Genomic DNA, 88037 nt, shown 5'->3' on the forward strand with positions numbered 1-88037 from the left:
GGATTTCATTTAATGCGCCTGCGAAGGTTTCTAGTGCACGTGAGAGAGTCAATGCTCGCCACGCCATGATGCGTGAGGGCAAGATTTCGTATCGCGTGGGTTTCGATCCTTCTTTTTCGAAGCAAGCAAGTGAACTGGCCGATCAAATTTAGGTGTCGCGATTCGCGGGAGGGTGTGAATTTGGACCGGCGTCAAAGGTGTAAGTGTTGAAGATAATTAAAAAGGCGGGACGGGCGGTACTCCGGCTTTGGCCTTCGCTATTTTCTGGAAATTTTGGATATAGTAGTCAGGCGAAGCAATGCACGAGCAAGTTTCGTTCAAACGGCGAACTGTTGGGGAACGATGACATCGGCATTTCCCGATCAATTGAAGAAAACTCAAATATAGTCGATCTGCAAGCACTCACTTTTCCGGGTACTATGAGGGCGCTCTGTCGCCTTGTGGCCGCCTCAGGTCAAGAAGTTTACATCTTTGATTCAGAGGTGGGCTGGGTAAATGTTACTAATAAGAGATTCAAACGTAATCTTTTGAGGCTCACAGCGAGTGGTTGTGTAGAGATCGCGATCGTTGGCCCCGGTAAACGGCTACTTGAACGATACTCCGTTTACATCTGGAAGGTTCGTGAGAACTTTATCGAGTGCACTTCGCCACACGCGCCAATCAAACGTGTGAGGACTCAAGATGGTATCACGACCAAGCGAACCCCGCTTGTAGATCAAAGTAGTGGCCCCATAGACGTTGTTTACACTTGGGTCAACGCGGATGATCCCGCGTGGCAGCAAATGGCATCTCGCTACAAAGCGGTGATTGACAGAGACAGGTTCGCACAATCTGACGAACTACGTTACTCAATTCGATCAGTGCGTCTGTTCGCGCCATGGGTCAGGACAATATACATCTTCTCCAACTGCCACCCGCCTGAGTGGTTTATGGAAAGTGATAATGTAAAGTGGGTGTATCACAACGAAGTAATACCGAGGGATTACCTACCGACTTTCAATTCGCATTCAATCGAAACATTCCTCCACCAAATTTCTGGTCTCTCGGATCAGTTTTTGTACATGAATGACGATTTTTTTATTAGTGATTTTGTTAGGCAAGCGGATTTCTTTACTCCATATGGTGCTTCAGTAAGCCGACTGGAAACTTACGGTGCAATTCCTTATCTGGAAGAACTAAAGAATGAGGGAGAGGCCGAGGAATGGCAGTCTGCTGCAGTAAATGGCTCTCGCCTGATAACTGAGCGTTTTGGTCGACTCCCTACGAAACTTCATAGGCATGCCCCATATGCATTGAGCAAGCGGGTGTATGAAGAACTTTGCCGAACCTATCCAGAGGAGTTGGAGCAAACTCGGCGCGCCAAATTTAGATCGGTAGAAGATACTTCTTTTACATCGTTTTTGTATCCTCATTTTGCATTAGCAAGACGGAATTCCGTTGTAAGCGATGAGCATGCAATGGTGGTCTCCGTCAGCAACTACAAGCGGTTTCAGAGAATGAAATTATATCTGAAGCTGCGTTTTTTTTGCCTGAATGACGGGGGTGGCAGCGCGGTTCACAACGGATACCAAAAGTTTAAGTCGAAGTTTTTGCAATCTTTTTTTCCATTCAAAGTCGACGCAGAGATAACTGATTAAGCCACCCGAGCTTTTAAGCTTCGGGTGAATTATTCGAGCCGGTTTTAGTTCCGGGGGATGCGATTGCTTTTTATAGTTTAATTAATCGCTTGCGTTTGGAAGGCTTGCAAGTAACTCCAATGCGACTTTGTGCCGGGGATTTTTTCTGATTACGGCTTCGAGCAACTCTCTCGCGCGTGCAAATTTCCCACATAAATAGTGAGCTCGGGCGTAGTAGAACTGCGCATAGTTCTCCAGTTCGGCAAATGAAATCGACCTCGCCTCGGAGTACTGATCGATATCGAATATGACCTGCTCTGCGAGACCGCTTTTTAACATGTCAGACATTTCGTCCTTAGATAAGAGTGTCAAGATGTCTGCGACAGGGGTTGCCTGTTTTTTCGCCATAGGAAGGAGTTCGCGTGTCCAAGAAACTTTTTTGCGGATAATTTTCGCAGGGACACCCGCGACTGCAACGTAGCGAGGGACCGTTTTAGTTACCACAGAATGCCCCCCAACGATCGCTCCGGTGCCGATGGTCACGCCCTTATATACCGTAACACCTTCCCCCAACCACACGTGGTCTTCGATAACCGTATCTGCCGCCGGATTGATGCGGCTGTTCGAACCGAGATCGACAATTGAATGCATATCGGATGTTCGCACGTCTACGTCGGATAAAAGGCAATCATTGCCAATGGTTATGGCGGCTCCCTCCCAAGCGCTCAGTCGGCATGCACGATTAAAGTATGTACGCTCACCGATCTCGACCGAACTTGTAGCACCTATCTGGATCAATCCGCGGAGTCTCGCATCGTCGCCGATGATGATCTGAGCATCTCCATTTGGCATCTCTATTCGCACATCTTTAAACGAAACGTTCTTTCCAAACTGAATTGTGCTTGAGCCCCCTTTGAAAGAAATAGTATTTTTGCCGGAAAGTTCATGGGGGGCACCTAACACCCGGTTGCCACTTTGGGCAAAATCACTGAGGAATTCATAGTTGATCGTCACGCTTATCTCCAGTACATGCAATTCAACAAGGGTATTCAAATGGCGTTAGCCGGATAAGTTGCGGTATTTGATGAACAAAGTATTAAATGAAACGTCAAGTGTTTTTTCCAGTCCCAATACGGATTTTTTTCTGGCGCGGGAGGGACTTAATGTCCTTATCGCGCCGGACCATGCTTCCAACGTTGGGCTAGTGGTTCTTGAGCACACTTCAAGCGGATCTACGTGGCACGCGCAGAAGAAGTATCGCGAAGTTGATGGTAGCGAATGCTGGCTCATTCCGTATTCGTTACTTGAAAAGAGTGGGGTCTATCAGCTCCGATACAGTAGCGGGATTGCGGGCGACGGAAGAGTTCTTGGTGGACGTTTCGCGCGTGCTATAGTAACAGACCGGGAACGCGAGATCGGTGAGGGCTACTTTCAGCGCTCCGGGGAACTATATAGGGCTACTCTTTACATACCATATACGCGCAAAAGTGTCCGCCTGCGAGTTGAGCTTGCTACAATACCCAAGCGCGCGCCAAAGCAAGTTGAGCATCTGACGATTAAGAATATATCTAGGAAACGAAATCGGTTCTTGCTTAAGGGGACAGCTTTTGTGCCGGGCGTATCATCTGCCAGCATGAAACCGTTTCTGGTGCTGCGGAACTTGCAAGGTCTCGAAGTCGGACGATTTGAAGGGAAGAGGACACGTAGTTTAGGCAACCAAAAGATGTATGGCTTCCCAGATTGTGACTATTCTCAATCTGGATTCGTATTTAGTCTATCGGTAGGGCATCTTGCGAGGTGTATGAAGCTTGCGCCGCCGGCACGATTACGGCTAAGCGTCGTCTTGGTCGATGCTTTGGGTAAAGAATACGAAAAAACGCTTAAATCATCCCCGTCTGCGTTTGGTTCTAAAACCAGAACGATTGCCACGAAATTGTTTCGTTTGCGTAAAACTCGGCTATCGATCATATCGGCCGAAGCGAATGATGAAATTTACGTCACGCATCAGATTATAGAGGAGGTATTGTCCTCTGCCAATAAATTTAAGCGGATTGTAGCTTTCCAAACTTTCAATTTGCTCAGACGACCATCGGGCAAAGCGTGGGTTTTGTACGAATTCGAAGCGAAGGCGGCTCAAGATAATGCTGCTGCCCTTTTTGAATATTTATGCGAGAAACGAAAAGACATCGACGCGCGATTTGTTATCGATCGCTCCAGTCCTGATGTACGTCGGCTGCGAGGTTACGGCAGGCGTATAGTTTACAGGTATACATTCAGGCACTATTGGTCGCTGCTTACGGCTAGGATTTTGATATCGTCGCAATCTCGATATCATGGCTACCGAATAGCTCCTCCAAAGAAGGATGTTATTGCCGCCGAGATGGCACGTAAGCCGTTTGTGTTTTTGCAGCATGGAATTATTGCGCTAAAAAGAATCGGCTTCCACCGAAAAAATCCAAGGGTGGCTTGTGATTTGTTCTTTTCCTCAACGAAAACCGAACAGGAAATTATATGCAGGGAGTTTGGGTACAGCCGCGAGGAAGTACCTATTGTTGGCCTACCTCGGTTTGATTTGCTCCAGGATCAGTCCTCTAACCATAAAGAACTCCTTGTAATGCCCACTTGGAGGAAGTGGTTGCAAAGTGCCAATTATGAGGAATTTAAGTCGAGCGACTTCTTCATACATTATAGTTCACTGTTGAACTCTCCGTTGCTTGAGGAGACGTGTCGCAAATTTGGGCTCAAGGTAAATTTTTACCTTCACCCCATGATTGCAAGGTATATTAGTGCGTTCTCAGGCGTTCCCCAGCATGTGGAGTTAGTTGTGGCTGGGGCCGTCCCATTAAATGAACTCATGATGAGAGCAAGAGTTTTGGTTACTGATTACTCTTCGGTGGCATGGGATTTCATGTACATGAAAAAGCCTGTCGCTTTTTTTCATTTCGACATTCCCAAGTACGACGAAGCGCATGGATCCTACTTTGATTTGCGGACTAATCTCAGAGGGTTGTCGGTTGCAACGGGTGATGAAGTTGCTTCTCTCGTCCAAGGGTGGCTTGAAGGGGAGGAGTGGATGGCACCCAGCATTAATGAATTAGAGCATTACGACGTTGAAAACCGGGAGCGCGCGGTTGCCACAATTGAGCGTTTTCTACTCAGTAAATCGGATCCCAATTAGTGTGCCATTTTTGGTCTTAATCAAAACAGCGGCCAGACATCAAAAGTCAGGCATAACATAAATCTTTCTTGTTCGCCCGGTCTCGGCTCGACCGGTTGTTAATCCTATCATCAACGAAGGTTCAGAGGCTCCCGGAATTTTGAAGATTCCGAGACCTTCCGGTTCGTAGGAGGATCTGGCCGCCAATCCCGCGCGGCCCATGTTGATTTGGGTGCTGTTGATAGGATCGCCTTCCGTCGAATAGCAGAATACGATTTTGTCTGTCTTTGCGCGTGAATCGCCACACGAAATGAAAACCCTGCTTCCCATGCAGGCTAAGCCTTGAATCGGTAGGCTACTTGGGAGAGGAACCTCCCATTCTGCGATCGCGGAAGAAGATGCGTCACGATTTTGTGATTTTAGAACGTCGTTGAGGTCGAAAAGCCTTATAGCGTTAACCGTGACGTCAGCGCTATTTTTTTTGCCCGCGGCTACAAGTTTATTTCCATCGTAGCTTACCGCGACGGTAATGGCTGACGGGACATGGTCTTCACTGAACAGTTTAAATGTTTGTACGGTTGGATTCTGTTGACTCTGGTACTTGAACCGAACTGCGGAACGACCGTGTCCAGGTGCCGCAGCCCATAAAAATCCTCCATATGCGCCTCTTTCGATCGTAAGGCCTTGGTGACCGATCTGCGAGGAAGGCGACTGAATCGATCGTGGAAACGCCATGCCCCAAGGAATGAGTTCGTATTCCGCTATTATTGTCTGTTGGGGTTTCGTGCGCGTGGAGAATTGAGCGAATACAGTTTGTGTTTTGCTATCGATTGCGAATGACTGGAAAGCAATGTCTTGCGCGTCATACTCCGGGGGGAGATTCATCGAGAAAAACGGGCGATCAGTAAGAGGGGAAGTATAGGCAAAAGCCTTCAATGCGGATGAGGCCGTGACCGCAGCCCCTCCGCCAATTAAAAACAGCCGTCTCGAAATTGCAGGTTTCATAGACTGTTCTTTCCATTTAAACGTCTAAATTGCGCAACTGCTTTGCTCGACAAGCTTTGGAAGAAGGGCGCGGTCTTCTAGTCTAAGATAAGTGGTTTGTTACATCGTTCAGATGGTCTGGATGCCCGCGTCAATTGAAAATGTATCTCATAAGGACAGCCGCCCCACTGTCTATGGGTTAACCGCTCCTTCCAATTCTTTTTGCAGAGATTGTGCTTGGATATGGTGAGGCATTCGCTGCGTCACGTGCCGTATCGCATCTAACGCCACATCGCGGCGACCCAGACCAGCATTGGCTCGGGCAAAGTAGTACTGTACCTGCACTGAGGCGCTTGGAAGCTCGATGCTTTTCGCATTTAGGTGCGCTTCGATGTCGCTGAGCATCTTTTCGAAGTTTTTCTCTCTATAGAGCTTTTGGAAATCTTCCTTAGAGGGAGGGAGGATTCCGGGCTCAAGGTATTGGGACAAGACAGCTCTCATTATACGATCAACCATTTCCTTTCGCACATGACGAAAATCAACATCCACCCACGCGTATTGAGGAGCAGCCAAGGTTACCATTTCGTAGCTTGGGAAATATGCGACATCTGGATTTTTTATGCTTAGCACTTCGACTGCTGTCCGCTGAACAGACTTCGAGTAGGCGTTTGCTTGCAAGCAGTCCTGATCACGAAAAGTGGCATGTAGAGGAACCGGAGATACCGTCATCAAGAAGCGAACACCGGGCCTGGCGTTAGCACGAAGTATTGCCAAAATTTCTTGCACGTCTGACATAATGTCCTCATAGGACAATACGTGCATCTCGAAACGATCCGGCTCGCGCCTCAAGATTTTGAGGTTTGGCATCAGGTTCAAGTATGTTCTGGTGATCTTGTCATACCAAACTTCAACAAGCCCAAGAGTTATAATAATAACGTCCGCTTCTCGAATTTTTCTGAGATTTGAAAAATATCTGTCGGTGAGGTCTGTAACGTCATCCAGCGGCTTTGCTCTCAATGCGCCTGTGCCTCCGAACGTAAGGTTAACGAATCCGCCAGGTGTTTCTTCGTAGATTGTCGTCTTCGCCTGCTCAGGGTACGCAAACGCCGTTCTAAGATCATGAAGGATGGATTTAGTCGTGTATTTGTTGGTGATGTTCTCGTCTGGTGACACGCCCTCAACGAGCGCCGACAAGACCGGGACGCCCATAGCAATCAACGCGCGCTCTGTATTTCGGGCAAAACACGAGCCTATTGTGAAGATCTTGTCGGAGGCAGTGATGCTGAAGCGAGGTGTGTGGCCTACGGACGGATAGGGAATATACCGCTCTGGATCTCTGAGTGGGTCAGGATATTTCGCAAGCTTATTGCGATTTTTGAACACAGATTTCCCTTCTACTACTTCGATAGGCATTCCGTCCTCGTCCTGTTTAGTTGTGGATTTCGCTCATCGTTTGGAGTACATCGATTTTTAGGTGGCTGCAATCGGAAAGCGGGCTGACTAGCGATGGACGACGTTGGATTGCATTCAGCTGAGCTTTTAGTGACCACGACACCTGTTCCGCCGCAGCGATTTCGTGGTTTACTGCAGCATCAGAATGCAATCTTATCTCTACCTCCTAAGGCAGATTTAGTTCTTGTTGGTGATTCTCTTATCCGTAACTGGCCTGAGTCTTTGTGGAATGGTTGGCCTGGAAATGTCGTAAATTTGGGGGCAGTGGGTGATAGGGTCCAAAATGTTCTGTGGCGCATCACACAGCCTGAAATATCGGATCTGCATCCTAGGGCCGTTATTTTGTTGGCTGGGACCAACAATTTGCGTTTGGACCGACCAAGAGCTATCGTCCTTGGTTTGGAATTGATCATTAAGACACTGACGAGTTTGTGGCCGACGGCCGAGTTGCATGCCATCGAAATACCTCCTAGAGGCCTTAGGTACAGTGAGGCAAGGTCAGAAAGAATGGAGGTTAATACTTCACTACGCTCTATGCGAGAGACTGGAGCCCTGTCTTCAACTATGAATATCGATCTTACGATCACAGACAATCGAACTTATCCCTCGCCAAATTATCAAAAGGACAATCTTCATTTTACAGCTCTAGGATATTCCAAGATTATGCCAATTGTTCGGAGAAGGTTAGAACCAACGTATCGGGCCCTTACCCCTTTGAAATAGTCCATTTTTGATTGCGTCGTTACTAGTGCCTACAGCCCTCGGTCGTAAGACGATGGAGGTCGAAATCCTCCGCGAAGCCCTTTCCAAAGCGGACTCAAAAAAACGGATATCGCGGCCGATCTTGTTGCCGAAGGACGGTTCGCGATGAAGGCCGTCGCAGACACGCTGGGCGTGTCCCGTTCTGTCAATCGGCGCTCGACTATCTCACGCCAGAGGAATACGAGCTGAAGCATTCTTGTCGCTCCAGCATTGAGAAGGCGGCATAGAAGAAAGCGAACTGTCCGCGATTTTCCTTGTCTCGCCCTGAGGGTGCACTCCAGACCTCTGAATAGCCCCGAGATTTGTAGACACCTTCTTTCCTAATTTTGAGGCAGGAAGAGCATCATGAGCAAATCGAATTTCAGCGACGAGTTTAAGCGTGACGCGGTGCGTCAGATCACGGAGCGACGCTATCCGGTTGCGGAGGTTTCGCAGCGGCTGGGGGTGAGCCAGCATTCGCTGTACGAATGGAAGAAGAAGTTTGCTGCGTAGAACTCAAAGGACAACGACGAGGCCGAGGAGATCAGGCGGCTGAAGAAGGAGCTGGCTCGCGTCACCGAGGAGCGAGACATCCTAAAAAAGCGGCCGCGTATTTCGCCAAGGATGCAAAGTGAAGTACACGTTCATTGCTTTGCATCGCTTGCAGTTTTCTGTGCGGACGATGTGCCGCCTTCTGCGGGGTTCATCCCCAGTGGATTTTACACCTGGCTGAAGAACCCGCTGAGCACGCGAGCCAGCGAGGACAAGCGACAGACCGATCTGCTCCTGAAGGCATGGGAAGAAAGCGGCAAGGTCTACGGGTATCGCAAGCTGCACGACGATCTTCTAGATCAGGGTGAGATGTGCTGCGCGAACCGGGTTGCGCGTCTGACCCGCTTTGCCGGGATCAGGGCACAGATTGGCTACAAACGCCACCCCGGCATCTGTGGTGGTAGGCCTGCCGTTGCAATCGACAACACGCTCGACCGACAATTTGATGTGGCGGCTCCAGACACGGCCTGGGTGACGGATATCACCTACATCCGAACCTGCGAAGGTTTCGCTTATCTGGCTGTCGTCATTGACCTCTATTCGCGTCGTGTAATCGGCTGGGCAATGCAGAGCCGCCAAACCACCGACGTCGTATTGCAGGCTTTGCTCATGGCTGTATGGAGGCGCAAGCCGAAGGAAAAGGTGTTGATCCACTCGGATCAGGGCGCCCAGTTCACCAGCATGGACTGGGCATCGTTCCTCGGGCACCACAATCTGGTTCATTCGATGAGCCGACGCGGAAACTGCCATGACAATGCGGTGGCCGAGAGCTTCTTCAATCTTCTAAAGCGAGAACGGATACGTCGCAGGGTTTACCGTTCACGCGATGAAGCACGCCAGGACGTGTTCGACTACATCGAAATGTTCTACAACCCGAAACGCAAACACGTCAGAAACGGAATGCTGTCGCCCGTCGAGTTTGAGAAGCAGCAGAAAATCTAACCCGAGGGTGTCTACGAAACTCGGGGCTATTCACTCTAACAGCAACCAAGCTGGCCGAATTCGATCGAACCCGCTGTCCGCGACTTAGCGAAATGCTTTACCCGATTTACTAAAATCGCTCTCCCGATTCATCAAAATCCGCAAGCTGACGCTGGAGAACGATTTTTTAGCCGGAGCGCTAATTGGTGGGCGGAAAAAATGATCGACCCCAACATAAGGTATCCGTGGTGCGCCAAGCCAAATCGAGTCACCTCTGATGCCGGCGGAAGGGGGCATCCACGTCATCAGTCCAATTTCAAGGCAACAAGACAGTGTTAGTATTGTGCAAGTTGTTTGAAGGCACGCTTTTCAACAAACTCACCAGTGAACTCTGCTGACTAGTTCCTGTTTTTGAGAAAATCGCATTTAAGTAGGCGCGCGCCGTTCCGAAAGTTATTCGTTGGTTTGCAGCCGAGTCACGCAGGGACAGACCAGACGTCAGGGCAAGTGCCAAGCGGGCCTCTGATGGAGTCAATCCAAAGAGTTTTGAGATATAGTCCGTACCTGGGAGACCTCTCGTGGTTGCAACTGGCGTGACGATCATTATTGTGCCAGATGCAGAGAATATTTGTCTCGCTTCTCGATATAATGGAATCATCTGGATAACCGCAGCATCACGATTTTCGTCTGCTGGGATAGGAATACTGACCGCTTTTCTCCTGGAAACATCTAGCGCCTGGGAAAAGGCTCTACGTAAAGAATCACTACCCTTGAGATCAAGGCGGCCTGCCGAATTTGTGGAAAAATATCGGTAACTATCGTGGAAAAGATCATTAGTAGAGACGATTTCTCGATTGCAAGCAATAAAAGCAGCCGCCACTCCGACGGTGTTAAGCATCTCTATACCGCCACGCACGCGCTCAAAATACATACGTGACGCGAATAACGCAGCCTGAGAGAAAGGCTGACTTAGTTTGTTTAGCTGGGCAATGGCCTCCGGGCCGTAACTGGGCTCACCCAGCCGGCGAGTAAACTCTAGCGTTATAATTTCACCGTTAAACAGCTCAATGAGCGTGCCCGTCTGCACACCGTAACCTCGTTCGGCGTGCCGCTTAACTCGTTGTTGGAAATCTACGATATCGGCCCAGTCCCCGGCAAACGGGTCGAGCTGCGTGAAACCTTTATTAATTATACCTTTAGCGCGGACATAGCTTGTCCATCGTTCCTGATCTTCTGGGGACTGATGCCACTCTTCATGGTCGGGACAGATCCTATAACTGGTTGTTATACCTCTTGGTGTTGGCCAATATACTCCAATACCCCCAACGCCAGAACGGGTCTGCGCTGCCAACTCATCAAGCAGTGGCACCCATAGTTCTGGAAAGAAAGCTGCCTCATACATTTTTTCAGAGAAGTAATTAGTGTCCAACTCAAACGTCCCCGTCGACGAACCAGCTCAGTCAATTTTTTGCCAAGCATTGTGGTAATGATATAATATTACCTCCATGCGCCGCTCCAAGCAATTCAATATTCTCTTTCGTTGGGTAAATATGATACTGCCAAATGATAGGGATTGATCCAAGCAGATTGCCGCAGCCTGCGAAATCATTCCGTAAATGTGTGGTGATCCCCCAGGAATTAGCGGACTTCAAAAGTAGAGTTTTGTCGGTTTTTGATTGAAGAGATCTTGATGAAGACGAGCAGAGTTAGCGAACCACAAATCTTTGCCCTTCCGCGCCACGCAGGAGGTAACATTATGGTTTCGTTGCCGAGATACGCGGGGCACGAATAGCCGTGTGCCGAAGTCCTCTTGCCTCGTTAGGACAGCAGGCCGACGTTGAGTGAGCGGCGCCCCTTTGTCGTCGAGCCCGGCTGTAAGGCCGGCTCCACTAGCCTCGTTCATTCAGGTGCTCAGGGAGGGTTCGCGCGAAATTTGGCGTGGTGACGGCGATTCTTGCAAGCAGCTCGGCCGTGGTAAACAATACACTTAGAAACTAATCGGGATGCGCCGCGTCGATAACGGCCGGGAGATGATAGAAGTCTCGAGTGTTCGCGGCAATGATCGCACCTTCGCCCGATACCGGTTCAGCCGTCGCCACATGCCTGTCTTCGCTGCTGTTGCGCATTGCTGGTTTCAAGCCCTCCCACCCGCCGACCATCGCCTCAGGGAACGCTTCATGCATATTTTGTCGTAATGCGTCGGCTTCTTCTGTCGGCATGCATTTTTGTGGCACCAAATTGCTTTGTCATCTCCGTGATAGTGTTTCAGGACCAACGGATTGGCCGCAGCGGATCGCAGGGGGCGCGCGAAAACATTGGGCAAAAGACATTTGCGTCTAGAACCACGTTTGTCATCGCATTCTCGCGGCTGTGTTTGACGCCTTCGATCTTCGAGCGCGACGTAGCACTATGGAAAGGTCGGAACCTAGATCGGCCAGCGGTGTACATCAAGCCGAGCATGCGTTTCGCCTAGCTGCTGGGTTCGCTGTAAAAACCGGGAGGTTGCGTTTCGCCCATGGTTGCATCACATCGCAATCCTTCCTCAGGAAAATCGGAAAAGTCGTCTAGCGCAGTACTCCCTTTAAGGAGGGCCATCATTGCGCGCTTCGCGAATAAGATCTCGATCAATGCGAAGGGCTCCGTCTTGACCTATGTTGCTCGACGAGATCGCGCGACGCATGGCGAGCTAATTGCAAGCTTCACCGTAGGCTTACGACATCGCACCGAAGCATTGTTTTCCGAACATGGGCAGAGCGATTTGCGGTCGCCGTTTTCACGACATTGAGAGGACACAGGATCTTGGGGGGCAGGAATATGCATCGGGAAACGCTGATCAAATGGTTCAGTTTGAAGGGTTGAGATCAACCTCATGCGGTCGGCTTGGTGGCAACAACAGGCACACTCACACCGCAGCGCCCTGGAACGGCGGAAATCGCTTTTTAGTCTCACTATCAAATGCCTCTATTACGCAGCTTGCGGACTGCTATCGTTCAGGTCGCCCTGAGTTCTCTCTCAATGTGCAAAGTGAATTTTAAACAGGCGGTCGCTCGACGACTGAACTAAGCGTGACAGAAGAATGCAGCCCAAAAGTCTCACGCAGTGCTCATAGAAGCGTTTGGCGTCACTTCACGGAAACCCGAGACACAAAATTCGTGTCATTTATGTAACTATGATGCTGAAATATGTATATCACTTCCAAATCTGAAACGGCCATTCGCTTATTATTATTCCATGCGGGGAGGGGCCGGCCTCTCGAGCCTATATCAACCAAAGAAGCGGCTGCGGCGCTGGGTACTTCTGCTGATTATCTGAGGTATGTATCGAGAATCCTCAGCTATCGCGGCTATTTAATTGCAATTAAAGGTAGAGGCTTTTATCTCGGTCGAAATCCGGCGGAAATACCCATAGCCCGCGTCCTCAAAATTACTCAGCGCCGAACTATAGAATACGGTCTGGTAATCCAGGATATGCCTAAAAGCATATTTTCTCAGTTTCTGGAGGAGAAGATGGGTACCGGCACGATGTACTTCAGCTATGCACTTTCCGATTTAGTCTCAGATTGGATCGCCCCGCTTTCACCCGACAGATGAGCTATTGCTACAACCCCCAAATAACGTTCGCGGAGAAAAATCTTCAGCGTGGAGTATTGGGGTTTGAACAGCATCGTGGTCGGCGGGGCACGGGACGTATTGTTGTATGGCGTCTAACAAGCTTCATTCTCTGGATGTGCGCGGCTGACAGCGTACGCCGCCACTCCGATGGGTCGCGATGCCATTGTGCCCGCCATTTTCTCTGCGGATGCCGCGTTGGAGGCCGCATTTCGCCGGGCACGATGCCCGCTCGGCCTTTATTAAACTGCACCGCGATGATTTTTCTTCATCGGCCATGTCGGGTGCTCCTCGTTTGTTCCAGAAAAGTTCTCATTTCAGGGAGGAGTCAATAAGTGAACGGCCCCCAATTCGGGAATTCTCGATACACCAAGAGCGGAATTCGACCCGGCGCACGGGCCTCGGCGCAGCGGCCCTTCAGGGGAGGGGGGGGGCGAAAGGCCCCGATCGCGCGTCCCGCGTAATAAAGGCCGTTCATGGGCGGCCGTCATTGTACTCGGTCGGTGGGATTTCGAGGGGTGGGACTTGCAAGTGGAACACCTAGAGCCTGTCTGCCCAAATTTACCTCAGGGTATCAGTCATCGCCATGAACGGTCTCGATTTAAGTAGGTCGGGGCAGGGTTCTAGCCGGTCGGGTGTTGCATCGAGCGGCAGGCTCTTATGTTTGACGCGGTACTACCGTTCGGTCATCGCTTCCGAAGTGACCTGCGCGAGCGGTGAGAACAGATATTCGAGAATACGGCGTTGCCCGGTCTTGATTTCGACGGTAACCGCCATGCCGGGAGCAACGGGCATTGGCTTACCTTCCACCAGCAGTGTTGTGGTGTCGAAGCCAATAGTGACAGGAAACACAAGATTCTGCACGCGGGGCACATTGCCGGTAGGAATTGTTGCGCTGGCGTTGTGGCTAATTGTCGATTCCATCTGTTGGGCATCGGGTTCGGGCACGGCGTCCGTGGAAACACGCGTCACCCGGCCTTCAAGGATTCCAAAGCGCGTGAACGGATAAGCTTCCACCTTGATGATGGCTGGCTGTTCTTCGGCCACAAACCCGATATCCCTGTTTGGCAGGAAGGCTTCGATTTCCAGCGCCGCGTCGGCAGGCACTATGCGCATTAGCTCGGTGTTGGGGGCAATGACCTGTCCGACAGTCGTAATCGATGAGAGTTGAACGGCGCCATCGATTGGTGACAGGATGGTCAGCAGTTCACGCCGTTTTCTGATTTTTACGAGATCCTGTTCAAGCTCGTCGACGCGATGTTCTGCCTCAAGTTTTCGCGTGGAGTGGTCCGCAGCAACCGTGTCCAGCAGCTTGAGAACCTCTGTCGATGCGACAGCCAGCGCTGCGTGCGCGGTCCTGAGCTGAGCCTGCCTGTCGACCAATGCCGAGACCGCCTCGAGATGTTCCTGGACAGCGTCAATCACCTGAGCTTTAGAACCTGACTCCGACTGCACAAGCTTCGAGCGCATGGCGACACGCTGGCCGAGTGTTTCCGCCAGCGTTGCCTGTGCTTTGGTGGTTTCTTTCAACCCATCAATTTCCGCCTCCCGTTGGCTCTCCTGCGCACTGAGGCTGTCGAGCGCTGTGATAATTGCGCGCAACTCAGCTTCGAAGACGGCCTGCTCCCGTGCACGCAGCGGGCTTGGGATATCCTCCGGAAAGAAGAGGTTCGGCACAACCGGCGCGTTTGTTCGATGTGCCGGCCATTCTGCTTTTCGTTTGCTGAGCAAGGTCAACAACGTTGCCCTTCGAACGCTCTCCGCCTTCAACGCATTCAGCGTGCCGATCTTCCCGGTCTCCTCCGCTTTCAGCTCAGTGTCATCCAGTGCGACAACGATATCGCCAGCTTTCACGATTGTACCGTTTTTGACCGGGACGGTTTTCGTCTTGCCGCTTTCAAGGGACTGAATAATTTTGACCCGATCCACCGGCTGGATTTTACCCTGCGCTGTAGCGACAATATCGAACTTGCCGAACCAGCCCCATATTAAAGTCAGAACGGCAAGCAGGCATATGAACCATAAAACGGCAACGCGGACCGGCGACGCTGGCGTTTCAAGGATTTCCAGCGCTGCCGGCAGAAACTCCATGTCCGCCCTGTGACGGGAGCAAGTTTGAGGTTGCCTCTGCAGACCGTTGCGGAGCAGTGGAATTTTCGTGGTCATGCCCCATTGCTCCCGCTTTGCAGTTGCCAAAGGTGGACATAGAGGCCGTGCTGACGGGCAAGCAACTCGTCATGTGAACCTTGCTCCACGATGAGCCCGTCCTTCATGCCAATAATGCGGTTGCAGTATCGAACCGTCGCCAATCGGTGTGCGATGATGATAACGGTACGGCCTCTGACGATCTCACGCATATTGTTGAGGATGATGCGTTCACTCTCATAATCGAGCGCACTCGTTGCTTCATCGAGGATAAGGATGGGAGGATTGGTCGCCAGAGCACGGGCAAGGGCCAGGCGCTGCCGCTGACCACCGGACAGATTGGCGCCACGCTCTTCAATCATCGTATCGTACCCGCGCGGAAGCTTGCCGATAAACTCGTCTGCTCCCGACATACGCGCCATCCTGATCACCGCCTCTCGCGACATTGTCGGATTGCTGAATGCAATGTTCTCGTGAACGGTGCGGTTGAACAGCATGTTCTCCTGCAACACGACGCCGATATGGCTACGCAACCAAGCCGGATCGGCCTGTGCAATATCCTGCCCATCGAGGAAGACCTGACCGCTGTCAGGGAGATAAAAACGCTGGATCAATTTGGTGAGGGTCGATTTGCCGGAGCCTGAAGGTCCCACAATGCCAATGACTTCACCGGGCCTCACAGAGAGATTTATATCGTTGAGAATGTTTGGAGAATCTGGACGGTAACGGAAGTTAACACCCTTGAATGCGAGCGCCCCACGGGGAACCGGTTGATTGACGGTCGTGGACGGTCGCGGCTCCTGCGGGGCGTTGAGAATATCGGCAAGTCTCAAGACGGAGACCTGCACTTGCTGAAAGTCCTGCCAGAGTTGGGAAAGACGAAGGATCGGCTGCGACACCTGACCCGCGATCATGTTGAATGCAACTAGTGCACCAACAGTCAGTTCCCCGTTGATCACCGCCTGAGCACCAAACAGGAGCAGGGCCGCACTGGTGACCTTGCTGACATACTGGATCGCGTTTTGCCCCTTGGCGGCCAGCATTGTTGCAGCGAACGACGAGCGGACATAGGCCGCCAGTCTTTCCTCCCATTGAGCCGCGACGACCGGCTCGACTGCGGAGGCCTTGAGGGTCTGAATGCCGACAACCGTTTCAACGAGCAACTGCTGGCTATAGGCGCCACGGTCAAATTTCTCGTCGATCTTCTCTTTCAGAAACGGACGGATGAGAACACCGATTGCGAGATAGAACGGAATCGACGCAACAACGATCCAGGCCAGCTTGGATGAATAGCAAAACAGCACAAAGATGAAGACAACGGTAAAAATCAGGTCGAGGCCCGAGAATAATCCTTGCCCTGTCAAAAAGTTGCGGATCGTCTCCAGCTCGCGGATACGCGCGACCGTTTGCCCAGCAGCCCGGGTTTCAAAATAAGTGAGTGGCAGACGCATCATATGCCGGAACAGCCGCTGGCCGAGTTCGACATCTATCCGGTTCGTCGTATGCGACAGTGCGTATGTTCGCAGATATTGCAGCACCACGTCGAACAGTCCGATGGCGGCAAGACCGATGACCAGCACAATCAGGGTCGAGTAACTTCGATGCGCAAGAACCTTGTCGACCACCACCTGAAAGAAGAGAGGCGTTACGAGCGCAAACAGCTGGACAAAGAGCGAGGCGAAAAGCACATGCCCGAATGCCTTGCGGTACCGGAACAGTGACGGCAGAAACCAGCGGAAACCGAATGTGTCCGAAGTCGCGCCGGGTCCCGCAAATCGACGTTGCACAAGCAAAAAATTGCCATCGGCACTTTGCAGTAACTCATCGGTGGAAACATCGCGCGCACTTAATACCTCCGGGGCGATAACGCGGCAAAAGCCATCTTTCGTTACGCTGCCCAAAATCGCAAAATTGCCGGAGGAAAGACAAATGATGGCCGGCAGGGGAAGCTGGATCAAGCGCCTGGAGTTGCGTATATGGACGGTACGCGATTTCAAGCCAATGTATTTCGCTGCTCGACGCAGGTCTTCCACTGTCGCCGGGCCCTGAAGTGCGAGCTCCCTTGCAAGCCTGCCGGGCTGCGCCGCAATGCGATAATGGGCTGCGACAATACTGATGGCCGACAAACCGGCATCATCTGTCTCGTTCACAACTTGCGTGGCGTCTCCATCTCCGGCTACGTCAGCGGTCAGTATGGTATCCATTTTTTTTTACCGGATTTTACGCGCGGGCGCAAACAAGCAGGAGCAGTTCTGAGCACCTTCGTCACTGTGAACGGACATGTGGCCATGGCGACAGGATGGACCCGACATGGTCCACCCTTCACGCATTTTTGCAGTATGCCTATCCTAACGCTGACGGCTGGAAGGCGAGGGTCACATCGCCGACGAGCATCGAGGCTCCATCCACTTTCTGTGCTGTGCTGGTACCGGTGATTGCCGATCCATCCGTGAAAGCTCTCGCACCTTCGGGAGAAGGCAAAAGGTTGATGAACTTTATTCCGACCTCGTCCAGCGTGCGAAGCTCGCCGTCGTCAGTAACACCATTCTGGTTATGGTCCTGCCAGACCCGGAATTCGCTCCAGCGCGCGTCCCTTGCGTCCAGAACATTGTCTCCGTCGGTGTCGAAGGCATAACGCAGGCCTTCCAGATCAGTGACAGGGCGCCCCGTGTCGTCAATGCCCTGCGCCTTCAGTTCAGCCTGACGTTCGTCTTCGGTTTTCCAGAGCGCGAAAGCAATCTCGTGGGGCTGGTCGATCTTGCCATCAGGTCCAGCCTTACCATCGGCAGCCAGATCAATGATAAGAAGACCATCTTTCGGAGCAACCCACGCAGTCTGATCTGCAACACCGTCCCCATCCCAGTCGAACACGGGAGGTGCTTTTACGGGCTGCACATTCCCGTCGAGCGGCTTATCTGAGCGCGAGGCGGCGATAGTCGTGCCATCGTCAATTGGGTGGATATCCAAAACCCCATCGCCATTCAGATCAAGGGCAACAGGAGCACCAATCCAAGGCCCTCGCGGAGGCAGCGAAGGTCGGGGTGTTGGCGTCGGTACGCCCGGAGCCGGACGTGTACCACTGCCCGAGCCTGGGATCCTGGTCGCGTCCATCTGCCGTCTCAACCTATCTGCTTCCGCATCCCTGCGTGCCTGCTCGGCCGCAGCCTGGCGCCTGCGCTCTTCATCCTCGCGCTGCCTTTGCTCCTGCATCTTTCGCCGGCGTTCCTGATCCTCCCGCTGAACCTGGTCGCGCCGTTTGCTCTCCTCTATCAGACGCCGGTTCTGCTCCTCCATTGCCCGTTGCGCGTCAGCCGCTTCCTGAATCTTTCTCAGACGTTCTGCTTCTACCTTCGCTGCAGCTTTCTTCTGGGCTTCTGCCTTTGCAGCAGCCTTCTTCTCGGCATTTGCCTTCGAAGTGGCCTTTTTCTGGGCCTCTGCCTTCTCAGCTTCTTCTTTTGCGGCAGCCTGCTCTTTCGCCGCATCGTCCGCCTGTGGATCCGAACCAATTGTTGAGCTGGGCGGCATATCCTTGAATGCCCCCTGCCTCCTCATCTGCTCGAAAGCGGCGTCTTCCAATTCGCGTTGCAGTTTTTCGCGCTCCGCGTCCCGCTGCTTTTCGGCTTCGGCCGCTCTTCGTTCCGCCGCCTGCTTCGTCGCTTTCTCTTCACCAGCTTCGTGCTTGGTTTCGGCATTCGCAGCAGCACGCTTCTCGGCTTCTCCCTTTGCGGCAGCCTTCTTCTCAGCTTCTGCCTTTTCGGCAGCGTGCGTTTCGGCGTTTATCTTGGCAGGATCCTTCTTCTCGGCGTCTGCCGCCGCCGCTGCCTGCTTTTTTTGACGTTCAATCTTAGAATCGAACGTCACGTTTCCAGAGGCGTCATAGCGCTGTTCACGCACGACTTTGCCCTGCGGATTGAAGGTCTTCGTGGACCGACTCTTATCGACACCAACTGTCGTAGATGACGTGACCTGGCCCGTGTCGGAGTCGTATTTGTTTTGTATGCTCGAACCATCGGCACTGAATCGGACAGCGCTTTTTCTCTTGCCGTGACGGTCATATGAAATAGATGAAATCGGCTTGCCTGTTTTGTTTTCATTTTTTATTTCAGTTTTGCCGGTAGCGCTGTTGATGATTGTCGTAGCGTATTTTTTGTTCTTGATCACTGTGACGCTTGCACCGGCTTCACCTTGCGGTTCAATCGCCTGGTTCGCGCGAACGTTTTTTATGACGCTCTCAACGATGGCTTCTACCGAAGCATCGGGTTGTTCGAGGCGCCGTTTTTTATATTCCGCATTCAGTTCCTGCATCAGCTTGTCGGCAATGGCCTTCGGCATTCCATTGGCAATGAGGCCGCGATAATACTTGCCGGAAGGCCGCAATAGCGGCGTGTCGACACCGGTTTCCGGAGCGCCTGCTTGCAGAATAGAAATTGCTTGACCGGCTGCTTTCCAGAGTGCGTCGACGGCCGCGTCACCCACCGCGACTCCTGCCAGTCCGCCACCAAGGGCACCGATGATGGAGCCCGCAATAGCGACAGGCCCAGCCGGAGCGCCTATGGCTCCTCCCAATGCCGCTCCTGCTGCCGCTCCTTTCGTACCGACATAGATTCGTCCCATAAGCCGTGCCATGATGTTTCCGGCTTCTGCAGTATCACCTTTACTCGCCGCATCCGCGGCTTCCGCAGTACTGGTGCCGACATCGTAGACGAGACCGGCTACAGCAACCACTTTGAGCCCTTTGAATAGGGTCGGCATATAGGAGCCCGACACAGTAGCTTTTCCGCTCAAAACGTCGGTGAGTTGCTCGCCAGTCAGGAAAGTGTCTAGTTTGACACTATAGCTTCCTATGCCGTTCACATTTTGTTTCCACGGAGCAGCCTTGCTGCGATATCCGTCGCGAAATTTTGCGAACTCCTCAGGTGTGATTGACCCGGTGCACCCTGCGTTGTTGAGCATGTCGGCCGAGGTCAGACCGATACCGGGGCGCAGTCCAAACTTTTTCAATTCCTGGGCATTGTTAAAATAGCCATCATCAGAAAACACACGTGGCTTGCCGCCAGCTTTCTGCTCTTTACTAATGCTCTCAGCAATCGAGCGGTCGCCTGCATTCTTGACATTGTAGCCATCGGTAGGACGGCCGGCTTTCTTTGCGGAGTCGAATTCCTGGAGTTTCGTGAATTCTTGTGTTTTTTCGACCCTGACCTTCTGTTCAGCCAGCCATTTTGTTAGGACTTTACCGACCGGCCCACGATTTACCTCATCAGCGACAACATCTGTAACAGCAAGTTGGTAGCCGTTAGCTTTCGCATAAGCCGCATAGCTATCCAACAGTGTGATGGACCCTGCTTCGTAACCGTATTTCAAAGAGTTCGCATCGAGAAAAAGCAAATCTGACATGATTTAACCCAGATAAAATATCTTAATCCAAACCTAAGGAGGCTCGCCGGAAGTCTCGTATCTGCCAAGTCAGATTGCTAATTTCCTGAGGACCACACTCCGGGTGAAGATTGGAAAGCGCGCCGAACTGCATATGGATGGCCTCTGTTCCCGTCAGGTCACCAGTGGTGCGCTCGAGTTCCTCGAGTTCTGCCCATATTTGTGGCTCTTCGCGTTTCAGAAATTCTACCGCTGCCATCACCTCTTCATCGGTCCAAAGCCTAACAAATCCCCAAGGGAGGGGCTTTTCCCCAGAATCAGCTTTGTCACTCATCTTTGCTTCCTTTGTTTCGAGACTCTTACTGGTTTCAGAACTTACAGCGACGGCATCATCCGTTGGCACTATAGCGGTATAAGCAGGCAGCTAACCACAGTCGACTAGATGTCAAATCCCCTGACCAGACGTGGAAACCTCTGGCAAAGAGAACTTTTGTCTCAACACGCGTCCGGGAATGGTCCTCTGCAAGGCCTCCCCAAGCGGGACAGGAGATGCGCGCCGGACAGCCTCCATCGCCGATTGCACTAAGGCTTCGCGAGCGGGACTGTCGTCGTGCGGCCTGATCCAGTCCACCACAATTTTGCCCTTTAGCTGACCGTCGCGTAGCAACATAAACCGCAATGCAACGCCCATCTCCGCACTTTCTGGTGGCGGCGTCCAGCAGCCGTAAATTGCGGCGAACATCTCATCGAGAGTTTGCACTGGCGTCGGGTCTCCACATTCCCGCTGGGCTCGGACTGAAAGTGCGCCCGCTGTCGCAAAATTCGTCCACAACATCAATGACGCCAGAACGACCACCGTTAACATCGACAATGTAGGCTGCCTGCCTCTTCTCATTAACTCTGCGCTCCAGTTTTTATGCCGAATGGTGTGCTTGCCATTCGGCGTAATATTCCATTTTGTCGTTCAGGACCGCGGGCCGTCTTCGTCAGTAGTGATACGTTATAACGTAAAGCCCCACCTGAACTACTGATAGAAAAACGACGTCTCGAAAACTACTATCAAATGACGGCAATCAATTTGCTTATGGCAGTCGCCAGCGGTCCACGCGAAGTTGTGACTTCGTTAAAAATCAAGTGAGCGCGGTCAGGCTGCCAAGAGTCGTTTAGCTCAACACGCGCGCCAGATCTAAATGTCACGGCCCGTCTCAGGGACGGGTGACGGCTTTGCTTGCTGTCGCCGGCAAATGGGGTTGAAACGTCGAAAATCGCAATCAGCAGAAGATACGCGTTCACGTCGGTATCTTGAGAAAGTGGCGGCGCAATCCTCGCGCCGTCGTCGCAGTGACGATTGTTTGGCGGTCAGCGTCGAGGTCTATGCTTGCGTCGAGTACACGTCAGCATTGATTAGGCGTACAAACCTAGATTGGTTGAATGTTACTCAAACAGATCGTAAATGACCCCCCAAATATTGGGGATTAAATTGGATTACGATTGGCACAAAAAGGCGTTTATTTTCCTGACGCTAGTAATTGTGGGTCTTATATTAGTCTCTGCTATAGGATGGGGGCTATATTTTTACTTTCGTTCCAGGACCTAGCTCCTGTTGACGAAGTCTGTGACTGAGGTGAACCTCTCACCATGCAATTTCGCAACATCATTGAGCCACACGTTGAGGGGCAAGCATACCGGTGCCCGAGCTGCCATTTCGCGGCTCTTTCAGAGCGAGGCGGTTACGAGATTTGCCCTGTGTGTTTTTGGGAAGATGATGGGCAAGACGATCATGATGCTGACTTAGTCCGAGGTGGTCCGAACGGCCCGCTCTTGCTGTTCCATGCGCGACTGAATCTCGCAGAGTCGGGCGCTTGCAACTTCCGCCAACGCAAAAATGTACGTCCGCCCACCGAGGCTGAACGCTAGCGATTCCCAAATGAGCTGATCTCTGGTTCAAAGCTGCTCTTTGCGAGGAGCGGTGATGGCCCGCGGCGATTTGAACGATGAAGAATGGTACGTGATGGAGTGTCTTCTTCCGCCGGAACGCTGACGCAAGTCGCGGCCAGCCTACGATAATCGGCGATACCTAAACGGCATGCCGCATGTTCTGCGGGTAGGCCGCACCTGGCGCGATATGCATGAGCGCTACGGAAAGTGGAATTCCGTCTATGTGCGCTTTCGCCGTGGGGCCGAACAAGGAGTTTGGGACGCCCTCCTTGAGACCCTCATTGAACTGGGGCTGACGGATGACTGGCAGAACATGATCGACAGCACCACGGTTCGCGGCCACTCGCAGGCTGCGGGCGAAAAAGGGAGACTTGTCAGGAGGCTTTTGGTCGATCACGCGGCGGATCTATAACGAAAATCCACGCCCGCTTCATTGTCGGGGCATCGGTCAGGTGATCGAAGACACGTTCCCATACGCCAGCATTTGCCCATCGCGTGAAGCGCTTGTGGGCGGTCTTGCATTTGCCGTAGCGCTCAGGCAGATCGTACCAATGTGCGCCCGAGCGCAGGACCCAGAGCACACCGTTGATAAAATTGAGATTGTCTGCCCCGGAACGGCCGGGATCGGTGGCCTTGCCGGGCAACAGGTCGCAGATCATGCGCCATTGCTCAGCTGTCAGCTCGTAGCGCTTAGACTTCACCATGATAGATCTCCAGACAGAAAAATCTGGAAGTCTGTGAAACGCAGATCAAAACCGAATTGAATCCTGAATGTCGATTGGTCCTAGACATGGCGCTGCGCGATGCGGACCGAAAGGGTAGCCGGTTCTAAGCGGTATTAAGCGTTCGTAGGTAGTCCAGGTCCATTAGCGTTTCTCACTGATATAGAGGAAACGATCTACCGGGCCGCCGCTGCCTGCGAGCCGCTTCTGATAGACTTCTTTTCTGTCGTGAACTCTTTGCGCGACCTTTTGGGAAGGTATGTTTTCGGGACTGGTAATGCTCACCACTCGCGACAAACCCAATGTGCTGAATGCATAACTTTATCCGAAAAATCACTCGTACCTTACACGCCAACGAAATGCTAATAGGCACTCTGCGGGTAAGATACAACGGGTACATCACATGTCAGCATTTTCGCACATGCAATCTGAGCCAGAACCCGTGCAATAAACCAGCCGGCCCGCATAACCGGACCAGCCTTTCTCGGATAGCGCAAACGCGCAGCCTACGACACTAAATCACATCACAGGAAGAATAGTGATATCGCGCAAGCCGTTGTCTGCACTTGTGATCCCGCCGATTTCGGTTGCCGCACCGGTTTCGAGGTTGACGGTGTATAGCGTGTTGCCGGCGGCCAGGTATGCGGTGTTCTTGCCGCCTTCCTCGCCGTGGATATCGAATGCGTAGGTTGCCGGCGTTTCCTTGAGGCCGAGCTTGCCGATTGCCTTCAGTGTGCCGTCATTCGGCTTCGTCTGCTGAACCAGAGCGCCGATGGTCGCGTCGATATTGTACATCGCCGTCTTCTCCGGCTTGCCGATCGAGTTGGTATAGGCGGCGGCAACGATGTTTGGCGTTTCTCCCTCGTGCATGTCGCCATCTTCAAAAGCCAGTGTTCCATCAACCGTCACAGCACCAGTATCGGGATGCACGCGGTGATTGGTCGTGCCGGTCATGAAACGCAGACGATCCGCTGCCGGGTTGAAATCGACCACCGCCGGCGCTTCGGTCATGGTCAGCATTTTGTCCATCTTGGCCACATCGGATGCCGCGCCGGTCTCGAGGTTGATGGAGACGATGCGATGGTCCGGCGTCACACCGATGACGGTCTTGGTGCCGGGGCGAAAATCAATGCCAACGAGCTTGTCGACGCCGGTGACATCCATTGTCTTTGTGACGGCTGGTTTTTCAGTGTCGAACATGACGAGCGTCTTGTCGCCGGTCAGCCCGAGGACCGGTGCTGAGACCGCGATGCTTGTCGATGCTGCGAAAGCGGCGGAGGCGATCAGAGTGGAGCGGATGATATTCATGGTGTTTCTCCCGTGCGTTGAACCGTTCGGAAGGCGTCCAGCCTTTGGTTTTCGACGCTTCCACAATTCAAGACACCGGGCGTTGTGCATTTGGATGCAGACAGCGAAAAAATATTTGCGAGATGCATCCATATGCCGTCGCGATGGGTATTATGCCGAAGCCGACCGTGCTGGCGATCAGATGTTGAAAGGTTTCGAATGCAGATGGGCTCCGTGCCGGACGATCTACACAGGGCGCTCACTGCCTGTGCAAAGGGGGACAAAAACGCATTGCGTGCGATTTTCGATCGCGAGGCAGGCCGGCTGATTGCGGTGGCAGAGCGCATCGTCAAGCGCAGGGATCTGGCGGAAGAGGTGGTGCAGGAGAGCTTTGTGCGCATCTGGACCCATGCGCACCAGTATCGGGCAGACCAGGGGTCGGCGCGCGGCTGGATTTACGCGATCGTCAGAAACCGGGCGCTTAATCTTCTGCGAGACAGCAGGCGTGAACTCCCCGTGGAGGATGTTGAAACGCTCCGCGATGGCGCGCAGGCAGATGAAGTGATGGCCGCATGGCAGAAGCTCGATCGGAATTCCCGCCTTTATGAATGTCTCGGCGGTCTTGAGGAGACAAAGAGACAGGGCATCCTGATGGCCTACGTGGCCGGATATTCCCACGGCGAAATCGCTGGCCGGTTGCGCATTCCGCTTGGAACGACGAAATCCTGGATCAGGCGCGGCCTTTCGGCGCTTCGGGAGTGCATGGCATGATGATGGAGCGCAAAGATATTCCCGCCATCGCTGATGACTATGTATTGGGTTTGCTGGAGGCCTCCGAAGCCACGGCTGTTGAGGCGGCAATGGAATCGGACGGCGAATTGCGGGCGGCAGTCGCGGCCAGCCGTGAGCGTTTTCTGCCGCTCGATACCGCCGTCGAGCCGGCAGCCATCAAGGGCGAATTGTGGAGCAACATCGAATCCCGCCTGCCGCTTCAGTCGAAATCCGCATCCCTCAAGCCCACCCACACGGCAAACGACAACAGCACAAACCGCTGGCGCGCCGTTGCCGTGTCCGCCATTGCCGCAACCGTTGTGCTCGCCGCCGGCCTTACGTTTAGCCTGACACGGACAACGGAGCCGCTGGTGATCGCAGTCCTCGTCAACGAGACGGGTGAGGTTCAGGCCGTTGTTGAGGATTTCGGCAACGAAAGAGCAACCGTGCGGATGCTGGCCGATTTTGCAGTGCCTGGAGACAAGACGATCCAGGTATGGACATTGCCGTCCAAGGATGTTGGCCCGGTCTCGCTCGGCCTGATCGATGGCGTTCGTTCAGCGCGTCTCGATGGACCGGCTCTGCCGACCCCCAGAAGCGACCAGCTCTACGAAATCACGCTTGAACAGGCAGGCGGATCACCAACAGGAAGGCCAACCGGCCCAATCTTGGCGAAGGGCTTCGCGCGAATGCCGCGATAGATCACCCAAAGGCAAAACCGATAAGATCGCGGCGAAATTTCCTTCGCCGAATTCTATTCGCCGGTTTCGGGAGCAACAGCATCGTGATGTCCCGAAACCGGCCGCAAACCATCAGGCAATCTGCTTATCAGGCGCCAAATGCGCCATCGATCGTGTGCATCGCGCCCGTCACAAAACCGGCTTCAGGCCCGGAAAGCCAGGCCACCATGCCTGCCACTTCCTCCGGCCGTCCATGGCGCTTGAGTGCCATGAAGCTGTGCATCAGGTCCTTCATCGGCCCGTTTTCCGGGTTCGCGTCGGTATCGATCGGGCCGGGCTGCACAACGTTGATGGTAATGCCGCGTGGCCCGAAATCGCGTGCCAAACCGCGCGCCAGCCCCTGCAAGGCCGATTTGGAAACGGCGTAAGAGGCCATGCCCGGCACCGGCATCCGGTCTCCATTGACTGAGCCGATAACGATGATCCTGCCACCGTCAGGCATTTGCCGCGCCGCCTCCACAGAGGCGTGATAGGGCGTCTGGATGTTGATCTGAAACAGGCGGTCGATGGCATCAGGGTCCTGCTCGAGAGCATCGCCAAAAATGGCGATCCCGGAGTTCACGATCAATATGTCCAGAGGACCACTGTCACGCACAACGCGGATGACTTCGTCGCGGTCAGCGCTATCCGCCCGTATGGCCGTGCTGCCCGTCGCCTTCGCCAGCTCTTCAGCCGCACCTTGGGATGCGCCATAGGTGAACGTTACCTTTGCACCTTCGTCTGCAAACCGCCGCACGATGGCTGCGCCTATGCCTCGGCTGCCGCCAAGAACCAGAACGGATTTTCCTTCAAACACGAGCATTCTCCATGACCTTGAAAATTAATTTAATGATCGATACATAAATACTGAACAGCCCACTCGTCAAGATATTATGTAATGGTCGATACAAAAAACATTCACTCCCGCGGCCGTCCGCGCCGTTTTGATCCTGATCAGGCTGTGGCCACGGCCAAGCAGCTTTTCCACGCGCGTGGCTTTGATGCTGTCGGCGTCGCGGAGATCACCTCGGTATTGGGTATCAACCCGCCGAGCTTCTATGCCGCCTTTGGTAGCAAGATGGGCCTCTACAAGCGGGTTCTTGATCTCTACGCCGGCACGGAAGCAATTCCTCTTGCCGATATCCTGCGGCCGGATCGTCCTGTTGGCGAGTGCCTTGCCGCGTTGCTGGAAGATGCGGCGAGGCGTTATGCCGCTCATTCCGCAGCCCCTGGCTGCCTCGTTCTGGAAGGCACGCGCTGCGACGATGAAGAGGCGCGTGCCGCAGCCCGCGTTTTTCACACGGCGGCAGAGGGCGTGATCCGCTCCTATATTGCCGCGCGCCATCCGGAAGAGGCTGAGCGTCTGGCGGATTTCGTGAGTTCGACCATGGTCGGTCTCTCCGCCATGGCGCGGATTGGCCGCGACATAGAGCGACTCCTGAGTATTGCGCGCGTTGCGGGGGGAGCGGTGAAGCAGGAGCTTTCCGAGGCTTGAATCTCGGAGCAGTCTCAATACTTCTTATTAGTGATGGAAGCTGGCAGGTGTCGAAAACCCGGCTCATTCTCACCAGAGATCGATCAGGCCACCTGATGCTCCGTGCACGGGGTCGGTCGTCGGCTTTGGCAAAGACTTTATCTGTGCAAGCATCGCACTGGTTGGTGCAGACGTCTGAACATCGGCCTCCTGGCCGGGTGGATAAGCGCCGACAACCTGAAAATGGGCAGAGGATTTCAGCTTCATGTGGCCCGTACCGGCTGGCAAGACCAGACAGTCACCTTGCGTAACGTGCAAGGTTTGCCCATCCGGCCCGCCAATCTGCAACGTCGCTTCACCGCCCCCCACGCCCAGAACTTCATGCGCGCCGCTGTGGTAATGGTGATAGGCAAACACACCATTGCGCCAGATGCCGCGCCATCCGTTTCGTGCGAACAGTGCCTCGAAAGCAGCGGAATCGAATGGCGAGCTGACTTGCCGATAGATGATGACAGGGAAGGTCTGGTTGTTGGGAATCTGATCGCCTGGACTTAAAGTGATTTTTTCAACTTTCATGTGAATGCTCCTGGCCATCTGGCCGGGCCTGCCAAACCGTGTCTGGTTTGCTGCGCAGACAGTGCTGGCGACCAGCCGATCTTCGTCCGCACTTCGGCGGAACTGGAGTGGCACCGGCAGATTTCCGCGACCGACACTCCTTCATCACCCTGCTTCAGAATGAACGCCTTCTGTGCGTCCGAAAACTGCGATGCTTTCATCGTCTTCCGTTCCTTCCCCAGCCAGGAAAATGCACCGGAACACTCTAACCAAGAACGGTCCAGTTTGAAGGGTTCAGATCAACAGGGTGCCGTGTCCGTATCGAGCGGAACGGGAGGGGAATGGCCGAAGGCGGTTCCTCTCGCCATAATCGACGCTAATCGCGCTGCACGTCAGCGCCCTCTCTCCTATCACGCCACCTGTCTTGCTGACACCATCATCATATCGATATGAATATGCTCGAACGGGCAACTTAATGCACCGCGCTCGTCCTTCTCAATCAGTCCCAGCTCGACTAGCGCCGCAGCATCTTCATGGACGCGCTTGACGTCCCGGTTCAGTCTGCGCGCAAGCTCTCGCACGCCAACCGTTCCACTTCCCAGAAGGACGTTCAGTAGCTCCCAACGGCGCTCGGTGAGACGCGAAAAGAATGTGCCGGGTGTCTCAAAGTTTAGCGTTTCACCCTGATACTCACCGCTTTCGAGGCCAATAGCAGCGCGCTTACCTGCTACGCGTAATGCCGATTTCCAGTCGGCATTTGTCGTGATGGTCAAAGTTCTCATGACTGCCTCCGTTTTTCGACCTCAGACAAAAAGTCCTCAATCAGTTGGTGGATTGTTGTGAACCGGTAAGGAAACTCATGGCCGTCCAGATGTATGTGATCGCCTTTACCCCGCTCATTGTCGAAGCCCACAACCCTAATGCCGTTCTGGGCATAGACCATTCGATATTTGAACCCATGTTCGGTTGGGGGAACAGGCGTTGGAACTTTCCAAATAACGAACTGGATAATGCTGCCGTCGGCACCAACACTTTTGTGTTCTGTTATCGTGAGCGCCTTCTTGTTGTCTATAATGCCAACATCTTATGGTGTTGTCAATCTCGCCAACACTTGATTAATGAGCAAATCCAGCCGCAGCGGCGAGACGTTGCGGCGCGACGGCTATTTTGCTCAGCCGCCTCGGGGAACTGCTTCAGGTCGCCTCCGGTGTGACCACCCTATTCAGCATCATCGAGCACATCTGCTACCTCGTCGTCGCTGTGGTCATGGCTGTTTCCTGGTCGTGTGAGAGTGCGGTTACCGCAGAACGGATGACAGGAACTCGCGGGTCCGATCTTCCTTTGGTGCGCCGAAGATTTCTTCTGGCGTTCCTTGCTCACAAATACGCCCTTTGTCGAAGAAGCAGACCCGGTCCGACACTTCCCGAGCGAAACGCATCTCGTGGGTAACAAGTAACATGGTCAAATCGTGCTCGTGGGCCAGGCCACGGATGACGGAAAGCACTTCGCCGACCAGCTGGGGGTCTAAGGCGGAGGTTGGTTCGTCAAAAAGCAGGACACGCGGGCGCATGGCAAGAGAGCGGGCAATGGCGACACGCTGCTGCTGGCCGCCAGAAAGCTGCACTGGATAGTGATCCTTCTTGTCGGCCAGGCCGACCATCTTCAGGAGTTCGATTGCCCGTGTTTCTGCCTCCGGCCGGGCAATGCCCAGTACACGCACCGGCGCCTCCACGATGTTGCGCAGCACCGTCATATGAGGGAAGAGGTTGAAGCTCTGAAAAACCATGCCGACGTGGTTACGGATCTGGCGCAGGTGTTTTTCCGAGGCTTGGAAGGGGCCTTTGCCGCCGGCCTGATGGTAGGAAATGTCCGCCAGCGTCAGCTTTCCCTCCTGGAACGGTTCCAGCGTCATGAGAATGCGCAGAACCGTCGACTTACCGGAGCCGGAAGGACCGATAAGAGTGACTTTTTCACCTTTTGCCACGCTGAAATTGAACTGGTCGAGGACCGTCAAAATGCCGAACCGCTTTGTGACATCGGAAAATTCGATCAGCGGTTGATTGGTATTGTTTGTCATCGCAAGGGTATTCCTGCTTTTGGAAGCGCCCTTTGCAGGCGGCTGAGGCCTGCTGAGCAGATTATGGTCAGAAGAAGGAAGATCAGGCCGACAAGCGTCAGCGGCACCAGATATTCGAAGGTGCGCTCGCCGATCATGTTTGCCAGCCCCATCATCTCTAGAACCGTGACGACGGAAAGCACCGGCGTTTCCTTGATCATGGCGACAAGATAGTTGCCCATGGCCGGAACTATGCGCGGGATCGCCTGCGGGATGATGATATCCCGATACGTCTGCATGCGCGTCAGATTAAGCGCAGTCGCGGCTTCCCACTGGCCATGATGCACCGCCTCCATGCCGCCGCGATAGACCTCAGACGTATAGGCGGCATATTGAAGGCCCAGCGCCAGCGCGCCGGTGAGAAACGCCGGCAGAACGATGCCGAATTCCGGAAGAACGTAATAGAGGAAGAAAAGCTGCACCAGAAGCGGAGTGTCGCGAAGGAATTCGACAACAACTGCGGTCGGCCAGGAAATCAATTTCACCCGACTGCGGCGCAGCAGCGCAAAAACCAGCCCCAGAATAAGCGCGATGGCAAAGCCGGCGGCGGCTGCTTTCAGCGTTACCGTCAGGCCGATCAAAATGATGGGCAGGATCGAGGTCGTGTAGGTGATCCAGGTGGTCGTGTCCCATTCGTAACCATACATCATGACTGAATATCCTTACGAATGGCGAGTGCGCGGAAACACATTGCCGCGCCGCACGACATGTTCGATCACCCGGATGATGGCCATCAGGATCAGCGACATCGCGAAATAACAGAGGAGTGTGATCGAATAGATGCTGGTGCTATCCAGCGTCAGGTTGCGGATCGACTGTGCCGCGAAGGTGAGGTCGGCAATCGAGATCAGCGATACGAGTGAGGAAAGCTTCAGCGTTTCGATGGCCAGATTGCCGAAGGACGGCATCATCTCGACGATCGCCTGCGGCAAGGAAATGCGAAACAGCGTCTGCATCCGCGTGAAGTTCAGCGCTCGTGCGGCTTCCAGCTGCTGCACCGAAACGGAAGATAACGCGCCGCGAACGATCTCGGCGCCATAACCACCCGCATGGGCGGCGAGCACCATGACGCCGGTGGTGACGGGATCGAAACTCAGACCGACGAGCGGCAGCGCGTAATAGAACCAGAAAAGCTGGACCAGCAGCGAGGTGCCGCGAAACACCTCCGTGTAGCACAACGCGACAGTCGAGAGGATTGGTCCACCCTCGACGCGAAGAATGCCGAAGAAAAAGGCGAGTACCGTGCCGACAACAAGGGCTGCGAGCGTCATCGTCATCGTGACGACTGCGCCTTGCCACAACATCGGCAGGTAGGCGGTCATGTCCATCTGGAGTGTTCCCGAGTTCATGGTAATCGGCGCCCGGTAACGCACGGGCGCCGGCTGGCGTCATTTTCCGGCGCAGAGATCGGCGACCTTCTTTTCGGCCGCTGCCGCGATACTCTGTTCGGAGAGGCCGTATTTTGCGAGGATTTTCTTGTAGTCGTCGGTCTTGCGGAATTCGACGAGCGCGGCGTTGAAGGCGTCACGCAATTCTTTGTCCTCCGGCCGGAAAGCGAAACCGCCGTAGTTGCGCACAGGCGCATCCTTCACGACAGGATCAACGAAGGGCTTCACCTGCTCGACATTGGCCTGGCCCTTGGCCAGTTCTGACACTGTCAGTTCCGTGGCGGCATAGGCATCGGCGCGGCTCTGGACAGTGGGGATGGCATCTGCATTGGCCGGGATGAAGACGATCTGATCTTCCTTGACGCCGACGGCGCGCAGGAAGTCTACATTGTTGGCGCCAGATACGACGGCGACCTTCAATGCAGGGTCCTTGGCAATATCGGCATAGGTGGTCAGCTTTTTAGGATTTCCTTTCTTCACCAGCAGGCCTTCGCCATAGGACGAGTTCGGTTCGGTGAAGGCCACCTGCTTGCAGCGCTCGGGCGAAATGTTCTGTTCGGCGGCTGCGAAATCGAAGCGACGCGCCTTCAGCCCGGGGATCAGCGTGCCGAATGGGGTCACCGTCCAGTTGACCTCCTCGATGCCCATCGATTTCAGAACTGCATTCGCGACATCGGGGCCGATGCCGGCAGAGGTGCCGTCGGGCTGCATGTATGAATAGGGCACTTCATTGGCAGTCGCTGCGCGAATGTAGCCTTGCTTCTTCACCTCCTCGAGGGTGAGTGCGCTGACCGCTGTCACGCTGATGGAAAGAGCAAGGGCGGAAAGCCCGGCGAGTTTTGTCATATTCATGTTCTAACTCCTCTGGTTGGGTTGCGTGGTCCGTTTTCGGATCTCACTTCATTCTTCGGACTAGGTATTCTCCGTGACCGTGGCGATGACGGAAAGGCAGTCGCCGGCCTTGATGAGGCCGGGAACGTGGCGCGCTGCGAGCACGCCACTGATAGAGGCGCGGTATTCGACCGGCGCAAGACCGGTTTTTCCAACAGGGTAGACCCTGGCGATGGTTTCACCTGCCGTGACCGTGTCTCCGAGATCGCGGACGAAGACGACGAGCCCGTCATCTTCGGCAAAGGTGAAGCAATCGTTGGAGGGCATATCCAGCCAGCGGCTCGGCGTCGGCACCGCGACGCCGGTCAGGATGCCTGCATGGCGCAGCAGGTTGATGGTACCTTTGCGGGCGATGTCGATCGATTTTGCACTGGCCGTGCCCGCGCCGCCAAGCTCGGTGGTGACAAAGACCCTTCCCAGTTCCTCGGCCGTCGTGTCCAGCATGCCAACGGCGTCAATCTCCAGCATCTTCATCGAATAGGGGGCAGCAAAAGCTGCCACCGCCTCAAAGCACCGGGCTTCCTGTATCTTGTCGGGTAATTCGTGAGCGGCAGCGTAAGGCAGGAAATCAAGCGTCCTGCCGCCTGAATGAAAATCAAGAACGATATCCGCAAGCGGTAACAGATGGCGGGTCACGTAATCGGCGATCTTCTCCGTCACGGAACCGTCCGGACGACCGGGAAAGCTGCGATTGAGGTTCCCGCGGTCGATCGGCGAGGTGCGTGTTCCCGCGCGAAAGGCCGGATAGTTGAGTGCTGGCACGATGATGATACGCCCGCTGACGTCATCTGGATCGAGTGTGTGGGCAAGTTCGAAAAGTGCGGCCGGCCCCTCATATTCGTCGCCGTGATTGGCGCCGGTCAAAAGGGCTGTCGGCCCCTCGCCGTTGGCGATCACGCATATCGGGATCATTACCGACCCCCATGCACTGTCATCGCGGCTGTATGGTAGCCGCAGATGACCGTGCTGCACGCCTTTCTTGTCAAAATCGACCGACGACGTGATAGGTGAGGGGCGTAGCGCGGTGCTTAACATCTCTCAGCCTTTCACGAACAGTTGCCGCGGCACATTGGAGAGGCATTCGACACCCGTTTCGGTAATGGCGATACTCTCGGTGATTTCGAGCCCCATGTCGTCTAGCCACAAACCGGTCATGAAATGGAACGTCATACCGGGCTTCAGCTCCGTGCGGTCGCCGGGGCGCAGGCTCATGGTGCGCTCGCCCCAGTCCGGCGGATAAGAGAGGCCGATGGGATAACCGGTTCGGTTGTCCTTGATGATCCCGTATTTTTTCAGCACCGCGAAAAACCCATTGGCGATATCTTCGCAGGTATTGCCGGGTTTGGCAGCCGCAAGACCGGCCTCCATGCCCTCAAGCGTGGCCTTCTCCGCATCAAGGAACGCCTTCGTCGGCTTGCCGAGAAAGACAGTGCGAGACAGCGGGCAATGATAACGGCGATAAGCGCCGGCGATTTCAAAGAAGGTGCCTTCGCCCAAGCGCATCGGCTTGTCGTCCCATGTCAGATGCGGCGCAGAAGCATCGGCACCCGACGGGAGCAACGGTACGATCGCGGGATAATCCCCGCCGAATTCCGCGGTGCCACGAATGCCGGCATCGTAGATCTCGGCGACGAGATCGCATTTGCGCATGCCCGGCTCGACTACGTCAACGATACGTTTGTGCATCAGCTCGACGATCTTGCCAGCCTTGCGCATATAGTCGAGTTCGGTCGGGCTTTTGACCGCGCGCTGCCAGTTTACAAGACCGGCGGCATCCTTGAAGCGGGCGTTCGGCAGATGTTTCTGCAAGGATGCAAAGGCAGCAGCCGAGAAATAATAATTGTCCATCTCGACGCCGATTGACAGGCCTGACCAGCCCCGGTCATCGACGATCTTCGACAACAGATCCATCGGATGCCGTTCGGTCGATTGAACGTAGTGGTCAGGATAACCGATGATGTTGTCCTGGGCGAGGTAGGCGGTGCGCTTGGCGCCATTGGCATCCTGCTTGCGGCCATACCAGATCGGCTCGCCTAGCGGCGGCACCAGCACGCATTGGTGGACATAGAAGGACCAGCCGTCATAGCCCGTCAGCCAATGCATGTTGGATGGGTCGGTGACGACAAGCAGGTCGATGCCTGCCTTTTCCATGGCGTCGCGGGTTTTGGACAGGCGCGCGGCATATTCCTCGCGCGTAAAGTTCAGCGTTACGCTCACGCTGCGTCTCCCATTTTCACACTGTTTTCGATGATTTGGCCGCTGCCGCCGTCTTTTGCGCGGGTAAACGCGAGATTGGCGATGGCGGTGTCCTGCACTCCGGTGCCGGTCAGATCGGCAAAGGTGATGTCGTCCCTCGATACGCGACCGCGTGCCTTGCCAGCGATGACAGCACCGAGCTCGGTGAATTCTTGATCCAGCGTTACAGGCCCCGCGGCGATAGCGTGGTGCAATTCACCGAGGATTCGGGTCTGCGAAAGCCGGTCTGCGATATAGCGCGCCCTGGAAAATACGGCCGGATCGATCTCGTTCTTGTGTTCGGCATCCGATCCCATGGCCGTCAGATGCTGGCCTTCTTCAAGCCAGCCGGCAAACAGGATCGGCTTTTCGGCTGGCGTCGTGGTCACGACGATGTCGGCGCCCCGGACAGCGGTCTGCGGATCGGCCGCGGCGATGACCTCGATACCGTGTTGGCGGGTCAGATCGCCTGCGAGCCCCTCGGCCTTTTGATGGTCACGAGCCCAGATGCGTGCGGATTGAATGGGTCGCACCAGTTTCAGCGCATCGAACTGCAGACGGGCTTGCATGCCCGCTCCGAAAATTGCTGCGACGGAAGCGTCTTCGCGGGCGAGATGCCGTGCTGCGACCGCCCCGGCTGCGGCGGTACGCACATCTGTGAGATAGCCGTTATCGAGAAGAAGGGCCTCCACCAGTCCGGTCCTTGCGCTGAAGAGGATCATCAGCCCGTTGAGGCTCGGCAGACCGAGTTTGGGATTGTCGAAAAAGCCGGGGCTGACCTTGATGGCGAAACCGTCAAAACCCGGCACATAAGCCGTCTTTACATCCACCTCGCCACGAAACTCTGGTATATCGAGCCGCAAGATCGGCGGCATGGCGACCGCTTCGGTTGCGAGCGCTGCAAAGGCCTGCTCCACGCACTCGACTGCCGACAGGTCGAGCTTCACGACAGCGCGCAGATCTTTTTCGGTTAGGATGGTGATTTGGCTCATGCGGCAGGCCCTTCGATGATCGTCTTGTGAACCGCCGGATCGATATTTCCACCCGACACGATGATCGCGGTTGGGCCGGTGATGTCCACCTTGCCGAAGAGGATCGCCGCGAAACCGACTGCGCCGGCACCCTCGACCGTCAGACCTTCTTCATGCGTCGCATGGCGGATGCCGGCTGCGATCTCTTCCTCGGATACCAGCACGATCTCGTCGAGAAGAGATTGGCAGAGCGCAAATGTGATGCGGTTTTTCAATCCAATCCCCCCTCCCAGCGAATCCGCCAGCGTTTCTTCTTCACGGATGGTGACGGGCCGCCCGGCAGTGACTGACGCATGCATCGCCGCGCCCCGCTGCATGGAAACGCCGATGACACGTGCCTCCGGCTTCAGCGCCTTCACCGCAACGGCGATACCGCCCGCAAGGCCACCGCCCGATAGAGGAACGAGAATTGTCGCCAGTTCAGGCATGTCTTCGACGACCTCGAGGCCGATAGTGCCCTGGCCGGCCACGACGTCGGCGTGATCGAAAGGCGGGATCGCGGTCAGGCCTCTGCTTTTGGTCAGGCGCTCCACTTCCTCCTGCGCATCATCCTGTGATCCGCCGACAATCCGGATTTCCGCGCCGAGCGCGCGGATCGCCTCCACCTTGTTTGCCGGCACCAGCGCGGACATACAGATTGTGGCGGGGATCCCGAGTTTGTCTGCGGCATAGGCCACGGCCCGGCCATGATTGCCCGTCGAGGCGGTGACGAGGCCACGCTGGCGCGTCGTATCGTCTAGCGAGAGAATGGCGTTCATCGCGCCGCGCAGTTTGAAGGCGCCGATGGGCTGAAGGGTTTCAAGTTTGAGATCAACGGGATGACCACAGCGCTCAGAGAGAAAGTCCGAGCGAACCAGCGGTGTGCGTTCCGCCTGTCCCGCAATCCGCGCCGCCGCTCGCTTTATCGCGGTCAGTGAGACTGGGAGCAAGTTGTCGGCGGCGGATATGGACAGGTTTTCGCTCTTCATGATTGTCATGTTGAGAGCGAAATAAAATCATGTCAATTATTATATTGTAATGATTCAATGATTTTCGGCTGGCAACTTCAGCCGATTGACCCGATATCGTAGACCGGCGGCAGTTGCTCGAATGTCTGCCGCACGGTGGTCAAAGCCCTGGCGAGGCTTGCATGATCGAGGCGGCCGCCGAGGCATATGCGAATGCCGCCGCCATGGCTAGGACCGGCAATAAATGGTTCTGACGGGGTTACCGCGACGTTCTGGTTCGTGAGGGCGCGCACCAGGCCGTCCTCCGTCCAGCGCTGCGGAACCTTCAGCCAGGCGCAGAGGGAGAGGGGGTGGGTCGACCCTATATGGTGACCCAGTATGTCCATGGCGATTTTCTGCCGCGCACGGGCCTCGGTGCGCTGGACATCCAGCAACAGCCGTGCCGTTCCGTTTTCGACCCAACGGGTAGCGATCTCGGCCGTGAGATATGTCCCGCTCCAGCTCGACACACGCAGGATGGAGGCGGCGCGGATGGAATAGGCGGGTGGCACGACGAGATAACCGACGCGCAGCCCTGTCAACACTGTCTTGGTGAAGCTGGTGACGAAGAAGCCCAGATCAGGCAGCACTTCGGTGATGGATGGCAGATCATCCTCGATCATCGGACGGTAGACCTCGTCCTCGATGACAAAAATGCCGTACCGCTCGGCAATTGCGGCGATGGCCTGCCTTCGCGCTGCGCCCGACACGTGCCCGGTCGGGTTGTTAAGCGTGGGAATGAGCACCAGAGCGCGGACACCTCCGGCTGCGCAGGCGGCCTCCAGCGCTTCGGGCAAAATGCCTTCTTGGTCGGTGGGTAAGCCCTTTAGGCTGAAGCCGAGAATATTAGACAGGCCGATAATGCCGTGGTCGGTCAGGTTTTCACAGAGCACCACGTCGTTAGAGCGGATAATGCAGCTCAGAGCGAGAAAAATGCCGTGCGCCGCGCCATTGGTGACAAGAATGCGTTCCGGGCCGGCTGTCACGCCCATCATGCCAAGCCATGTTCTGGCCGTTTCGCGATGGCTCTCGAGCCCCGCGACCGGCCGGCAGGGGCGCATGAAGCCAGAATTGTCACCATCGGCCATCTCGCGAAGAATGGCGCGCGAGGCATTTTCATGGTCATCGAGATAAACGCCGCGGATGATGGATAGATCGAGCACCTCGGTTGGGCTGTGATCAAGCATCATGCGACCTGCCCGCTCCGTCACCCGCGTCTTCACGAAGGTTCCACGGCCAATTTCGCCGCTGAGATAACCAAGCCGCTCCGCCTCCTTGTAGGAAAGGCTGACCGTCTGGACAGAAAGGCCGAGTTCGCGGGCCAGATCGCGGTGTGTCGGCATGCGGTCCATCGGCTTCAGAACGCCGGCGTCGATATCAGCAATGATGCGTTCCGTCAGTGCGGAATGTTTCGTTCCGCCTTTCTGCTTGGCCAGCGTCGGTCGCCATGCCACCGGTCTCGTTGGGGAAACTGGATCTGAGCTGGGTGAATTGGCTTGACGACGCATGAAATTGTCTCGTTTTCGACGAAGGTAATTTCATGACATTATGCATGCTTCTATGAAAAGATGAAGCCTTATGCAGCGCAGACAGGAACTGCGCTGCAAATAGGCGCAGTTGCCGTCGAAATGAGCAGCATTTGCGACGTTGAAAACTGAAGCTGCCGATCAGATTTTCTCGCCGGCCTGGACCAGATCATCCATGACACTGCGGACAGCGGCTTCAGCAATGGCGATGATCTCGTCGACTTCCTCCCGGGTCGTAACAAGCGGCGGTGCAAAGCCCAGAATATCGCCATGCGGCATGGCGCGTGCTATGAGACCGCCGTTGCGCGCTGCCTTGGAAACGCGTGCACCCACCGTGAGTTGAGGGGCAAAACGCGTCTTTTTTTCCCGGTCCGCCACGAATTCGATAGCGCCCATCAATCCCACGCCGCGCACCTCGCCGACGATCGGAAGCTGGGCGAACTTCGCCTTCAGTTGTTCCTGGAAATAGCTGCCAACGGCTCGTGCATTGCCTGGCAGGTCTTCCTTTTCGACGATGTCGAGCACGGCGTTTGCAGCCGCCGCTCCGATAGGGTGGCCGGAATAGGTGTAGCCGTGGGAGAAGGCGCCGACGCGATCCGCGCCTTCCTCCATCACCTTGTAGACTTTCTCCCCGACGATAGCGCCGGAAAGCGGAAAATAGGCCGAGGTCAGACCTTTAGCGACGGTGATCAGATCCGGCTCGATGCCATAATGCTGTGAACCAAACATCGAACCCGTGCGGCCGAAGCCGGTAATAACCTCATCGGCAATCAACAGGACATCGTATTTTTTGAGAACCTCCTGGATGGCCGGCCAGTAACCTTCCGGCGGCGGTGTGATACCGCCCGTTCCGAGCACCGGCTCGGCGATGAATGCACCAATCGTGTCCGGTCCTTCGCGCAGAATAAGCGCGTCCAGCTCTTCCGCGCGCCGCGTCGAAAATTCCAGCTCCGTCTCACCGGCTTCTGCGCCCCAATAGTGATGCGGAACGCCTGTATGCAGGATGCCGGCCCGTGGAAGGTCCATATGGTCGTGATAAAAACTCATGCCGGTCATTGAGCCGGAAACCACGCTGCAGCCGTGATATCCCCGTTCGCGGGAGATGATTTTCTTCTTTTGCGGTTTGCCGCGCAGATTGTTGTAATACCAAACGAGCTTTGCCTGTGTCTCGTTGGCGTCTGACCCTGACATGCCGTAGAAGACCTTGCTCATTTTGCCGGGTGCCATTCTGACGAGGCGATCGGAAAGGATGGCCAGCTCATCCGTCGTGTGGGCGGCATAGGAATGATAATAGGCAAGGCGGTAGGCCTGACGTGAAATCGCCTCAGCTACCTCGGTACGTCCATAACCAACATTAACGCAATAAAGACCGGCGAAACCGTCGATCAACTGCTTTCCGTGCGCGTCCTGAATGCGGATGCCCTTGCCGGTTTCGACAATGGTGGGCTCGCCGAGTTTGCCGCTGGCAAAATCCTTGAGCTGCGTGAAAGGGTGCAAAACGGCGTTTCGATCCATTTCCGCAATATTCTTGACGTCGATTGTCATAGGCGAGTTCCTTTTCACGCAGCTAAGTTGCCGAAGCAGACATATTTGGGTTCGAGATATTCCATGAGACCATGACGCGAGCCCTCACGACCAAGGCCGGACTGTTTCCAGCCGCCGAAGGGAACGGGCGCGCCGGTAAATTTCGGCGTGTTGACGGCTACCATGCCATATTCCAGTTGATGCGTCAGACGCATCGCCCGGCCGAGATCGTTGGTGTAGAGATAGGCCGCAAGCCCCATCTCCGTCGAGTTGGCGCGTCGCACGACCTCCCGCTCGTCATCGAATGGCAAGATCGCGGCCACCGGACCGAAGGTCTCCTCCCGCGCGATCAGCATGTCGTCTGTGACATCGGCCAGCACGGTCGGGGTGACAAAATTGCCGCCGAGCGGACTGTCCTGCCCGCCGCAGATGAGCTGTGCACCGGCAGAGAGGGCCTGCGCGATTTGCTTGCGGCACTTTTCAGCGACGGAGGGGCGTGTCATCGGCCCTATATCGATGCCAGCCTCGAAACCGTGGCCGACCTTGAGTTCGGCACTTGCCTTGCCGAACTGACTGACGAAGCGGTCATAAATACCTCGCTGGACGTAAATCCGGTTGGCAGCGAGGCAGTCCTGCCCCGATGTCGCGAATTTCGCCCCGATGCAACCTTTTACGGCTTTGGAGACATCGGCGTCGTCGAACAGGATGAAGGGCGCGTGACCTCCAAGTTCCAGCGAGGCTTTCTTGATGGTCGCCGCCGATTGCGCCAGCAAAATACGACCGATTTCAGTCGAGCCGGTAAAGGAAAATGCGCGCACATCGGTGTGTTGCAACAGGCGGTGCGCAAGTGGTGCGGCGTGACCGGTGATGACCTGGAATACGCCGGCGGGCATTTCAGCTTCCTCAGCGAGCTTTGCCAAAGCGAGCGCCGAGAGGGGTGTTTCAGGCGCCGGTTTGACGATCATTGTGCAGCCAGCGGCAAGCGCCGCGCCCGCTTTGCGGGTGATCATAGCAGAGGGAAAGTTCCACGGGGTGATGGCCACGGTGACGCCTAGCGGCTGCATCTGGACCGAGACACGGCTGTCGGGCAAATGGCTCGGTATCGTCTCGCCGTAGGCGCGCTCGCCTTCGCCGGCAAACCAATCAAGGAAATTGGCAGCGTAAGCAATTTCACCAAGCGATTCCGAGAGTGGTTTGCCCTGTTCGGCCGTCATTATGACGGCGAGATCATGCGCGTTGTTGCGCATCAACTTGCCCCATTCACGCAAGATCTGCCCCCGTTCGGTTGGAAGCTTGTCGCGCCATTCTAGAAAGGCATTTTTCGCGGTACTGACGGCATCATCCGCATCCTCAAGCGAACATGCCGCCACACCGATGAGATCTTCTCCGGTCGCCGGATCAATGACACTGAGCGTTTCATCGCGAGCAGCCCAACTGCCATGGAGAAAAGCGCGTCGCTCGATTAAATCGGGCCGCCGCAGGTTTTTTAATGCAGTGCTTGCAATACTTCTCATATGGAGCTCCCGGTAGATTTACAGGGAGACTAATCAAGCGCATTGAGCGGTTGACTGCGTTAATTATATCGTTCAAGCCGGAATTTCGCTTATTTTAGGTTCCGTACGCAGGATTTGTGCATGAATACTCTCGATAGAGCGGACAAGGCGTTGCTTGAGGCCGTTCAAAAAAACAATCGCCTTACGTCGGAAGAGCTGGCGCAACTCGTCAATCTTTCACCGACCGCATGCCAGCGGCGCCTCAAACGTCTGCGCGAAGATGGCGTCATCGAAGCGGATGTCGCCATCGTGTCGCCGAAGGCCGTTGGGCGCGGCATTACCATGATCGTGCTCGTTTCACTGGAGCGCGAACGCGCCGATATTGTCGATCGCTTCAAAGCGGCCATCCGCGCGACCCGGGAAGTGATGATCGGATATTATGTGACGGGAGACGCCGACTTCATTCTGGTCATCACCGCCAAGGACATGGAGGACTATGAGGCCTTTACCCGGCGGTTCTTTTACGAAAACCACGATATCAAGGGCTTCAAGACCATGGTCGTTATGGACCGGGTAAAGGCCGGATTTTCCTTTCCGATCGAGGTTTGACGACTTGCGGTTCACAGATCTCGCCACTAGACGTCCGGGGTGGTTGAAAAGGCTGATGAATGTTTCCTGAGAGCTCTCTACCCATCGAGACCTCGCAGTTAACCCTTCGCCGTTTTGAGCCTACGGTTTTCGTCGCCTATACCAGGTATCACAGGCGCGGCGACGTCTATCGTTTCCTGTACGCCTCGCGGAAAAATTGACCCTGGTTGGGACAGGTTAACACGCTGATCAATTTGCCGTTTCTTCGGCGTGGCGGGGGTCAGCCTCTCGCGCCATGTTGGGGTCAAATCCCACGCTGAAACACATTTCAGGCTGTTAAAGAGCGTAGCCGCTTGACCGCAACGGAGCGGCTTTCCTCGCTGGCGGAGGATATGCGCGATGGCTATCAACAAGGTTTCAGTGCCGGTCTTAACAATCCGGCCAGCGTGGCCGGGCGAACCATGGTGCTGGAGCGAACGATGAAGGTGCCGCGAAACATCGTCTGGAAAGCCTGGATGAACAAAGAGGCGCTGCCACAATGGCGGGGTCCTGACGGCTTTTCCCGCCGCATGAAGAGCATTGACCGGCGGACCGGCGGCGCATGGGTCTTTGACATGATTGGCCCTGGCGGAACAGTCTTTCCGAACCATCATCGTTATGTCGAGGTCCGGTCCGAAGAGAGGATCGCCTATACGCTGCTATGGGGCGAAAACGGGCCAAAACATGCCGATGCGTGGGCCTGAAGATCAGGATGGCACGACGAAAGTTGTGCTGGGCATGGTGTTCAGCACGGAAGCCGAGTTCCAGCGAGCGAAGGGTTTCGGTGCCGTGGAACTGGGTCAGCAAACGCTGGCCAGGCTCGAGCGCTTTGACTCCTCAGCAGCGATCCTATCGCCTTGAAAAAGTTCTTCCGCGCTGTACACAGCAACTGGACCCGTTTGAGCCGCGCCAGGGAAGCTCGATAAAATCATCAGAACCAGTGCGGGGTGGCGGAGATCGTGGGAAAGCCACACGAACGCCAAAACAAGCGGCTGCAATCAGAGGCGAGATCCTTGATAAGGAAACGGCTTCCATCGGCTCAAAATGGGTTTTGTCAACTGTGTATAGGGGAGCAAGTTTGCTGCGGCAGACAGTCTCTTTCTGTCGGTGATGGCATTCCAACGATGTAAACAGGAAACAAGTGCTCGGGATCGTTTTGAGGGCGGGCTGATTTCGGCGCTGCGGGATTGTTGAAAGCCTTGGCTCCTGCATCCGGTTTGGAGAAGCCAATTGCCGCCACCGGAGTCGTTGTCCTGCTTATTTCTCATCGGTGCATTCTAGGAGTTTGCTTCGGCCGGATCCAAAAAGGTTGCGGAATGGTCACACCCTTTCTTTCGACAGAAGGTTTTCCATAAATTGCAACCGCTAAAGTTGTTGCGATGACGTGTCGGGATGTTATCTCTGCGTCAGGTTGAATCATTGAGGGGACGAGGGATGAAAAAGTTGGGGGCGATTTTGCTGATGGCTCTTTTGAGCGCATGTGCAAAGCCATCTGACGGACCGACCGCAGGCAATATCCGGTCTGCGACTTTACCGCGAACCAACGAGAAAATCCCCGTCATCGAGCTGGCTAACGCATCGGCAGCCACGGTTTCCGCCGCAAGCACACAGAACGCCTCCGGGCCCGGCCTTACCGCGCTTCGCAACACCGGTTACAACTCCCAGAGATTGCGGCGCGGCGACGTTATCGACATTACCGTGCTGGATACGGGAGAAGACGGACTTTTCTCCCCGACACAGAGCAAGACGCTTAATCTCGGCCGCTTTACAGTGGATCAGAGCGGCTCGGTGAATATTCCCTTTGTTGGCAAACAGAGGGTTGTTGATTCCACACCGGAAGGGCTGCAATCGCAGGTCGTTGCCGGCCTCAAGGGGTCGGCCGTGAATCCGCAGGCCGTCGTTACTGTCGTTGATAAGCCGACGAGCGCCGTCATGCTCAGCGGCGCGGTGAAAAATCCCGGAAAGATCGTGCTCACCGCCCGGCAGGAGCGGGTGCTCGATGCGCTCAATCAAGCAGGTGGCCCTACTGTCGCTGCGGGCGCGGCCACGGTCACTGTCGTTCGCGGCTCGCAAAGGGCCAGCGTGCCTCTTGACCGCGTCATGCGGGAAGACCGTCAGAACATCCGCCTGTCACCGGATGATCAGATCATGATCGATGGCGACGCGGCGAGCTACACCGCACTCGGTGCCTTCAAGAGTGCCGGTGAATTCCAGTTTGAAGCCGGAAAGCTGACCCTTGCGCAGGCCGTTGGCCGCGCCGGTGGCTTGCTGGATGACCGCGCAGACGCGCGCAATGTCTATGTCTTCCGCAATGAGATTGTTCAGGTTCCAGCCGCAAGGATACCGGGCGCGAAAGGCCCGGTCGCTACGGCCACGACCATGCGCCCTGTGATATATCACGTCAACATGCGCGACGCTTCCAGCATCGCACTCATGCAGCTTTTCCAGATGCAGAAGGGCGATGTGCTCTATGCCAGCAACGCGCCGCTGGTGGATTCGGCCAAGCTGCTGACCGTGTTCCAGAAGAGTGTGCCGACTGCGGCGGCGCCGCTTCCCGGCGGCGGCAACTGACCAATGAGGCGTTACAGAAGCTGTAAAGCTTCCATTGCCGATTGTGGGCGCAAAGCGGGATCATAATGGCAACAGGCGTCCGCAAGATCTGCGAGGCATTGCGGTGATTGTGCCTTATCCGTCTCGATTAGCCGCCTGGCGAGCCTTCCCACGGCATATATATCCTGATCCGGCTTTGCAGGTGCGCCTTGCATCTGTTCCGGCGGCGAAAATTCAGTTGAGGCAGCAAAGCGCAGGCCCTGTCCGGCGTGTTTACGACCAATCTGCAGGGCGATGCCGAAGTCGCCCAGTCTTGCCGTTTCGAACTTACCATCCGACAGCAGAATATTGGCGGGCGTGACGTCGCAGTGCACATATCCAAATGCATGCACTGCACTCAGCGCTTGCAGCACGCGGCGAAGGATCACGATCGCCTCCGAGGCGGCAATCGGTTGCGCAGAAATGATCGATGCCAGTGAGTGCGCAAACCACGGCTGCAACAGACCCGGCCGACCATCGGGTAACCGCAAAAGGGCGGACGTTTCCACAAGGCAGGGATGGCGCAGCGCGAGCCCGATCTCGGCCTCGTCCCATAAACGGTGCAGCAAAACGGTGTCGTCCCTGCGGGCGGGCGGCGCGGTTTTGAGCGCGTGCAGCGAGCCGAGATCGCGGTGGCGCAATTGGAGCAAAAGTGTCGTCTCGCTCTGGTAAGCTGTGAAATTCACGGCAAAGCTGTCCGCAATCCAGTCCGGTTTTTCGCCAGAAATATCTGGTAATTTTCGATCCAGCGCATTTCGGATCTGGTCGATCAGGTCTTGCTGCTCCTGATAGCTTCTTTGCCGCGTGCCCTCATGGCGGATGCTTCGCCAAAGGTCGGAAAAGCGTGCGGCTACCTCCGGATAGGCAAGTTCATTGTTCACGCCGGTTTCCAATCACAATAGCGCTTATATTCTCGCGGGCGTTTTCGATGAGAGCTTCCTGGACCAGGGCATTGGCGCAATCCTTGACCGGGGTGTTGAAGACGATCTCGGCGATGGCACGGTCCCGGAGGATCTGCACCAGCGGGTAACTGCACAGCAGGACCCTGTCCTGCAAACCCCACTCCTCGAAAACGATGTCCGGCCGGAACTGCTGGGAAAGCCCGACACATTGCGAGAGTTGCTTTTTCATGCCGACAACGACGTGATCGCGCGAAAGCTGGTGCATGGTGCCGTTTTTCAGGAGATAGGCGCGCGCATCACCAGACCACAGGACGCTCAGCCTGCGCGAGATGATCGAAGCTATGACGACGCTGGCCATCGGCCTGACATCGGCACCGGTCGTCTGGCGGGAGAGGAGCAGGCTGTTGATGGTGCCAAGCCTTCCCCTGATCTGTTGCGCCATCATCTCCGGGTTTTCGGCATCTGGCGTTTCCGCAAGAATATTCGTGGCGAGACGGGCGGCCTCTGCAGCGCTGTGCGAATCACCTTGGCCATCCGCTATGGCGAAGAGGGAAGGTGTCTGGGAAACGAAAAGAGCATCCGCATTCAGGGAAAGCCGCGTTCCAGGGTGTGTGGCATAGCTGTAGGTCACAGATGACGGCTGTTGCGCTGCCGGCGCAGGCGCTGGCGCCACGGGCGGCATTTGCTGTTTTGTTCCCTCCGGCGCCGTTGCTGGAATTGGCGCTGGCGTTGAACGGTCCTCGCCGCCTTTGCCCGGCATGTCGCTAAAGAGGCGCACGAAATCGTAGTCTTTGGGTTTGCCGTCAAATTTGAGGCCGCGGGCACGACGGCTGACCGGGTCGATATACCACCAGAGGCTCGTCGGCATACGGCCGCGCACCATTTCCGGCACATCCTCCTCTTCCCGCGATTTTGGCAGACGTAGTTTTTTGATCGAAGTAATAAACCGGGAGATGTTGAAATCGCGGGTCATCGATGTCTCCGCCAGCGCCTCCGCGGCCATGAACCAGGTGTCGTCGAGATAGAGGCTTCGTGGATGTTCGCGGAAGCCGTTGAGCTGCGCGATGATGGCGAGCGGATATTTGCGTCCCACCCGGTCCGCACTCGGCACCAGTACACCGACATAGGCGCAGTTTCCCCATATGCCGCGCTCAATGATGAAGCGTATGGGTGGCGACGAAGAGAATATTTCGGGCCATCGGCCCGTAAACATATCCGCACCGGCGTACATGCCGGATCGCATCCAGCCGTCAAAGGTACCGATCAATTCCCGCTCGAGCCCATCGGAGATGAAATCGCCATGACTTGGGACCTTGCCGAAGAAACCGATGCGATCGCTTTCCGTCGTCGTTTGCGTGGACCTTGATGCCTGATCGGCCATCAGTTGCGATGACCCGCTGTCTTTATCGTGCCTGCCTTCATTCTAATCCCCTCCTTTGAAACATCAGCATTCCGGTCCGTCACTAGAACTGCGCGGGGCAGGCGAAGCTGGCAATTGCATCCAGCTTGAACGGATTGAGAACCGAGCCGAACTGAATATCGAATTCGGCAGCCTGTCCGCCATTCTCAAACCGCACCCTCAGCAGATCATCCGACTGGTTCTCGATATCGGCACCGTCAAACAGCCGGAAGGGCGACCAGTCGCCATTTTCGGTTTTGGCCTGCTGCCAGCCGCCGGGCTGGAAGGCGATGCGCGACAGGCTTGCCGTGTTTTCGCGCGAGGGCCAGGTGATCGATTTCGCCTGGACCGGACCATGATAATAAACGACCCGCTCGCCCTCGATCTCCAGCATTACCGCGCTGGATGCATTGGTAAGGGAGACGGGTTTGACATTGATCGAAACCGCCGGCGTTTCGCTACCATTCGGGAAAAAGGCGCGCGAGATCTTGTCGGCATTTTCGAACTGGGCGACGGCGCTGCTGGGAAGGCCGGTCGCGCCAAAGGTACCCTTCCAGCTCCATGGGGTCGTCGTCTTGTCGACAAACGGTTCCATGCGCTGTTTGAAGAAACTCTGGAAAACCCCTGCCGGCCCGAAGAGACGCGTGAAATCCGCAATGGCGACATCGCGCGCGGAAGTCCGGTCGAAGGGATAACGACCGGTGACGATCGAAGAGCACAGGGAGGCTGAATCTGATGCCCAGAGTTCGGCAATGCGGCTGCGAGCGGACTTCACCGCGAGCGAGCCGACATCCGCTGCCACGCCTGCCACCCAGACGTCGAGCGGTGCCGGCAGTTCGCGGGCCTGCTGCAGCAGGTCCTGATTGGCCTTGGTGAGCTGGCTGTCCACGTCGAACACCTTGGCGACTTCATCGGAGGTTGTTGCCGAGCGGGCAAGCTGTTCGTTCAGCAGCTTGAAATGCGCGAGCAACTGTTCCGATGGCGAACCACCGGTCTTGTCGCCATTGGCCTGCTCGCCCGTTGTGGCTGCGTCTTTCGTCGCCAGCATGTCGCGCAGTCTCGCATAGGGATCGGACGCATTCACCGAGGCCACCATAACGGCTGTGGTTGCGTCGCCTTCCGCAGCGGAGGCGAGGGTGGCGGGGTTTGCTCCGGGGCGGAGATCGGTCGCCTTCGCGATCGATCTGGCAGCCTCCATCACGATATTGCGCTCATTGGCAAGCGCGCGGGTCGTTTCCACTGCGTCGCCGAGGGTCTGGGACGGTTTGACCCGAAGGTCGGCCAGCATATCAACCCATTTTTTCTCAAAACGGTCGAAATAGATTTGTAGCGTGGCCTGCGCCACCTGCTCCACAGTCGCGCCCTTGATGGCATCATCAGAACCACGCACCCAGCCTTCGGAAAGTGCGATGCGGGCGGCATGAGCGACTTGCGGAATGACGACACGGTGATATCCATCCGCAGTGAATAGGCCCTCTATGCCCTCCACCATAGGCGCTTTGCTGCGACGCTCGAAAGCACGCTCTCCAAGAGGACCGAAAGCCGTCGCGGGTGTCCATTCCATCAGTTCGCGCACCTGTGGAAGACCGGCGAGAATATCATAGGTGCGTGTGCCGATCGCTTGATCGCGGACCGTTTCGCGGGCGGTAGCGATGAGCCGCGCATCGAGCTCGATCGGGGCAAGCACGCCGTCGGCCAGTGCCATTGCGTGCTGGTCAAGCGCTTCTCGCACCGCTGCCCGTCCATCACCAGGGTAAAGCGATGCGAACATCAGATGCGTCTGCACGGTCAGGAAATCGCGGTCCAGTGCACCCATCCCGCCCAGCATTCCATAGAGTTTCAGCGAATTGAACGTGCGGGTGACATCCTTTTCTTCCTTTAGCTGCTTTTGCAGCTGCACGATCATGCGCGGCAGCAGCAGGGCGTTGAGCGCGCGCTGATAGGCATCACGCTGGCGCCCGGCAATCTTGTCTTCCTGATCGAGACCGAAGCTGACATTCCACATGCGTTCGCGGGCAAAGCCGGAATTGGCATCGCGCAGATTGTCGAGCGCGGGGAGGATGCGCAGGAAATCGGCATCTGCGACCTCTCGTACGGGAATTCCCTGAACGAGTTGCTCATAAGCGCCAAGTTTGCGATCCGCTTCGGCGAGCGCCTGTGTATTGGCGAAATAGGTGAAAATCCAGCCAGTAAAGACAATGGCGACCGCGGCGGCGGATGCGCCATAGGCAATGCGCCGCACCAGCAATTGCCGCCCGGAAAGGCGTTTGTCGCGCATCACCAGTGCGGCTTCGGGGAAGATGACGTCCTTGAACAGCCGCGAGAGGAAGTAGCTCCGGCGGGTTCTGGGGGATGCGGGAGATCTTTCCGTTTCCGGCTGCGTTCCCGACGCTAAATAAACGCCGCGCAGAAGCGGCGCCTCAATGAGCGGCGAACTTGCGCAAAGCTCGGCAAGGGCTTCGTGCAGCCGGTCTTTCAGCCGCGCCAGCTCGGCCGGAAAACGGAAGATACGTCCACGTATCTCCGCATTCTGTTCCTGCTGCAGGCGTTCGATCAGCATGGCATCAACCCGCTGCTGCAGAAGCTCGAATTCTTCCGTCAGGCGCTGCGGCAGGTTCTCGGCGGAGTAGCTCTCATCCAGCTTGAAGGTTGTGCCCCAAACCTGCTGGCGATCGGTCTTGTTGAAACCGTCGAAAAACTCCACGAAACCATGCAGCAGGTCGGCCTTCGTCAGAACGACATAGACCGGGACCCGAGCGCGCAAATATTCGTCGAGTTCCGAAAGCCGCTGACGGATGGAGCGCAGTTCCTGCCGCTGTTCTTCGGGATCACGGTTGAGCAGATCGGGGATGGATAGGGTAACCAATGCGCCGTTGATCGGCTGCGAACGGCGATATCGCCTCAGGAGGCTGAGAAAACCTTCCCAGCCGGCCTTTGAGGATCCGTCGAGATCGTCCTGCGTGGTATAGCGGCCGGCGGTGTCTATCAGGATCGCCTCATCGGCGAACCACCAGTTGCAGTTGCGCGTGCCGCCAATGCCCTTCACCGCATTTTCGCCGAGCGCATCGCCAAGCGGAAATTGCAGGCCGGAATTGGTGAGTGCCGTCGTCTTGCCGGAACCGGGGGCGCCGAAGATCACATACCAGGGCAGGTCGTAAATATAACCGAAGCGCTTTTTCGTGACGCGTCGCAAGAGAGCGAGCGCTTCCTTCAGGCGTGTCTGGATTTCGCCGATTTCCGCCTGCCGATTGGCCAGCGCCTCGCGCTCGATACTGTCGACGAGTTCCTTGTCCTGCTTGCGTCCGCGGTAGATCGTGACGACGATGTAGACCAGCCAGATGGCGACGATGATGCCGATGGCGATGAGCCGGGCCTGCACCGTTCCAAGCGGCTTGAAATCGCCGAGCGCAATCAGATAGCCGTAGAACCAGATGACGACGCAGAGCGCTATCACCCATAAAAGCGACAGGAAACGTCGTCCGACGAGGGCCGCATAGCTCTCTACATAGGAGCGGATCGTATAAAAATAGCTCAATGGATTCATGGCTGGGTCTCTCCCGGCTGCTGTCCCGGGCTGTTCTGTATGGGCGGCGAGAGAATGCCGGCATCGCTCAGTTTTTCATCGGGATTGGTCAGGACCATGATTTCTGTTCTGCGGTTTATCTGACGGCCTTCTTCCGTCTTGTTGTCGGCGATCGGGTCGCTGTCGGCCCGGCCTTCGGTCAGGATTGCTTCAGGGCCGGTGAATTGGGAAAGAATGTCTCCAACGGCCTTGGCGCGCGCCTCGGAAAGGTGCCAGTTCGATGGAAACTCCACCGTCTTGATCGGCACGGTGTCGGTATAACCGATGACCACCGCACGAAATTTCTCAGCCGCAAGCGCGCCGCCGATACGCTGGATGAGATCGCGGAACTGCGGGCTGACATCGGCGCTGCCTGTCGTGAACAGGCCCGAATTGTTGATGCGAACCCGCAGCCGCCCGTTCACATCCGCAAGGGTCACGAGCTTCCTGTCGACTTCTGGCTGCAGGAAGGCCATCAGCTTTTCAAGCCGGGAGGGTTGTCTCGGCTCCACGATTTTGGGTGGATCAACGACGCGGGGAGTTTCCACTTCAATTGGCGGCGGCGTTGGTGCAGGAGGGCTTGCGATCAACACGCTCGGTGTTTCGTTCGGCGGCAGATGAGCAAGTCTTTCGAAGGTGACATCGGATGCGCTGTTGAGCGACAGCGTGAAGAAGAGATAACCGAGCGCGAAGGCGAGCGCCATCAGCGACAGCAGGGTCCAGAGCGCCGCCATCGCGCGCAATGGCGTATGTCGGGCATCGACACCTTTCCAATGCGGAGAAAGCTCCCGTTCGAAGGCGCCATATTGGCCGATCAGCGTTTTGTAGAGGCTGTCGCGGATGCGTGAAAGCTCGAGCGCTCCTTTCGGTGAAACGCGGGTTCGTCCCTCGAAAGCCAGCGACAAGCACAGATAGATCAGAAGCAGCAGATCCTTGTTGGCGCCGGGCGACTGGTGGAAATGGTCGAGAATGTCGAAAACCCGGTCGCCGCCAGTGACGTCATTGTGGAACGTGGAAACGAGCCCGGAGCGCGCCCAGCCTGCCCGCACACCCCAAGGCTTGCTGAGAACGACGTCATCGACCGTCGCGCAGACGACATAATGCGCAGCCCTTGCCCGCTCGGGGCTGATGCGGGCGGAGGCGAGGTCGCGTTCATAGCGTGTAATTGCTTCAACGCAGGCGCGGCGAAGCTGGTCGGGATCCGGCTCGGCATCGCTGAAGCGCAGCAGATGTGCGAGGTTGAGAAGGGGAGCTGCCGATTGCACAAGTGTCGGAACCTCCTCGCCGCCGAAGTGGAAACCGGTCAGCAGCTGTTCGACCGGCATGGCAGTCGCCTTTGCCCTGCCGGGGCCTGCCGGCTCGTCGGTCTCGACGATGTCCTCCAGGATTGCCGCCATGTTGCGGGCGTTCTGGTTGCGCCGGCGACTTTCCTCGGTGATCTCGACCACCGTTGGCAAGTCTTGCCAGGAAGAGGGGTTTTCCGTGCTCATTCGCGTAATGCCCACATTTCCATTTCAAGCCCGGGAAATTCTCCCGCCAGATGCAGGGCAATCGCCCCTGAAGTATCGAGCTGTTTCCAGAGCGGCGACTGCGTGTCGATCTCGAAATAAACGGTGCCGGATCGATAGGGTAGTTGCCGCGGCAGAACCGGCAGGGACCGCACGGGAATACCCGGCAGTGCCACATTAACCAGTTCGGAAATCCGTTCCACCGGACCGACCTTGATCTGTGCCGGCAGGCGGCGGCGAATATCCTCGGCAGCCATATCCGCCCGCACGGCAAGAACGAAGCCGGCGTCGCGCAGAAGCGTGCGGTCGTGGATAGTGCCGACGCGGACGCCATGACGGCGTTCCACCAGTTCGATTGCGACGGCCGCCTGTTCCAGAACCGCAGACAGCGAGGTGCGCAGATCATCAAACACAGCGCCGAAGGTGGCTTTCAGATCGTCGTGTCGATAGGGCGGGAAATCTGTCGCCCGCTTTCTATCCGTGGTGAAGGTGGCGAGCTCGCCGGCAAGCTGGATGCAGTCTTCGTAAAAGCGGATGGGATGAAAACGCGTAGCGTTGGCACAGCGATGCGCCAGTAGCGGATCGGCCCGGTTCAGGATCTGCAGCAGGAAATAATCGCCCACTTCCGCCGTTCCACGGATCGTCGGGTCACCGATGCGTTCGGCGATCGCCTGGGCGCGGTGGCGCACAATCCCCAGAAGCTCCGTCAGCAATTCGTTGAGACGGGGCGCAGCCGCGCAGCTGAGGCTTGGCGGGATGAAATCAGGATCAAGAATGACCGCACGGTCGGAGCGGACTTCGATCACCCGCGCCAGCCCGATGAGGTCATAACCTGAAAGATCGTCACCGGTCTTGAGGAACTTCAGGCTCAGGCGGCCGACATCAATCGGGGCCACGAAATCCGTCTCTATATTGGTATCGGAGACTTCATAGGTGGATGCGGTGAAACGCACATTGTTGGTGTCATTGTGGCCGCTGGCGGACATGTCGGCCTTGCCCGGTTGCCGAGCCGGCAGGGCAAGATAAATGATGGCATTCTTGACGCTTTCATCGAGATCGAGCGGCGGCGGCAGGTCGGAATCTTCAGGCGCCTCGAAGGGCGTTCCATCTGGAAGAATGCCGCGCAGGTTCGACAGAGCGAATTGCCCTATCGACAAGGCGCTGCGATCGACCCCGATCTCGGCGACGCCCCACGGATAGGGCGAAAGGTTGCGTGTGGTGTTGCGCACCAGGCGTTCGGTCCAACGGTCGGACTGCTGAAAATGCTGGACGCGAAGAAACATGCCCTCGCTCCAGGCTACACGGTTCTCATGTCTCATCGTGGTCATTTACCCCCTTGGCATCGGCTGTGGCCGCGTCAGTCTGCCGTCCCGGCGCGGCTTCACCACGCGCTGCGCGCTGCAGGAACTGCCTGACCGGCAATGGACGGCCGTTTTCTTCGAATTGCTTTTTGTAGGCGGACCAATAGTCTGTTTTGGTGATTAGCCCCTGCCAGTCCCGGCGGCCGATCTTTGCCCGGAAATCGCTGCCGGCGTCGACAGACGCCTCGATAAGCCTCGGCTCGAGCCTTTGCGTGCAACCATGGATCAGGGTTTCAAGCGCGTAGGCAAGTTGCCGCTGCTGGCGGATGAGCCTTTCCATCCGCTCGCTCAAGGAGGCTGACGAACCTTGGCCAGCGCGCTCGCTCTCGAGTTCGAGAACGGCCAGACAATCGGCGCTTTCCTGCTCCAGCGTGGTCAGAAGACCGCCAATCTCCTGCGCGGTAGAAACGCCTGCAGCCGGTGCGTTCTCCGCTCGTAAGTCTTCTTCCGTCTCCGGGAAAACACTGTCGAAATCTTCGCCACCGGCGGCCGAAACCGGACGAGAGATCATTACGGGCGTGTTTAGCGCGTCGGTATGTTCGTGCTCGCTGCTTGCAACCGGCTCCTCATCCCAGTTATCAGGAAGAATGGCACTTATTCCATACGCCGCGGGCGGTTCGCTCCAGCCGATCTCGACATTTCGCGAAATGGATTTCGCCTTCCGTTTGGCGCCCTCGCGCCATGTTTCGGACCAGTCGTCGACAGAGGCAGTGTTGCCCATCATGCCGCCGGCCGAACGGCCGTTCGGGGCGATGTCCGCAAGGATCGCCGAAATGGTCAGCGGCTCGTCGCTCATTCGCAGGGATGCGTCGGGGTCGGAAAAATCCAGTTCGGCATCGCCGCTGATGGCGACCTGAAAAACCTGCCCGCCAATGTTGATTTGCGAACCGTCGCGGAGACGTGCGCTTTCGCCTTCGAGCAGCAGGCGGCCATCGACCAGCGTGCCATTCGCGCTCTGGTCCATTATCGTGAAGCCTTCGCCATCGCGGTTGAGTGTACAGTGCAGCTTGGAAACGCGCCGTTCATTGTCGTCGATCTGCCAGTCGCATTCCCGCGAACGGCCAATGACGCGGCGGCCGCGCTCGAAGGTCCACTGACTGGCTCTTGCTGCTCCGATATTGCGTGTGTCCTTGAGTGCAAGCTTCATATCCATGCCCTCACGTGGAAATCGCCGAGCCTTCCCGCTCGGTCACCACAGCGTCAGCGCTGTCTTGTTGGGCGGGTGCCACGCGAGCCCAGCTGTTCCAGCCGAGACGGGCGGGAGCATCGGACTGGCCGAGGCGGCAAAACGGAATGTCCTCCTTTTTCAGGATCACCTGCACATCGAAGTGCAATGCGCTTCCGACGAACAGGCGTGTCAGAGAAAATATTTCCGCAAGCCGTTTCGAACCGGGCGTGAGGGCCAGGTAATCCGCATAGGCGACAGGACCGATCACGACCCGGAAGCCGCCGCTCATATCTTCGACAGCGCTTCCCGCTGTGGTGTTCTGTCCGAGCCTCAGTCCTGATGCCTGCCCCAGCTGGCTTTGTTCGTGAAGCGGCAAAGCCACCCAACGCCGGCGAAACTGTTCGATATGGACCGGAAGTCCCGTGAATTCGCAAAGCATTGATGTCAGGGCCGAAACATTGCGGTTGCGGCCGGCCAGAAGGCCGCTGAAACGCAGGAGCGCGTCTTCGCTCACGCCTGCTTTCTCGACCAGACTGGCAGTGCGGAACCCGATGAGGGCGAGCAGTGTTTTGCGGAAACCGTTGTCCCTCTGATCGGCCGACCAGCGCAAACCCCTTGCAAGACGGTATTTTTCCGTCGCGGATACAAACAGTTCGCTGAACCTTGCCGCAAAAAGGTTGAAGAAGCTGGCCAGCGCGCCCGAACGATTGCGTTCTTCCCGTTGCAGCAGTTCGCCGTATGCCGGCGGTAGCGAACCAAGCGGGCCGACGATGGGCGCGAAAGCTGATTTCAGTTCGGCATGACCGCGCTTTCGGCTGAAACCGCTGACTGCAAGCGGTGTCGGCTGTATTCCGCCATGAGCACCGATGACGATCGCGTCATCCGGCGAGACGAACTGGGCGACGCGAAACGCGGTTGCAGGGTCAAAGCGGCCGGGATCGTCGCTGAGAAGCGCCGCCTGTCGGTCTTTGATGGTTGGCGTCTGCTGTAACATACCCGTCTCCTAAAGCAGCGGCCGGTCGGCCGCGCGGGCTGGCCAGCGGGCAATCGGTTTGGAGTGGCCGCGCATCGTCGCCGTCAGTCGCGTGAAACTGTTGATCGAGGTGTAGAGCCCGAAGAAATGGTTGAGGACGCCGGCGAAAACAAATGCGGCAGGTCGCGCGATCAGTGCCGGGTCAAACTCCACCGTGATATCTGTTCCCGGTACCATTGCCGAGCCAATCCGGGCATGAGAATTCTGCGCCTCGACATTGCTGATCGCCTCCACGATCTGTCGGGTTTCCGGGCTGTCCCTGAAGGAATAAAGCGAGAGAATGTCCTTCAGCGGCGCGCCGCCGTTGTCGGTGAGCGAGAGATGGTTGAGGAGAAGATGTGAGATCAGCCGCCACTCGCGTGCCGAACGCTCGTTGACGCGGATCGCCTCCGTCGGCGGCATCAGCGCATGGATGGATTTCACCGCCTCGTTGCCGGTAGAAAGCTGCAGGAATGGGTGCCCGCCGCCAAAGGGAAGCTGGCTTGGCAGTTCGCGGTTGAGGCAAAGTGTATCAATGCTTGCCACCATGTCGAGCGGCCCAAGCGGGCCGCGCTTCTGATCCACGAAGGCGATGTCCGTATCGGAAGAGCCGTCATCATCGAACCGGCGCTGTATCTGCCAGTAAACGTTTGCGCCATTATTGCGCTGTGTGCGACCAAAAAACGGAGACGTCTTCTCGGTCTGTCCGGAACGGCTGGTCAGTTGGACGTTTTCAACGGCATAGATCTCGCGCGTCCGCTGCCGCCGTGCATCCGGCAGAAGCCTGTATTCCGTCCGCGTACCATCAAGACTGAGCGGTTCGCAGCTTTGTTTGAACAGGTTGATCACCGGTGAGGCGTTCAACACAAAATCTCTGACCGACACCATGCGCTCAAGCCGCGTGTCGGCCGCATCCAGATAGATGTATAGCTCGCAGTCGCCGCCGCCCCATTTCTGCAGGCCGTCAATGTCGAGAAACAGAAATTTCTGCGGCAGCGCGAAGAATTCGGTGAGAAGCCGGTATCCATCAAAACTGTTGGCTGGATATGGCAGCATGGCTTTATCGCGAGAGTACCCGGACGGCGTAAGATTTCCGGCGGGCAGGAAAACGGCTTCCTTGTCCTCGGCGTGACGCGCAAGCGCCATGCCGACGCAATGGTTGGTCAAAAGCTCGTAAAGCGCTGTCGCCTGCTGCCATGCGGCGGACAGGAAAATCTGGAGTTTCGTCAGTCCCATTTCCGGGAAAGTACCGCTGCGCGGGGCCGTGCTGCGTAGCGAAAGCCTCAAACAGCTGGCCGTGCCGGCAAAGGACGCCGAAAAAGGGGCATCGATCGGCTGACCGGTGAGTGTGGCAGCTGCGATCTCCAGTGGAAGGATCTCGACGTCCTGCGTGGTGCGGAAACGGCAGCTTTCGCCGCCAACCGGTTCGGCGAGAATTTCGCTGTGGCGGGGAAGCGTCTGCACGGTTGCCAGCGCCGGGCTCGGAGCGAATTGCACGACGCTCATCGAAGGGATCGGGGCAAGATAATGCGGATAGAGCGTTTCCAGCAGACTGTCCGACAGTTCGGGGAATTCGTCATCCAGCTTCTGGCGCACCCGGGCGGCGGAATAGGCGAAACTCTGGATCAGACGCTCGACATGCGGATCGTCGGCAACGTCGCCCGTCATCCGCAGCCTGCCGGCGATCTTTGGAAACGCCGCCGCGAAACGAGATGCGCGCTTTCGCAGCGCAAAAAGCTCGTCATTGTACTTTTCGAGGAAGCCTTCAGCCATTCGTCGCCTCCACCAGGAATTGCTGCGTGGAAGGATCGATCCGGGATTCAAAGCTGATCGGCGGCATGCCTTCCTGTAGGCGGAAGCTTGCCTGTATGCGCATGCGAAGCGCCCGGTCACCATCCGTGCGGTTTTTCAGGATCGTCACATGCACGTCGGCAAGGCGTGTTTCGAACAGGGAAATCCGCCGCTCGATGCTGCGAGCGAGTCGCGCCTTGGAGGCATCCGTCACCAGATTGGCCGAAAGAATGCCGTCCACGCCGTAGCTTACGAGGGCATCGGACAGTTCCTTCAACGCAGCCGGCGGGCCGGCCGGGTTGCGGCGAGTATTGAGCAATGCCTCGAGGTCGCGGCGGATCACCTCGCGCATCTCGCGGGCCTGATCCTTCAGGCTGACGAGCATATCCGTTTCCGCATCCGGCGCGTCATCGAGCAGCCGGTCCAGAACCGAGCGCGACAGCGTCCTTTGCCGTGCGCGATATTGCTCCAGCGGATCAACCACGGGCGATCTGCCTTTCTTCGTCGGACAGGGCGGAAAGCGCGCCGATTTCGTGGAACGGCACAACATCGTCGCCAATCAGCAGGCAGCGTTGGCCGAGACCGGTTATCAGTGGTTCACCCTCACTCCAGTGCGTTTCTCGACCGAGAAGGAGGCCGACATCGTCACCCGCACCGTGATAGATCGCAGGAAGCAGTACGGATGCGACTGCCCCGTCGCGCAACGTCAGTTCGGCGCCGCGAAAGGCGAGGTCGCGCGGGCGGCTCATGGGGTCGATGCTGAGGCTCTCGATGCGTCCGTAATCGATCCAGAGATAACGTCCGCCGTTGGTCAGGACTTCCAGCGCATGCGGAACCCGATCGTCCAGATCGCGGATGTCGCCGGCGCTCTTGCCGTCGTGGCCGATTGGCACATTGCCGCGTTTTTCGTCGAGTTCATTCAACGCGTCTTTCGCGCCCTCGACATCGCCGCTCCGCTCGGCAATGTTCGCCCGGATGGCCAATTGGTCAAGTTCGGAGGGGCCGCCGGGGAAATCCGGTACGGCGCCGCTTTCAAACCACGCATTGCGTGCGGCCATGGCGCGCAGCTGGTGGCGGAAGAGGGAAAAACCGACGCTGTCCTGCGGTGAGAATGTTGCGGCCAGATTGCATTGCGCATCGGCCTTTTCATAGTCGCCGGCGAGGACGAGCAGATCGATGTAGAAATGGCGGCCATCCTTGTCGGTCGGCCTGGTTTTCACATGGTCCCGCGCGAGCCCGATTGCGTCTTGCAGCTGGTTGTCGTCCAGGAGGCGGGAAATTTCGTCGCGCAGCGTCATGCGGATATCCTTTGCGGCTCGGCCGAAGGCCGGGATGCGGCGGTGGCCGGCATCATGGTTTCGGCAATGAGGTGGAAGCTCGTGGAGACGTCATCGAGCTGGAAATGCGGCTGAAGGCGGACGGTACATGAGAATGTTCCGGGCTTGCCGGGAACCTCGAAGACATTGATCCCTGCAGAGCGCAGCGGATAGCGCGTGCGCAACGCCGCCTCCGCATCGTCGTTGCCGAGCGTATAGGAGGAAAGCCAGCTTTCCAGTTTACGCTCGATGGTCGTGGCATCGCTGAGCTGGCCGATGTCATCGCGCATGATGACCTTGAGGTAATGCGAGAACCGGGAGGCACACAGCACATATTGCAGCATGGCAGCGAGGCGGGCGTTCTGCCTCGCCGCTTCGGTGGAGTAATGGCCGGGTGCATGCAGGGATTGGTTGGCGTTGAAGATCGCCATGCCGGAAAGATAGGTTGTGGAGACGGGTACGATGCCCAGATCGGAAAATTGCTGTTCCTGCCCAGTCGTCAGTTGCACTTCCACGGGCGGCTGGGCGGACAGGCCGTTACTCTCGATGCCGAGATCAAGCGGTGGCAATTGTCGGGCAGAGAGCATGCCGCCATCCACGGCGTCCTGTGTCACACCGCGCAGATCCGCAAACCAGCCGGAATCGACGAAATTGCGCACCACAACCGTTGCGAAGGCAAAGGCGGCGTTGCCCCACAGCAGGGTCTCGCCGCTTTCCGCCACATGCTCGCGGAATGGAAATCCGTCATCCCGCCCGCGCGCATAGGGCCTGTAGGGAGAACGTAGCAAAACGCGCGGTGCGACAAGGCCTACGAAGCGTGAATCGTCGCGTGCGCGAAGCGCATTCCACCGCAGCCGCGATTTCTCCTGTTTCAGCCAGGAAAAGTCATATACCCGGCTGAGCTCCGAAAAGTCCTGCAGCCCAACGGTGGAGGGCGAAGCCGCCGCTACGAAAGGGCAGAAGGCGGCCGCAGCCACCATGCCGATCTGTGACAGCGTTGTGATGGAATCGGCACCATCAAGATCATCAGGGGAAAAGGCGTAGTCACCGATCAGAAGGCCGACCGGTTCGCCGCCCGGCATGCCAAATTCGCGGTTATAGACGACCTCGAAAAGATGGCTCTGGTCGAAGTCGGTGGCGCGTTCCGTGTTGCGGGCAAGGTCGCGCCAGCTGGCGTTCAGCAGTTTCACCTTCACGTCGGTGCTGCGGCCCGCCTCGCGCACGACCATGGCAAGCCCGCGCCATCTCGCCTCCATCGCCTGAAAATCGGGATGGTGGAGAATAGCGTTCACCTGGCCGGTCAGCGCATCGTCGATGAGGGCGATGAGCTGGTCGGCGAAAATACGGGCGTCCGTGAAGGACTGATGCGCCATGAGTGTGCTCCGGATGATGAACGGGGCCGGGGTGGCTGAGCACCCCGCACCAGGCTCAGTTCTTCGACGGAATACGGGCGACCATGCGCAGCGAGGTCGTCAGTTCTTCCATCTGCAACCAGGGCCGCATCCATGCGACCGCATTGTAGGCGCCGGGTTTGCCGGGCACTTCCTGCACGGTCACCTTGGCATCGCGCAGCGGATATTTGGCGCGGCTTTCCTCACCCGCCTCGTCATTGGCGTTGACGTAGTTGGCGATCCAGCGATTGAGCCAGACTTCGCAATCGGACGCTTCCATGAAGGAGCCGATCTTGTCGCGCCCCATGACCTTGAGATAATGCGCGAAACGCGACGTGGCCATGATGTAGGGCAGACGTGCCGAAACGGCGGCGTTGGCCGTTGCTTCCGGCTTGTCGTAGAGCTTCGGCTTGTGCGCGGTCTGGGCGCCGAAGAACACCGCATAGTCCGTGTTCTTATAGTGGCACAGCGGCAGAAAGCCGAGTTTGCCGAGTTCGGCGTCGCGGCGGTCGGTAATGCCGACTTCGGTCGGGCATTTCAGATCCAGGTCGCCGTCATCGCTGGAGAAGACATGCATGGGCAGGTTTTCCACCTTGCCGCCGTTTTCAGCCCCTCGGATAGCCGTACACCAGCCGCTTTTTGCGAAGGCATCGGTCAGCTTGGTGCCCATCACGTATGCGGCGTTCATCCAGCAATATTCGTCATGCTCAAGGTCACCATTCACCGCACCCTTGGTTTCGTCATAGGCGAAGTCATCGATCGGGTTGGTTTTCGGGCCGTAGGGCATACGCGCCAGCACACGCGGAAGAGCGAGCGTGACGAAACGGGAATCGTCACTTTCGCGGAAGCTGCGCCACTTGGCATATTCGACCGTGTCGAAAATCTTTTCCAGATCGCGCGGACGGGCGAGATCGCGATAGTCCTCGAAACCGAACATGTGCGGGCTGGCAGCAGAGATGAATGGCGCGAAGGCTGCCGCCGCGATCGATGAGACGCCTTGCAGCAGCTGGACGTCATCGAAGGAATTGTCGAATTCGTAATCGCCGATAATGGCGCCGAGCGGTTCGCCGCCGGGGGTGCCGAATTCGTCTTCATAGATCGCCTTGAAGAGGCGGGACTGATCGAATTCGACGGCTTTTTCGAGATCGCGCGCCAGTTCACGCTTGCCGGCATTCATGACGCGGATCTTGAGGTTGACGCTCGTTTCGGAGTTCTTGACGAGATAGTTCAACCCGCGCCAAGTGCCCTCAAGCTTGGCGAATTCGGGCGCCTGCATGATAGCGGCGAGCTGTTCGGAAATCGTGCGGTCCAGCTCCGCGATCGCGTGGTTAAGGGTGACGGTGAGGTTGCGATCATATTTTACCGTCCCCTTCAGTGCTTGATCGGTCAGCGTACGCAGGAGGTTCTGCGCGCGGTCCGGTTCGGTTTGACGGGTAGCGGCAACCACCTTGGACAGCAGTCCCTGATCTTCGGCGGTCGTTGCCTGTGCTTCATTTTTCAGCAGGCTCTCAGCGCTCATGTTTCAGTCCTTCCACATGCGGCTTTGAAAATGCCGCTTGAACAGTTAGAAGCCCCAAGCGGGGCCGTTCGAGGAGATTTTCCTCCACACAGGCGATTATTCGTTCGCGCCGTTCTTTTCCTTGAGTTCGGAAACCAGCGTTGCGAGGTCGGTCTTGTTTTGCAGAATATCCTCCAGCATCCGCTCCAGATCTTCCGAACGGTCGGCCTTGGAAAGAAGGTCGCGCAGTTCGTTGCGGGCATCCAAAAGCGCCTTGAGCGCCGGAACCTGCTGCACGACAGCGCCGGGTTCGAAATCATCCATACTTTCGAACTTCAGGTTGACCTGCATGTCCGTGCCATCCTTTTGCAGCGTATTGGCAACGGAAATATTGAGGCCGGGCGTCATGCGCCGCATGACTTCGTCGAAATTGTCGCGGTCGATCTGAACGAATTTACGCTCCCCGAACGGCTTGAGCGGCTGGGTGGGATTGCCGGAGAAATCACCGAGCACACCGACCACGAAAGGCAGTTCCTTGACTACCATCGCGCCTTCGGTTTCGACTTCGTATTTGATGTGAACGCGTGGTTTGCGAACACGCTCCAGCTTCTCATGTACACTTGCCATTTCAACCTCCTTGGTGCCCCTTGGCACAGACGACTGTTACGGAGCGGCGTCGCGCTCCGCGCTTTCTATTTTCCGTTGCTCTCTCCGCTTGGCTTGATGCCGGCGGCGGTTAAGACTGCGTTGCGAACCTGGGCTTCCGGCAAAAGCTCGGCCAGCAGTTCCGAAAAATCCATGCGTCCCCTGCGCACCAGTGTCTCTATGGCAAGGGAGATCGGTGAATGCGGCTCGGTACGGCGGAAGTAACGCGCAACCGAGAGAAGAGTTTCAAATGCTTCGTCGCGCGATAATATGCCTTCCGGTGCGGTCACGGCGGGCCGCGCGGCCGCCGGCCCGCTCTCGTCTGAAGCGCTGATGCCCACAGGTTCCTGTTCGACGGATGCCGGCTCCTGGTCACGCCCGCCGAGCGAGCGAATTGCAGACGCTGCTTCGACCAGCGTGTTGCGGATATGGGAACTCGGTGGTGCGGATTGCCCGCAGCGCTCGGCAAGGATGGCCATGATGGCATCAAACGAGGAGAGGCACGCAGTCACCTCTGCCAACTGGGATGACATGGCGGCAACGCCAGTTTCAGACGCAAGCCGATATAGCTCTTCGCGACGTTTGCTCTCATTTGGGCGCTGCGCGAGTTGAAAGTCCCATAGGCTGTGTTCGCCAAATTTGCCGCCTGGGATCAATGAGGCGAGGCGCAAAGGCTGAACAAGCGTTCCTTCGCTGCCGACACCGTTCAATCCCGCTAAAGGTGCAAATTTTTCTTCGTCATTATCGTCGCTGATTGACCGCAGCGAGTCCCAGTGGTTGTAAAACAGCTCTTTGCCGAGGTCGTAGATTTCGCGCAGACCATGAAAGCCGCGCAGGCGCAGCGATGCTTCCGCAAGCCACGCCAATATTTCAACATCCTTGCTTTCGGAATATATAATCTGCAATCCAAGATTGCTGACATTATCCCAGCTACTGGATATTTTCAGGTTATCCTGCGGAGAAGCGGCGCGCTCTTCTGTACGAGCTTGGTTTCTTTCATCCTTAATCCTATAGTATATTTCACGCGTTCTTGCGTTGACCCGGATATTTTCTCCACAGTCATTCAGAAATTCTACATCTGTTTTAACGTTCGGCGCGTTCAATGGCAGTCTATCTCCGAGAAATAGTAATGGATTTTTTGTAGTTACTTCCCTTACGTAAGGCTATTCATAAGACAGACTTATTCTAAATGTGTCTAAATTGTGGCGTCTAGTGGATAATCTCATCTGACAAAAAATCAACTTCGGGGTGGACAAGTTGGTTTCATCATCATATTTACTCCACGTCACGTTGTGGAATGAACCCGGGCAGGAGGCTCATTGCATGTCGCATATCGATCTCAACCGCCTTGTTGGAGCGCTTGAGCCAGACCTGCGTGTTACCCTTGAAGCTGCGGCTTCTGTTGCGGTGCGCATGGGGCACAGATACGTGGATATCCCGCATTGGCTGCTTGCGGTTGTGGACTCCGGCATCTATGCGAAAACATTCGAGGAATTAAAAATTCCACTTCCGGTATTGCAGGCTGAAATCAGCCGCAGTCTGGAGGAGTCCATCATCGGCGACGGAGAGGCATTGTCGCTCTCCCAGAACATCCTCACGGCAGCCCGGGAGGCATGGATTCTCGCATCGCTGGAGGCTGGCCGCGACCGTGTTACGCTTTGCGATCTTCTGTTGGCGATGGATGAGGAAACCTCACTTCGCTCTTTCGTCCGCTCGGCATTTCCTTCTCTCAAGGCGATGGATCGCACCGCGCTTGAGCGTCTTCGCAACTCGACTGAAAATGGCGCAGGCGTGGATGTTCCTTCCGCGCTGCCAGGCTCTGGGCAGGCAGGGACAGGACAGTCTGCAGGCCAGAATGATTTCTTGCGCCTTTACACCCAGGACATGACCGCAGATGCCCGCAATGGCAAGGTTGATCCTGTTATCGGCCGCGATGATGAGTTACGCCAGCTCGTTGATATTCTAACGCGCCGCCGACAGAACAATCCCATCCTGGTAGGTGAGGCGGGGGTTGGCAAAACGGCGGTTGCCGAGGCGCTGGCGCTGGAAATCGCGTCTGGCAACGTTCCGGAAAAGTTGCGCAATGTCCGCCTGCTGAACCTCGATATTTCGCTACTTCAGGCCGGTGCCGGCGTTAAGGGTGAGTTTGAGCGCCGCCTTCATGGCGTAATCGATGCGGTCAAACGTTCTACCGAACCGGTCATCCTGTTTATCGATGAGGCCCACGGTCTCGTTGGTGCGGGTGGTGCGGCCGGGCAGGGCGATGCGGCCAATATTCTCAAGCCCGCTCTGGCGCGGGGTGAAGTGCGCACCGTCGCGGCGACGACCTGGAGCGAATACAAGAAGTATTTCGAAAAGGATGCGGCGCTGACCCGTCGTTTCCAGCCTGTACATGTGCGCGAGCCGGATGAGACGACCGCCATACGTATGTTGCGCGGTGTCGCTGACAGCTTCGTCAGCCATCACAACGTTGTCGTTCGTGACGAGGCGGTCGTGGCCGCGGTGCAATTATCCGCACGCTACATGCCCGCGCGGCAGTTGCCGGACAAGGCCGTCAGCCTTCTCGATACGGCCGCGGCTGCCGTCTCACTGGCACGGCAGACCGAGCCGGAGCGGCTGCGCGCTATGGAAAGCGAGCGGCGCCTTCTCACCGATGAGTTGAACTGGCTTCTGCGTGAACCGCAGGATGGCGAGATTGACAGCCGTATCCAGTCGATACGGGGCGAAGTCGAAAAGCTTGAGAGTGGGATCGATGATCTGCGCAGCCGTTACGACGCGGAGATGGCTGAGCTAAGCGAAGAGCAGCCGGTTGAAGGCGATGTTTCCAATGTCTCTCCCCTGCGGCCTGCGGTTGAGGCAAAACCGGCAAATGCCGAGAGACTTGTCCCGACGGTCGTTGATCGTGAGGCGATCGCCGCCGTCGTTTCGCGATGGACCGGAATTCCACTTGGCAAACTTCTGGCGGACCAGATCGAAAGTGCCCGGACACTCGATGCGCGTATGCGGCAGCGGGTGGTGGGGCAGGATGCTGCAATTGCACGGATTGCCGATGCCATGCGCACTGCGCGGGCCGGATTATCCGATCCGCGCCGCCCGCCGGCCGTTTTTTTCCTTGTTGGCATGTCCGGAACAGGAAAGACCGAAACCGCGCTGTCGCTCGCCGATATGCTCTACGGCGGCAACAGCCATTTGACGACGATCAACATGTCGGAGTTCAAGGAAGAGCATAAGGTTTCGCTGCTTCTCGGTTCGCCGCCCGGCTATGTCGGTTTCGGCGAAGGCGGCGTGTTGACGGAAGCGGTGCGCCGTCGGCCGTTCGGCGTTCTGCTCTTGGATGAGATCGACAAGGCTCACCCCGGCGTCCAGGACATTTTCTATCAGGTGTTTGACAAGGGCGTGTTGCGTGATGGCGAAGGCCGCGACGTGGATTTCAAGAACACCACTATCTTCATGACGGCCAATACAGGCTCGGAGTTGCTCTCGGCGCTGTCGGCCGATCCCGACACGATGCCGGAAGGCGAAGCGCTGGAAGCGCTTCTGATGCCGGAGCTTACCAAACAGTTCAAGCCCGCGTTCCTCGGGCGCACGATCATTCTTCCCTTCATGCCGCTTGGTACGGAGGCGCTTGCAAGGATCGTGGATATGCAGATTGGCAAGATCAGGGAACGTGTGCTCGCAACATATGGCACCGGCCTGACCCTGTCCAATGTGGCGCGAGATGCCTTGGTGGCGCGCGCCGGTGCAAGTGAGATTGGCGCACGCGCCATTGAAATCATGATCGGCAAGGACCTCCTGCCGCCTCTTTCCAGCTTTTTCCTCGAAAAGGTAATCGCGGGAGAGCGTGTCGGGAACATTGTTGTCGATTTTGGTGAAAACGGGTTCGGCATTCGTGCCGAAGAGGCTGGGGAAGCAGATGAATTCGCCGTAACCGAAGAGGTTGGGGTGGATAAAGTTGCCGCGTCGGATGGGGCTACCCGACGCATGCGGCATTAAACGAAGGGTAACTCGGCCTCGGAGCAAGAGGTCATTTTAGCTACAGGAGCTTACAGCATGCCAATTTATCTGCAGATTGACGGTATCCAGGGCGACGCCACCCATGAAGAACATCGCAAGTGGATGGATATTGAAGCCATTCACTGGAACGTGGCCCGCAACATGAACACCTCTGCTGGTTCTGCTGCAAACCGCGAGGCATCCGAACCGACCATTTCGGAAGTCATTCTGACCAAGGTTAGCGATTCTTCTTCCACCAAGCTTTTCCAGGAAGCCTGCGCCGGCCGGACCGGCAAGCTCGCAACCATTCATCTGGTGACCACGGGTAATCCCGGCAACACCTATATCGAGTATCTGCTGACAAACACGCTTATCGCCAGCTACTCGGTGGATTCCAGCGGTGACCGTCCGGTGGAAACCGTCAAGCTCAACTTCACGAAGATGGAAGTGAAGTACACGCCGTTCGACGACAACAACTCGCCGCAGTCTCCGATGATCGCCTCCTACGATCTGGCGACGACGAAGGCTGCCTGATCGTGACGCGACCCGGTGCCGGCGTTGCCGGCACCGGAACGTTTTCAATGCAGTTTTGCAGCTCACGTCGTGATGTTTCACGTCGAGTTTGGTCTAGGTGGTTTTTTGATGCGCTCCCTATATGCGTTTTTTGTTTCCGTGCCGGTTGTTCTGGCATCTTCCGGTCTTTCGCCGGTCGGTGCGGCGGAGCGGACATGGATATTCTCTGGTGCCGAACTCAAGCAGGCCATCGAGGGTAAGCTTGCCCCGGAGGTGTCCGATCCGGAAATGCGGCGGCTGGTTTCCGTTGCAAAATCAAGCGCCTATATCGCTGGCGTGGCCGATCTGACGAGCGGATCGGACTGGTGTGGTGCAGGCGCCGTGGCGCCCCATGAACTCAACGACCGGATCTACACCTATCTCGGCGATCTTCCTGCGGAAAAACTGGATGAACAGGCAGCCACTCTCGTGCGGGAGGCGCTCAAGGTCTCCTTTCCCTGTGAGCAGAAAAGTAACTAGTGGGACGAACCATGCGCGTTAACTTTGACACTCTTTATAAGAATTATCCGAGCAGCGACCCGTCGCACCCGAACTATGTCAGCCAGCGTGATCTTTTCACGGAAATAGGCTGGGATGATTTTATCGGTAACCCGAACTATCACAATACCTGTGCCATCCGCGTTAGCATCGCTTTCGTGAAATCGGGGATCAACATCGTGCCAGCCTCGCATCGCATCCAGAAAGGTCCATATGCGGGCAAGGGCATTGAGGTGAACATGCGCCGCCTCGCAACTCTGGTGAAACGGACGAGCTATCTAGGCGAGCCCGAACCGTTTACCCCCGCGACAGCGCGTAATGGCATCGGTGCCCGTAACGGTGTTGTGGCGTTCAACAATATCCCTGGTTACACCGGAGGCGGCCATATCGATCTTGTGCGGGGTGGCTCAGAGGCCACCCAATGCGCGTCGGCCTGCTACTACAATGCGGAAACGATCTGGTTCTGGCCACTTCAGTCCAGCCGCGGGTCCTGATTAGGAGTGTTCCATGAACGACCAGTCGTCACTTTCTGATTTCGTTCAGGCAAGCCGCGTCCTCAAGGTCAAGTCGCCTTTGGGAGAGGATCAGCTTTTGCCGGAGCGTCTGACGGTCGAGGAAGGCGTATCGCAGCTCTTTGATATTCGCCTGACGGTGCGTGCCAAGAAGGAGGCGGTTAAGCCCGAGGAACTGATCGGGCGGCTGGTCGATGTTTCGCTCGAGATCAGCCAGGGCGAGGGTGAGGGCGGCGGTGTTCGCCGTCCCTTTAACGGCCTTGTAACAGAGCTCCATGAAGGTCCTCCGATCACGCGTGGATTGCGCTCTTACTCGATGACCATCCGGCCACAGATGTGGTTGCTTTCGCGGCGTTCCGATTGCCGCATCTGGATGGACAAGACGGCGGTCGATATCGTTGAGACGCTGTTTTCCGAACACGGAATTCCTGCTCCCGATACGTCAGGCATCATCTCGCCGCCGCCTGCACAGCACTACAGCGTGCAGTTTAACGAGACCGATCTGGATTATCTCACCCGCCGTTTCGAAGAGGATGGCCTGTTCTACTGGTTCAGCCACGAGGACGGTTCCCATAAGCTGCATGTTGCCGATAGCGCCAGCGGCTGGCTCGGGCCGTCTCCGGCTGCCCAGGGGGAGGGAACGGTGCGGCTGGCGCAGGGCTCGTCGGACCGCAACCACATCAATGACTGGGCACGGCGGTTCTCCTATGTCTCCGGCCAGCGGGCGGGCGCGGACTGGAATTTCGAGACGCCGGGCATGGTGCCTGGCACGATGACGCCGTCTCTGGTGCAAATGCCGGACGCGACGAAGCGCGAGCTCTACGAATATCCGGCCCGCATCAAGACGGTGGAAGAAGCGGAACGGGCGCAGAAACTGCGCACCCAGGCGATCGAGGCCGATCACGACCGGGTATTCGGATCGTCCACCTCACGCATTCTCGAACCCGGCCGTCGCTTTACGCCTTACGAGGTCGCCCATCCCGAACATGCCTATGAAGAGCATGTGATCATCAGGGCAAGCCACAGCATCGTTGATCTCTCCTATGAGACAAACAGCAACGAACCGGCATATCGCAATCACTTCGAGGCAATTCCGGCCCGCGTGCCGCTGACGCCCCATCGGTCAACAAAACGCCCGCGCATCGAAGGCACCCAGGTGGCGATCGTCGCTGGCCCGGAGGGTGAGGAAATCCACCCGGATCAGTATGGCCGCATCAAGCTGTGGTTCCCTTGGGATCGCAAGGCAAAGAAGGATGGTACGGATACGTGCTGGGTGCGGGTTGCGCAGAACTGGGCGGGCTCCACTTGGGGCGGCCAGATCATCCCGCGCATCGGCATGGAAGTGATGGTTGCATTTGTGGATGGCGATCCGGACCGGCCCCTGGTCACCGGCGTGGTGCCGAATGCGCGTCAGACAGTGCCTTATGAGCTGCCTGCCAACAAAACCAAGAGCACGTTCCGGACTAACACGCACAAAGGTTCGGGCTTCAACGAACTGACTTTCGAAGACGAGAATGGCCGCGAGGAAATTTACATTCACGCCCAGAAAGACCGCAACGAAAAAATCCGAAACAATCACAGCGAACGGATTGATAATAACTGGGTCCAGTCGGTTGGCCACAATAAGTCGATAGAGGTGCGCAACAACCACCACGAGGTTGTTGGTGGCAATATGATGGTTACAGTTGGGCCGAGCGGGATAGGAAGGGTCGTGAATTCGGTGCTGAATTCGCTTGTGAGCGGGATTGGCGACGTTGCAAAGAACCTCGGTTTTCCAGGGCTTCTCAATCCTGGCGAGGGCAATATGTCCGTCATCGTCGAGAAGAACAATACTGAGAGCGTGGGTGTGTTCAAAGCCGTCAACGTGGGGGCCGGAATGGCTACCAATGTCGGTATGTCCTACAGCGTCAACGCAGGAACACGTGTCAATCTCATGAGCAACGACACGATGTCGCTGTCTGCGCAAAACAGCGCGACCGTACATAGCGGGGGCGAATTGCACCTGACTTGCGGAAAGGCCAATGTTTTGATGCATGAGGATGGAACTGTCACGCTGAGCGGTACGAAGCTCTTTCTCGACTTTGAAGAGATCGAGATCAATGGCGAACAGCGTGTTGTCGTCAATGGCGGAAGGATAGATTTGAATTGAGAAGCAATATGACGAGAATCCTGGCCCCGGCATGTGTGATCCTTATGGCCTCCAGCTCTTTTTCCTTCGCAATTGAATGCGAAACCGATCCGGCCAAATTCGCCTTCACATCGGATACGCCATCCACCTTCAACATCGGAGAGAAGCAGGATGTTGACCGAGCCTATGCAGGGCTTGCGGCCGTTCTTGGGCCGTTAGACAGCTATACGAAAACGCGCATTTTCTATTCTAAAGGTTATGAGGACATCAGGGACTACGACTGTAGGGAAGAAAAGTGCCGAGCGATGGAGGTTCTCGAGGGGCTCCAGCAATGTGGCGCGGGCGGCATGGCCAAGAAGGACGCGTGTTATCCACTGGCGGTCGTTTACAAACAGAAGCTCTATTGCCTTCTTTATCCGGGACAGCAGAACTTCGATCCGTCGAAACCATTCGTACCCTATGTGCCATTCAAATACGGTCAGGCGGAGCAATGAGCGACAGCGCATTTCCCTATGGCAACGACCTGAAAACTCCCGACTCCTGGGCTGGATTGGCACATACCAAATCCCAGTCATGGCTGATTGGTTATGACAGTGGCGCATCTCTGATTCTTGGTGCGCACACCTTTCTGCTGTTCGGCCGGGAGAACTTGTGCGCCTGTGTCGCCTCGTTCTACGGGGCCGGCCTGTCAGCAGGTTACGGCATGTCCAATGCCGCCAAGCGCGTTGAACGCGGCGGCGGGCAGTCGATGAGGATCGGTCAGGGCGGCGGGGCTTCCGAACAACTCAAGACGATAGAGGATATGAAAACCGCAAAGGACATATCGGACATCCCGACAGCGGGAGACCAGTATGATTCCGCTGAAAAAATTTACCGTTTTCTTGCTGCGCAACAGAACGGAATGAGCGCTCTCAAACCGTTTTGTATCAACGATCTGGATTACACCATGGGGTGGGTCTCAGGGGCTTCTGTTGATGCGGCAATAGGGGTCGGGACATATTATCTTGCCGACGCCCGCAATCTTTTCAAAGGGGCGACGGCCCTCAATGTCAAGACCGAAGCCACCCTGGTTGGCGCGTCCCTGGGTTCCATGATTGGCTTTTGGCGAGTTAAAAAATGGTACTCGCTCTGGAACGAGTTGTCCCGGTCAAAACGCGAGGAATACCCATTCCAAGCCTACAACGTTCATCCATATTTCCGTGAATGGAAGTCGGAAGAATATACCTATCAAAAGCAGCTTGATCGTATCGCGGAACAGGACCGTATCATCAACTCGATCACTAGGGACATGCAGGTCAATCCCGCTAAATACGGTTTCCCTGATTCCGGCTATGCACTGCAGAGGTCGGTAGAAATGACCGAGAAATTCTATTCCGGTGCGCGTTCCCCTGACAGTAACCCGTTCATGCCTTGGGTGCCTATGGACAAGCAACATATATTCTATGAGGGGAGGTGAGGCCGGATGTTATCAAAGCCAGTGAAATTTGACGACGGATCTACGCCGGCGGGAATTTGGCTAGAGCTCCATTCCACCGAGCGCCAGTGGAAAAATACCTATGTACGCATGCTCAATGCGGGTGGCTCAAGCCGTGACATCGCGCTGAAAGCGATAAGAACCCAACATGAGCTGTTGACAAATCTATCACAATTCTCGGCCGACAGATGGAGAATGCTGTGCGATGGCCAAGGCTGGACACCGCTGGGCTGCTCCGCTCTGTCCTGGTGTCAGGGGGATGTGACCTTTTCCGAGGTCGCAGGACGCGGCAAAAGTTTGCATTGGAAGATCGACCCTGAAATCGGCAGCGATTTTGCTGCGCTTATGCTCAATCCCGCTATTGTTCCTGTAGATCTGAGTGCGCTTCTGCGCACCGAGGATGACGATTTTGCCGTTGCTCTTGCCTTGGCCTCGAAGCCCGAATGGCTCCCTGGATCGTTTGTCCCGCCGCAGGGAGCACGGCTTGGGTTACTGACACGCGCCATGCTTCAGGCGCGCTGAAAAGGGGATATAGCCGATGCCCAAAGCTCATCGCCGTGCCGATATAGGTTCATCCCATTCCTGCCATTTTCCACCCACACCGGCGACCGGGGGTAGTAATAATGTCTATGTGAATGGTCGGCCGCTGATGCGCGTCGGGGATGCCTATTTGCCGCATGGCTGCCCGTCTTGCCCGAAGCCCTCACATCCGCGGGCTCTGGCGGCTGGAGCATCCACCGTCTTCATCAACGGCAAGCGGGCCGGTCGAGTAGGCGATGCGATTGACTGTGGCGGCAATGCGCAAACCGGTTCGACCGACGTCTACATCGGCGACCGTGAGCCAAAGGGCGGCAGTGATGCAACCTCCTGCCAGGCAAGCATGGCCGCGCGGTCCGTTCCAACGGTTCGAGGATAAGATGCAGAGCCAGCTTAACGGCGGAGCGGAGGTGCCAGCGGTCGGTCAGGTTTATCTGAAACGCCTCTCCCGGATTGCGGACAGTTGCGACAGGCGAATCTATGCGGTGCTGGACGGAGCTCTCTTCGGTAACCTAACAGCGGATCTTTCGGCGGCTGGTTTGTGCCACAGGCCGCTCTATCGGTCGGCGGGTTCCAATTCGGCAATTGTGCTCGGCGGGCCGTGGCTCGTTTCACTTAGTCTTTCGCCGCCGGCCTCAAGTGCGCCGGATAGCTTGGTCGAGACGGCGGAGCCAAGCGACGAGGAACTGCAGGCGCTGGCAGCGAAACTGTCGAATGACATGGCGAAAGCAGTCGCCAATGGTGATGAAAGTGGCGGCGGCTTGATGCCAGCCGACGAGATCGATTTGCCTGGGCGGGTAAAGAGCAGAATAGAGGCCCTGCTCAAGCTTATCGCAGACAGGCCGGCTGTGGTATTCTGGGTCGGTGATCGCGGCCTTTCTGAGGAAACAATCTACAGGCATCTTCGTGGTATTAACCGCATCTTTCTGCCGCTTGAGCGAGACGCGCTCGCGGGATTGAGCGGTTCGGTTTCTGGAGAAGCCGGTGATATCTCCTTGGCGGCCGGCGATGCGCAAGAAGGGGCATCGTTCGCCCTTGATCTTGAAGAGGCGCGGGGTCGTAGCGAAATTGTTGTTTTCCGCCATGCCGACCCGAATGTCATGATGCAGGTGTTGCCGGCGCTTTCGCCGGAACAGGTGGTGCGCCTTATGGGCCCGGCCGAAGAAATCTACTTCGCTCCGGCCGAGGCATGGGGTGGGAACATCAAGCGCGCTCATCGACCGGTTGATGTCGTCGCGCAGGGCGGCATGTTGCGCCTGACTCCTGAGAATATCGAGGTCATCAGTGCATCGCGAATGCTCGCCGCGCGTCGCCGCCGAGTGACGGCCTTTCAAAGGTCCGCGCCGCACTTGCTACAAGGCATGGACGAGCGCGAAGCGCTCATATTCATGGAACGATATGAAACACAGGCACGAATTTACGGATTGAAAACCGAGCGCGGATTCTTTCAGTGGACCTACCTTATGAGCGCAAGCAACGGGCGCTTCATCGAAGCACCTGATATTCGCCAGAACCTCAGAGGCCGCAATCCTGACGCTCGGCTGGATGAAATGATGCGGCTGATGGCGAATGCGGCGAAAGAACGGGGGGGTGCATGACTGCCGTGGCTGCTGCTGGCGGGGAGGTTCTGCTTGGCCGTGCGGCTGCAGGCGTGGCAACGAGGCTCGGTGCCCGCGCCGCGCTCGGTTTTCTTGGGCCAGTTGGTGCAGCAATCGGCCTCGCCATGCTGGCCTATGAAGGTTACGAACTCTACAAAATGTACAATGAGAGCCATTCTGAACCCGCCGATGGCGAGGCGGGAAGCTGCACTGGGAACTGCGATTCGGCAAAGGCGGAAGAACAGAAGAAGCGGCAAGAGGAACTGGAGGATGAAGCGGGCGTCAGTCAACAGACAAAGGGTAAGACAAAACACGGCGAAAAGGATGGCGGTATGGCGGAAGCTGAACGCGACTTCGATTCCTTGAAACCGGGCAAGGAGAAAGGTATCGAAACACAATACGGGCCGGGCCGCACGGGGGAACTGGAAGACGGCAGCAAGGTTACCGTCCGTCCGGGAAGCTCTGACGGTCGTCCGACGTTGCAAATACGTAGGCCAAACGGTCGTCAGACCGAGATACGCTATAATGACGGACCTGGGGTTTAATTATGGACTTCATTGGAAAAGACTGCACGCTGGATCATCAGGCCATTCGAAACAGAAATTTCGCGGCGAGGATTTACCCCGAATTTCCAAGCGAGGAGGAAATCGCTCTCGTCGCCGCGCGTATCGGTAGTAACGAGATTGATTTCGCTGCTTACGAGTTCGGTCAGCCTCCGCGCCATTTTGCACCGCAACCGGTCGGGTTGGTGCTTGATGCACTGTTTGAAAATTCGCCCTATGGCCTTCTGATCCATTTTTCAGCTCATGATCTCTGGATCTGGGCGCCGGAGGATCACGAATACCTCGTTGTCTTTGGTGATACCAATCTGGTCAAGGCGATAGAACGAAGTGACATATTCTCATTCAGCTTTGCTGATTATCTGGGCAGTGGTGTTTTGTCGCAAGCGACGGTCACACATCTTCGCGGCGTAGCATCGAACTATACGATCGGGTAATGGCGGACGACCCCACTGAGGACTGATCACGAGTGTGCGGGAAGGGTCTGGGAATGTATTCGCTGGCCGGCACCTAGGTCGTCTACACGAAGAGCGGAACGAATGCGATCGCGAAGGTCAACGATTTGGACCTCGAGTTCAGCGTTTAAGCGCATCTTGCGGATTTGCGCAGCCAGAAGAGGCATTTGTATCCGCTTAACGTCGAGGTGGCTTTGAACAGCCCGCATGGCCACACGCAATCGCAGCGCTATACGCAGGCACGTCAAATTTAAACCTCGGCCTAAACCGAATGACTAAGATTGCCATTGCCTCCGACCGCTTGCCGAACAAAATCGCATTGTCTTGGCACCGGTGAGGTGCTGCAGGGGGCTTGCCGAAACAGTCTGGTCGACGAGCAATGCCAAGGGCAACCTAAGCCTGGCGTTTCAGTTAAAGCAAAGAGACTACCATCATAGCCCAAACAAAGACGAGCATCGCGATGCAGGCTGGGCGGAACAGATAAAATCGCTGCCAGTTCGTGAGGCGGAGGTCGTTGTAGTGCATGGATCTGTCAAGTTTGACGTGATCCATGTTGCTGTCGACAGAAAAATCACCACCATTCTTCTTGTAGAAATTATACTCCCGAACCTGCGCGATAATCTGCTGCACAGCCAGAAGGCCAACCGCGATAAGAGCCGCAGAAAAAATGACGATCTCAAGTATCAGCAAGCGTTTCTCCTGTGCGATCGGTTGAAACGGCGACGTATCCGGGTTTGGATCAAATCGTGGGAGACGAAGTGTCAAATCGCTTCAATGGATGCAGTTGTTGTTTAAAACTACGCAATGTCGATTTTTTCGTCCAGTATCTGATAATGGTGTTGCGCGGTATTTCGGAGAGGTGAGAGATGGAAGTCCGCAAGCTCGATGCGGACACAGGGATAAACTGTCATGTGACGTCCTACATGACGGCATCAGATAGTGCCGGAAGAAAGTTGCTCAGGTGGCTGTAGAGAAAGGCAAGCAGACTGTAGATCCTTCTCGGAAGGCACTTGCACCGAGGCTGTATGCGATCCTGGCACGGTCAGCGAGAACAGGTGTCATATTTCGGCGCGGCCCGAGCCGGCTGGTGCAGCTCATTCGCTGGGACTTGCGCACCGACACTTTTGAACATGGTCAATGGTTGAAGGGACGGGTCTACGAGAGACGCTGCGATCTTTCTCCGTCCGGAGAACTTCTGGTCTACTTCGCGGCCACAAATCGCCCGCCCTACGCGAGCTGGACGGCCATATCGAAGCCGCCATTCTTCACCGCACTGACGCTTTGGCCAAAAGGAGACGCGTGGGGAGGAGGCGGTGTTTTCGAGGACGAGAACAAACTGCTTCTCAACCATCCGTTTGACGATAACCGCGTCTCGTTCGCTCCAGGTTTTCGATTGAAGCGAGGCATGCAAGTGGACCCGTGCGGTATATTGTCGGGACGTGGAGAGGACGAGCCCATCAGCGGCTACATACTTGCGCGTGACGGTTGGCGTGTGATCGACGCCGGTGAGGGGCAAACCAATGGCCTGAAGGCCTCGACCTTTTACAGCTTCAACAAGCCGCGTGTCCTGCAAAAACCGGGTGCAAACGGCCGGAGCCTTCAGATGGTTCTTCATTCGATCGGTCGCAGTCAAAAGGCGTGGTACGGACTGGACTACCGCGTGTTTGACCGGGACGGAACATTGCTTGTCGACCTTCCGGAAACGGATTGGGCAGACTGGGATGGCGGCGATCTGGTGTTTGCACGCGGCGGGTGCCTCTATAGGCTGGCAAAAAGCGACTTCCGATCCGGTAATGTCATGCCTATTGAGTCTTCCTCGCGCCTGCATGACTTCAACGGCGCAGGTTTCACCGCCCTGGCACCTCCGCACGCCGCTCGTCACTACTGACGCACCCAGCCTCGGGGGAGCTTTGATATCAGGCATTACTCATCCACTTGTATCTTCGGGTCGTAACCGCCTTACGATGCCACCGGAAACGTGGAGCTGTGTGTCGCCCACCCGGACCGCGTAGAGGCCGGCTAGCTCGACTTCGCCCGGTTCAATATCCTCAATGAGCAGCAGTCCTGTATCGGTCATCGCGTAAACATGCCGTGCGTCAACTGCGAATACACGGTTGAGGAAATGCAAAATGGCTGGATCGATTCCAGGAATCTTTTTGCGATAACTGCCTCCGAACAGCATCTCGCCGTTCGCATCAATCAGAAGCTGATCGTTGACACCACGCGCTGTGGCGGGATTGACCTTGCCGGGCCGGCTGATGGGCTTCCCGCGATAAAGCAGGGTATCGCCCATCCGTGCAAAGGAAAAGCCGAGCGATTCCACCGCTGCGGGATTGTCGATGCCGCGCTTGCGCACACCTTCAACGATCAGCCCTTTTGCGTCACGAGCATAGGCGCCGCCCAAAACCTCGAAGCTCGCCATGTCGATTTTGACGACAGCAAGCTCTGGTAAAGGTGCTGTACTGTCGATGTAATAGGCCTGCTGCTTGTCTTTGAACCATGGGCCGTCGAGCTTTTCGAAGCTAGCGGGATCGGCTTTCTCAATGGGCTCCATCCCGTAATGTTCGAGGCCGGGCAAAAAGTAGCGCAGGCCGTGCCGATCCTGCCCGAACACATCAACGATGTGTCGGAAGCTGTCGTGGTCGAAATGATCGAGTGAGACCCATTCGGCTTCCTGCGGACGCTGTGGCCTAACCAGAATCCGGCGTCCATCGCTGTAATAGAGACCGCCGATCGGTACTGGCTCATTCCCCACAGACGCGCTTACCGCACGGCGTGCCTTCTCCCGGTGCCACCAGCTGTCGGCAATCTCGGGATGGTTCTCGAAATAGCCGCTCCAAGACTCAAATTCTGCCGAGACTGATTGAGGTTGCCCTGCATAGTACGGCCGCTCGCTGTCATAAGCGCGATACTGACCTGCTTCTGATGCGCAGACAAAACTCTCTCGGTCCGCGTCGGGAATCAGGCTCTTCTCCCAATAGACATGCTTCCTGTCAGCGAAATATCTGCCTTCGTCGCCGATGGAATGGAAACTGGCCGCATCCGCGCCTTCAATCGCGACCCCGTAAGCATAGACTTTGCGACTGTCCTTTGCGTAGTGACTCTCTTCGATACGGATGCCCGGTTTCTGGCCGCTTCCGTAATAATAGCTGACGATCCCGAATGTACCCGGCTCCTCGGTGGGAAGGCGCAAGTTGGTAATGTAATAACCGGCGGCCTTGTCGACACCATAACGTTGGTTCAGAACGGTGAAGCTGTCCGGATCGGCGCCGCGCGCTGAGAACCAGAAAAGCTTCGTTGGTGTCTCGCCCTGGCCGTAGACATGTCTATCGTCGCAAAACCAGCGGTCACCAAGCTGTCGAAAGGTGAAGGGGTCGACCCCGGACAACGGGACGCCCTTGCGGTCGCGGATTGGTGCGCCGTCCACATAGACCTGATGGCCATTGTGGATATAGCGGATGGTCGGGAATCGTCTTTCTCCGATGTAATGCGCGACCCAGTCGACATTGGCGAAGGGGCCGATACGAGGATTAGCTTCGACTGCCCGCCGCAAAGCCGCAAGCTCTGTGCGCATGCTGAAGGGTTCTGTTACCGGTAGGCCGATGCCGTCATTCCCCGTCAGACGCTGGAAAAGCGCCCGATCCTGTTCGGGTTCGGGAAGTCCGTCCCGCCTGAACGCGGCCGTAACCCAACTTGTATTGGCGTAATGAAGTTGGCTGTAGCGCTCTCGGAACCGTTGCCAGCGCGCGGGATCTATGTTGAGACGCTCGAATATCTGTGACGCAGCATATCCGGCCTCGGCAAAAAGAGTGGCCGCATACCAATGGGCATAGGGTAGTGGGAAAAGTTCAATCAGCTTAGTTCCGCCCAAGTCCGCTCCGATCTGTGGTGTCAATGCCAGCCGTGGTTCCAAGCCAGTTTGCCTGTCTATCTTGCGCCATTTTTTGCGGCTCAAAATACCAGAAGGAAACAGGCTTTTTTACTTTAAGAAAATACCATAGTTTAATGTTTTTTCTTCCTTTTGTGCGCTTTGGTTTTTTATCTGCGCCGTACCTTATTGCTGCGTTGTTACCGTGGCTTGTCGCACGATATCGTAGACAGTAAGAGCTGGAAGACGGGAAAAGAAGTTGCTGTTATCGGCGGCGGAGGGCCACGCTGACCAAAGGGTGAGTACATGCAGGCGCCCATTCCGCCATATGACTGTCGCATCTATATCGCCGCTGTCCTGACCTTTTTTGTCTGTCACTGAAAACCGGAAGGTGCGTGCGGGGATTCCCTGTTTTGCAAGCAGACTGTCTTCCTCACTCGATATCAGTGCGGGTGGCCGGGCATCAGGTGTCTGCCTGACAAAGTAATCCCTCACGATCGTGGCTCCGGCCATTTCCAGGTCCGGTTTTTCCTTCATGTCCTGAACGAGCAGCCATATCAGGCCAACATCTCTTCCGCCCTTGCGCCTGATCATGTGCAACTCGGCCGGCAAAGCGCCATGAAAATCGTTGATCGGTATTTCCCACTGGTCCGGGATGCGGAGTGCGATCCGCTCGTTGCCTATCCGAACAGGAACCGATTGCAGCTCCTTCCCAAAGCTTGATTCTTCTCCATTTTCCCATGAGAGGCTGTCAATGAACGCAACGGCATACTTGTCAGCCCGAACTACCAGATCATAAGCCGCGTCAGCATCCGCCGCGTTGCTGACATCTGCAATGAAATTTATGCCCAGCGCCTGCTTCCCGCGAGAGAAGCAATAGCTGATAAGGGCGCTATGTGGTTCGCCGCTCTGATCCTTGGTGCCCAGAAGCATAGCTTCTGTCAGGTCCGATGCAACTTTTGAGACGCGCGTTGTGTATCCAGCAGTGTCTGCCTGGTAAGTGCAGATCCGAAACGCTGCCGATGGCGCCTGCAGATTGTACCCGATAAAGGTCGTCTCGATCTTCGGACTGGACGAATCTGAAGTTATTTTTCCGATGACTTTCACATTACCGATTGTGCCAGGCTCCGTCGGACTCATTGGTACGGTTTCGACCGTAGCATTTGGGGAGAGCGTACCTTCAAGATTGAGGGCTGGCGCTGAGAAATCGAATTTTCTCATCACCGGTACGGCATTTTGAACGGCACTATCGTTATCCTGTGCAAAACCGGTTCCGGCGAACATCGTAACGGCGACCGAAGTTGCGACAAGCACACATGCAAAAGACCGGCATTTCTCTCCGTGTACCATCCGCTCTCCGGTCAACATCAAAAATTATAATTCTGCCTAACCGTGCAATGAAAAGTACAGCAACACAACCTCTGAGTTTAGACTGGTGAAGACTCTCATGGTAACGTCATTGGAAAAAGCGCCAGACGGCCGAAATCGTGACAGCTCTCAAAAATCTCCGAGAACAGATGTCAAGGGAATGTGATGTTCGTGTGCGCGAACATGGCGGCTATGGCGTTGTCGTTGAACCGGCCGTGGCGTCTCAAAGCTACGTGAAGGTGCAGTAAAGAATGTTTGGCGACAAGCTAAGAGATTGCACAAGAACGCTCATGACTTCGTCGTTAACGTCATCACCTGAAATAGTGACATCAATTGTGATGCTCCTATCCAGTGAATTGACGCGGCGTGCGAGTGATGTGACTGCTAGTTGATCGTCACGCGTTTGGCTCATCAAACTCGACCGGACCTCGGTTTCGCTTTCCGTGGTCGTGCGGACCTCAACCCTACGACGTTGTGACTCGACTGGGTGTTGTAGAACAAAGCGCTCGATGAGCCGAACAACTCTGGGGGAGGTTATGTTGATCAGCAAGATCAGAAGCGTTGCCTCAGCAGCCTCGAAAATTTCTCCATAACCCGCGAGGACGCCGATCGCTCCCGTAGTCCGTATTGTCGCCGACGTGCTCAACCCGCGAATGTTGAGGCCGTCGCGCATGATCAGTCCTGCGCCAAGGAAGCCTATCCCCGTCACCACCTGGCCGCCCATGCGGATATCCTCGTTAACTTCGAGGATGGCGGGCAGGGCGCAGGCCGCTGGGCTACTTGGGCTTCGTGTGACCCAATTTCGTGGGGCCCCTCTGTAGGCAGGCTGGAGTGTACCCCGTTTCGCCGGACAGCTCGGCTTGTTTGATTCAGTCCTGATGAACTGCTGAGGGAAGCCGTCTCGAGCGCTGAACGGGGATAGGTGCATCGGGACGCCTAGGAAATTTGGAAGCGCGGCGCACTTTTGGGGGGGCGATTAAAAGACGCCAATGTTGTCGTCGGCGCCTACTATCGGCTCAATCCAAGCCCCTGCGACCGGGAAAGCTGCTGTCTCAACGCGTGGTCATGGCTAAGCTCGGCATGGCGTGTACGATGCACTATGCGGGCGATTGTGTTGATATGCTCGGCCTGCTTTGCGAGCTCCGGGCGTGGCTCGAGTTCTTCGGCGAACCTGCGAGGATCGGAACTACCAAGCCGCCGCGTGAGCGCTTCGGCCACCAGCTTGGCCTCATCGAGCGCGGCTCGGCCCTCAGGTGACGAGCGAAGCTCCGCGATAAACTGGCTCCGCTTCGCGACCGGCATCTTCTCCACCTTGGCAAGGATTTCGGCACTGCGCGGCGTGAGGTCGGGCACCTCGATGACATCACGCTTTTCGCGCTGCCATTGTTCGCTCGCGCGTTCTTCGCCAAGCCGGCGCTCCCATGCCTGGGAGACATAGCCAATATGGGCAGACAGAGATCTGGCATATTGCAGCGCCTCTTTCCGCTCCCTGTTGTTCCCGAACAGACCCGTCTTGCCGCGTAGCTCCCCGAAGCGCTCTGGTTGCTCGGCTATGGCCTTTGCCATGATCTTGCCGTTGCCTTCCTTCTCGGTCATCGCGGTACGCAGTCTCGCCGCGACCTCGACCGGGTCACGGAACACGTGCCGCACCAGAGATTCGACCGTATCGAATCTCTGCTCGATGACGGACATCGCTCTTTCCCGTGCTACCTGTTCGATGCTGCGGTCGTGACGCGTGATCGCTGGCACTAGTGGAGCTGGCTTACCGGTTTCGATCAGCGATTGTTGGACTACAGTTTCTGTGGGGGCAGGGACGGCGCCGTCTTGCGACATGACCTCGGACCACCGGATGCGGCGGTATCCTTTGCTGTCCTCTATTCGGTCGTCGCGCCGACCGTCATCGATTGTTCGGGCAAACTGATTGCGAGGATCTTCGCGGTGAACAGGACCGGCCAGATCGCCGGCACGTTCCTCGTAAACCTGCTGACGCTCTGATGGCCGGTCCTGCTGCTCCCGTTGCAGATGGGCCGCACGGGACAAGACCTCTTGACGCTCATCTTTGGCGGAAGCAAGTTCGATCTCGCTTCTGACACAAAACTCTTGCCCGATCCCTTGGCCGTTTACGATCCATCTATCGCTTGCGATCCCGCGCCGCTCGGCAAAGTCGCTGATGTAATCCAGCGTGGTTTCCTTCGCGCCGGAACGCGACAGGCGGCTTGTCAGCTGCTGGTACGCCAACGCGTCACCCTTGACGACACGCCACGTATTGCGCTCGGCCTTTGTGCCGTCCGGAAGCGTGACAGGCGTGGCGCCTTCATGCTGGAGCAAAATCCTGTCCCCTATCTTTGGCGATGCATCTCGCATGGCCCGCTTGAGATCGACGCCCCACACTGTGCGCCGCTCGCCCTTGTCATTCTCCAGCGTCACAAAGTAGTTTTCTCGCGCCTCGCGGTTATGCCCGTAGGGCGCAATACCGTGATCAACCAGCCGGCCCGCACTGGCGAACTCCTGGATGTCGGCATAGAGCTGCACGCTGTCGCGGTGCCTTGTCATGGCAACATAGGTCAGATGCCGGTCCATGGTGCCGGACGCCAGCACAAAGGCGCGATCGACCGTCGCCCCCTGGTTTTTATGGATCGTCGTCGCATAGCCGTGGTCGATCGCCTGATAGCTGTCCGTGGGAACGCTGACACTGTCGCCACCTCGACCATCGAGCCGGGCGATGATCTTGTTCGGCTCCACATGCTCGACCGTGCCAAGCATGCCGTTTTTCACGCGGAGGTCGCGGTTGTTTTCGAGGAAGATGATCCGGTCACCGGCGGCGAAGGCGCGTTTGCCGTTATTGGTCTGGAACACGCGTTCTCCAACATCCTCACCACCTACTCCGTCCTCACCATTCCCACGGTCTCCACGGTCCGCACCGTCGCTCAGCCTGTGTCTGGCCTCCGGCCTTTGTCTGTTTTGAAGTTCAGAGCGGATGGCGGCATTGAGGGCTCGCACATCGGCGCGGCGATGCGCCATGGCAACCCGGGTGCCGTGCGGATGCTCTTCGCTATCGGCAAGATAATCACGCACGATCTGCGCCATTGCAGCGTCGCGGCTTTCCGCAAAGTGGATGTCGCCGTGATCGCGGTAGGCGGCCAGCCCCTCGGCCGTCTTGTGGGTCGCAAAGGCAACCGACGCCTGTCTCTGCCAATCATGGCGCTGGCGGCGAATATTTGAAAGTTCGACATGGCCGATCTGCTCGGCAATCGCCCTGAAGGGTGCACCGGCCCCGATTGCCTGTAGCTGCTCATGGTCCCCGACAAGAACGATCTTTGCGCCGCGCTCTTCCGCTTCTCCGATGAACCGGGCAAGCTGCCGGCTCCCGACCATGCCGGCCTCGTCAATGACAAACACGTCACTGCGACCGATCAGATCCCGACCATGGTCCCAACTGTAAGACCATGACGCCAGGGTGCGGCTCGGGATGCCAGAACTTTCCTCAAGACCCTCGGCTGCCTTTCCGGACAGTGCCGCACCATGGACCTGATAGCCTTGAGCCTCCCACGCCTCGCGAGCGGCTGCCAGCATGGTGGACTTTCCAGCGCCTGCAAACCCGACCACAGCGGCGATGCGTTCTGGACCTGTAATGTGCGCAATCGCATGACGCTGTTCGCCCGACAATCCCGCTGACGGATCGCTCGCAGCCGACGGTCCGCTGGAGCTTTTGCGAAGAGCGTGATCCTGCCTCTCCATGGCTCGATCGACATGGCGAGGATCGACACCATGGGAATGCGCTTGGTGCAACCGCTCCGCCGATCGCGCCATTGCGAGTTCTAGATCGATCATCTCCCGCGTCGAATAGCGCGCATTGGACACTTCGCCTGTCTCGGCATCGATGCGCTCAGCCTGAAGTTCCACGAGCGCTGGTGATGCCATGACAGCCGCAAAGGCGTTCTGGAATGTTTGGGCGTCATCGTTGATGTAGCGATGCAAGGTTTTGGCAATGTCGTGTCGATCGAACACGCTCTTCTCATGGCTGATCAGCGACAAAACCTGTTCGGGCTTTTGGCGGATCAGCTCGGCATTTTGCCGTGCTGCCTCGTCATCCAGCCGCCCGCGCTCGACTGCCATTCCTTGCTGCTGCATCTGCGACGCATGCACGCCCATATGTTCGGTCGGCGACAACTCAAGACCGCGCTCAATATGCGAGCGATGATCGATGCGAACATCCAGGCCTTCGCGTTGAAGCTGACGGTTGGCGATGCCTTCCCATGACTGCCTGATATCGCGAAGCTGCATGTCGGTCGTCGCCATGCCATTTGCCAACAGCCGTGCGTTCTTGTGCTCAAGAACAGTCTTCTCGCCAAGGCCGGCTTTGCCAACCTGTCGCGTCGTCATCAGCACATGCGCATGGTAGTTCCTGATATCACCATGCTCGCTTGGCGAATGGATTGCAAAATCCACGGCCGCGCCATAGCGGTTTGCCAGATCCTGGGCAAAGGCACGTGCAGCCTTCAGTCGTCCCTCTGTCGAAAGCTCATGCGGAAGCGCGATTTCGAATTCGCGGGCGACGCGGGCGTCCTTTCGCTTTTCTGCAAACTCTGCAGCGTTCCACAAAGCCGAACGATCCAAAGCCCAATTGGCAGAAAGACCGTCCGGCAGCACGATCTCTTTATGCTCGACACCCTCTTTGCGGGTGAAGTCATGCACAAGGCCATCGCGATGATTGACGAGAAGAACAGCACAACGGTAGGCGGCAGATGCCACAGCGCTGCGGCCGGATGAGCGCGAGACAGGTTTGGTGCTGAGATGATAAATCGCCAAACGAAATCTCCGATACGCAAACGGGGAGACCAAACGCTCAAACGCGCCACAAGTCGTAAGTGCGCCCTTGTCTGTTTACCGGTGGCAACGCTAGCAACAACGAACAGCGATTTCGACTACTAAAAGTAGTAGTCGCCAAGTGGCAATTGCTCGTGTTTGAATAGGCATGCAAACGCATCATTCCGGGGAGGGCGATAGGCGCAGGTCGATCGCACGACTGATCAGGGACAGAGGACAAGGGACAAGCGAGCTGGAAGAGTGGAGGAAGTTATTGCAGGCGCGGCTCGGCAAACAGGAGAGGGCGCAGACAACGCGCCGGAAGATTGCGCGTGCGGGAGACAAGCATTCGATTGGCGGCTACCAAAAATCGGAGTTTCAAAGAAGTTTACAATGGACCATACAGGATACCGCCCAGAAACGGAGCAGACATGAAGACCAGCCTTGAACATTTGCCGGAACGAAAGCAACGCGAGCTTGCGCGCGTCGTCGGAATTATCCAGGAAGAGTTTGCTGATCTGGTGGAGCGCTCGAAGTCTGACGCCAAGAAAGACGGGCGGATTTTCAAAATCATTCTGTTCGGTTCTTATGCGCGCGGCACCTGGGTGGATGAGCCGCATACGTCGAAAGGCTACCGCTCGGATTTCGACATTCTCGTCATCGTCAGCAACAAGGAACTTGCCGATCCCAAATACTGGGACAAGACAACAGACCGGCTGATGTGGGACAAGGAGATCGAGACACCCGTCGGCCTTATCGTGCATGGCGCCCGCGAGATCAGCAACTTTTTGAATGATGGCCAACCCTTCTTTGTCGATCTCGCACGTGAAGGCATCGTGCTTTACGAATTCGACGATAGGCCGCTGGCTGAACCGAAACCGCTCAGACCTGCCGATGCACTAAGGGTGGCAGAGGAGCATTTTGAAAAGCAGTTCAAAAATGCAGCGGGATTTCTCGAAGGCGTCGGTTTTTACCTGAAGTCAGGATACCTCAATCTAGCAGCCTTTACGCTCCATCAGGCAGTGGAGACCGCCTACAACTGCTACCTCCTGACACTGACAAACTATTCCCCTGCGTCGCACAATCTCAAATTCCTGCGTGGACTTTCCGAAGGGCGTGATCACCGTTTGATCGACATCTGGCCGCGCGATCGTCAGCGATTTACCACATGGTACAACATCCTCAATGAGGCCTACGTCAAGGCACGCTATTCGAAGCGTTTCGAGGTTTCCGAAGAGGCGCTCACCTGGCTTCAGGAGCGGACCGGGGAACTTCATAAGCTGGTTGAGACGCTCTGCCGCGAGCACATCGAAAAGCTCGAACAGACCGCAGGACAAGCCGCAAATTCCAGCGACTGAGATTCACGGGTTAGCACAAAGTCTCCTGTGCTCAGGTGACGGCGACTACAGCCTCATGAACCATAAGGTCCAACCTACTCTCGCAATCGCTATGTCGATCTCCTCATAGAAACTGGTCTGTCTTCCAGGAGCAAAGCCGCGGTCAACAGCGGCAGTTCCGGTGCGACCGCAATCGAAAGGAACAATCGTGGCAAGGAAAACAATCGAACAGCGCCTGGCTGAACTGGATGCGCAACGTTCCGCCCTCAAGGCCCGTCTCTCGAAAACCGAGCGCAACAACGATATGCGCCGCAAGGTCCTGATCGGCTCGCTCGTTCTGCATCACCTGGAGACCGCGAATGATCAGGAGTTTAAGCAACAGCTCGATGACTGGCTGCGCCGCGAACTGCCGGGCTTTCTGACGCGCGACAATGACAAGGCGCTGTTTGACGATCTGATCGGACAAGGACTGCCGGGCACGGGAGTGGGTGGCGACAGCGGGCAGGGCGCTCCATGAACCGGTTGCGACTTTCTCGGGACGCATTCAAGAACATGATGCGAGCCGCCGCACCCTGATGAGGTGCGCAATCTGCCGGCGCACGGACAGTTGCTGTTCCTGGCCGGGCAACGACCAGTTTTCGCTGAAAAGCTTGCCTACTTTGCCGATCCGGAATTCAGGGAGATGTTCGATCCAGTCTGACGGGAAGCGTGTCCAGAAGGCGGTTGGGCAACCCGTCACACCATTGTACGCGCGGCCCTCGTGCTATCTTGACCGTAGTGGGAAGTGGATATGGCTCGGCAAGCCCCGAGAACAGGCGTCCACTGCAACGGAATATGGTACGCGGTGATCCAGCCTGTCCTGACGCGAACGCGCTCCCCATAGTGCCGAAGTGAGCGGCAGGACGGGCGTGCGTCTTGCTGTGAAGGAATAAAAGTGGAGGCGTGCTGCGTGTTTTCAACGACAACGACCATGAATGCGTCCGCTGTATCGTTGGCGCGGCCCGGATCGGGATGGGCGAAACAGGCCGGAGCTATACCGGACTGCTCTATTCACGCTTCTGTCGTTCTAGGCGAGACAGCCGATAGTTTTAGGATCGCATATGATCCATAATCGATTAGTTCAAATTTAAAGAATTACTTATTATATCTTAAATCCGGAATAACGCTATTTTGGAACCGGAGCGGTGTGTTACACATAGCGGGTTTTGGATCGATTGCGTATCTCATTTACTATGCCGTAAGCTCCCACATGAGCTGTGGGGCTCTTGGCGCTTGTGACATCCCGGGCATGACACTTTTTGGGCTGATACCTGCAAACAGGTGTTTTGACGCTTAAAATCTGGATCGACCTCCGCTCTACGAGGCGATAGCGACCTGGGACCCAATCGGAAAGGCGCACCGAACGGCTGGCGCACTGTCGTTGACGCCATGGGCGGAGGCTTACAGATTAAGCATATCCTTGAGAGCTAATTGACAAATTGAGTGAAAGTCTCGATTGATCTCCACGTTTCATGGGAACGAGCACCGTTTTTCTAGCTCAAATACTTTCCCGAATATTGGCTACTCGTATTCTATTTATTTCATCAAGCATGCCGCTTCCAGCTATCTGGAGCGGCTTTTGATAGAGGTAAGCCAATGCTCTCATTGGGAAAAATCTAATGTAGATCAATTGGCGCGGATGTTCTCACATAGTTCGCCCGTTGTTCCGCGACAGTTATGAGGCTGATAATTCGCCGGGGTGGTGCTGCAACTGCTTGCCGCTCTCGTCGCCTTCAGCCAGCAACGCAATGCGGGCTTGAGCGACGGACAGCAGGGGGCACGCTCAGTGCCCTTTGGTCTCGCTATCTTTCTTCGCCTGATCGTGATGCCACTTGATCGCATAATACATGCCTATGCCGAGCACTATGACTTGGCCGGGAAAAAGACGAGAGGAAACTAATCTACCCAAGAAGCATCAGACATTTCGAGCATTTCCATTCTGCTGTTTGGAATTGGCTATCCTCAAGGATAGCACTCACTCGAAATGTCTCGGCGATCAAGCTTGCACTCTTGGCGCGGCCCAACCACCGCCGTAGTAAGCTCTATTCGACAATTTGAGCAGGCGTAAGACTCTGTATGGTGAAAGCGGACTACTAAAAATGCCATCGTAATTCTGGAAATATCTGTCCAGACGGCGTCGACGCCGCCAAAGTGTTGATTATTTTACGGAATTTTGGCGCCCGTTTTTTTTTCAAGGATTTTCTTTTTTTGCCCATTGACGTAAGCGCAAGCTGCTCTCTATAAGTCCGCTCACTGAACGAGGGCGGCGGCGCTGCTGGCGACGAAGTCTTTCGTTCTAAAGAAATCATGTTGATGAGCTGACTGCTTGTTGTTTTCC

73 protein-coding genes and 5 pseudogenes (1 of these 78 running past the window's edge) are annotated in these 88037 nt (G+C 56.4%); 32 read left to right on the forward strand and 46 right to left on the reverse strand.

What is annotated here, in order from left to right; genetic code table 11:
- Together ACQZ6D_RS22970 and ACQZ6D_RS22975 are read left to right on the forward strand one after the other, a co-directional pair.
- On the forward strand, positions 1-152 hold the final stretch of the coding sequence (locus ACQZ6D_RS22970) for a glycosyltransferase family 2 protein (RefSeq protein ID WP_188352059.1). It extends 844 nt beyond the left edge of the window; only the last 152 of its 996 coding nucleotides appear in the window; the start codon falls outside the window, past its left edge; the stop codon is at positions 150-152.
- Positions 153-206: 54 nt separating this feature from the next.
- On the forward strand, positions 207-1637 hold the full coding sequence (locus ACQZ6D_RS22975; RefSeq protein WP_448730010.1) for a stealth conserved region 3 domain-containing protein: 1431 nt from the start codon (positions 207-209) through the stop codon (positions 1635-1637).
- Between the two features lie 81 nt (positions 1638-1718).
- Here ACQZ6D_RS22975 and ACQZ6D_RS22980 read toward each other — a convergent pair whose 3' ends face one another.
- Positions 1719-2630 carry a tetratricopeptide repeat protein gene (locus ACQZ6D_RS22980; RefSeq protein ID WP_448730009.1) on the reverse strand — a complete coding sequence of 304 codons (912 nt, stop codon included), beginning with the start codon at positions 2628-2630 and terminating at the stop codon, positions 1719-1721.
- A gap of 70 nt (positions 2631-2700) precedes the next feature.
- Between ACQZ6D_RS22980 and ACQZ6D_RS22985 the strand changes: the two genes are divergently transcribed.
- Positions 2701-4794 (forward strand): CDP-glycerol glycerophosphotransferase family protein, encoded by a 2094-nt coding sequence (locus ACQZ6D_RS22985; RefSeq protein ID WP_448730008.1) that lies wholly within the window; start codon positions 2701-2703, stop codon positions 4792-4794.
- 39 nt (positions 4795-4833) lie between these two features.
- Here the strand turns inward: ACQZ6D_RS22985 and ACQZ6D_RS22990 are convergent, their stop codons facing one another.
- Both ACQZ6D_RS22990 and ACQZ6D_RS22995 read right to left on the reverse strand, forming a co-directional pair.
- Positions 4834-5778, reverse strand: coding sequence for a phage baseplate protein (locus tag ACQZ6D_RS22990; RefSeq protein ID WP_149916271.1), 945 nt, complete (start codon positions 5776-5778; stop codon positions 4834-4836).
- 171 nt (positions 5779-5949) lie between these two features.
- The gene (locus ACQZ6D_RS22995) at positions 5950-7170 is read right to left on the reverse strand and encodes a GSCFA domain-containing protein (RefSeq protein WP_448730007.1); all 1221 of its coding nucleotides are present in this window, start codon (positions 7168-7170) and stop codon (positions 5950-5952) included.
- 93 nt (positions 7171-7263) lie between these two features.
- On the opposite strand from ACQZ6D_RS22995, the gene ACQZ6D_RS23000 reads away from it, so the two are divergent.
- The 4 genes and pseudogenes from ACQZ6D_RS23000 (at position 7264) to ACQZ6D_RS23015 (ending at position 9444) form a co-directional block, all read left to right on the forward strand.
- Positions 7264-7932, forward strand: a complete 669-nt coding sequence (locus ACQZ6D_RS23000; RefSeq protein WP_149916273.1) for a GDSL-type esterase/lipase family protein — start codon at positions 7264-7266, stop codon at positions 7930-7932.
- Between the two features lie 37 nt (positions 7933-7969).
- Positions 7970-8115 (forward strand): annotated as a pseudogene (locus ACQZ6D_RS23005) (IS3-like element IS426 family transposase); the annotation flags it as partial.
- Positions 8116-8316: 201 nt separating this feature from the next.
- Complete coding sequence (locus ACQZ6D_RS23010) at positions 8317-8463, forward strand: transposase (protein ID WP_419456745.1); 147 nt, start codon at positions 8317-8319, stop codon at positions 8461-8463.
- 51 nt (positions 8464-8514) lie between these two features.
- A complete protein-coding gene (locus ACQZ6D_RS23015) occupies positions 8515-9444 on the forward strand; it encodes an IS3 family transposase (protein WP_448736357.1) in 930 nt (309 codons plus the stop codon).
- A 295-nt stretch (positions 9445-9739) separates the two neighbouring features.
- Here ACQZ6D_RS23015 and ACQZ6D_RS23020 read toward each other — a convergent pair whose 3' ends face one another.
- Together ACQZ6D_RS23020 and ACQZ6D_RS23025 are read right to left on the reverse strand one after the other, a co-directional pair.
- Entirely contained in the window at positions 9740-10852 is a 1113-nt protein-coding gene (locus ACQZ6D_RS23020) for a helix-turn-helix transcriptional regulator (protein WP_149916274.1), read from the reverse strand.
- A 565-nt stretch (positions 10853-11417) separates the two neighbouring features.
- The gene (locus ACQZ6D_RS23025; protein WP_448730006.1) at positions 11418-11642 is read right to left on the reverse strand and encodes a hypothetical protein; all 225 of its coding nucleotides are present in this window, start codon (positions 11640-11642) and stop codon (positions 11418-11420) included.
- 963 nt (positions 11643-12605) lie between these two features.
- Between ACQZ6D_RS23025 and ACQZ6D_RS23030 the strand changes: the two genes are divergently transcribed.
- Positions 12606-13013 (forward strand): Rrf2 family transcriptional regulator, encoded by a 408-nt coding sequence (locus ACQZ6D_RS23030; protein ID WP_448730005.1) that lies wholly within the window; start codon positions 12606-12608, stop codon positions 13011-13013.
- A gap of 693 nt (positions 13014-13706) precedes the next feature.
- Here ACQZ6D_RS23030 and ACQZ6D_RS23035 read toward each other — a convergent pair.
- The 4 genes from ACQZ6D_RS23035 to ACQZ6D_RS23050 all read right to left on the reverse strand — a co-directional run bounded on the left by ACQZ6D_RS23035 (position 13707) and on the right by ACQZ6D_RS23050 (position 20883).
- Positions 13707-15197 (reverse strand): HlyD family type I secretion periplasmic adaptor subunit, encoded by a 1491-nt coding sequence (locus ACQZ6D_RS23035; protein WP_149916277.1) that lies wholly within the window; start codon positions 15195-15197, stop codon positions 13707-13709.
- Positions 15194-17380 carry a type I secretion system permease/ATPase gene (locus tag ACQZ6D_RS23040; RefSeq protein WP_448730004.1) on the reverse strand — a complete coding sequence of 729 codons (2187 nt, stop codon included), beginning with the start codon at positions 17378-17380 and terminating at the stop codon, positions 15194-15196. The genes ACQZ6D_RS23035 and ACQZ6D_RS23040 overlap by 4 nt, the downstream gene beginning before the upstream one ends.
- A 139-nt stretch (positions 17381-17519) precedes the next feature.
- Complete coding sequence (locus tag ACQZ6D_RS23045) at positions 17520-20570, reverse strand: hypothetical protein (RefSeq protein ID WP_448730003.1); 3051 nt, start codon at positions 20568-20570, stop codon at positions 17520-17522.
- Between the two features lie 22 nt (positions 20571-20592).
- Complete coding sequence (locus ACQZ6D_RS23050) at positions 20593-20883, reverse strand: hypothetical protein (RefSeq protein WP_173997880.1); 291 nt, start codon at positions 20881-20883, stop codon at positions 20593-20595.
- 1304 nt (positions 20884-22187) lie between these two features.
- Between ACQZ6D_RS23050 and ACQZ6D_RS23055 the strand changes: the two genes are divergently transcribed.
- Together ACQZ6D_RS23055 and ACQZ6D_RS23060 are read left to right on the forward strand one after the other, a co-directional pair.
- Positions 22188-22466 carry a CPCC family cysteine-rich protein gene (locus tag ACQZ6D_RS23055; RefSeq protein ID WP_173997882.1) on the forward strand — a complete coding sequence of 93 codons (279 nt, stop codon included), beginning with the start codon at positions 22188-22190 and terminating at the stop codon, positions 22464-22466.
- A gap of 55 nt (positions 22467-22521) precedes the next feature.
- Positions 22522-22916, forward strand: a pseudogene (locus tag ACQZ6D_RS23060) (IS5 family transposase); the annotation flags it as partial.
- A gap of 8 nt (positions 22917-22924) precedes the next feature.
- On the opposite strand, the pseudogene ACQZ6D_RS23065 reads toward ACQZ6D_RS23060, so the two are convergent.
- Positions 22925-23191: pseudogene (locus ACQZ6D_RS23065) on the reverse strand (transposase); the annotation flags it as partial.
- A gap of 537 nt (positions 23192-23728) precedes the next feature.
- The gene (locus ACQZ6D_RS23070; protein WP_448730002.1) at positions 23729-24517 is read right to left on the reverse strand and encodes a DUF4394 domain-containing protein; all 789 of its coding nucleotides are present in this window, start codon (positions 24515-24517) and stop codon (positions 23729-23731) included.
- A gap of 204 nt (positions 24518-24721) precedes the next feature.
- Here ACQZ6D_RS23070 and ACQZ6D_RS23075 point away from each other — a divergent pair, with 204 nt between their 5' ends.
- Together ACQZ6D_RS23075 and ACQZ6D_RS23080 are read left to right on the forward strand one after the other, a co-directional pair.
- Complete coding sequence (locus tag ACQZ6D_RS23075; protein ID WP_097171342.1) at positions 24722-25267, forward strand: sigma-70 family RNA polymerase sigma factor; 546 nt, start codon at positions 24722-24724, stop codon at positions 25265-25267.
- A complete protein-coding gene (locus tag ACQZ6D_RS23080; protein ID WP_174066367.1) occupies positions 25264-25968 on the forward strand; it encodes an anti-sigma factor in 705 nt (234 codons plus the stop codon). Before ACQZ6D_RS23075 ends, ACQZ6D_RS23080 begins: the two co-directional genes overlap by 4 nt.
- A gap of 127 nt (positions 25969-26095) precedes the next feature.
- On the opposite strand, the gene bdcA is transcribed toward ACQZ6D_RS23080, so the two are convergent.
- Positions 26096-26809, reverse strand: coding sequence for an SDR family oxidoreductase (gene bdcA / locus ACQZ6D_RS23085; RefSeq protein WP_173997888.1), 714 nt, complete (start codon positions 26807-26809; stop codon positions 26096-26098).
- 75 nt (positions 26810-26884) lie between these two features.
- Here bdcA and ACQZ6D_RS23090 point away from each other — a divergent pair, with 75 nt between their 5' ends.
- On the forward strand, positions 26885-27481 hold the full coding sequence (locus tag ACQZ6D_RS23090; protein WP_448730001.1) for a TetR/AcrR family transcriptional regulator: 597 nt from the start codon (positions 26885-26887) through the stop codon (positions 27479-27481).
- 69 nt (positions 27482-27550) lie between these two features.
- Here ACQZ6D_RS23090 and ACQZ6D_RS23095 read toward each other — a convergent pair whose 3' ends face one another.
- The 14 genes from ACQZ6D_RS23095 to ACQZ6D_RS23160 all read right to left on the reverse strand — a co-directional run bounded on the left by ACQZ6D_RS23095 (position 27551) and on the right by ACQZ6D_RS23160 (position 41226).
- Entirely contained in the window at positions 27551-28036 is a 486-nt protein-coding gene (locus tag ACQZ6D_RS23095; protein WP_448730000.1) for a cupin, read from the reverse strand.
- A 389-nt stretch (positions 28037-28425) separates the two neighbouring features.
- Positions 28426-28797 carry an HVO_A0114 family putative DNA-binding protein gene (locus ACQZ6D_RS23100; RefSeq protein WP_035200461.1) on the reverse strand — a complete coding sequence of 124 codons (372 nt, stop codon included), beginning with the start codon at positions 28795-28797 and terminating at the stop codon, positions 28426-28428.
- Positions 28794-29090 (reverse strand): toxin-antitoxin system TumE family protein, encoded by a 297-nt coding sequence (locus ACQZ6D_RS23105; protein WP_320188069.1) that lies wholly within the window; start codon positions 29088-29090, stop codon positions 28794-28796. The genes ACQZ6D_RS23100 and ACQZ6D_RS23105 overlap by 4 nt, the downstream gene beginning before the upstream one ends.
- Before the next feature lie 222 nt (positions 29091-29312).
- Positions 29313-30092 carry an ectoine/hydroxyectoine ABC transporter ATP-binding protein EhuA gene (gene ehuA / locus ACQZ6D_RS23110; protein ID WP_013761013.1) on the reverse strand — a complete coding sequence of 260 codons (780 nt, stop codon included), beginning with the start codon at positions 30090-30092 and terminating at the stop codon, positions 29313-29315.
- On the reverse strand, positions 30089-30781 hold the full coding sequence (gene ehuD / locus ACQZ6D_RS23115) for an ectoine/hydroxyectoine ABC transporter permease subunit EhuD (protein ID WP_004431448.1): 693 nt from the start codon (positions 30779-30781) through the stop codon (positions 30089-30091). Before ehuD ends, ehuA begins: the two co-directional genes overlap by 4 nt.
- A gap of 12 nt (positions 30782-30793) precedes the next feature.
- Positions 30794-31459 (reverse strand): ectoine/hydroxyectoine ABC transporter permease subunit EhuC, encoded by a 666-nt coding sequence (gene ehuC, locus ACQZ6D_RS23120; protein WP_035200466.1) that lies wholly within the window; start codon positions 31457-31459, stop codon positions 30794-30796.
- Between the two features lie 60 nt (positions 31460-31519).
- Positions 31520-32371 carry an ectoine/hydroxyectoine ABC transporter substrate-binding protein EhuB gene (gene ehuB / locus ACQZ6D_RS23125; RefSeq protein ID WP_004431450.1) on the reverse strand — a complete coding sequence of 284 codons (852 nt, stop codon included), beginning with the start codon at positions 32369-32371 and terminating at the stop codon, positions 31520-31522.
- Between the two features lie 60 nt (positions 32372-32431).
- Positions 32432-33445 (reverse strand): N(2)-acetyl-L-2,4-diaminobutanoate deacetylase DoeB, encoded by a 1014-nt coding sequence (doeB, locus tag ACQZ6D_RS23130; protein WP_111800038.1) that lies wholly within the window; start codon positions 33443-33445, stop codon positions 32432-32434.
- 3 nt (positions 33446-33448) lie between these two features.
- The gene (gene doeA, locus ACQZ6D_RS23135) at positions 33449-34627 is read right to left on the reverse strand and encodes an ectoine hydrolase DoeA (protein ID WP_112424679.1); all 1179 of its coding nucleotides are present in this window, start codon (positions 34625-34627) and stop codon (positions 33449-33451) included.
- Positions 34624-35637, reverse strand: coding sequence for an ectoine utilization protein EutC (gene eutC / locus ACQZ6D_RS23140; RefSeq protein WP_448729999.1), 1014 nt, complete (start codon positions 35635-35637; stop codon positions 34624-34626). The genes doeA and eutC overlap by 4 nt, the downstream gene beginning before the upstream one ends.
- On the reverse strand, positions 35634-36653 hold the full coding sequence (gene eutB, locus ACQZ6D_RS23145) for a hydroxyectoine utilization dehydratase EutB (protein WP_162723634.1): 1020 nt from the start codon (positions 36651-36653) through the stop codon (positions 35634-35636). The genes eutC and eutB overlap by 4 nt, the downstream gene beginning before the upstream one ends.
- Before the next feature lie 68 nt (positions 36654-36721).
- On the reverse strand, positions 36722-38170 hold the full coding sequence (ehuR, locus tag ACQZ6D_RS23150) for a MocR-like ectoine utilization transcription factor EhuR (protein ID WP_448729998.1): 1449 nt from the start codon (positions 38168-38170) through the stop codon (positions 36722-36724).
- Positions 38171-38329: 159 nt separating this feature from the next.
- Entirely contained in the window at positions 38330-39733 is a 1404-nt protein-coding gene (locus tag ACQZ6D_RS23155; protein WP_112752949.1) for an aspartate aminotransferase family protein, read from the reverse strand.
- A gap of 14 nt (positions 39734-39747) precedes the next feature.
- Positions 39748-41226 carry an NAD-dependent succinate-semialdehyde dehydrogenase gene (locus tag ACQZ6D_RS23160; RefSeq protein WP_013761005.1) on the reverse strand — a complete coding sequence of 493 codons (1479 nt, stop codon included), beginning with the start codon at positions 41224-41226 and terminating at the stop codon, positions 39748-39750.
- 120 nt (positions 41227-41346) lie between these two features.
- Between ACQZ6D_RS23160 and ACQZ6D_RS23165 the strand changes: the two genes are divergently transcribed.
- The 3 genes and pseudogenes from ACQZ6D_RS23165 to ACQZ6D_RS23175 all read left to right on the forward strand — a co-directional run bounded on the left by ACQZ6D_RS23165 (position 41347) and on the right by ACQZ6D_RS23175 (position 44403).
- A complete protein-coding gene (locus ACQZ6D_RS23165) occupies positions 41347-41814 on the forward strand; it encodes an Lrp/AsnC family transcriptional regulator (protein ID WP_019566776.1) in 468 nt (155 codons plus the stop codon).
- A gap of 305 nt (positions 41815-42119) precedes the next feature.
- A pseudogene (locus tag ACQZ6D_RS23170) lies at positions 42120-42693 on the forward strand (SRPBCC domain-containing protein); the annotation flags it as partial.
- 573 nt (positions 42694-43266) lie between these two features.
- Positions 43267-44403, forward strand: coding sequence for a polysaccharide biosynthesis/export family protein (locus tag ACQZ6D_RS23175; RefSeq protein ID WP_013761001.1), 1137 nt, complete (start codon positions 43267-43269; stop codon positions 44401-44403).
- Between the two features lie 11 nt (positions 44404-44414).
- Here the strand turns inward: ACQZ6D_RS23175 and ACQZ6D_RS23180 are convergent, their stop codons facing one another.
- The 14 genes from ACQZ6D_RS23180 to tssA form a co-directional block, all read right to left on the reverse strand.
- Positions 44415-45302 carry a protein kinase domain-containing protein gene (locus tag ACQZ6D_RS23180; RefSeq protein ID WP_026331016.1) on the reverse strand — a complete coding sequence of 296 codons (888 nt, stop codon included), beginning with the start codon at positions 45300-45302 and terminating at the stop codon, positions 44415-44417.
- Positions 45292-46704 (reverse strand): type VI secretion system-associated protein TagF, encoded by a 1413-nt coding sequence (tagF, locus tag ACQZ6D_RS23185; RefSeq protein ID WP_448729997.1) that lies wholly within the window; start codon positions 46702-46704, stop codon positions 45292-45294. Before tagF ends, ACQZ6D_RS23180 begins: the two co-directional genes overlap by 11 nt.
- Positions 46705-46786: 82 nt before the next feature.
- Positions 46787-50266, reverse strand: a complete 3480-nt coding sequence (gene tssM / locus ACQZ6D_RS23190) for a type VI secretion system membrane subunit TssM (protein WP_448729996.1) — start codon at positions 50264-50266, stop codon at positions 46787-46789.
- Complete coding sequence (gene tssL / locus ACQZ6D_RS23195; RefSeq protein ID WP_121557553.1) at positions 50263-51774, reverse strand: type VI secretion system protein TssL, long form; 1512 nt, start codon at positions 51772-51774, stop codon at positions 50263-50265. Before tssL ends, tssM begins: the two co-directional genes overlap by 4 nt.
- Positions 51771-53111 (reverse strand): type VI secretion system baseplate subunit TssK, encoded by a 1341-nt coding sequence (gene tssK, locus ACQZ6D_RS23200; protein WP_065662019.1) that lies wholly within the window; start codon positions 53109-53111, stop codon positions 51771-51773. Before tssK ends, tssL begins: the two co-directional genes overlap by 4 nt.
- Complete coding sequence (locus tag ACQZ6D_RS23205) at positions 53101-54306, reverse strand: type VI secretion system-associated FHA domain protein (RefSeq protein ID WP_448729995.1); 1206 nt, start codon at positions 54304-54306, stop codon at positions 53101-53103. The genes tssK and ACQZ6D_RS23205 overlap by 11 nt, the downstream gene beginning before the upstream one ends.
- Before the next feature lie 4 nt (positions 54307-54310).
- Positions 54311-55315 (reverse strand): type VI secretion system baseplate subunit TssG, encoded by a 1005-nt coding sequence (gene tssG / locus ACQZ6D_RS23210; RefSeq protein WP_121557554.1) that lies wholly within the window; start codon positions 55313-55315, stop codon positions 54311-54313.
- A gap of 9 nt (positions 55316-55324) precedes the next feature.
- Positions 55325-57106, reverse strand: coding sequence for a type VI secretion system baseplate subunit TssF (tssF, locus tag ACQZ6D_RS23215; RefSeq protein WP_111796486.1), 1782 nt, complete (start codon positions 57104-57106; stop codon positions 55325-55327).
- The gene (gene tssE, locus ACQZ6D_RS23220) at positions 57099-57608 is read right to left on the reverse strand and encodes a type VI secretion system baseplate subunit TssE (RefSeq protein ID WP_013760992.1); all 510 of its coding nucleotides are present in this window, start codon (positions 57606-57608) and stop codon (positions 57099-57101) included. The genes tssF and tssE overlap by 8 nt, the downstream gene beginning before the upstream one ends.
- Complete coding sequence (locus ACQZ6D_RS23225; protein ID WP_019566786.1) at positions 57601-58422, reverse strand: type VI secretion system accessory protein TagJ; 822 nt, start codon at positions 58420-58422, stop codon at positions 57601-57603. Before ACQZ6D_RS23225 ends, tssE begins: the two co-directional genes overlap by 8 nt.
- Positions 58419-59813, reverse strand: a complete 1395-nt coding sequence (gene tssC, locus ACQZ6D_RS23230) for a type VI secretion system contractile sheath large subunit (RefSeq protein WP_448729994.1) — start codon at positions 59811-59813, stop codon at positions 58419-58421. The genes ACQZ6D_RS23225 and tssC (ACQZ6D_RS23230) overlap by 4 nt, the downstream gene beginning before the upstream one ends.
- A gap of 55 nt (positions 59814-59868) precedes the next feature.
- Positions 59869-61350, reverse strand: coding sequence for a type VI secretion system contractile sheath large subunit (tssC, locus tag ACQZ6D_RS23235; protein WP_004431481.1), 1482 nt, complete (start codon positions 61348-61350; stop codon positions 59869-59871).
- A 96-nt stretch (positions 61351-61446) separates the two neighbouring features.
- Positions 61447-61956 (reverse strand): type VI secretion system contractile sheath small subunit, encoded by a 510-nt coding sequence (tssB, locus tag ACQZ6D_RS23240; protein ID WP_013760989.1) that lies wholly within the window; start codon positions 61954-61956, stop codon positions 61447-61449.
- Positions 61957-62021: 65 nt separating this feature from the next.
- On the reverse strand, positions 62022-63077 hold the full coding sequence (gene tssA, locus ACQZ6D_RS23245; protein ID WP_448729993.1) for a type VI secretion system protein TssA: 1056 nt from the start codon (positions 63075-63077) through the stop codon (positions 62022-62024).
- Between the two features lie 220 nt (positions 63078-63297).
- Here tssA and tssH point away from each other — a divergent pair, with 220 nt between their 5' ends.
- The 12 genes from tssH (at position 63298) to ACQZ6D_RS23305 (ending at position 74263) form a co-directional block, all read left to right on the forward strand.
- Positions 63298-65967 (forward strand): type VI secretion system ATPase TssH, encoded by a 2670-nt coding sequence (gene tssH / locus ACQZ6D_RS23250; protein WP_448729992.1) that lies wholly within the window; start codon positions 63298-63300, stop codon positions 65965-65967.
- Between the two features lie 57 nt (positions 65968-66024).
- Entirely contained in the window at positions 66025-66501 is a 477-nt protein-coding gene (locus ACQZ6D_RS23255; protein ID WP_004431488.1) for an Hcp family type VI secretion system effector, read from the forward strand.
- A 108-nt stretch (positions 66502-66609) separates the two neighbouring features.
- Entirely contained in the window at positions 66610-66999 is a 390-nt protein-coding gene (locus ACQZ6D_RS23260) for a Rap1a/Tai family immunity protein (RefSeq protein WP_013760986.1), read from the forward strand.
- 11 nt (positions 67000-67010) lie between these two features.
- Complete coding sequence (locus tag ACQZ6D_RS23265; RefSeq protein ID WP_448729991.1) at positions 67011-67511, forward strand: type VI secretion system amidase effector protein Tae4; 501 nt, start codon at positions 67011-67013, stop codon at positions 67509-67511.
- A gap of 13 nt (positions 67512-67524) precedes the next feature.
- Positions 67525-69678, forward strand: coding sequence for a type VI secretion system tip protein TssI/VgrG (gene tssI, locus ACQZ6D_RS23270; RefSeq protein WP_448729990.1), 2154 nt, complete (start codon positions 67525-67527; stop codon positions 69676-69678).
- Positions 69679-69686: 8 nt separating this feature from the next.
- The gene (locus ACQZ6D_RS23275) at positions 69687-70151 is read left to right on the forward strand and encodes a hypothetical protein (protein WP_019566791.1); all 465 of its coding nucleotides are present in this window, start codon (positions 69687-69689) and stop codon (positions 70149-70151) included.
- Positions 70148-71113, forward strand: a complete 966-nt coding sequence (locus ACQZ6D_RS23280; RefSeq protein WP_019566792.1) for a hypothetical protein — start codon at positions 70148-70150, stop codon at positions 71111-71113. The genes ACQZ6D_RS23275 and ACQZ6D_RS23280 overlap by 4 nt, the downstream gene beginning before the upstream one ends.
- Before the next feature lie 6 nt (positions 71114-71119).
- Positions 71120-71653, forward strand: a complete 534-nt coding sequence (locus ACQZ6D_RS23285; RefSeq protein ID WP_013760981.1) for a hypothetical protein — start codon at positions 71120-71122, stop codon at positions 71651-71653.
- A 127-nt stretch (positions 71654-71780) separates the two neighbouring features.
- The gene (locus tag ACQZ6D_RS23290; RefSeq protein WP_020700639.1) at positions 71781-72047 is read left to right on the forward strand and encodes a PAAR domain-containing protein; all 267 of its coding nucleotides are present in this window, start codon (positions 71781-71783) and stop codon (positions 72045-72047) included.
- Between the two features lies 1 nt (position 72048).
- On the forward strand, positions 72049-73266 hold the full coding sequence (locus ACQZ6D_RS23295) for a hypothetical protein (protein WP_019566794.1): 1218 nt from the start codon (positions 72049-72051) through the stop codon (positions 73264-73266).
- Positions 73263-73811 (forward strand): hypothetical protein, encoded by a 549-nt coding sequence (locus ACQZ6D_RS23300; protein ID WP_013760978.1) that lies wholly within the window; start codon positions 73263-73265, stop codon positions 73809-73811. Before ACQZ6D_RS23295 ends, ACQZ6D_RS23300 begins: the two co-directional genes overlap by 4 nt.
- Positions 73812-73813: 2 nt before the next feature.
- Positions 73814-74263, forward strand: coding sequence for a hypothetical protein (locus ACQZ6D_RS23305; protein ID WP_013760977.1), 450 nt, complete (start codon positions 73814-73816; stop codon positions 74261-74263).
- Between the two features lie 429 nt (positions 74264-74692).
- Here ACQZ6D_RS23305 and ACQZ6D_RS23310 read toward each other — a convergent pair whose 3' ends face one another.
- The gene (locus ACQZ6D_RS23310; RefSeq protein WP_013760976.1) at positions 74693-74971 is read right to left on the reverse strand and encodes a hypothetical protein; all 279 of its coding nucleotides are present in this window, start codon (positions 74969-74971) and stop codon (positions 74693-74695) included.
- 397 nt (positions 74972-75368) lie between these two features.
- Between ACQZ6D_RS23310 and ACQZ6D_RS23315 the strand changes: the two genes are divergently transcribed.
- Positions 75369-76169 (forward strand): hypothetical protein, encoded by an 801-nt coding sequence (locus ACQZ6D_RS23315; RefSeq protein ID WP_233284974.1) that lies wholly within the window; start codon positions 75369-75371, stop codon positions 76167-76169.
- Positions 76170-76208: 39 nt separating this feature from the next.
- Here the strand turns inward: ACQZ6D_RS23315 and ACQZ6D_RS23320 are convergent, their stop codons facing one another.
- The 4 genes from ACQZ6D_RS23320 to traA form a co-directional block, all read right to left on the reverse strand.
- Positions 76209-78152, reverse strand: coding sequence for a DKNYY domain-containing protein (locus ACQZ6D_RS23320; RefSeq protein WP_155846281.1), 1944 nt, complete (start codon positions 78150-78152; stop codon positions 76209-76211).
- A gap of 183 nt (positions 78153-78335) precedes the next feature.
- A complete protein-coding gene (locus ACQZ6D_RS23325; RefSeq protein ID WP_448729989.1) occupies positions 78336-79499 on the reverse strand; it encodes a hypothetical protein in 1164 nt (387 codons plus the stop codon).
- Positions 79500-79746: 247 nt separating this feature from the next.
- On the reverse strand, positions 79747-80277 hold the full coding sequence (locus ACQZ6D_RS23330) for an MgtC/SapB family protein (protein WP_272448198.1): 531 nt from the start codon (positions 80275-80277) through the stop codon (positions 79747-79749).
- Positions 80278-80525: 248 nt separating this feature from the next.
- Complete coding sequence (gene traA, locus ACQZ6D_RS23335) at positions 80526-84326, reverse strand: Ti-type conjugative transfer relaxase TraA (RefSeq protein WP_448729988.1); 3801 nt, start codon at positions 84324-84326, stop codon at positions 80526-80528.
- A gap of 428 nt (positions 84327-84754) precedes the next feature.
- On the opposite strand from traA, the gene ACQZ6D_RS23340 reads away from it, so the two are divergent.
- The 3 genes and pseudogenes from ACQZ6D_RS23340 to ACQZ6D_RS23350 form a co-directional block, all read left to right on the forward strand.
- The gene (locus ACQZ6D_RS23340) at positions 84755-85681 is read left to right on the forward strand and encodes a nucleotidyltransferase and HEPN domain-containing protein (RefSeq protein WP_065705535.1); all 927 of its coding nucleotides are present in this window, start codon (positions 84755-84757) and stop codon (positions 85679-85681) included.
- Between the two features lie 187 nt (positions 85682-85868).
- On the forward strand, positions 85869-86177 hold the full coding sequence (locus ACQZ6D_RS23345) for an anti-sigma factor antagonist (protein WP_065688621.1): 309 nt from the start codon (positions 85869-85871) through the stop codon (positions 86175-86177).
- A 54-nt stretch (positions 86178-86231) separates the two neighbouring features.
- Positions 86232-86360 (forward strand): annotated as a pseudogene (locus ACQZ6D_RS23350) (type IV secretory system conjugative DNA transfer family protein); the annotation flags it as partial.
- 1432 nt (positions 86361-87792) lie between these two features.
- Here ACQZ6D_RS23350 and ACQZ6D_RS23355 read toward each other — a convergent pair.
- On the reverse strand, positions 87793-88037 hold a 245-nt coding region (locus ACQZ6D_RS23355), incomplete at its 5' end, for a hypothetical protein (RefSeq protein WP_448729987.1).

The sequence above is a fragment of the Agrobacterium sp. 22-3639C2 genome (genome assembly GCF_053522105.1).

Excerpts from the sequence above, each read along its gene's own strand:
- ACQZ6D_RS23165 (WP_019566776.1), top strand. The coding sequence starts at position 41,347 with ATGAATACTCTCGATAGAGCGGACAAGGCGTTGCTTGAGGCCGTTCAA.
- ACQZ6D_RS23295 (WP_019566794.1), top strand. The coding sequence starts at position 72,049 with ATGCAGAGCCAGCTTAACGGCGGAGCGGAGGTGCCAGCGGTCGGTCAG.
- ACQZ6D_RS23040 (WP_448730004.1), bottom strand. The coding sequence starts at position 17,380 with ATGGATACCATACTGACCGCTGACGTAGCCGGAGATGGAGACGCCACG.
- ACQZ6D_RS23265 (WP_448729991.1), top strand. The coding sequence starts at position 67,011 with ATGCGCGTTAACTTTGACACTCTTTATAAGAATTATCCGAGCAGCGAC.
- ACQZ6D_RS23225 (WP_019566786.1), bottom strand. The coding sequence starts at position 58,422 with ATGACGCTGCGCGACGAAATTTCCCGCCTCCTGGACGACAACCAGCTG.
- ehuR (WP_448729998.1), bottom strand. The coding sequence starts at position 38,170 with ATGCGTCGTCAAGCCAATTCACCCAGCTCAGATCCAGTTTCCCCAACG.
- ACQZ6D_RS22995 (WP_448730007.1), bottom strand. The coding sequence starts at position 7,170 with ATGCCTATCGAAGTAGTAGAAGGGAAATCTGTGTTCAAAAATCGCAAT.
- ACQZ6D_RS23205 (WP_448729995.1), bottom strand. The coding sequence starts at position 54,306 with ATGGATATGAAGCTTGCACTCAAGGACACACGCAATATCGGAGCAGCA.
- ACQZ6D_RS23300 (WP_013760978.1), top strand. The coding sequence starts at position 73,263 with ATGACTGCCGTGGCTGCTGCTGGCGGGGAGGTTCTGCTTGGCCGTGCG.
- ACQZ6D_RS23100 (WP_035200461.1), bottom strand. The coding sequence starts at position 28,797 with ATGAGAACTTTGACCATCACGACAAATGCCGACTGGAAATCGGCATTA.
- ACQZ6D_RS23275 (WP_019566791.1), top strand. The coding sequence starts at position 69,687 with ATGACGAGAATCCTGGCCCCGGCATGTGTGATCCTTATGGCCTCCAGC.
- ACQZ6D_RS23055 (WP_173997882.1), top strand. The coding sequence starts at position 22,188 with ATGCAATTTCGCAACATCATTGAGCCACACGTTGAGGGGCAAGCATAC.
- bdcA (WP_173997888.1), bottom strand. The coding sequence starts at position 26,809 with ATGCTCGTGTTTGAAGGAAAATCCGTTCTGGTTCTTGGCGGCAGCCGA.
- ACQZ6D_RS23080 (WP_174066367.1), top strand. The coding sequence starts at position 25,264 with ATGATGATGGAGCGCAAAGATATTCCCGCCATCGCTGATGACTATGTA.
- ACQZ6D_RS23260 (WP_013760986.1), top strand. The coding sequence starts at position 66,610 with ATGCGCTCCCTATATGCGTTTTTTGTTTCCGTGCCGGTTGTTCTGGCA.
- eutB (WP_162723634.1), bottom strand. The coding sequence starts at position 36,653 with ATGACAATCATGAAGAGCGAAAACCTGTCCATATCCGCCGCCGACAAC.
- ACQZ6D_RS23340 (WP_065705535.1), top strand. The coding sequence starts at position 84,755 with ATGAAGACCAGCCTTGAACATTTGCCGGAACGAAAGCAACGCGAGCTT.
- tssH (WP_448729992.1), top strand. The coding sequence starts at position 63,298 with ATGTCGCATATCGATCTCAACCGCCTTGTTGGAGCGCTTGAGCCAGAC.
- tssL (WP_121557553.1), bottom strand. The coding sequence starts at position 51,774 with ATGAGCACGGAAAACCCCTCTTCCTGGCAAGACTTGCCAACGGTGGTC.
- ACQZ6D_RS23025 (WP_448730006.1), bottom strand. The coding sequence starts at position 11,642 with ATGCCGACAGAAGAAGCCGACGCATTACGACAAAATATGCATGAAGCG.
- tssG (WP_121557554.1), bottom strand. The coding sequence starts at position 55,315 with ATGTTACAGCAGACGCCAACCATCAAAGACCGACAGGCGGCGCTTCTC.
- ACQZ6D_RS23000 (WP_149916273.1), top strand. The coding sequence starts at position 7,264 with ATGGACGACGTTGGATTGCATTCAGCTGAGCTTTTAGTGACCACGACA.
- ACQZ6D_RS23255 (WP_004431488.1), top strand. The coding sequence starts at position 66,025 with ATGCCAATTTATCTGCAGATTGACGGTATCCAGGGCGACGCCACCCAT.
- ACQZ6D_RS22985 (WP_448730008.1), top strand. The coding sequence starts at position 2,701 with ATGAACAAAGTATTAAATGAAACGTCAAGTGTTTTTTCCAGTCCCAAT.
- ACQZ6D_RS23160 (WP_013761005.1), bottom strand. The coding sequence starts at position 41,226 with ATGAGAAGTATTGCAAGCACTGCATTAAAAAACCTGCGGCGGCCCGAT.
- ACQZ6D_RS23030 (WP_448730005.1), top strand. The coding sequence starts at position 12,606 with ATGTATATCACTTCCAAATCTGAAACGGCCATTCGCTTATTATTATTC.
- tssF (WP_111796486.1), bottom strand. The coding sequence starts at position 57,106 with ATGGCTGAAGGCTTCCTCGAAAAGTACAATGACGAGCTTTTTGCGCTG.
- ACQZ6D_RS23035 (WP_149916277.1), bottom strand. The coding sequence starts at position 15,197 with ATGACCACGAAAATTCCACTGCTCCGCAACGGTCTGCAGAGGCAACCT.
- tssM (WP_448729996.1), bottom strand. The coding sequence starts at position 50,266 with ATGAATCCATTGAGCTATTTTTATACGATCCGCTCCTATGTAGAGAGC.
- ACQZ6D_RS23045 (WP_448730003.1), bottom strand. The coding sequence starts at position 20,570 with ATGTCAGATTTGCTTTTTCTCGATGCGAACTCTTTGAAATACGGTTAC.
- ehuD (WP_004431448.1), bottom strand. The coding sequence starts at position 30,781 with ATGATGTATGGTTACGAATGGGACACGACCACCTGGATCACCTACACG.
- ACQZ6D_RS23285 (WP_013760981.1), top strand. The coding sequence starts at position 71,120 with ATGTTATCAAAGCCAGTGAAATTTGACGACGGATCTACGCCGGCGGGA.
- ACQZ6D_RS23325 (WP_448729989.1), bottom strand. The coding sequence starts at position 79,499 with ATGGTACACGGAGAGAAATGCCGGTCTTTTGCATGTGTGCTTGTCGCA.
- eutC (WP_448729999.1), bottom strand. The coding sequence starts at position 35,637 with ATGAGCCAAATCACCATCCTAACCGAAAAAGATCTGCGCGCTGTCGTG.
- ehuA (WP_013761013.1), bottom strand. The coding sequence starts at position 30,092 with ATGACAAACAATACCAATCAACCGCTGATCGAATTTTCCGATGTCACA.
- tssK (WP_065662019.1), bottom strand. The coding sequence starts at position 53,111 with ATGAGACATGAGAACCGTGTAGCCTGGAGCGAGGGCATGTTTCTTCGC.
- ACQZ6D_RS23305 (WP_013760977.1), top strand. The coding sequence starts at position 73,814 with ATGGACTTCATTGGAAAAGACTGCACGCTGGATCATCAGGCCATTCGA.
- doeB (WP_111800038.1), bottom strand. The coding sequence starts at position 33,445 with ATGTTAAGCACCGCGCTACGCCCCTCACCTATCACGTCGTCGGTCGAT.
- tssB (WP_013760989.1), bottom strand. The coding sequence starts at position 61,956 with ATGGCAAGTGTACATGAGAAGCTGGAGCGTGTTCGCAAACCACGCGTT.
- ACQZ6D_RS23095 (WP_448730000.1), bottom strand. The coding sequence starts at position 28,036 with ATGAAAGTTGAAAAAATCACTTTAAGTCCAGGCGATCAGATTCCCAAC.
- ehuB (WP_004431450.1), bottom strand. The coding sequence starts at position 32,371 with ATGAATATGACAAAACTCGCCGGGCTTTCCGCCCTTGCTCTTTCCATC.
- ACQZ6D_RS23155 (WP_112752949.1), bottom strand. The coding sequence starts at position 39,733 with ATGACAATCGACGTCAAGAATATTGCGGAAATGGATCGAAACGCCGTT.
- ACQZ6D_RS23280 (WP_019566792.1), top strand. The coding sequence starts at position 70,148 with ATGAGCGACAGCGCATTTCCCTATGGCAACGACCTGAAAACTCCCGAC.
- ACQZ6D_RS23075 (WP_097171342.1), top strand. The coding sequence starts at position 24,722 with ATGGGCTCCGTGCCGGACGATCTACACAGGGCGCTCACTGCCTGTGCA.
- ACQZ6D_RS23090 (WP_448730001.1), top strand. The coding sequence starts at position 26,885 with ATGGTCGATACAAAAAACATTCACTCCCGCGGCCGTCCGCGCCGTTTT.
- tssC (WP_004431481.1), bottom strand. The coding sequence starts at position 61,350 with ATGAGCGCTGAGAGCCTGCTGAAAAATGAAGCACAGGCAACGACCGCC.
- ehuC (WP_035200466.1), bottom strand. The coding sequence starts at position 31,459 with ATGGACATGACCGCCTACCTGCCGATGTTGTGGCAAGGCGCAGTCGTC.
- tagF (WP_448729997.1), bottom strand. The coding sequence starts at position 46,704 with ATGGCCGATCAGGCATCAAGGTCCACGCAAACGACGACGGAAAGCGAT.
- ACQZ6D_RS23175 (WP_013761001.1), top strand. The coding sequence starts at position 43,267 with ATGAAAAAGTTGGGGGCGATTTTGCTGATGGCTCTTTTGAGCGCATGT.
- ACQZ6D_RS23290 (WP_020700639.1), top strand. The coding sequence starts at position 71,781 with ATGCGCGTCGGGGATGCCTATTTGCCGCATGGCTGCCCGTCTTGCCCG.
- ACQZ6D_RS23050 (WP_173997880.1), bottom strand. The coding sequence starts at position 20,883 with ATGAGTGACAAAGCTGATTCTGGGGAAAAGCCCCTCCCTTGGGGATTT.
- ACQZ6D_RS22990 (WP_149916271.1), bottom strand. The coding sequence starts at position 5,778 with ATGAAACCTGCAATTTCGAGACGGCTGTTTTTAATTGGCGGAGGGGCT.
- ACQZ6D_RS23010 (WP_419456745.1), top strand. The coding sequence starts at position 8,317 with ATGAGCAAATCGAATTTCAGCGACGAGTTTAAGCGTGACGCGGTGCGT.
- tssI (WP_448729990.1), top strand. The coding sequence starts at position 67,525 with ATGAACGACCAGTCGTCACTTTCTGATTTCGTTCAGGCAAGCCGCGTC.
- tssC (WP_448729994.1), bottom strand. The coding sequence starts at position 59,813 with ATGGCGCATCAGTCCTTCACGGACGCCCGTATTTTCGCCGACCAGCTC.
- ACQZ6D_RS23070 (WP_448730002.1), bottom strand. The coding sequence starts at position 24,517 with ATGAATATCATCCGCTCCACTCTGATCGCCTCCGCCGCTTTCGCAGCA.